This window comes from Pseudomonas sp. URIL14HWK12:I5 (assembly GCF_900176445.1).
In the GTDB taxonomy this organism is placed as follows: Bacteria; Pseudomonadota; Gammaproteobacteria; order Pseudomonadales; family Pseudomonadaceae; genus Aquipseudomonas; species Aquipseudomonas monteilii.
In genome coordinates, this window is sequence record NZ_FWXQ01000005.1 from 169,594 (window position 1) to 283,842 (window position 114,249).

Annotated in this window: 101 protein-coding genes and 3 pseudogenes (2 of these 104 cut by a window edge); 43 read left to right on the forward strand and 61 right to left on the reverse strand. The window is 62.3% G+C overall.

Annotation, left to right across the window (positions count from 1 at the left end; all coding sequences use genetic code 11):
- Positions 1-533: the 5' portion of a 5-guanidino-2-oxopentanoate decarboxylase gene (locus tag B9A31_RS13410; RefSeq protein WP_019097255.1), read on the reverse strand. It extends 1,105 nt beyond the left edge of the window; the window shows 533 of its 1,638 coding nt (coding positions 1-533); its start codon is at positions 531-533; the stop codon falls past the left edge of the window.
- 114 nt (positions 534-647) lie between these two features.
- On the opposite strand from B9A31_RS13410, the gene B9A31_RS13415 reads away from it, so the two are divergent.
- Positions 648-1,523: a LysR substrate-binding domain-containing protein gene (locus tag B9A31_RS13415; protein WP_016713651.1), complete on the forward strand. Its 876-nt coding sequence runs from the start codon at positions 648-650 to the stop codon at positions 1,521-1,523.
- A 36-nt stretch (positions 1,524-1,559) separates the two neighbouring features.
- Here the strand turns inward: B9A31_RS13415 and B9A31_RS13420 are convergent, their stop codons facing one another.
- Together B9A31_RS13420 and B9A31_RS13425 are read right to left on the reverse strand one after the other, a co-directional pair.
- Positions 1,560-2,174 carry an NAD(P)-dependent oxidoreductase gene (locus B9A31_RS13420; protein WP_016713650.1) on the reverse strand — a complete coding sequence of 205 codons (615 nt, stop codon included), beginning with the start codon at positions 2,172-2,174 and terminating at the stop codon, positions 1,560-1,562.
- Between the two features lie 27 nt (positions 2,175-2,201).
- Positions 2,202-3,077, reverse strand: a complete 876-nt coding sequence (locus tag B9A31_RS13425) for an MBL fold metallo-hydrolase (RefSeq protein WP_016713649.1) — start codon at positions 3,075-3,077, stop codon at positions 2,202-2,204.
- Between the two features lie 102 nt (positions 3,078-3,179).
- Between B9A31_RS13425 and B9A31_RS13430 the strand changes: the two genes are divergently transcribed.
- Entirely contained in the window at positions 3,180-4,085 is a 906-nt protein-coding gene (locus B9A31_RS13430; RefSeq protein ID WP_019097257.1) for a LysR family transcriptional regulator, read from the forward strand.
- Positions 4,086-4,342: 257 nt separating this feature from the next.
- Here the strand turns inward: B9A31_RS13430 and B9A31_RS13435 are convergent, their stop codons facing one another.
- Positions 4,343-5,212: an isocitrate lyase/PEP mutase family protein gene (locus B9A31_RS13435; protein WP_016713647.1), complete on the reverse strand. Its 870-nt coding sequence runs from the start codon at positions 5,210-5,212 to the stop codon at positions 4,343-4,345.
- Positions 5,213-5,573: 361 nt separating this feature from the next.
- On the opposite strand from B9A31_RS13435, the gene B9A31_RS13440 reads away from it, so the two are divergent.
- A complete protein-coding gene (locus B9A31_RS13440) occupies positions 5,574-7,025 on the forward strand; it encodes an MDR family MFS transporter (protein ID WP_084297063.1) in 1,452 nt (483 codons plus the stop codon).
- Positions 7,026-7,108: 83 nt separating this feature from the next.
- Here B9A31_RS13440 and ttgR read toward each other — a convergent pair whose 3' ends face one another.
- On the reverse strand, positions 7,109-7,741 hold the full coding sequence (ttgR, locus tag B9A31_RS13445; RefSeq protein WP_019097258.1) for an efflux transport transcriptional regulator TtgR: 633 nt from the start codon (positions 7,739-7,741) through the stop codon (positions 7,109-7,111).
- A gap of 257 nt (positions 7,742-7,998) precedes the next feature.
- Here ttgR and ttgA point away from each other — a divergent pair, with 257 nt between their 5' ends.
- The 6 genes from ttgA to B9A31_RS13475 all read left to right on the forward strand — a co-directional run bounded on the left by ttgA (position 7,999) and on the right by B9A31_RS13475 (position 16,972).
- The gene (ttgA, locus tag B9A31_RS13450; RefSeq protein WP_019097259.1) at positions 7,999-9,153 is read left to right on the forward strand and encodes a toluene efflux RND transporter periplasmic adaptor subunit TtgA; all 1,155 of its coding nucleotides are present in this window, start codon (positions 7,999-8,001) and stop codon (positions 9,151-9,153) included.
- 3 nt (positions 9,154-9,156) lie between these two features.
- Positions 9,157-12,309 carry a multidrug efflux RND transporter permease subunit TtgB gene (ttgB, locus tag B9A31_RS13455; protein ID WP_025753922.1) on the forward strand — a complete coding sequence of 1,051 codons (3,153 nt, stop codon included), beginning with the start codon at positions 9,157-9,159 and terminating at the stop codon, positions 12,307-12,309.
- A complete protein-coding gene (locus tag B9A31_RS13460; protein ID WP_016713642.1) occupies positions 12,306-13,760 on the forward strand; it encodes an AdeC/AdeK/OprM family multidrug efflux complex outer membrane factor in 1,455 nt (484 codons plus the stop codon). Before ttgB ends, B9A31_RS13460 begins: the two co-directional genes overlap by 4 nt.
- A gap of 250 nt (positions 13,761-14,010) precedes the next feature.
- Positions 14,011-15,264, forward strand: a complete 1,254-nt coding sequence (locus tag B9A31_RS13465; protein WP_019097260.1) for an OprD family porin — start codon at positions 14,011-14,013, stop codon at positions 15,262-15,264.
- A 200-nt stretch (positions 15,265-15,464) separates the two neighbouring features.
- The gene (locus B9A31_RS13470) at positions 15,465-16,388 is read left to right on the forward strand and encodes a LysR family transcriptional regulator (RefSeq protein WP_019099598.1); all 924 of its coding nucleotides are present in this window, start codon (positions 15,465-15,467) and stop codon (positions 16,386-16,388) included.
- 74 nt (positions 16,389-16,462) lie between these two features.
- Complete coding sequence (locus B9A31_RS13475; protein WP_019099599.1) at positions 16,463-16,972, forward strand: Mpo1 family 2-hydroxy fatty acid dioxygenase; 510 nt, start codon at positions 16,463-16,465, stop codon at positions 16,970-16,972.
- Between the two features lie 3 nt (positions 16,973-16,975).
- Here B9A31_RS13475 and pcaC read toward each other — a convergent pair whose 3' ends face one another.
- The 7 genes from pcaC to pcaR all read right to left on the reverse strand — a co-directional run bounded on the left by pcaC (position 16,976) and on the right by pcaR (position 25,000).
- Positions 16,976-17,368 carry a 4-carboxymuconolactone decarboxylase gene (pcaC, locus tag B9A31_RS13480; protein ID WP_003251949.1) on the reverse strand — a complete coding sequence of 131 codons (393 nt, stop codon included), beginning with the start codon at positions 17,366-17,368 and terminating at the stop codon, positions 16,976-16,978.
- Positions 17,369-17,378: 10 nt separating this feature from the next.
- Complete coding sequence (gene pcaD, locus B9A31_RS13485; protein WP_084297064.1) at positions 17,379-18,170, reverse strand: 3-oxoadipate enol-lactonase; 792 nt, start codon at positions 18,168-18,170, stop codon at positions 17,379-17,381.
- Positions 18,171-18,181: 11 nt separating this feature from the next.
- Positions 18,182-19,534, reverse strand: a complete 1,353-nt coding sequence (locus B9A31_RS13490; RefSeq protein ID WP_084297065.1) for a 3-carboxy-cis,cis-muconate cycloisomerase — start codon at positions 19,532-19,534, stop codon at positions 18,182-18,184.
- 9 nt (positions 19,535-19,543) lie between these two features.
- A complete protein-coding gene (locus B9A31_RS13495; protein ID WP_025753926.1) occupies positions 19,544-20,833 on the reverse strand; it encodes an MFS family transporter in 1,290 nt (429 codons plus the stop codon).
- Positions 20,834-21,034: 201 nt separating this feature from the next.
- Positions 21,035-22,237 (reverse strand): 3-oxoadipyl-CoA thiolase, encoded by a 1,203-nt coding sequence (gene pcaF / locus B9A31_RS13500; protein WP_016713635.1) that lies wholly within the window; start codon positions 22,235-22,237, stop codon positions 21,035-21,037.
- Between the two features lie 219 nt (positions 22,238-22,456).
- Positions 22,457-23,803, reverse strand: coding sequence for a 4-hydroxybenzoate transporter PcaK (locus tag B9A31_RS13505; protein WP_084297066.1), 1,347 nt, complete (start codon positions 23,801-23,803; stop codon positions 22,457-22,459).
- Positions 23,804-24,124: 321 nt separating this feature from the next.
- The gene (pcaR, locus tag B9A31_RS13510) at positions 24,125-25,000 is read right to left on the reverse strand and encodes a pca regulon transcriptional regulator PcaR (protein WP_019099604.1); all 876 of its coding nucleotides are present in this window, start codon (positions 24,998-25,000) and stop codon (positions 24,125-24,127) included.
- Positions 25,001-25,475: 475 nt separating this feature from the next.
- Here pcaR and B9A31_RS13520 point away from each other — a divergent pair, with 475 nt between their 5' ends.
- A complete protein-coding gene (locus tag B9A31_RS13520; RefSeq protein WP_025753928.1) occupies positions 25,476-25,676 on the forward strand; it encodes a hypothetical protein in 201 nt (66 codons plus the stop codon).
- A 308-nt stretch (positions 25,677-25,984) separates the two neighbouring features.
- Positions 25,985-27,457 carry an inorganic phosphate transporter gene (locus B9A31_RS13525; protein WP_025753929.1) on the forward strand — a complete coding sequence of 491 codons (1,473 nt, stop codon included), beginning with the start codon at positions 25,985-25,987 and terminating at the stop codon, positions 27,455-27,457.
- A gap of 108 nt (positions 27,458-27,565) precedes the next feature.
- Here the strand turns inward: B9A31_RS13525 and B9A31_RS13530 are convergent, their stop codons facing one another.
- A complete protein-coding gene (locus B9A31_RS13530) occupies positions 27,566-29,041 on the reverse strand; it encodes a helicase HerA-like domain-containing protein (RefSeq protein ID WP_027615394.1) in 1,476 nt (491 codons plus the stop codon).
- A gap of 225 nt (positions 29,042-29,266) precedes the next feature.
- On the opposite strand from B9A31_RS13530, the pseudogene B9A31_RS27735 reads away from it, so the two are divergent.
- The 5 genes and pseudogenes from B9A31_RS27735 to B9A31_RS13550 all read left to right on the forward strand — a co-directional run.
- A pseudogene (locus B9A31_RS27735) lies at positions 29,267-30,226 on the forward strand (cache domain-containing protein); the annotation flags it as partial.
- Between the two features lie 261 nt (positions 30,227-30,487).
- Positions 30,488-31,084, forward strand: a pseudogene (locus B9A31_RS27740) (methyl-accepting chemotaxis protein); the annotation flags it as partial.
- Between the two features lie 237 nt (positions 31,085-31,321).
- On the forward strand, positions 31,322-32,443 hold the full coding sequence (locus tag B9A31_RS13540) for a glycosyltransferase family 4 protein (protein ID WP_019099609.1): 1,122 nt from the start codon (positions 31,322-31,324) through the stop codon (positions 32,441-32,443).
- Positions 32,436-33,200: a DUF2334 domain-containing protein gene (locus B9A31_RS13545; RefSeq protein ID WP_019099610.1), complete on the forward strand. Its 765-nt coding sequence runs from the start codon at positions 32,436-32,438 to the stop codon at positions 33,198-33,200. Before B9A31_RS13540 ends, B9A31_RS13545 begins: the two co-directional genes overlap by 8 nt.
- Positions 33,197-34,189 carry a lysylphosphatidylglycerol synthase transmembrane domain-containing protein gene (locus tag B9A31_RS13550; protein WP_019099611.1) on the forward strand — a complete coding sequence of 331 codons (993 nt, stop codon included), beginning with the start codon at positions 33,197-33,199 and terminating at the stop codon, positions 34,187-34,189. The genes B9A31_RS13545 and B9A31_RS13550 overlap by 4 nt, the downstream gene beginning before the upstream one ends.
- 205 nt (positions 34,190-34,394) lie before the next feature.
- Here B9A31_RS13550 and purU read toward each other — a convergent pair whose 3' ends face one another.
- A complete protein-coding gene (purU, locus tag B9A31_RS13560) occupies positions 34,395-35,246 on the reverse strand; it encodes a formyltetrahydrofolate deformylase (RefSeq protein ID WP_016713625.1) in 852 nt (283 codons plus the stop codon).
- Positions 35,247-35,531: 285 nt separating this feature from the next.
- Here purU and mvaT point away from each other — a divergent pair, with 285 nt between their 5' ends.
- Positions 35,532-35,909, forward strand: a complete 378-nt coding sequence (gene mvaT / locus B9A31_RS13565; RefSeq protein WP_019099612.1) for a histone-like nucleoid-structuring protein MvaT — start codon at positions 35,532-35,534, stop codon at positions 35,907-35,909.
- A 73-nt stretch (positions 35,910-35,982) separates the two neighbouring features.
- On the opposite strand, the gene sbcB is transcribed toward mvaT, so the two are convergent.
- The 3 genes from sbcB to B9A31_RS13580 all read right to left on the reverse strand — a co-directional run bounded on the left by sbcB (position 35,983) and on the right by B9A31_RS13580 (position 38,328).
- Positions 35,983-37,416, reverse strand: coding sequence for an exodeoxyribonuclease I (gene sbcB / locus B9A31_RS13570; RefSeq protein ID WP_028614288.1), 1,434 nt, complete (start codon positions 37,414-37,416; stop codon positions 35,983-35,985).
- Positions 37,417-37,458: 42 nt separating this feature from the next.
- Positions 37,459-37,818 (reverse strand): PilZ domain-containing protein, encoded by a 360-nt coding sequence (locus tag B9A31_RS13575; RefSeq protein ID WP_025753934.1) that lies wholly within the window; start codon positions 37,816-37,818, stop codon positions 37,459-37,461.
- Between the two features lie 123 nt (positions 37,819-37,941).
- On the reverse strand, positions 37,942-38,328 hold the full coding sequence (locus B9A31_RS13580; RefSeq protein ID WP_019099615.1) for a tol-pal system YbgF family protein: 387 nt from the start codon (positions 38,326-38,328) through the stop codon (positions 37,942-37,944).
- Positions 38,329-38,507: 179 nt separating this feature from the next.
- On the opposite strand from B9A31_RS13580, the gene pyk reads away from it, so the two are divergent.
- The gene (gene pyk, locus B9A31_RS13585) at positions 38,508-39,962 is read left to right on the forward strand and encodes a pyruvate kinase (RefSeq protein WP_016713620.1); all 1,455 of its coding nucleotides are present in this window, start codon (positions 38,508-38,510) and stop codon (positions 39,960-39,962) included.
- Between the two features lie 119 nt (positions 39,963-40,081).
- Here pyk and B9A31_RS13590 read toward each other — a convergent pair whose 3' ends face one another.
- The gene (locus B9A31_RS13590) at positions 40,082-41,002 is read right to left on the reverse strand and encodes an iron-sulfur-binding ferredoxin reductase (RefSeq protein WP_027615392.1); all 921 of its coding nucleotides are present in this window, start codon (positions 41,000-41,002) and stop codon (positions 40,082-40,084) included.
- 248 nt (positions 41,003-41,250) lie between these two features.
- Here B9A31_RS13590 and B9A31_RS13595 point away from each other — a divergent pair, with 248 nt between their 5' ends.
- On the forward strand, positions 41,251-42,774 hold the full coding sequence (locus B9A31_RS13595) for a fumarate hydratase (protein ID WP_012274004.1): 1,524 nt from the start codon (positions 41,251-41,253) through the stop codon (positions 42,772-42,774).
- A gap of 154 nt (positions 42,775-42,928) precedes the next feature.
- On the opposite strand, the gene B9A31_RS13600 is transcribed toward B9A31_RS13595, so the two are convergent.
- Entirely contained in the window at positions 42,929-43,519 is a 591-nt protein-coding gene (locus tag B9A31_RS13600; RefSeq protein ID WP_019099616.1) for a GNAT family N-acetyltransferase, read from the reverse strand.
- A 115-nt stretch (positions 43,520-43,634) separates the two neighbouring features.
- Between B9A31_RS13600 and B9A31_RS13605 the strand changes: the two genes are divergently transcribed.
- A complete protein-coding gene (locus B9A31_RS13605) occupies positions 43,635-44,033 on the forward strand; it encodes a nuclear transport factor 2 family protein (RefSeq protein ID WP_025753935.1) in 399 nt (132 codons plus the stop codon).
- A 44-nt stretch (positions 44,034-44,077) separates the two neighbouring features.
- Here the strand turns inward: B9A31_RS13605 and B9A31_RS13610 are convergent, their stop codons facing one another.
- The 6 genes from B9A31_RS13610 to B9A31_RS13635 form a co-directional block, all read right to left on the reverse strand.
- Positions 44,078-44,656: a DJ-1/PfpI family protein gene (locus B9A31_RS13610; RefSeq protein ID WP_016713616.1), complete on the reverse strand. Its 579-nt coding sequence runs from the start codon at positions 44,654-44,656 to the stop codon at positions 44,078-44,080.
- 44 nt (positions 44,657-44,700) lie between these two features.
- The gene (locus B9A31_RS13615) at positions 44,701-45,858 is read right to left on the reverse strand and encodes a phospholipase D-like domain-containing protein (RefSeq protein WP_025753936.1); all 1,158 of its coding nucleotides are present in this window, start codon (positions 45,856-45,858) and stop codon (positions 44,701-44,703) included.
- Position 45,859: 1 nt separating this feature from the next.
- Positions 45,860-46,441 carry a YceI family protein gene (locus B9A31_RS13620; RefSeq protein ID WP_027615391.1) on the reverse strand — a complete coding sequence of 194 codons (582 nt, stop codon included), beginning with the start codon at positions 46,439-46,441 and terminating at the stop codon, positions 45,860-45,862.
- Positions 46,442-46,485: 44 nt separating this feature from the next.
- The gene (locus tag B9A31_RS13625; protein ID WP_025753938.1) at positions 46,486-46,782 is read right to left on the reverse strand and encodes a hypothetical protein; all 297 of its coding nucleotides are present in this window, start codon (positions 46,780-46,782) and stop codon (positions 46,486-46,488) included.
- Positions 46,779-47,861, reverse strand: a complete 1,083-nt coding sequence (locus B9A31_RS13630; RefSeq protein ID WP_084297067.1) for a serine hydrolase domain-containing protein — start codon at positions 47,859-47,861, stop codon at positions 46,779-46,781. The genes B9A31_RS13625 and B9A31_RS13630 overlap by 4 nt, the downstream gene beginning before the upstream one ends.
- A gap of 75 nt (positions 47,862-47,936) precedes the next feature.
- Positions 47,937-48,824, reverse strand: a complete 888-nt coding sequence (locus tag B9A31_RS13635) for an acyl-CoA dehydrogenase middle domain-containing protein (protein WP_084297068.1) — start codon at positions 48,822-48,824, stop codon at positions 47,937-47,939.
- A gap of 159 nt (positions 48,825-48,983) precedes the next feature.
- Between B9A31_RS13635 and olsB the strand changes: the two genes are divergently transcribed.
- Together olsB and B9A31_RS13645 are read left to right on the forward strand one after the other, a co-directional pair.
- The gene (gene olsB / locus B9A31_RS13640) at positions 48,984-49,739 is read left to right on the forward strand and encodes an L-ornithine N(alpha)-acyltransferase (RefSeq protein ID WP_016713610.1); all 756 of its coding nucleotides are present in this window, start codon (positions 48,984-48,986) and stop codon (positions 49,737-49,739) included.
- Positions 49,739-50,527 carry a lysophospholipid acyltransferase family protein gene (locus B9A31_RS13645; protein WP_084297069.1) on the forward strand — a complete coding sequence of 263 codons (789 nt, stop codon included), beginning with the start codon at positions 49,739-49,741 and terminating at the stop codon, positions 50,525-50,527. Before olsB ends, B9A31_RS13645 begins: the two co-directional genes overlap by 1 nt.
- A 70-nt stretch (positions 50,528-50,597) precedes the next feature.
- Here the strand turns inward: B9A31_RS13645 and B9A31_RS13650 are convergent, their stop codons facing one another.
- Positions 50,598-51,182 (reverse strand): acyl carrier protein phosphodiesterase, encoded by a 585-nt coding sequence (locus tag B9A31_RS13650; protein ID WP_019099622.1) that lies wholly within the window; start codon positions 51,180-51,182, stop codon positions 50,598-50,600.
- A gap of 150 nt (positions 51,183-51,332) precedes the next feature.
- Here B9A31_RS13650 and B9A31_RS13655 point away from each other — a divergent pair, with 150 nt between their 5' ends.
- Together B9A31_RS13655 and B9A31_RS13660 are read left to right on the forward strand one after the other, a co-directional pair.
- On the forward strand, positions 51,333-51,635 hold the full coding sequence (locus B9A31_RS13655; protein WP_019099623.1) for an ArsR/SmtB family transcription factor: 303 nt from the start codon (positions 51,333-51,335) through the stop codon (positions 51,633-51,635).
- 17 nt (positions 51,636-51,652) lie between these two features.
- Entirely contained in the window at positions 51,653-52,702 is a 1,050-nt protein-coding gene (locus B9A31_RS13660) for an alkene reductase (protein ID WP_016713606.1), read from the forward strand.
- 67 nt (positions 52,703-52,769) lie between these two features.
- Here the strand turns inward: B9A31_RS13660 and B9A31_RS13665 are convergent, their stop codons facing one another.
- The 3 genes from B9A31_RS13665 to B9A31_RS13675 form a co-directional block, all read right to left on the reverse strand.
- Positions 52,770-53,639 (reverse strand): hypothetical protein, encoded by an 870-nt coding sequence (locus tag B9A31_RS13665; protein ID WP_019099624.1) that lies wholly within the window; start codon positions 53,637-53,639, stop codon positions 52,770-52,772.
- 86 nt (positions 53,640-53,725) lie between these two features.
- Entirely contained in the window at positions 53,726-54,721 is a 996-nt protein-coding gene (locus B9A31_RS13670) for an NAD-dependent epimerase/dehydratase family protein (protein WP_027615387.1), read from the reverse strand.
- A 49-nt stretch (positions 54,722-54,770) separates the two neighbouring features.
- Positions 54,771-55,661: a LysR family transcriptional regulator ArgP gene (locus tag B9A31_RS13675; protein WP_019099625.1), complete on the reverse strand. Its 891-nt coding sequence runs from the start codon at positions 55,659-55,661 to the stop codon at positions 54,771-54,773.
- A gap of 100 nt (positions 55,662-55,761) precedes the next feature.
- Between B9A31_RS13675 and B9A31_RS13680 the strand changes: the two genes are divergently transcribed.
- From B9A31_RS13680 to B9A31_RS13735, 12 genes and pseudogenes are all read left to right on the forward strand, one after another.
- Positions 55,762-56,361 (forward strand): LysE/ArgO family amino acid transporter, encoded by a 600-nt coding sequence (locus tag B9A31_RS13680; protein WP_019099626.1) that lies wholly within the window; start codon positions 55,762-55,764, stop codon positions 56,359-56,361.
- Between the two features lie 284 nt (positions 56,362-56,645).
- Positions 56,646-57,242, forward strand: a complete 597-nt coding sequence (locus B9A31_RS13685) for a superoxide dismutase (RefSeq protein WP_012274023.1) — start codon at positions 56,646-56,648, stop codon at positions 57,240-57,242.
- Between the two features lie 259 nt (positions 57,243-57,501).
- Entirely contained in the window at positions 57,502-59,556 is a 2,055-nt protein-coding gene (locus B9A31_RS13690; protein ID WP_019099627.1) for a putative bifunctional diguanylate cyclase/phosphodiesterase, read from the forward strand.
- A 157-nt stretch (positions 59,557-59,713) separates the two neighbouring features.
- Positions 59,714-61,051, forward strand: a complete 1,338-nt coding sequence (locus B9A31_RS13695; RefSeq protein WP_019099628.1) for an imelysin family protein — start codon at positions 59,714-59,716, stop codon at positions 61,049-61,051.
- A gap of 162 nt (positions 61,052-61,213) precedes the next feature.
- Positions 61,214-62,641: a di-heme oxidoreductase family protein gene (locus tag B9A31_RS13700; protein WP_019099629.1), complete on the forward strand. Its 1,428-nt coding sequence runs from the start codon at positions 61,214-61,216 to the stop codon at positions 62,639-62,641.
- 20 nt (positions 62,642-62,661) lie between these two features.
- On the forward strand, positions 62,662-63,726 hold the full coding sequence (locus tag B9A31_RS13705; protein ID WP_016713598.1) for an imelysin family protein: 1,065 nt from the start codon (positions 62,662-62,664) through the stop codon (positions 63,724-63,726).
- A 2-nt stretch (positions 63,727-63,728) separates the two neighbouring features.
- Positions 63,729-64,826 (forward strand): DUF1513 domain-containing protein, encoded by a 1,098-nt coding sequence (locus B9A31_RS13710; RefSeq protein WP_084297070.1) that lies wholly within the window; start codon positions 63,729-63,731, stop codon positions 64,824-64,826.
- 233 nt (positions 64,827-65,059) lie between these two features.
- Entirely contained in the window at positions 65,060-66,208 is a 1,149-nt protein-coding gene (locus B9A31_RS13715; RefSeq protein ID WP_019099631.1) for an efflux RND transporter periplasmic adaptor subunit, read from the forward strand.
- Positions 66,209-66,218: 10 nt separating this feature from the next.
- A complete protein-coding gene (locus B9A31_RS13720; protein WP_084297071.1) occupies positions 66,219-69,263 on the forward strand; it encodes a multidrug efflux RND transporter permease subunit in 3,045 nt (1,014 codons plus the stop codon).
- Between the two features lie 519 nt (positions 69,264-69,782).
- The gene (locus B9A31_RS13725; protein ID WP_084297072.1) at positions 69,783-70,823 is read left to right on the forward strand and encodes a SagB family peptide dehydrogenase; all 1,041 of its coding nucleotides are present in this window, start codon (positions 69,783-69,785) and stop codon (positions 70,821-70,823) included.
- 22 nt (positions 70,824-70,845) lie between these two features.
- Entirely contained in the window at positions 70,846-71,529 is a 684-nt protein-coding gene (locus B9A31_RS13730; protein WP_084297073.1) for a diiron oxygenase, read from the forward strand.
- Positions 71,526-72,712, forward strand: a pseudogene (locus B9A31_RS13735) (Bcr/CflA family efflux MFS transporter). The gene B9A31_RS13730 and the pseudogene B9A31_RS13735 overlap by 4 nt, the downstream one beginning before the upstream one ends.
- An 80-nt stretch (positions 72,713-72,792) precedes the next feature.
- Here B9A31_RS13735 and B9A31_RS13740 read toward each other — a convergent pair.
- The 5 genes from B9A31_RS13740 to colR all read right to left on the reverse strand — a co-directional run bounded on the left by B9A31_RS13740 (position 72,793) and on the right by colR (position 76,500).
- On the reverse strand, positions 72,793-73,023 hold the full coding sequence (locus tag B9A31_RS13740; RefSeq protein ID WP_019098317.1) for a hypothetical protein: 231 nt from the start codon (positions 73,021-73,023) through the stop codon (positions 72,793-72,795).
- Positions 73,023-73,721, reverse strand: a complete 699-nt coding sequence (locus B9A31_RS13745) for a lipopolysaccharide kinase InaA family protein (protein ID WP_016713590.1) — start codon at positions 73,719-73,721, stop codon at positions 73,023-73,025. Before B9A31_RS13745 ends, B9A31_RS13740 begins: the two co-directional genes overlap by 1 nt.
- A 6-nt stretch (positions 73,722-73,727) precedes the next feature.
- Positions 73,728-74,408: a class I SAM-dependent methyltransferase gene (locus tag B9A31_RS13750; RefSeq protein WP_019098319.1), complete on the reverse strand. Its 681-nt coding sequence runs from the start codon at positions 74,406-74,408 to the stop codon at positions 73,728-73,730.
- 108 nt (positions 74,409-74,516) lie between these two features.
- Complete coding sequence (locus tag B9A31_RS13755) at positions 74,517-75,827, reverse strand: sensor histidine kinase (RefSeq protein WP_019098320.1); 1,311 nt, start codon at positions 75,825-75,827, stop codon at positions 74,517-74,519.
- Positions 75,817-76,500 (reverse strand): two-component system response regulator ColR, encoded by a 684-nt coding sequence (gene colR / locus B9A31_RS13760; RefSeq protein WP_003255215.1) that lies wholly within the window; start codon positions 76,498-76,500, stop codon positions 75,817-75,819. Before colR ends, B9A31_RS13755 begins: the two co-directional genes overlap by 11 nt.
- A 183-nt stretch (positions 76,501-76,683) precedes the next feature.
- Here colR and B9A31_RS13765 point away from each other — a divergent pair, with 183 nt between their 5' ends.
- Positions 76,684-77,412 (forward strand): phosphatase PAP2 family protein, encoded by a 729-nt coding sequence (locus B9A31_RS13765; RefSeq protein WP_019098321.1) that lies wholly within the window; start codon positions 76,684-76,686, stop codon positions 77,410-77,412.
- Positions 77,413-77,512: 100 nt separating this feature from the next.
- On the opposite strand, the gene groL is transcribed toward B9A31_RS13765, so the two are convergent.
- The 5 genes from groL to B9A31_RS13790 form a co-directional block, all read right to left on the reverse strand.
- Positions 77,513-79,153, reverse strand: coding sequence for a chaperonin GroEL (groL, locus tag B9A31_RS13770; protein ID WP_016713585.1), 1,641 nt, complete (start codon positions 79,151-79,153; stop codon positions 77,513-77,515).
- A gap of 48 nt (positions 79,154-79,201) precedes the next feature.
- On the reverse strand, positions 79,202-79,495 hold the full coding sequence (locus B9A31_RS13775; RefSeq protein ID WP_016488938.1) for a co-chaperone GroES: 294 nt from the start codon (positions 79,493-79,495) through the stop codon (positions 79,202-79,204).
- 242 nt (positions 79,496-79,737) lie between these two features.
- Entirely contained in the window at positions 79,738-80,199 is a 462-nt protein-coding gene (locus B9A31_RS13780) for an FxsA family protein (RefSeq protein ID WP_019098322.1), read from the reverse strand.
- Between the two features lie 67 nt (positions 80,200-80,266).
- Entirely contained in the window at positions 80,267-80,998 is a 732-nt protein-coding gene (locus B9A31_RS13785) for a HugZ family pyridoxamine 5'-phosphate oxidase (RefSeq protein ID WP_019098323.1), read from the reverse strand.
- Between the two features lie 92 nt (positions 80,999-81,090).
- The gene (locus tag B9A31_RS13790; protein WP_019098324.1) at positions 81,091-82,101 is read right to left on the reverse strand and encodes a DUF481 domain-containing protein; all 1,011 of its coding nucleotides are present in this window, start codon (positions 82,099-82,101) and stop codon (positions 81,091-81,093) included.
- 152 nt (positions 82,102-82,253) lie between these two features.
- Between B9A31_RS13790 and B9A31_RS13795 the strand changes: the two genes are divergently transcribed.
- On the forward strand, positions 82,254-82,607 hold the full coding sequence (locus tag B9A31_RS13795; protein ID WP_027615383.1) for an MGMT family protein: 354 nt from the start codon (positions 82,254-82,256) through the stop codon (positions 82,605-82,607).
- Between the two features lie 43 nt (positions 82,608-82,650).
- Positions 82,651-84,198 carry an AmpG family muropeptide MFS transporter gene (locus B9A31_RS13800; RefSeq protein WP_016713580.1) on the forward strand — a complete coding sequence of 516 codons (1,548 nt, stop codon included), beginning with the start codon at positions 82,651-82,653 and terminating at the stop codon, positions 84,196-84,198.
- 114 nt (positions 84,199-84,312) lie between these two features.
- On the opposite strand, the gene B9A31_RS13805 is transcribed toward B9A31_RS13800, so the two are convergent.
- The 3 genes from B9A31_RS13805 to B9A31_RS13815 form a co-directional block, all read right to left on the reverse strand.
- Entirely contained in the window at positions 84,313-85,557 is a 1,245-nt protein-coding gene (locus tag B9A31_RS13805) for an MFS transporter (protein ID WP_019098325.1), read from the reverse strand.
- A 111-nt stretch (positions 85,558-85,668) separates the two neighbouring features.
- Positions 85,669-86,508, reverse strand: coding sequence for a mechanosensitive ion channel family protein (locus B9A31_RS13810; protein WP_016713578.1), 840 nt, complete (start codon positions 86,506-86,508; stop codon positions 85,669-85,671).
- 112 nt (positions 86,509-86,620) lie between these two features.
- On the reverse strand, positions 86,621-87,106 hold the full coding sequence (locus B9A31_RS13815) for a YajQ family cyclic di-GMP-binding protein (RefSeq protein ID WP_016713577.1): 486 nt from the start codon (positions 87,104-87,106) through the stop codon (positions 86,621-86,623).
- 100 nt (positions 87,107-87,206) lie between these two features.
- On the opposite strand from B9A31_RS13815, the gene B9A31_RS13820 reads away from it, so the two are divergent.
- The 3 genes from B9A31_RS13820 to B9A31_RS13830 are packed head-to-tail and all read left to right on the forward strand — an operon-like array spanning position 87,207 to position 90,754.
- Complete coding sequence (locus B9A31_RS13820; protein WP_019098326.1) at positions 87,207-88,124, forward strand: putative 2-dehydropantoate 2-reductase; 918 nt, start codon at positions 87,207-87,209, stop codon at positions 88,122-88,124.
- 37 nt (positions 88,125-88,161) lie between these two features.
- Positions 88,162-90,186: a sensor histidine kinase gene (locus tag B9A31_RS13825; protein ID WP_027609134.1), complete on the forward strand. Its 2,025-nt coding sequence runs from the start codon at positions 88,162-88,164 to the stop codon at positions 90,184-90,186.
- Position 90,187: 1 nt separating this feature from the next.
- On the forward strand, positions 90,188-90,754 hold the full coding sequence (locus tag B9A31_RS13830; protein WP_025753953.1) for a cob(I)yrinic acid a,c-diamide adenosyltransferase: 567 nt from the start codon (positions 90,188-90,190) through the stop codon (positions 90,752-90,754).
- 39 nt (positions 90,755-90,793) lie between these two features.
- Here the strand turns inward: B9A31_RS13830 and B9A31_RS13835 are convergent, their stop codons facing one another.
- The 4 genes from B9A31_RS13835 to secA all read right to left on the reverse strand — a co-directional run bounded on the left by B9A31_RS13835 (position 90,794) and on the right by secA (position 96,547).
- A complete protein-coding gene (locus B9A31_RS13835; protein WP_025753954.1) occupies positions 90,794-91,738 on the reverse strand; it encodes a Nudix family hydrolase in 945 nt (314 codons plus the stop codon).
- The gene (locus tag B9A31_RS13840) at positions 91,735-92,367 is read right to left on the reverse strand and encodes a glutathione S-transferase family protein (RefSeq protein ID WP_019097336.1); all 633 of its coding nucleotides are present in this window, start codon (positions 92,365-92,367) and stop codon (positions 91,735-91,737) included. The genes B9A31_RS13835 and B9A31_RS13840 overlap by 4 nt, the downstream gene beginning before the upstream one ends.
- Before the next feature lie 139 nt (positions 92,368-92,506).
- Positions 92,507-93,724, reverse strand: a complete 1,218-nt coding sequence (gene argJ, locus B9A31_RS13845) for a bifunctional glutamate N-acetyltransferase/amino-acid acetyltransferase ArgJ (RefSeq protein WP_019097337.1) — start codon at positions 93,722-93,724, stop codon at positions 92,507-92,509.
- 87 nt (positions 93,725-93,811) lie between these two features.
- Complete coding sequence (secA, locus tag B9A31_RS13850) at positions 93,812-96,547, reverse strand: preprotein translocase subunit SecA (RefSeq protein ID WP_019097338.1); 2,736 nt, start codon at positions 96,545-96,547, stop codon at positions 93,812-93,814.
- Between the two features lie 302 nt (positions 96,548-96,849).
- Here secA and B9A31_RS13855 point away from each other — a divergent pair, with 302 nt between their 5' ends.
- Positions 96,850-97,305, forward strand: coding sequence for a DUF721 domain-containing protein (locus B9A31_RS13855; protein ID WP_016713568.1), 456 nt, complete (start codon positions 96,850-96,852; stop codon positions 97,303-97,305).
- A 53-nt stretch (positions 97,306-97,358) separates the two neighbouring features.
- Here the strand turns inward: B9A31_RS13855 and lpxC are convergent, their stop codons facing one another.
- The 15 genes from lpxC to rsmH all read right to left on the reverse strand — a co-directional run.
- Positions 97,359-98,270, reverse strand: coding sequence for a UDP-3-O-acyl-N-acetylglucosamine deacetylase (gene lpxC, locus B9A31_RS13860; RefSeq protein WP_016713567.1), 912 nt, complete (start codon positions 98,268-98,270; stop codon positions 97,359-97,361).
- 112 nt (positions 98,271-98,382) lie between these two features.
- Positions 98,383-99,579: a cell division protein FtsZ gene (gene ftsZ / locus B9A31_RS13865; protein ID WP_003251871.1), complete on the reverse strand. Its 1,197-nt coding sequence runs from the start codon at positions 99,577-99,579 to the stop codon at positions 98,383-98,385.
- 55 nt (positions 99,580-99,634) lie between these two features.
- A complete protein-coding gene (gene ftsA / locus B9A31_RS13870) occupies positions 99,635-100,897 on the reverse strand; it encodes a cell division protein FtsA (RefSeq protein ID WP_016713566.1) in 1,263 nt (420 codons plus the stop codon).
- A gap of 14 nt (positions 100,898-100,911) precedes the next feature.
- Positions 100,912-101,781 carry a cell division protein FtsQ/DivIB gene (locus tag B9A31_RS13875; protein ID WP_019097340.1) on the reverse strand — a complete coding sequence of 290 codons (870 nt, stop codon included), beginning with the start codon at positions 101,779-101,781 and terminating at the stop codon, positions 100,912-100,914.
- A gap of 5 nt (positions 101,782-101,786) precedes the next feature.
- Positions 101,787-102,743, reverse strand: coding sequence for a D-alanine--D-alanine ligase (locus B9A31_RS13880; RefSeq protein WP_019097341.1), 957 nt, complete (start codon positions 102,741-102,743; stop codon positions 101,787-101,789).
- Positions 102,740-104,188: a UDP-N-acetylmuramate--L-alanine ligase gene (gene murC, locus B9A31_RS13885; RefSeq protein ID WP_016713564.1), complete on the reverse strand. Its 1,449-nt coding sequence runs from the start codon at positions 104,186-104,188 to the stop codon at positions 102,740-102,742. The genes B9A31_RS13880 and murC overlap by 4 nt, the downstream gene beginning before the upstream one ends.
- Positions 104,181-105,260, reverse strand: a complete 1,080-nt coding sequence (gene murG, locus B9A31_RS13890) for an undecaprenyldiphospho-muramoylpentapeptide beta-N-acetylglucosaminyltransferase (protein ID WP_019097342.1) — start codon at positions 105,258-105,260, stop codon at positions 104,181-104,183. The genes murC and murG overlap by 8 nt, the downstream gene beginning before the upstream one ends.
- Positions 105,250-106,464 (reverse strand): putative lipid II flippase FtsW, encoded by a 1,215-nt coding sequence (gene ftsW, locus B9A31_RS13895; RefSeq protein WP_019097343.1) that lies wholly within the window; start codon positions 106,462-106,464, stop codon positions 105,250-105,252. Before ftsW ends, murG begins: the two co-directional genes overlap by 11 nt.
- Complete coding sequence (gene murD, locus B9A31_RS13900; RefSeq protein WP_025753955.1) at positions 106,461-107,807, reverse strand: UDP-N-acetylmuramoyl-L-alanine--D-glutamate ligase; 1,347 nt, start codon at positions 107,805-107,807, stop codon at positions 106,461-106,463. Before murD ends, ftsW begins: the two co-directional genes overlap by 4 nt.
- A gap of 6 nt (positions 107,808-107,813) precedes the next feature.
- Positions 107,814-108,896 (reverse strand): phospho-N-acetylmuramoyl-pentapeptide-transferase, encoded by a 1,083-nt coding sequence (gene mraY / locus B9A31_RS13905; RefSeq protein ID WP_016713560.1) that lies wholly within the window; start codon positions 108,894-108,896, stop codon positions 107,814-107,816.
- A complete protein-coding gene (gene murF / locus B9A31_RS13910) occupies positions 108,896-110,263 on the reverse strand; it encodes a UDP-N-acetylmuramoyl-tripeptide--D-alanyl-D-alanine ligase (RefSeq protein ID WP_025753956.1) in 1,368 nt (455 codons plus the stop codon). Before murF ends, mraY begins: the two co-directional genes overlap by 1 nt.
- Complete coding sequence (locus B9A31_RS13915; protein WP_019097346.1) at positions 110,256-111,743, reverse strand: UDP-N-acetylmuramoyl-L-alanyl-D-glutamate--2,6-diaminopimelate ligase; 1,488 nt, start codon at positions 111,741-111,743, stop codon at positions 110,256-110,258. The genes murF and B9A31_RS13915 overlap by 8 nt, the downstream gene beginning before the upstream one ends.
- Complete coding sequence (locus tag B9A31_RS13920) at positions 111,743-113,491, reverse strand: peptidoglycan D,D-transpeptidase FtsI family protein (protein WP_161751431.1); 1,749 nt, start codon at positions 113,489-113,491, stop codon at positions 111,743-111,745. The genes B9A31_RS13915 and B9A31_RS13920 overlap by 1 nt, the downstream gene beginning before the upstream one ends.
- A complete protein-coding gene (ftsL, locus tag B9A31_RS13925; RefSeq protein ID WP_003260787.1) occupies positions 113,491-113,784 on the reverse strand; it encodes a cell division protein FtsL in 294 nt (97 codons plus the stop codon). The genes B9A31_RS13920 and ftsL overlap by 1 nt, the downstream gene beginning before the upstream one ends.
- A protein-coding gene (gene rsmH, locus B9A31_RS13930; RefSeq protein ID WP_019097348.1) for a 16S rRNA (cytosine(1402)-N(4))-methyltransferase RsmH crosses the window boundary here: on the reverse strand, positions 113,781-114,249 show its 3' end. It continues 479 nt past the right edge of the window; the window shows 469 of its 948 coding nt (coding positions 480-948); its start codon lies off the right edge, out of view; its stop codon occupies positions 113,781-113,783. The genes ftsL and rsmH overlap by 4 nt, the downstream gene beginning before the upstream one ends.

Sequence of the window (114,249 nt, forward strand, 5' to 3'; positions counted from 1 at the left end):
GGCCGGCCCGGCAGCAGGAAATCGGCCGGTTCGACCAGCACGTCTAGCGGGATTTCGATATGCACCGGGCGTGGTCGGGCGCTGTCGAACACGGCAAATGCCCGGGCCAACACCTGCGGCAGGTCTGCTGCACTCATCAAGGTGTGGGAAAACGCAGCCACCCCCGACACCAGCGCCGCCTGGTTGGGCAGCTCGTGCAGCTTGCCACGGCCACCGCCCAACTGGTCACGGGACTGCACGCTGGAAATCACCAGCATCGGGATCGAATCGGCATAGGCCTGGCCCATCGCCGTGGTGATGTTGGTCATGCCTGGGCCGGTGATGATGAAGCACACTCCGGGTTTACCACGGGTGCGCGCATAGCCGTCAGCCATGAACCCGGCACCCTGCTCGTGGCGCGGAGTGATGTGTCGAATGGACGAACCCGCCAGCCCGCGATAGAGCTCCACGGTATGCACACCGGGAATGCCGAAGACATGGTCCACGCCATAGCCTTCAAGGAGTTTGACCAGTACTTCGCCGCACGTTGCCATAAGGGTTCACCATGAATCTGCTTGGGTTATGTGCTTATTGGACCCAACCCACGACTACCACCACAATGCAAAAAAACACATACTAGCCATGTCCTGTAATCATGGCTTATCGCAATGAAACGCCTACCGCCCTTACCCGCCCTGTACACCTTTCTGGTGACCGCCCAGCACTGCAACTTCACCCGTGCCGGGCAACAGTTGCACATCACGCAAGGCGCCGTCAGTCGCCAGATCGCGGCCCTGGAGGAGCACCTGGGGTATGCGCTGTTCCAGCGTCAGGCCCGTGGGCTGAGCCTGACCCGTGAAGGCCAGGATTGGCTGCCACGGGTGCAGCAGGTGTTCGCACTGATCGAACAAGGCGTGAATGAGGTGGGCGGACGCAGCACGACCTTGCAGCTCAAGGCACCCACCTGCGTGATGCGTTGGTTACTGCCACGCCTGATGGAGTGGCAAGCACTGCGCCCGGATGTGCCGGTGGAGCTGACGACTACGGTGCAGCACGGGGTGGACTTTCGCCGGGAGGGCTTCGATGCGGCAGTGGTCTATGGCGACACGCCGAACCACGGGTTACAGGTGCGCAAGTTGTTCGATGAACAGCTGACGCCGGTGTGTGCGCCGTCGCTATGCGACGGGCCAATACCCTTGCGGCAGGTGGATGACCTGTCGCGGCACATGTTGCTGCACCCCTCGCGGGACGAGCATGACTGGCGGTTGTGGTTGCAGGCGGCCGGGGTGACGTTGGCCGCTCATGGGCCCAAGCAGCACTTCGAGACGCTGGACATGGCAATGGCCATGGCCTCGCAGGGGACCGGAGTGGCGATTGGCGACTGGTCGCTGATTGGTGATGACCTGCGCGGGGGGCGGCTATGCATGCCATTTGCGCTGAAGGTGATGACCGGTAAGGCGTACTACCTGGTGAGCCAGGCCAGGAGCTTGCCGCCGGGGTTGGTGGAATTGCTGGACTGGCTGGAGAGCCAGGCCAGCCTATGAAGGCCTCTTCGCGGGCGTGCCCGCGAAGGGGGTGACTCAATACCCGACGGTAAAACGCTGCCGCGTATGCGCCGGCTTTTCCAGCTCATCGATCAAGGCAATCGCAAAGTCGGCGAAGGTGATCCAGCTTTTGCCGTCTGCACCAATCAGCAGATAATCCTTGCCCAGCGTGTACCGCCCACTGCGCTCACCTTCAACGAACTCCGCCGATGGCGACAGGAAGGTCCAGTCCAGGTTCGGCTCCCGCTGCAACGCCTCCAAAAAGCGCACGCCTGCAGTCGCCTCGGCCTTGTAGGCTTCCGGGAAGTCCGGGCTGTCGATCACCCGGTGCCCCGACGGCAACAGCAGGCTGCCCGCACCGCCTACCACCAGCAAGCGCCTGACCCCGGCCCGCTTGACCGGCTCGATGATCGCGTGCGGCTCAATGGTCGAGAAATGCGCGGCGCTCAGCACGGCATCCACGCCCGCGACCGCGGCCTGCAGGGCCGCGCTGTCCTTGGCATCCAACGCCTTGACGGTCACGCCTTCCCGGCCCTCCAGTTTCGAAGGGTCACGGGCGATGGCCAATACACTGTGGCCACGGCGCAGGGCCTCTTCCAGCAACTGGCTGCCAGCACGACCAGTGGCACCAATGATTGCGATCTTGCTCATGGGATACTCTCCATCAATTGAACGGAATTACCACTTCATCTCGCCCTTGGCGACCTTGGCTCCCAGCTCCAGGGAGCTTTCATCGGCCAGGCCCGGGTAACGCTGCTTCATCGCCTCGATCAAGGCACCCGCGTCTTTTGCCTTGGCCGTTTCGGCATCGAAGTCACGAATGTAGTTCGCCGTGAAACGCACAGCCTCCAGCGAGCGGCTGCTGTCCCTCAGGTAATGACCCGGGATGACCGTACGCGGCGCCAGCGCTTCGATGTGCGCCAGGGTGCCGAGCCAGTCGGCATGCGACTGGGCCGTCTGGGTATCGGCCATCCACACATGAATGTGCTCGGACACCACAACGCCGCCGACCACCGCCTTGATCGACGGGATCCACACAAAGCTGCGGTCTGGTTGCGGACCGTCAAGGCCAACCACCTCAAGGGCCTGCCCTTCCAGCGTCAATCGGTTGCCTTCCAGTACCTGTGGCAACACCAGCCGTGCCGGTTTGTCCGCCCCCATCTGCGGGCCCCAGTACGCCAGCTTGGCGTCCATGGTCTGACGGATATGCGCGACAGTGGCGGCCGAGGCCAGCACCTTGGCGTCGGGGAAAGCGTTTGTCAGGGTGTCCAGGCCGAAGTAGTAATCCGGGTCACCGTGGCTGATATAGATGGTAGTCAGGTGCTTGCCGCCAGCTCGCAGGCGCTGCACCAGTTGCTGGGCCTGGGCCTTACCGAACTGGGCATCGACCAGCACGGCATCGTGCTCGCCACTGACAATCACCGAACTGACCGGGAAGATGGCCTCATGCCCAGGGTTGTAGACTTCCAGCTTCAAGGGTTCGGCGGCCAGCGCCGGGCCGGCCAGGGTAACGCAGGCCAGCAGCAGGCCGCGCAAGGGAGTGAACAGGGACATTGGCAACGCCTTCCAGATAACGTTGGCCACCAGCTTAGTTGCCCGATCCATGACAAAAAATGCGATGCTCGAACATAGTTTGTTTCTGAAACCGGGCAAATCATGGACCGTCTCAACGCCATGCGCGTTTTCGTCACCGTCGTCGACCTGGGCAGCCAGTCGGCAGCGGCGGATCATTTGCAGCTATCGCGGCCGGTGGTGTCGCGCTATCTGGCAGAGCTGGAAGACTGGGTGGGCGCGCGCCTGATGCAGCGCACCACACGCAAGCTCAGCCTCACCGCCGCCGGCCAGGAAACCCTGCCACGCTGTCGGCAGTTGCTGGAGTTGGCCGGTGACCTGCAGGCTGCCGTGCAACAGCCAGATGACGCGCCCAAGGGCGCATTGCGCATCAGCGTCAGTACGTCCTTTGGCCAGGCGCAACTGGTGGATGCGGTGGCTGCCTATGTGCGGCGCTACCCAGGCGTGAAGGTGGAACTGCAGATGCTCGACCGTACCGTCAACCTGGTGGATGAGCGTATCGACCTGGCCATCCGCACCAGCAACGACCTGGACCCCAACCTGATCGCCCGGCGCCTGAGCATATGCCGCTCGGTGGTGTGTGCGTCCCCCGCCTACCTGCTTGAGCATGGCACGCCGCAGCGGGTCGAAGAACTGAGCCGGCACAACTGCCTGACCCATGCCTATTTCGGCCATAGCCTGTGGCATTTCGAGGTGGGCGGCCAACAGATCGCCGTGCCGATAACAGGGAACATCAGTGCCAACGAAGCCATGACATTGCAAAAGGCCGCGCTGGCTGGCGCGGGTATCGCCATGCTGCCAACCTACCAGGCCGCCGATGCCCTGCGCCGGGGCGAACTGGTGCGCCTGCTGCCCGAGGCAAAGCCCCGCGAACTGAACCTGAATGCGGTGTACACGTCACGCAAGCACATGCCGCCCACCTTGCGCAGCATGCTGGATTTTCTGGTGCAGCGGTTCAAGGACGAACCCGAGTGGGACCGGGATCTGTGATGTAACGTGAGAAATGACCTACGATTAAAGGTATCACCTGTCGCTGTAACAGGAGGTGAGTACCATGGGCATCAAATCAAGAAGAGTCGCCCTTGTCATGGCCCTGACTGCTGTCGCAGGGCTGTACGGCTCAGCCTGTTGGCGCGCCGAGCTGCTACGCAGCCAGCCCAGTGCCGCCAACAGCTGCGAGCAGGCACATTGCGTGCCTCACACCGCAACCTTGAGCGCCGTCCGTTGAGTTGACGGCGCGCCGCCGGTCACTCTTCCACGCTCATGTATTCCTTGGCCCAGCGGATGTAGTCCTCGGGCTGGGTGTAGGTGTGCGAGAGTTCGGTCGCGCTGAGGTTTTCCGACTTGTTCTGCTGGCCACGTTGCAGGCGCAGGCAGTCGTAGGTGGCCTTGATGGCAGCAAAGTAGGCCGCGTGACCATCGACCACGATACGCACGCCCAGGCGCGCCAGGCGCTCGTCATCGCGCAGGTTCGGGTTGCCATAGGTGACCAGCATCAGCGGTACGGTCAGGTGCTCGGCAATTTGCTCAAGCTGCTCGAAGTCTTTTACCCCCACCATGCAGATACCATCGGCACCGGCTTTCTGGTAACTCTGGGTGCGCACGATGATTTCTTCGGTGGTGAGCACGCCTGCGTTGGTGCGGGCAATGATCGACAACGACGAATCGACCCGCGCCTCCAGCGCCGCACGAATCTTGCCAACGCCCTCCTCGACCGGAATCAGGTCGGTGGACTTGCGCCCGAACTGGGCGGGCAGCAGGGTGTCCTCGATGGTCAGCGCAGCCACGCCGGCGCGCTCCAGCTCGATCACCGTGCGCATCACGTTCAATGCGTTGCCATAGCCATGGTCGGCGTCAGCCAGGAACGGCAGCTGCGCTACCCGGCCAATACGGGTGGCTTGTTCGACGAACTCGCTGAGGGTAATGAGGGCAAAGTCCGGCGCGGCCAATACCTGCAACGAAGCAACGGAACCACCGAGGATACCGACCTCGAAGCCGAGGTCTGCGGCAATGCGCGCCGACATCGGGTCGAACACCGATGCAGTGTGGTAACAGGAACCTGAAGCGAGCAGCTCGCGGAAGGCAAAACGCAGATCTTGATGGGAAGCCTTGGGCATGATCACTCCGCAATTTGAGTTGAAATTTGAACGGTAACTACCGACCCCTGTAATCGGGTCTACCTGACCTGTTCCAACCGTCGCCATCTGGGCGGTCATGCTCGACATGCAGGCAGAGGAATAAAAGGTGTGGGAGACAGCACACTGAAAAACCTGCGGCAGAATGTTGCACCAAGCTGGTGCGGGCCGCGAATTTCAGCCTCTGTGGCATACCAACGATATCACGCAGCCATGCAGCACTGGATGAATGCGCCAATGCCGATTCGGCATAGGGGATGCAGATAGTACATAGGAAGCTACCTAACTCAGGTTACAATCCGACTTGCCCAAAGAGGCCGTAACAGACAGACAAGGTATTCCCGTGACCGCCGCCCTGCCCCCCACCACCCTGCGCAACGTGCTCACCGCTCTCATGCTGGCCATTTTCCTCGGCGCACTGGACCAGACCATCGTCGCTGTCTCGCTGCCGGCAATCTCGGCCCAGTTCAACGATGTCGGCCTGCTGGCCTGGGTCATCTCCGGCTACATGGTGGCGATGACCGTGGCCGTGCCGATCTACGGCAAACTGGGCGATCTGTACGGGCGGCGGCGGATGATCCTGACCGGTATCAGCCTGTTCACCCTGGCCTCCATCGCGTGCGCCATGGCCCAGGACATGCAACAGCTGGTGCTGGCCCGTGTACTGCAAGGCATTGGCGCGGGCGGCATGGTCTCGGTCAGCCAGGCGATCATCGGCGATTTCGTGCCACCGCGTGAGCGCGGCCGCTACCAAGGTTATTTCAGCAGCATGTACGCCGTGGCCAGCGTCGCCGGGCCAGTGCTGGGCGGCTGGCTGACCGAGTACTTGTCGTGGCGCTGGGTATTCTGGATCAACCTGCCGCTGGGGCTGGTTGCCTTGTGGGCGATCCGCCGTGCCCTCGGTGGCATGCCGGCGCAACGCCGCGAAGCCCAGGTGGATTACCTCGGTGCCGTGCTGCTGATCCTCGGCCTGGGCAGCTTGTTGCTGGGCATCACCTTGGTCGGTCAGGGCCACGCCTGGATTGATCCTGCCGTACTGGCCCTGTTCGCCTGCGCTGTACTGGGCCTTGCGTTGTTCATCGCACATGAGCGGCGCTGCCCGGAGCCGCTATTGCCCTTGGGCCTGTTCAGCAATCGGGTGGCGGTGCTGTGCTGGGGGGTGATCTTTTTCGCCAGCTTCCAGTCGATTTCCCTGACGATGCTCATGCCGTTGCGCTACCAGGGCATCACGGATGCTGGCGCCGACAGCGCCGCGCTGCACCTGTTGCCACTGGCCATGGGCCTGCCCCTTGGCGCCTTCACCGGCGGTCGCATGACCAGCCGCACGGGGCGCTACAAGCCGCAGATCCTGGCCGGTGCATTGTTGATGCCCGTGGCCATTTTCGCCATGGCGCTGACGCCGCCACAATCGGCTTTGCTCAGCGCGCTGTTCATGCTGCTGACCGGCATCGCCTGCGGGCTGCAGTTCCCGACATCGCTGGTGGGCACGCAAAGCGCGGTGGAAAGCAAAGACATTGGTGTGGCCACCAGTACCACCAACCTTTTCCGTTCGCTGGGCGGGGCCATGGGCGTGGCCTGCATGTCCAGCCTGTTGCTGGCGCTGCTGCATCAGGGCGGATTTGAAATGCTGGGTAACCCGTTGCTAGGGAGCCTGAAGGCCGGTGAAGTGGACTTGGTGACACAGGCGCGCCTGACTGAAACATTCCGTCATTTGCTGATGGGGAGTGCCCTGATTGCGGTGCTCGGGCTGGCAGCAGCAGTGGCATTGCCCGACCGGCAACTGCGGGGGCGCTGAGGCACGGGGCCACCCGCCGGCCCCGCCTTTAATCCCCGCTTAATACAAAGGGGAAACACTCCCTCACAATCCTTAACAAACTGTCATTTGCGCAGCGCCGGGCTCAAGCGCAGCATATCTAACCCGGTGTCGACCCATTGTTCGACATCACCCAACAGATCGACACTGTCAGGCAGCAACAGCCAGCGCCCGATCAGGCCATCGACATAGGCAAACATGGCCACCGCCGCGCGCTCGACATCCAGCTCGCCAGGCAATTGGCCCCGGCGCACGGCATTGGCCAGCGCCAGGGTGATGCCCTTGTGGCAATCCAGCACCGCGCCCTGACGCTGCTGGCGAATTTCACACATGTCATCGGTGAACTCGCACTTGTGATGCAGGATTTCATTGATACGCCGGGTTCGGGCATCGAGCACCAGCTCGTTGAACACCTGCAACAACAGCTTGCGCATGCAGCCAAGCGGGTCGACTTCGTCCTCGCTTTCGCTGGCCCGCGCCAAATGGTCATGGGTCTCGTGCAGGCTGTCGAGCAGCGCCTGCACCAGTTCGGCCTTGTTGTTGAAGTGCCAGTAGATCGCCCCGCGCGTCACACCCGCCAGTTCGGCGATGTCGGCCAGGGTGGTTCGCGCAACCCCGCGCTTGTAGAAGGCCTTTTCCGCCGCCTCGATGATCTGGGCGCGGGTTTCCTGGGCTTCCTCTTTGGTTCGACGGACCATGGCAGTACAACCTCATCTGGACCGAACGCGCAGCGCGTACGGGGAACGCTCCGGGGGCTCCTCTGCAGGGGGCCTCGCGGATGAGCTAATCAAGGGCTGTGGCGGTACCTCAGTACAACTCAGCGGTATTTACAAACAACCATGAATGTAAGTATATTCCTTAGCAAGCTATTTATCCACCGGATAGCAACTTTTCCAGATCAAGACACTTCCACTACTCTTGAGCGTCTCCCTGCTCCAGCGACCCGAGGATCCTCATGCAATTCAAGCCAGCCGTTACCGCTCTGGTTTCCGCCGTCGCCCTGGCAACCCTGCTCAGTGGCTGTAAGAAAGAAGAAGCAGCGCCAGCGGCGCAGGCTCCTCAGGTCGGCGTCGTGACCATCCAGCCCCAAGCCTTCACCCTGACCTCGGAATTGCCGGGGCGTACCAGTGCCTACCGCGTCGCCGAAGTGCGCCCGCAGGTCAACGGCATTATCCTCAAGCGCCTGTTCAAGGAAGGCAGTGAGGTCAAAGAAGGCCAGCAGCTCTACCAGATCGACCCTGCCGTGTACGAAGCCACCCTGGCCAATGCCCAGGCCAACCTGCAGGCTACCCGCTCGCTGGCCGAGCGCTACAAGCAACTGATCGACGAGCAAGCCGTTTCCAAACAGGAATACGACGACGCCAATGCCAAACGATTGCAGGCCGAGGCTTCGCTGAAAAGCGCCCAGATCGACCTGCGCTACACCAAGGTGCTGGCACCGATCAGTGGCCGTATCGGCCGTTCTTCGGTCACCGAAGGTGCGCTGGTGAGCAATGGCCAGAGCAACGCCATGGCCACCATCCAGCAGCTCGACCCGATCTACGTCGACGTCACCCAGTCCACCGCCGAGCTGCTCAAGCTGCGCCGTGACCTGGAAAGCGGCCAGTTGCAGAAGGCCGGCGACAACACCGCCTCGGTACAGCTGGTGCTGGAAGACGGCAGCCTGTTCAAGCAGGAAGGTCGTCTGGAGTTCTCCGAAGTCGCGGTTGACGAGACCACCGGCTCGGTCACCCTGCGCGCCATCTTCCCCAACCCCGACCACACCTTGCTGCCTGGCATGTTCGTGCATGCGCGGCTGAAGGCCGGTGTCAACGCCAACGCCATCCTGGCGCCGCAACAGGGCGTGACCCGCGACCTCAAAGGCGCGCCGACCGCGCTGGTGGTCAACCAGGAGAACAAGGTCGAGCTGCGCCAGCTCAAGGCCAACCGTACCCTGGGCAGCGACTGGCTGATCGAGGAAGGCCTCAACCCGGGTGACCGCCTGATCACCGAAGGGCTGCAGTACGTGCGCCCGGGCGTCGAAGTGAAGGTCAGCGAAGCCACCAACGTCAAGAAGCCGGCCAGCCCTGATCAGGCCAACGCGGCGAAAGCAGACGCCAAAGCGGAGTAAACCATGTCGAAGTTCTTTATCGATCGCCCGATCTTCGCCTGGGTGATCGCCTTGGTGATCATGCTGGTCGGCGCCTTGTCGATCCTGAAGTTGCCGATCAACCAGTACCCCAGCATCGCGCCGCCGGCCATCGCCATCGCCGTGACCTACCCGGGCGCCTCGGCGCAAACCGTGCAGGACACCGTGGTACAGGTGATCGAGCAGCAGCTCAACGGTATCGACAACCTGCGTTATGTGTCGTCGGAAAGTAACTCCGACGGCAGCATGACCATTACCGCTACCTTCGAACAAGGCACCAACGCCGACACTGCGCAGGTGCAAGTCCAGAACAAGCTGAACCTGGCCACCCCGCTGCTGCCGCAAGAAGTGCAGCAGCAAGGTATCCGCGTTACCAAGGCCGTTAAAAACTTCCTGCTGGTGATCGGCCTGGTGTCCGAAGACGGCAGCATGACCAAGGACGACCTGGCCAACTACATCGTCTCCAACATGCAGGACCCGATCTCGCGTACTGCGGGCGTGGGTGACTTCCAGGTGTTCGGTGCCCAGTACGCCATGCGTATCTGGCTCGATCCGGCCAAGCTGAACAAGTTCCAGCTGACCCCGGTCGACGTCAAGACCGCCGTGGCCGCGCAGAACGTGCAGGTGTCTTCCGGTCAGCTCGGCGGCCTGCCAGCGTTGCCGGGTACCCAGCTGAACGCCACCATCATCGGCAAGACCCGTCTGCAGACTGCCGAGCAGTTCGAAAAGATCCTGCTCAAGGTCAACAGCGATGGTTCGCAGGTGCGTCTGGGTGATGTCGCCCAGGTAGGCCTGGGCGGCGAAAACTACGCGGTCAGCGCCCAGTTCAACGGCAAGCCGGCTTCCGGCCTGGCGGTAAAACTGGCAACCGGCGCCAACGCCTTGGACACCGCCAAGGCGCTGCGCCAGACCATCGCCGACCTGGAACCGTTCTTCCCGCCGGGGGTGAAAGCCGTATTCCCGTATGACACCACCCCGGTGGTCACCGAATCGATCAGCGGCGTGATCCACACCCTGATCGAAGCCGTGGTCCTGGTGTTCCTGGTGATGTACCTGTTCCTGCAGAACTTCCGCGCCACCATCATCACCACCATGACCGTTCCGGTGGTGTTGCTGGGTACCTTCGGCATCCTGGCCGCTGCGGGCTTCAGCATCAACACCCTGACCATGTTCGCCATGGTCCTGGCCATCGGCTTGCTGGTGGACGACGCCATCGTCGTGGTGGAGAACGTCGAGCGGGTAATGTCCGAGGAAGGCCTGCCGCCCAAGGAAGCGACCAAGCGCTCGATGGAGCAGATCCAGGGTGCCCTGGTGGGTATTGCCCTGGTGCTGTCGGCGGTACTGCTGCCCATGGCGTTCTTCGGTGGTTCCACGGGGGTGATCTACCGGCAGTTCTCCATCACCATCGTCTCGGCCATGGGCCTGTCGGTGCTGGTGGCGCTTATCTTCACCCCGGCCCTGTGCGCCACCATGCTCAAGCCGCTGAAGAAGGGCGAGCACCATGTGGCCAAGCGTGGCTTCTTTGGCTGGTTCAACCGCAACTTCGACCGCAGCGTAACCGGCTACGAACGCAGCGTTGGTACCATCCTGCGCAACAAGGTGCCGTTCCTGCTGGCCTATGCCCTGATCGTGGTTGGCATGATCTGGCTGTTCGCCCGTATTCCTACCGCCTTCCTGCCTGAGGAAGACCAAGGCGTATTGTTCGCCCAGGTACAGACCCCGGCCGGTTCCAGTGCCGAGCGTACCCAGGTGGTGGTCGACCAGATGCGTGAGTACCTGCTGAAGGAAGAAGCCGACACCGTATCCTCCGTGTTCACCGTCAACGGCTTCAACTTCGCCGGTCGCGGCCAGAGCTCGGGCATGGCGTTCATCATGCTCAAGCCTTGGGACGAGCGCTCCAAGGAGAACAGCGTGTTCGCCTTGGCCCAACGTGCCCAACAGCACTTCTTCACCTTCCGCGATGCAATGGTGTTCGCCTTCGCCCCGCCAGCAGTACTGGAGTTGGGTAACGCCACCGGCTTCGACGTGTTCCTGCAGGACCGCGGCGGTGTCGGCCACGAGAAGCTGATGGAAGCGCGCAACCAGTTCCTGGCCAAGGCTGCACAAAGCAAGATCCTCAGTGCCGTACGCCCTAACGGCCTGAACGACGAGCCGCAGTACCAACTGACCATCGATGACGAACGTGCCAGCGCCCTGGGCGTGACCATCGCCGACATCAACAACACCCTGTCGATTGCCTTGGGTGCCAGCTACGTCAACGATTTCATCGACCGTGGCCGGGTCAAGAAGGTGTACATCCAGGGCGAACCAAACGCCCGGATGAGCCCGGAAGACCTGCAGAAGTGGTACGTGCGCAATGGCGCTGGCGAGATGGTGCCGTTCTCCTCCTTCGCCAAGGGCGAGTGGACCTACGGTTCGCCGAAGCTGTCGCGCTACAACGGTGTCGAGGCGATGGAAATCCTGGGTGCGCCAGCGCCGGGCTACAGTACCGGTGAAGCCATGGCCGAGGTCGAGCGCATTGCTGGCGAACTGCCAAGCGGCATTGGCTTCTCCTGGACCGGCATGTCCTACGAGGAAAAACTCTCCGGCTCGCAAATGCCGGCGCTGTTCGCCCTCTCGGTACTGTTCGTGTTCCTGTGTCTGGCCGCCCTGTACGAAAGCTGGTCGATCCCGATCGCCGTAGTGCTGGTAGTACCGCTGGGTATCATCGGTGCCCTGATCGCCACCAGCCTGCGCGGCTTGTCCAACGACGTGTACTTCCTGGTCGGCCTGTTGACCACCATCGGCCTGGCGGCGAAAAACGCCATTCTGATCGTCGAGTTCGCCAAGGAACTGCACGAGCAAGGCCGCAGCCTGTACGACGCGGCGATCGAAGCGTGCCGCATGCGTCTGCGCCCGATCATCATGACCTCGCTGGCGTTCATCCTCGGCGTGGTACCGTTGACCATCGCCAGTGGCGCCGGTGCCGGCAGCCAGCACGCCATTGGTACCGGCGTGATCGGTGGCATGATCAGTGCGACCGTGCTGGCTATCTTCTGGGTACCGCTATTCTTCGTCGCAGTGTCGTCGCTGTTCGGCAGCAAAGAGCCGGAAAAAGACGTCACCCCTGAAACTCCACGTTATGAGGCTGGGCAATGACCAAGTCTTTGTTGTCCCTGGCGGTAACCGCTTTCATTCTTGGCGGCTGCTCGCTGATTCCCGACTACCAGACCCCGGAATCGCCGGTGGCAGCGCAGTGGCCGCAAGGCCCTGCGTACTCGCCGACCCAGTCGGCAGACGTTGCCGCCGCCGAACAGGGCTGGCGCCAGTTCTTCCACGACCCGGCACTGCAGCAGCTGATCCAGACCTCGCTGGTCAACAACCGCGACTTGCGCGTCGCCGCGTTGAACATCGACGCCTACCGCGCGCAATACCGCATCCAGCGTGCCGACCTGTTCCCGGCGGTTTCGGCCACCGGCAGCGGCAGCCGCCAGCGCGTGCCGGCAAACATGTCGCAGACCGGTGAATCGGGCATCACCAGCCAGTACTCGGCCACCTTGGGCGTCAGTGCCTATGAGCTGGACCTGTTCGGCCGTGTGCGCAGCCTCACCGAGCAGGCGTTGGAAACCTACCTGTCCAGCGAGCAGGCGCGCCGCTCCACGCAGATCGCCCTGGTGGCCAGCGTGGCCAACGCCTATTACACCTGGCAGGCCGATCAGGCGCTTTTCAAGCTGACCGAAGAAACGCTGAAGACCTACGAGGAAAGCTACAACCTCACCCGTCGCAGCAACGAAGTCGGCGTGGCTTCGGCACTGGATGTCAGCCAGGCGCGCACCGCCGTGGAAGGCGCCCGCGTCAAGTACTCGCAGTACCAGCGCCTGGTCGCCCAGGACGTCAACAGCCTGACCGTGTTGCTGGGCACCGGTATTCCGGCCGACCTGGCCAAGCCGCTGCAGCTCGATGCCGACCAACTGGCCGAAGTGCCAGCCGGCCTGCCATCGGACATCCTCCAGCGTCGCCCGGACATCCAGGAAGCCGAGCACCTGCTCAAGGCCGCCAACGCCAACATTGGCGCCGCCCGCGCAGCGTTCTTCCCGAGCATCAGCCTGACGGCCAACGCTGGCAGCCTGAGCCCCGACATGGGCCACCTGTTCTCGGGCGGCCAGGGCACCTGGCTGTTCCAGCCGCAGATCAACCTGCCGATCTTCAACGCCGGCAGCCTGAAGGCCAGCCTGGACTACTCGAAGATCCAGAAGGACATCAACGTCGCCAAGTACGAAAAAACCATCCAGACCGCCTTCCAGGAAGTCTCCGATGGCCTGGCGGCACGAAAAACCTTCGAAGAGCAACTGCAGGCACAGCGTGACCTGGTGCAGGCGAACCAGGACTACTACCGCCTGGCCGAACGCCGCTACCGCATCGGGATCGACAGCAACCTGACCTTCCTCGATGCCCAGCGCAACCTGTTCAGTGCCCAACAATCGCTGATCACCGACCGCCTGTCGCAGCTGACCAGCGAGGTCAACCTGTACAAGGCGCTCGGTGGTGGCTGGTATGAGCAGACCGGGCAGGCCAATCAGCAGGCATCGGTGGACGTACCGAAAAGCTGACTGGTGATGTAACAGCATCAGGCCCACCCTTGCGGTGGGCTTTTTATTTGCCGGAGGAAATTAATTAACCAACCGGAACATTCCGTTCGATTATCGCCCCATTCCGCTTGCGGCGAATTGCCTCAGCCCCGCACAACCCCGCACCATCCCCTCACGCAACGTTGCCCAAGTTCATCCAAAAGACCCGCACCTGCAGGCTCGATCCAGCAGTGCACCGGCTCGACCCATAAAAACAAGAGATCCACGACAGATGAGCACTTTGCAACCCGCACGCCAGCTGCTGCCCGGCCTGTTGGCCATGTCCTGCGCCTTCCCGCTGTTCGCCGCCGAAGGCGGTTTCATGGAGGACGCCAAGGCCACCCTCAACCTGCGCAACTTCTACATCAACCGCAACTTCGTCGACCCCGCCCACCCGCAGGCCAAGGCCGAAGAATGGACACAAAGCTTCATTCTCGACGCCCGCTCCGGCTTCACCCAAGGCACCGTCGGTTTCGGCGTGGACGTACTGGGCATGTACTCGGTCAAGCTCGACGGCGGCAAAGGCACCACCAACACGCACCTGCTGCCCGTGCATGATGACGGCCGCCCGGCCGATGACTTCGGCCGACTGGGTGTCGCACTGAAAGCCAAACTGTCCGAAACCGAGCTGAAAGTCGGTGAATGGATGCCGGTACTGCCCATCCTGCGCTCGGACGACGGCCGCTCGCTGCCACAGACCTTCCGCGGCGGCCAGCTGACCTCGAAGGAAATCGCCGGTCTGACCTTGTACGCCGGCCAGTTCCGCGGCAACAGCCCGCGTAACGACGCCAGCATGGAAGACATGTCGATGAACGGCAAAGGCGCGTTCACCTCCGACCGTTTCAACTTCGGCGGCGGTGAGTACACCTTCAACGACAAGCGCACCATGATTGGCCTGTGGGATGCCCAGCTCAAGGACATCTACCGCCAGCAATACCTCAACCTGACGCACAGCCAACCGCTGGGCGACTGGACCCTGGGTGCCAACCTGGGCTACTTCATCGGCAAGGAAGACGGTGCCGAACGCGCCGGCAAGCTGGACAACCGCACCGCCTCGGCCATGCTCTCGGCACGCTACCAAGGCCACACCTTCTACGTCGGCCTGCAAAAGGTCAGCGGCGACGATGCCTGGATGCGGGTCAACGGCACCAGTGGTGGCACCTTGGCTAACGACAGCTACAACTCCAGCTTCGACAATGCCAAAGAACGCTCCTGGCAGGTGCGCCATGACTTCAACTTCGCCACCGTTGGCGTGCCTGGGTTGACGTTGATGAACCGCTACATCAAGGGTGACAACGTCACCGTGGGCAGCGTGGATGATGGCAAGGAGTGGGCACGCGAGACCGAACTGGCGTACGTGGTGCAGTCGGGCAGCTTCAAGGACCTGTCGGTGAAATGGCGCAACTCCACCATGCGCCGGGACTTCAGCACCAATGCGTTCGATGAGAACCGGTTGATTGTGAGTTACCCGCTGAACCTCCTTTAAATTCTTCGCGGGCACGCCCGCTCCCCAGGGTCACCACAGCTTTTGAAAACTGTGGTGACCCTGGGGAGCGGGCGTGCCCGCGAAGAGGCCAGATGCCCAATAAAATAACTTTAAGCTATAAACAAATCCTAAAACCTTCTTTGACGACATAAGCTGTAACCGCTTGAATAGGCCCCTGATCCCCGCCCCAGAGCCGTGACATGGACCTCCGCCAGCTGCGCTACTTCATCGCCCTTACCGAATACCGCAGTTTCGTCCGTGCCGCCGAGGCCATGGGCATCACCCAGCCCGCCTTCAGCCGTGCCATCCAAGGCCTGGAACACACCTTCGGCTGCCCGCTGGTAGACCGCGCCAGCAAAGCCCTGCCGCCTACCCCCGAAGGTCTGGTGGTGCTGCAACATGCCCGCCGGTTGGTTCAAGGCGCCGCGCAGCTGAGCAACGAAGTGCTGCAGATGACCAAGCTCGACGCCGGCGAGTTGCACTTCGGCAGCGGCCCGGCCCTGGCCGTGCGCCTGGTGCCCGACGCCCTGCGCCACTTCATCGAGCGCCATCCCGGTATCCGCACTTCCCTGCTCGTGGACAACAGCGAACGCCTCGGTCAGGCCTTGCGCCGCGAACAGATCGAGTTTTTCGTCGATGATATCCGCCCGTTCGAAGCCGACCCCAATTTCCACACCGAGCCCTTGTCGCCACGCCCAGGGCTGTTCTTCTGCCGCCCGGGCCATCCGCTGCTGGCCAAGGACAGCCTGTCGACCAACGACCTGTTCAGCTACCCACTGGCCAGCGCCCTGCTCGCCCCCGGTGTGCGCAAGCGCCTGGCCAACCTGAGCGGGCGCAACGACTTCACTCCGCACCTGCAAACCGAGCATCTGGCGGTGCTGCGCAGCGTGGTACAGGCCAGTGATGCCATCGGTACCGCCAGCGAAGAGGCCGTGGCCGAAGACCTGGCCGCCGGCACACTGGTGCGCCTGCACTGGCGCAACTTACCGCCTGCTTTGGAAGTGTTGAGCGTGCGCTGTGGGGTGGTCAGCCGCAGTGGTTATCGATTGTCGCCGGCTGCGCGGGCGATGATCGAGACGCTGGTGGGGCTGGATACGCCAGTACGGGCTGCTGCCATTCGCTGAGCTGATGATGCTGGTGGCTGCGGGCTATCCTGTTCACTATCAGGCAAAACAACGCTGAACAGGGAGGCACAACAATGAAGAACCTCGTCGACCACCTGAGCCAGTACGCCAGCTACCACCGCGACCCACGCAACATCGCCACCCACTTCGTCGGCATCCCCATGATCGTGCTGGCCGTCACCATCTTGCTATCGCGCCCAGGCTGGGAGGTGGCCGGCATGTGGCTATCCCCTGCCCTGCTGGCAGCAGCGGCGTCGGTATGGTTCTACCTGCGCCTGGACCTGCGCTTCGGGCTGGTGATGGGGCTGCTGTTGGGGTTGTGCCTGTGGGTAGGCCAGGTGCTGGCAATGCAGACCACAGTGCTGTGGCTAAGCGCCGGGCTGGGGGCATTCGTGCTGGGCTGGGTCATCCAGTTCGTCGGCCATTACTACGAAGGCCGTAAACCGGCCTTTGTCGACGATGTCAGCGGCCTGATCATCGGGCCGCTGTTCGTGGTGGCAGAAGCCGCGTTCATGCTGGGCCTGTGCCCGGCCCTGAAGTCGGCCGTGGAAACCTCTGCAGGGCCGGTCAGGCTTCAGCAATAACGCTTACTGGCGCGATTCTACGCCCAGCTCGTCCCACACCGACTCGGCCATGTGGAAGGTGGCGTTGGCCGCCGGGATGCCGCAGTAGATCGCGCTTTGCATCAGCACTTCCTTGATCTCGTCGCGGGTCACACCGTTGTTGGCCGCCGCGCGCAGGTGCAGTTTCAGCTCGTCGTTGCGGTTCATGCCGATCAGCATGGCGATGGTGATCAGGCTGCGGGTATGGCGCGGCAGGCCCGGGCGGGTCCAGATATCACCCCAGGCATGGCGGGTGATCATCTCCTGGAACTCGCCGTTGAAGTCGTTGAGCTTTTCCAGGCTGCGGTCCACATGGGCATCGCCCAGCACCGCGCGGCGCACTTGCATGCCGGCGTCGTAACGTTGTTTCTCGTCCATGGCGTTGTCCTCAGTGAGCGAGCAGGAAGTCGAGCACGCGGCGGCTGAAGGCCTCACCGATTTCGACGTTCGACAGGTGTGCAGCCGGGAAGTCGACGTACTCGGCACCGTTGATACCGGCCTGCATGAAGCGGCCATGTTCAGGGGTGGTCACCACGTCCTCGGTACCGGCAACGATCAGCGCCGGCACCTGGATGCGGCCCAGTTGCTCACGGTAATCGGCATCACGCACGGCTGCGCAATTGCCGGCATAGCCTTGCGGGTTGGTTTGCGCCAGCATCTGGCAGATGCGCTGGGCCTCGTCTGCCTGGGCCTGGGCGAAGCCTGGAGTGAACCAACGGGCGATGGACGCATCGCGCAGGTCGACCATGGCCTGCTGGCCGCCTTTGAGCACGGTATCGATACGGGTGTTCCACACCTCGTCATTGGCGATCTTGGCGGCAGTGTTGCACAGGGTCAGGCTACGCAGGCGATCACCGGCGTTGATGCCCAGCCACTGGCCGATCAAGCCGCCCATCGACAGACCGACGAAGTGCGCTTTCTGGATGTCCAGGCCATCGAGCAGGGCCAGCACGTCCCGCCCCAGTTGTTCGATGCTGTAGGGGCCTTCAGTGACCATCGAGGCACCGTGGCCACGGGTGTCGTAGCGCAGCACCCGGAAGTGCTGGCTCCACAGTGGAATCTGGGTGTCCCACATGCCCAGGTCAGTGCCCAGCGAGTTGGACAGGACGAGTACCGGGGCGTTTTCCGGGCCATCGATCTGGTAGTTCAAAACGCCATCGGCCAGTTGCAAGTGCGCCACAGCGGTCTCCTTCAGGCAGTAAAATGTTGATGTTCGGTCACGGCGCGCGCCACCCAGACGCGCGCCTGGCCCAGGTAGTGGGCAGGGTCGAGCAGGCGATCAAGTTCTTCGGCAGACAGTTCGGCACTGACCTGCGGTTCGTCCCCCAGCACGGCACGCAAGTGACGCTGTTCGGCCACGGCGCGCTGGCAGCATTGCTCCAGCAGGTGGTGGGCACGGTCGCGGCCCAGGCGCTGGGCCAGCACGATGCTCACCGCTTCGGCCAGCACCAGGCCTTGGGTAAGGTCGAGGTTACGGCGCATGCGCGCTGCATCCACTTCCATGCCCTCGGCGATGACCTGGGCCTGGCGCAGAGCGCCGGAAACCAGGCAGCAGATATCCGGCAGGGTTTCCCACTCGGCATGCCACAGGCCCAGGCTGCGCTCGTGTTCCTGCGGCATGGCGGCGAACAGGGTAGATACCAGACCAGGGACGCGGGTGGCGGCGCCGATCAGCACGGCAGCGCCCACTGGGTTGCGCTTGTGCGGCATGGTGGAAGACCCCCCCTTGCCCGGCGCGGAAGGCTCGAACACCTCCCCCGCCTCGGTCTGCATCAGCAAGCTGACATCGCGGCCGAACTTGCCCAGGCTGCCGGCCACCAGGCCCAGCACCGAGGCAAACTCCACCAGGCGGTCGCGCTGGGTGTGCCAGGGTTGCTCCGGCAGCGTCAGCTTCAGCTGTTCCGCCAGCGCCTCGGCAACCGGCATCGCCTTGCTACCCAAGGCTGCCAGGCTGCCCGAGGCACCGCCGAACTGCAGCACCAGCAAGCGCGGGCGCAGTTCCTGCAGGCGCTGGCGGTGGCGGGTCAAGGCGCCCAACACGCCAGCCAGTTTCATGCCTAGGGTCACCGGGGTGGCATGCTGCAACCAAGTGCGGCCAACCAGTGGGGTATCAGCATGCTTCAAGGCTTGCTGCGACAGGGTATCGGCCAGCGTGCCAAGGTCGGCTTCGATCAGGTCGAGGGCATTGCGCAGTTGCAAGATCAGCCCGGTGTCCATCGCATCCTGGCTGGTGGCGCACAGGTGCACATAGCGCTCGGCCTCAGGCACGCCGCTGGCAATCACCTTGCCCAACGCCTTCACCAGCGGGATTGCCGAATTACCCGCAGTGGCGATGGCATTGGCCAGCGCGCCAACGTCATAGCGATCGGCCTGGCAAGCTGCCTCGATGGCGGCCACGGCGCTATGCGGCACCAGCCCGGCAGCGGCTTCGGCACGGGCCAGCGCAGCTTCGAAATCGAGCATGCCCTGCAAGCGGCCATGGTCGGAGAAGATCTCGCGCATGGCCGGCGCGGTGAAATAGGCGTCGAACAGTTGGTTGGTCATGCCACGTCCTTAATCATCGTGGTGCAGGTACGCCGCCTGCTTCGGCAGGCGCAGGCTGAACAGGAAGGCAATCGCCATCATGGCCGTCACGTACCAGTAGAAAGTGTTTTCCATACCCAGGGTCTTCAGGCCCAGGGCCACGTACTCGGCAGAGCCGCCGAATGCCGCGTTCGCCACTGCATAGGCCAGGCCCACACCCAGCGCACGCACCTGCGGCGGGAACATCTCGGCCTTCACCAGGCCGCTGATCGAGGTGTAGAAACTGACGATACACAACGCCAGGCTGATCAGTACAAAGGCCATGAACGGGCTGGTCACCGTTTTCAGCGCCATCAGCAGCGGCACGGTGCACAGGGTACCGAGCGCCCCGAACAGCAGCATCGAGTTACGCCGGCCGATGCGATCGGACAGCATGCCGAAGAACGGCTGCAGCACCATGAACAGGAACAACGCACCGGTCATCACGTAGCTGGCGTTTTTTGCCGTCATGCCGGCCGTGTTCACCAGGTATTTCTGCATGTAAGTGGTGAAGGTGTAGAAGATCAGCGAGCCACCCGCGGTATAGCCGAGCACGGTCACAAAGGCCGCTGCGTGATTGCGGAACAGGCCCTTGATGGTGCCGGCGTCCTTGTCCTGGCGGGTCTCGGCGCTGCTGGTTTCGTGCAGCGAACGGCGCAGCATCAGCGAGATCAGCGCGGCAATGGCGCCAACCACGAATGGAATGCGCCAGCCCCAGGCACGCAGCTCATCTTCTGTGAGCAACTGTTGCAGGATCACCACCACCAGCACCGCCAGCAACTGGCCGCCGATCAGGGTGACGTACTGGAACGAAGCAAAAAAGCCGCGCTGACCGCGCAACGCCACTTCACTCATGTAGGTGGCAGTGGTGCCGTATTCGCCGCCTACCGACAGGCCCTGGATCAGGCGGGCCAGCAACAGCAGCGCTGGCGCCCAGGTGCCGATGCTGGCATAGGTGGGCAGGCAGGCGATCATCAGGGAGCCGAAGCACATCATCAGCACCGAGATCATCAGGGAATTCTTGCGACCATGGCGGTCAGCGAGGCGGCCGAAGATCCAGCCACCGATGGGGCGCATCAAAAAGCCTGCGGCGAACACACCTGCCGTGTTCAACAATTGCACGGTAGGGTCGTCGGAAGGGAAGAAGGCCGGGGCAAAGTAGATCGCGCAGAACGCGTAGACGTAGAAGTCGAACCATTCCACCAGGTTGCCTGATGAGGCACCAACAATAGCGAAGATGCGCTTGCTGCGTTCTTCGCCGGTGTAATAGGTTGAGGTCATGACGGTTTTACTCCAAGAGGGTCCCAGGTAAGTCTAGACATACCTGGTAACACACTCGTTCCGCTTTCTGGCTGGCAATTGGCCTTGTGTCTAACAAGACCGGCCTCTTCGCGGGCAAGCCCGCTGCCACAGGTTTTTGTTGTGCAGTGGGCAACAATCATCCTGTGGGAGCGGGCTTGCCCGCGAAAAGGCCGGTACAGGTCACACCCGCTCGATGGCCAAAGCCAGACCCTGCCCAACCCCTACACACATGGTTGCCAGGCCCTTGCGCCCACCACTCTTCTCCAGCTGGTGCAGTGCCGTCAGCACCAGGCGCGCACCGCTCATACCCAGCGGGTGGCCCAGGGCGATCGCACCGCCATTAGGGTTCACCTGCGGCGCATCATCGGCCACACCCAGCTCACGCAGCACCGCCAGGCCTTGGCTGGCAAAAGCTTCGTTCAGCTCGATCACATCGAAATCATTGACTGCCACACCCAAGCGCTCGGTCAGCTTGCGCACCGCCGGCACCGGGCCAATGCCCATTACCCGTGGGGCAACACCGCCACTGGCCATGCCCAGAACGCGGGCGCGTGGCGTCAGGCCGTGCTTCTTCACCGCTTCAGCCGACGCCAGGATCAGCGCCGCAGCACCATCGTTCACGCCCGAGGCATTGCCGGCGGTCACTGTCTTGTCCGGGCCGTTGACCGGCTTGAGCTTGGTCAGGGCTTCCAGCGTGGTGTCCGGGCGCAGGTGTTCGTCACGCTCGACGATGGTTTCGCCTTTCTTGTGCGCAATGCGCACCGGCACGATTTCTTCGGCGAAGAAGCCGGCGGCCTGGGCGGCTGCCGCTTTCTGCTGGCTGCGCAGGGCAAAGGCGTCCTGGTCAGCACGCGAAACCTGATAATCGTCGGCCACGTTGTCGGCGGTTTCCGGCATGGAGTCCACGCCGTACTGGCTCTTCATCAGCGGGTTGATGAAACGCCAGCCGATGGTGGTGTCTTCCAGCTTCATGTTGCGCGAATAGCCGCTTTCGGCCTTGCCCATGACGAACGGGGCACGCGACATCGACTCGACGCCACCGGCAATCGCCAGCTCCATTTCGCCGCTGGCGATGGCGCGGAAGGCAGTGCCGATGGCATCCATGCCTGACGCGCACAGGCGGTTCAGGGTAACACCCGGGATGCTATCGGGCAGGCCGGCCAGCAGCAGCGCCATGCGCGCCACGTTACGGTTGTCTTCACCGGCCTGGTTGGCGCAGCCGAAGAACACTTCGTCGACTTGATCCCACTGTACGCTCGGGTTGCGCTCGATCAGCGCCTTCAGCGGCACGGCAGCCAGGTCGTCGGCACGCACGCCGGCCAGGGCGCCGCCGAAGCGGCCGATCGGGGTGCGGATAGCGTCACAGATAAATACGTCGCGCATTAAGCTTCTCCTGCGGTACGGGCTTCGAGGTCACGCAGGGCGGACGGCTCGACTTCAGTGGTTCGGGGGTGGTCTGCTGGAGGCTACTGGTCAGGGTGCTTCAGTGAGCTCAGATTAAGGAGACTGGCAGGTCGCTTACAATCCGATAATCGACTATTTGTGCGATTAACGAACCATTTGTTGCAAACCTACCGATCCCCTTCTTGCGCTTTACCGGCCTCAGGTCGCGTCTGCGTGGCTCACCAGCCCTTTCACGATCACGCCCACGGTCGCCAGCGCCGCCGGCACCAGCAATGCCGTCAGCACCTGCTCGAAGTTCCAGCCCAGGCCCAGCAGCGTTGCGCCACTCCAGGCCCCGAGAATCGCGCCAAAGCGGCCAATGCCCAGCATCCACGATACACCCGTGGCCCGGCCCTGGGTCGGGTAGAAGCGTGCAGCCAGCGAAGGCATTGCCGACTGCGCGCCGTTCACGCACATACCCGCAATCAGTACCAGCGTGGCCAACACGGTAATGTTGCCCAGGCTCTGCCCCACGGCGTAAGCGAACACCCCGGCCAGCAGGTAGAAAATGCCGATGACCTTGTGCGGGTTGAAACGGTCCATGGCCCAACCCACACCGACCGCACTGAGCACGCCGCCAAACTGGAACAGCGCACCGATGAATGCGGCCTGCTCCATGCTCGCGCCGCTGTCCCGCATCAGGGTTGGCAGCCAGCTGGTCAGCAGGTAGACGATGACCAGGCCCATGAAGTAGGTCAGCCACAGCAGCAGGGTGCCCAAGCCATAAGTGCCGGAGAAGATCACCGCAAACACGTTGCGTGCGGCCACGGCCTTTTGTTCCGGTACGTTGAAGCTGCCGGCCTCGGCCACCACCTGTGGCGCGATGGGCGACAGGGTCTTGCGCACCTTGTCGGTGCCTCGGTTGCGTACCACCAGGAACCGCGCCGACTCCGGCAGCCAGACCATCAGCACCAACGCCAGCAGCAGCGGCAGCACCCCACCGATAACCAGCAGGCTGTGCCAGCCGTAAGCCGGGATCATCTTGGCGGAAATGAAGCCACCACCCGCCATGCCCAGGTTGAAACCACAGAACATGCTGGTGACCAGCAACGACTTGAGGCGCTCAGGGGTGTATTCGGACAGCAGCGTGGTCGCGTTGGGCATACCGGCACCAAGGCCCAGGCCCGTCAGAAAGCGCAGTATCAGCAACTGGTCGACGTTGGTGGCATAGGCCGAAGCCAGGCTGAAACTGCCGAACACCAGCACCGCGCCCACCAGGACACCTTTACGGCCGAAGCGGTCAGCCAGCGGCCCGGAGCCCAAGGCGCCGAACACCATGCCGATCAATGCGGCACTCATGACCGGGCCGAGGCTGGCACGGTCGATCCCCCACTCCTGCGACAGGGCCGGGGCGATGAAGCCCATGGCGGCAGTGTCCAGGCCATCGAGGAAGACGATCAGGAAGCACAACAGCACGACCCGCCACTGATAGCGGGACAGCGGCTGCTGATTGATGAACGACTGAACGTCGAGGCTTTTGCCGACGTTGTTTTGCGCTTGGTTCATTGTTGTTATCCAGAATGTAGGGCACAGCCAGACCACTGCACACGGGCAACCGGCACAGAGGGCGATGAGTGGGGAATATGGCCTGCGTCAGCCTGGATACAACGGTACTGCGCGCGGGTGCGGCCGCGGCAGCGAGGGGACAGTATTCATGTTATGTGCCTCTTATGTTTTTCTTGTTCGGTAGGCAGGGCCGACCGTTGCGAGAAACATTAATCAGCGGGCGCAAGTGAAGCAATTCACCCGGAACGACACTGTGCGTTTATCGCACAGGAAACGGTTTTGCCTGTTCTATTTGGGGGCCGCCTTGCGGCCCCGGCAAATTCAACCAAACAACTGATGGCAAAGGTCGCGGCTGGCAGCGAGCAAAATCGGCAAGAAACGCTGCTCCAGTTCACTGCGCGTCACTCGCCCTACGTGGGTACTCACGTTCAACGCCGCCAACACCTGCCCCGAAGCGTCATACACCGGCACCGCAATCGATCGCAGCCCCTGCTCCAGTTCCTGGTCCACCACGCACCATCCCTGAGCGCGCACCTGCTGGATGCAGGCGAACAACGATTCAGGGTCATGCAGGGTACGACTGGTGCGCGCTTTAAGGTCGGCACGCTCCAGGTACTCGCGCAGGCTGGTGTCGTCCAGGGCCGCCAGCAGAATGCGCCCCATCGACGTGCAGTAGGCCGGCAGGCGCCCGCCCACCGACAGGTCGACCGAAATCAGCCGCTCCACCGTGGCCGAGCGGGCTATATAAAGGATGTCGTCACCTTCGAGCGTGGCCATGTTGGCCGCCTCGTGCAACTGATCGCTGATACGGTCCAGGTATGGCTGGGCAGAAATCGCCAGCGGTGTCGACGACAGGTAGGCATGCCCCAGGGTCAGCACTTTGGGCAGCAGCGAATAGGTACGCCCGTCGGTGGTGGCGTAACCCAGCTTTATCAACGTATGCAGACAACGGCGCACCGCTGCACGAGGGATTTCCGTACGGTGGCTGATCTGGGCGATGGTCAGGTGGCGCTTGCGCTCCTGGAACGCCTGGATCACGGCCAGGCCACGTGCCAGGGAGGTCATGAAGTCCGGGTCGCCGGTAAAGGCCTGGATGCGCTTGGCCGGAGAAGCCACGATCGGCGGCGCCATGGCAGCCGAAGCAGGCCGTGCCACTTCCGAATTGCCGGATTCGTTGGCCAGGGTTTCGTCACTCATCGCACACCTCAAAAAAAACGCCGGTTCGTGCGATTATCGAACAAACGGCCGATAATCGCAATTGACCGCCGACACGTTTGCTTATACCTTGCTCATGCCACTTGTGGCTTCTTTGGAGAGACTGGTCAGGTACCCACCGTAGAAGTCCCCAGGCAACGGCCTCGCCTTTTGGCGAGGCCGTTTTTCATTCGGGCCTCATCCCGGCGTTGCAGCGAACTTTTATCCGCCTTGCCTTTCAAACTTGTACGAAAGGTCCAAACTGTTTCCCGACACTGCCCATTACTTATGTCAGATGATGTCAGTGTTGGGTAAATAACGATGTTCGGTGAATTATCGGTTGCTATAATCGATAACGCAGGCCCGATGCGTCCGTGACAGTGCAACCTTCCGCTGTTTGAAGCCGTTGCAGGCTGCAAGGCATGTGCACGCTGCACAACGCATAACAACAGTCATCCCACTTATTCAGGTACTACATGTGACAAAAGACGAACTGCGCGCAGAACTCGAGCGCCAGGCTGAGCGCTTCAAAGATGTCTACGGTGGCGAAGTCACCACTTACGCCGCACAACCGGATCCAGAACGCAAACCTTGGCGCAAACGTGCCAGCATCCGTGACCAGTCCTTCAACCAGGAACTGCAACGTATGGAGAAGGAACTGCGCAGCGACAATCCCTGAACCCAGGCCACGCCAGCGCGTCGTCGCCCGGCCCCGAGCGCGGTCTATCTTTACCGTCAGGCCGAAGGTGAAATGGAATTACACAAATTTCATACATCCGTTTGAATTTCGGAAGAAGAGCCATTTCGCGATATTTTTTCGGTTTTTCGCCAGTTTTAGCGTCATTTAAAGGACATTTTCCTACCTGCAAGCGCTGATGTGCATAGCACGTGCTCGCCATGAAAATCGCCATCGGTCTGTAGCAGGTGCATCGATTGCCAAGGTTTTCTGGCATAATCCCGCCCCCCTATGACCGCCAGACAACCTTCATGATCGATTTATTCAGCGGACTGGATGCCTGGGTGTTGGTGAGCCTGCTGCTCGCCTTGACCTTCGTACTCGCCTTCGAGTTCATCAATGGCTTTCATGACACCGCCAACGCGGTAGCTACCGTCATCTATACCAAAGCCATGCCGCCGCACCTCGCCGTGTTCTTCTCCGGCGTGTTCAACTTCCTTGGCGTTCTGCTCGGCGGTGTCGGGGTGGCCTATGCCATCGTGCACCTGCTGCCGGTAGAGCTGCTGATCAACGTGAACACCGGACACGGCCTGGCCATGGTCTTCTCGCTGCTGGCTGCGGCCATCACCTGGAACCTCGGCACCTGGTACTTTGGCATCCCCGCTTCCAGCTCGCACACGCTGATCGGCTCCATTCTCGGCGTCGGTCTGGCCAACGCCCTGATCAACGACATTCCGCTGGGCGACGGCGTCAACTGGCAGAAGGCGATCGACATCGCCATGTCGCTGGTGGTCTCGCCAATGGCCGGCTTCGCCGTTGCCGCCCTGGTGCTGATCGGCCTGAAGTGGTGGCGCCCGCTGTCGAAGATGCACAAAACCCCCGACCAGCGCCGCAAACTCGACGACAAGAAGCACCCGCCATTCTGGAACCGCATGGTGCTGGTGGTTTCCGCCATGGGCGTCAGCTTCGTGCACGGTTCGAACGACGGCCAGAAAGGCATCGGCCTGATCATGCTGGTGCTCATCGGTATCGTCCCGGCCAAGTTCGTCCTCGACCTGAACAGCACCACCTACCAGATCGAACGTACCCGCGACGCCACCCTGCACATGAGCCAGTTCTATCAGCGCAACGCCGCCACCCTGGGCGAGTTCCTGGCGCTGGGCAAAGCCAAGGCCAGCGACCTGCCGGAGCAGTTCAGCTGCAACCCGCAGCAGACCGAGCCGACCATTGCCGCGCTGCAGGCCTCGCTGCAAGGCGTGACCGACTACCACAGCCTGAGTGCCGACAAGCGTGTCGAAGTGCGCCGCTACCTGCTGTGCCTGGATGACACGGCGAAGAAGGTTGGCAAGCTGCCAGGCCTGGAGGCCCGTGAAAAGGCCGACCTGGAAAAACTGCGCAAAGACCTTACTGCCACGACCGAATACGCCCCGTTCTGGGTGATCGTGGCCGTCGCCCTGGCCCTGGGCCTGGGCACCATGGTTGGCTGGAAGCGCGTGGTACTGACCGTCGGCGAGAAGATCGGCAAGCAGGGCATGACCTATGCACAGGGCATGTCGGCACAGATCACCGCGGCCTGCGCCATCGGCATGGCCAACGTGTTCGCCCTGCCGGTATCGACCACCCATGTGCTGTCGTCCGGCGTGGCCGGCACCATGGTCGCCAACAAAAGCGGCCTGCAAGGCGGCACCGTGAAGACCATCCTGTTGGCCTGGGTCCTCACCCTGCCGGCCTCGATGGGCCTGGCGGCCGGCCTGTTCTGGCTGGCGTCCAAAGCCATTGGCTGAGTGATACCGCAATGAATGAAGGCGCCCCCGTGGCGCCTTTTTCATGAGCGTTATTCCTGTGCCGGCCTGTTGACGGTGGTTCGGCGCGAAGAGGCCGGCACAGGCAGATCACCTCTTCTTGCCCCCCAGCAACGACCCCATCAACCCCCGCACCAGTTGCCGCCCCAGCTGATTGGCCGCCTGGCGCACCGCCGATTTGATCGCCTGCCCCGCCGCACTCTGCAAGAAGTCCCCCGCCTTGTCGGCAAAGCTCTCTTCATCCGCCTTCGGCTGCGGCGCCGGTTCCACGGCCTCGCCCTTGCGCTGGGTCAGCATTTCATACGCCGATTCGCGGTCCACCGGTTTGTCATAACGCCCCGCCAGCGGCGAAGCGGCAATCAGCGCACTGCGTTCAGCCGCAGACAATGGCCCGATACGCGACTGCGGCGGCGCAACCAGCACCCGCTGCACCATGGCCGGCGTGCCCTTCTCTTCCAGCGTACCCACCAGCGCCTCGCCAATCCCCAGCTCGGTCAACACTGCCAGGGTGTCGAACGCCGGGTTGGGGCGAAAGCCATCGGCCACCGCTCGCAACGACTTCTGCTCCTTGGCGGTAAAGGCCCGCAAGCCGTGCTGAATACGCAAGCCCAGCTGGGCCAACACCGCATCCGGCAGGTCGCCGGGCGACTGGGTAACGAAGTACACCCCCACACCCTTGGATCGAATGAGCCGCACCACCTGCTCCAGCCGGTCCTGCAACGCCTTGGGCGTGCCATTGAACAGCAAGTGCGCTTCATCGAAGAACAATGCCAGCACCGGTTTGTCGGCATCCCCGCGTTCGGGCAACTGCTCGAACAACTCCGCCAACAGCCACAGCAGGAAGGTGGCGTAAACCTTGGGCGCTTCGTGCACCAACCGGCTGGCATCGAGCAGGTGGATACGCCCACAGCCATCCGGGCCCGGCCGTAGCAGGTCTTCAAGCTGTAATGCCGGCTCACCGAACAGTGCCTCGGCGCCCTGCTGCTCCAGAGTCGCCAGCCGCCGCAACAACGCCTGGGTAGAGGCAGTGGTCATCAGCGCGCTGTCTTCACCCAGCAGTTGCGGGTTGTCCTTCAGGTGCGCGAGCAGCGCCTTGAGGTCTTTCAGGTCCAGCAGCAACAGGCCCTCCCGGTCGGCAACCTTGAAGGCAGCGTACAGCGCGGCTTGCTGGCTATCGGTCAGCTCCAGCAGGTTGCCCAGCAGCAGCGGCCCCATCTCACTGAGGGTGGTGCGCAAGGGGTGCCCGGACTGCCCCGCTATATCCCACAAGCTCACGGGATAGGCCCGAGGCGTATGCCCCAGCCAGGGCATGCCGGCGATGCGCTCGGCCACCTTGCCCTGTGGTGCACCGGCGGCCCCCAAGCCACAGAGGTCACCTTTGACGTCGGCCGCGAACACCGCCACCCCTGCGTCGCTGAACACTTCCGCCAGGTGCTGCAAGGTGACGGTCTTGCCCGTCCCCGTTGCACCTGCCACCAGACCGTGACGGTTAGCCAGCCGCATCGCTTGCCCTACTGGCTGGCCATCCGGGCCAGCACCTACAACGATGGTCGAAGATTCCGACATCTCATTAATCCTCTGCTCAAGCTTTACCTTAATTCGGCCGATACCTTTGGGTGATATTCGCCTTAATAGAGAGGAACAACCGAAAAGGGATATTTCGGGATGTTGCACTGCCTTGCGCTCCCCCGGAGCGAACGCCTGATATAACACCTTAGCGGAACCGATTACGCCATGAACAAAAGCCTTCGTTTCAGCCACAAGATTCTTTTGGCCGCATCACTGATCGTGATGCTCGCCTTCAGCCTTTTCACCCTCTACAACGATTACCTCCAGCGTAATGCGATCCGCGAGGACCTGGAAAACTATCTGGCTGAAATGGGCGCCTCCACGTCGACCAACATTCGCAACCTGTTCGAAGGCCGTATCAAACTGGTAGAGAACCTGGCGCAGAACATTGCCCAGGACCCGACCAACGCCGAAACACTGATGGGCCAGAATGCCCTGATTTCCAGCTTCCTTACCGTTTACCTGGGCAAAACCGACGGCGGCTTCAGCGTACGCCCGGACGCAAAGATGCCCGATGGCTACGACCCGCGCACCCGCCCCTGGTACAAGGACGGCATGAATGCGGCGGGCGCGACCCTGACCGAGCCGTACATCGACATGACCACCAACAAGATGGTCATTGGCATCCTCAGCAAGGTGTCCAGCAGTGTCGGCGTGGTGGGTGGCGACCTGGCCCTGGACGGCCTGGTGCAGATCATCAACTCGCTGAACTTTGGCGGCATGGGCTACGCCTTCCTGGTCAACGATCAGGGCAAGATCCTGGTGCACCCGGACAAAGACCTGGTGATGAAGTCGCTGTCGGACCTGTTCCCGCAGCACACGCCGAAACTGACCGGTGAACTGACCGAAGTGCAGAGCGATGGCCAGGCCCGCCTGCTGACCTTCACCCCGATCACCGGCCTGCCGTCGGCCAACTGGTACATCGGCCTGTCGGTGGACAAGGACAAGGCTTTCTCGATGCTCAGCACCTTCCGCACCTCGGCGGTGATCGCCACGGTGGTAGCGGTGGTGATCATCATCGGCCTGCTGGGCCTGCTGATCCGCGTATTGATGCAGCCGCTGCACACCATGACGCGCGCCATGGAAGACATTGCCGAAGGTGAAGGCGACCTGACCAAGCGCTTGCGCATTCACAACCACGACGAGTTCGGCATCCTCGGTAACGCCTTCAACCGGTTCGTAGAGCGCATTCACAGCAGCATCCGCGAAGTATCCTCAGCCACCGAGCAGGTCAACGAAGTGGCCCTGCGCGTGATCAGTGCGTCGAATTCGTCAATGACCAACTCTGACGAGCAGTCCAACCGTACCAACAGCGTGGCAGCCGCCATTAACGAACTGGGTGCCGCCGCCCAGGAAATTGCCGGCAACGCTGCCCAGGCTTCACAGCATGCAAGCTCCGCGCGCCTGCTAGCCGAGGAAGGCCAGCAGGTGGTCGAGCGCAACATAGCCGCGATGAACCGCCTGTCCGACCTGATCGTCACGTCCAGCGAGCATATCGAAACGCTGAACAGCAAGACCGTGAATATCGGCCAGATACTCGAAGTGATCACCAGCATTTCCCAGCAGACCAACCTGCTGGCGCTGAACGCCGCTATCGAGGCAGCCCGCGCCGGTGAAGCCGGGCGTGGCTTTGCCGTGGTCGCCGATGAAGTGCGCAACCTGGCGCACCGCACCCAGGAATCGGCGCAACAAGTGCAGACCATGATCGAAGAGCTCCAGGTCGGTGCCCGTGAGTCGGTCGAGACCATGGACCAGAGCCAGCGCCACAGCCAGGACAGCGTGCAGATCGCCAACCAGGCCGGTGAGCGGCTGGACAGCGTGACCGTGCGCATTGGCGAGATCGACGGCATGAACCAGTCCGTAGCTACTGCGACCGAAGAGCAGACCGCCGTGGTCGAGGCCATCAACATGGACATCAACGAGATCAACATGCTCAACCAGGAAGGCGTGGAGAACCTGCAGGCCACCCTGCGCGCCTGTTCTGACCTGGAGCAGCAAGCCGGCCGCCTTAAGCACCTGGTAGGCAGCTTCCGCATCTAAGCACGTACCGCGTCGCCTGCTTCGCGAGCAAGCCCGCTCCCCCAGAATCGCCACAACTCTCGAATATTGTGGTGGACCTGTGGGAGCGGGCTTGCCCGCGAAGAAGCCAACACCGCGTTCGAGGCCTGCACGCCCAACCCCGATCGAACAAACTATCCTTCTGAGAGGTCAACCTTTAGGCGCGTCATCGCCGGCCCGTTACCGCCGGATGACAGACCCGAAGACGATCCCGGAGGGATGCTGATCGTGCACATCGCCGACATCACCATGTTCTACGCCCCGGCCAGCGGTGGCGTACGTACTTATCTTGATGCCAAACACCGCCGCCTCGACGCCATCCAAGGCGTACGCCATAGCCTGTTGATTCCCGGCGCCAGCGCCCGGCATGCCGATGGCATCTTTCAGGTACCCGCCCCACCCCTGCCGTTTGGCAAGGGCTACCGCTTTCCGGTACGCCTGGCACCTTGGTGCAAGACGCTGCGCACGCTCAAACCCGACCTGATCGAAGTCGGCGACCCCTACCTGACCGCCTGGGCGGCACTGGAGGCAAGGCGCCAACTGGATGTGCCAGTGATCGGCTTCTACCATTCCGACCTGCCGTTGCTGGTCAGCAACCGCATGGGCAACTGGTTCACGCCCAATGTCGAGGCCTACGTGAGCAAGCTGTACGGCAATTTTGACCGGGTGCTGGCGCCCAGCCAGGTCATGGCGGACAAACTGCGCCGCCTGGGCATACGCAACGTGCATGTGCAACGCCTGGGCGTGGACCTGGCCACGTTCAACCCCGACCAGCGCGACCCACACTTGCGCGCGCAGTTGGGCATTGCCGACACCAGCCGCCTGTTGATTTACGCCGGCCGCGGCTCGCGGGAAAAGAACCTGCCGGTGCTGCTCGACTGCATACAGCAACTCGGCGCCCCCTACCACCTGGTGTTGGTAGGTTCGAACATGCCCGCCAACGTGCCACACAACGTCAGCGTCATCGACCACTTCTGCCCGGCTGCAGAGGTGGCCCGGCTGATGGCCAGCGCCGACCTGCTGGTGCACGCTGGCGACCAGGAAACGTTCGGCCTGGTCATTCTCGAAGCCATGGCCAGCGCAACGCCGGTGGTGGCCGTGCGCGCGGGTGCCTTTGGTGAAATCATCAATGATCAGTGCGGCATCCTGTGCCGCGCCAACGATGGCCGCGCCATGGCAACCGCTGTGCGCGAAGCGTTCGAGGCTGGCGTAGGCACGCTGGGTGCGCAGGCCCGTCGGCATGTAGAACAGCATTACTCGTGGGATAACGTGGTCGCGGGCCTGCTCCAGCACTACCAGGCCGTGCTCGGCTATCAGCCACAGGTGCGTGCCCATGCCTGAGCCCTCCTCCAGCCACCGCAGCCTCATGCTGGTACTGCATGATGTAGCCCCGGAAACCTGGCCGGACTACCAGCCCTTCGTAGAGGCCGTCGACGCGCTGGGCCACGTCCCCATGACATGGCTGGTGGTCCCGGACTTCCATCGGCGCAATCCGCTGCACCTGGCGCCCTCGTTCTGCCGTCTGCTGGACAAACGCCTGGCCAACGGGGACGAACTGGCGCTGCACGGCTACGCCCATGCGGACGAAGGGCCACCACCGCGCAGCCCCATCGACTACTTCATGCGGCGTATCTATACCCATGAAGGCGAGTTCTACAGCCTTGATGAAGCCGAAGCACTTACCCGCCTGCAGGAGGGCCTGGCATTGTTCGAGGGCCAAGGTTGGCCTGTGGCAGGGTTTGTCGCACCGGCCTGGCTCATGAGCCAGGGCACTCGGCAAGCGTTGCGTCGCCTGCCGCTGAAGTACACCAGCACACCACAGCACCTGTACCGTTTGCCTGACTTCATCCCTATCGATGCGCCGGGCCTTGTCTGGAGCGCCCGCAGTGCATGGCGTCGCACGTTGTCCCGCGTGCTGTGCGACTGGCAATGCCGTCGCTGGAAAGGCGCGACCACATTACGCCTGGGGCTGCACCCGGTAGACATGCGCCATCGCTCGTCCCGCGACTATTGGCTGCGAACACTGGAACAACTGCTGAAGGATGGCCGCGAACCGCTGACCAAATCGGCCTGGCTGGAGCGCCAGGTGGCAGCATGAACCGCTGGGCCTTGCTGATGCTGGCATTGTTGGGCGCAGCACTGGTGCCAGCGCTGTTGGGAGGTAGCCAACTGCTTCCCAGACTTAGCCGGTTCGACCCGCAACTGCTGGTCATATTGCTTGGCATGATTCTGTCGTGCTGGGTCATCAACACGCTGCGCTTGCGCTTGTTGCTGGGTGAGCAGGCAAAACAGTTAAGCCATGCACGCAGCCTCGGCGTGGTCATGGCCACGGAGTTTGCCATCTGCACGACCCCCGGTGGCAGTGGCGGGCCATTGACCCTGATGGCGCTGCTGGCGCGTCACCGCATCGGCCCGGCACGCAGCGGCGCCGTGTTCGCCATGGACCAGCTGAACGATCTGGCGTTCTTCTTCTGCGCAATGCTCGCGATAGCCGGCTACGCCTTGTTCCACAGCCTGGGCCGCAGCCAGGAAAGCATGCTGCTGGGCAGCGCACTGCTGCTATGCGCAGCACTGGTCGGGGTGATCGGGCTGTTGCGCTACCGACGCACGGTAATGCGCATGAACGGCAGGCTGCTGCAGCACTTGGGCGTAAGCCCGCCGCGCCAGCGCCGCTGGGCACGCAAACTGCTTCACTTCATCGATGCACTGGCGCAGACCTGGCGTCTGCCCAAACGCACCCTGAGCCTGGTATTCACCCTGACCTGCGTCCACTGGGGGCTGCGCTACAGCGTGCTGTACCTGGTATTGAGAGGGCTGGGTGTGGACCTGGCGTGGATCCCCAGCTTTCTGGTGCAGATGCTATCGCTCAGTGCTGGCCAGTTCAGCCTGTTGCCTGGAGGGGCGGGTGCCGCCGAGTTGACTTCAGCCAGCCTGCTGACGCCCTTGGTGGGCAGTTCGACCGCAGCGGCGGCGATCCTGATATGGCGGGCGGTTACTTACTACTTTTATCTGCTGGCGGGTGGGCCGGTGTTCGTGTGCCTGCTTGCGCGTCCGTTGCTGGAGCGCTGGCGACGTCAGGCGGGTTGAGCTGCTGCCAGAGTTCGGCGGCGCCAGGGAAATCGGTGCCGTCAGTGTCATCCAGGGCTTCGGGGTCGTAGCGGGCCAGGCAGCCTTCGCCGAGGGTGGGCGGGGGTGAAGCAGTGGGGGTGTTACGTTGCTTGGCCATGGGTATTCCTTTCAGGATTCCCGGGGGCGCTTTGCGCCCCAGAGTCTCAGCGCCAACCGGCCAGTGTCAGTCAAACACCACAGTCTTGTTGCCATGCACCAGCACCCGGTCTTCCAGGTGATAACGCAGGCCACGGGCCAGCACCATCTTTTCTACATCGCGGCCAAAGCGGACCATGTCTTCGATGCTGTCGGCATGGCTGACGCGTACCACGTCCTGCTCGATGATCGGGCCGGCGTCCAGCTCTTCGGTAACGTAGTGGCAGGTCGCACCGATCAGCTTCACGCCACGCAGAGCGGCCTGATGGTAAGGCTTGGCACCGACGAAAGACGGCAGGAAGCTGTGGTGAATGTTGATCACCTTCTCGGCATAGTCCTGGCACAGTTGCGGCGGCAGGATTTGCATATAGCGGGCCAGCACCACCACATCAGCAGCATGCTCATTGACCAGGCGCGACACTTCGGCAAAGGCCGGGGCCTTGTCCTTGGGGTCGACCGGTACATGGAAGAACGGAATACCGTGCCACTCGACCATGCTGCGCAGGTCGTTGTGGTTGGAGATCACGCAGGGGATCTCGCAGTCCAGTTCGTCTGTATGCCAGCGATGCAGCAGGTCGGCCAGGCAGTGCGACTCGCGGCTGGCCATCAGCACCACGCGCTTTTTCTGCGCCGAGTCGGTAATGCGCCAGGTCATGGAGAACTCTTCGGCAATTGGCGCAAACGCCTCGCGGAAGGCTTCGATACCGAACGGCAGCGATTCGGCGCGGATTTCATGGCGCATGAAGAACCAGCCGCTGTGCTCATCAGAGTGGTGGCTGGCCTCGTTGATCCAGCCATTGTACAAGGCCAGGAAATTACTGACTTTCGCCACGATGCCTACGCGGTCGGGGCAGGCGATCACCAGACGATAGGTGCGCATGAATGAGACTCCAGAACTTCGCAAAGGCGCCTATTCTAGCGGCCCGACAGAAAAAACGCAGTATTGATCGCAGCCGCGTGGGTCTATGCAGGTCTGCAAACGCAGCGGCACGCCTTGTCTGACAGACATGACGAAATAGCGGGCCTTTATGTAAATTTTTGTTCACGTGGAGAAATGTTGTCACAGCTTAATTAACAGTTAATTGCCCAATAGCATGTTTACTTGCGACTATCGGCTGTCTATTATTGCCCCACACATTTCTGAACACGCATTAAGGAACACTCCATGTCCCTGATCAACGAGTACCGCGCCACCGAAGAAGCCATCAAGGAACTTCAGGCCCGCCTGGCCAACCTGTCGCAGGATGACAAGCTGAAGAAAGAACTGGAGTTCGAAGGCAAACTGCGCGCACTGATGGGCGAGTACTCCAAGTCGCTGCGCGACGTGATTGCCCTGCTCGACCCAGAGTCGAAACTGAGCAAGGCACCTCGTGGTGCGATCAAGGCTGTTGCCACCAAGCGTGCACGCAAGGTCAAGCAATACAAAAACCCGCACAACGGTGAAGTGATCGAAACCAAAGGCGGCAACCACAAAACCCTGAAAGAGTGGAAAGCCACTTGGGGTGGCGATGTGGTTGAAAGCTGGGCGACCCTGCTGGACTGATTGTCCATCTACGCCTTTTGCTTATCGCAACAAAAACGCCGGCACATCGCCGGCGTTTTTGTTTGTCTGGTGATCAGCCAACTGCAAATTGTGCCTGCAATTGCCGGGCATGCACTTGCCAAGCCTCCAGCACACGCCGGCCCGCTTCGTCAGCGCCCTCCCAGGCTTGCTGGCGTGCCTGCTCAAAGTCACCCAGCGTATTCGGTGCCCCCCATCGCGGGTCGCTCAGGCGCTGCTGGCAGAAGCCATGCCAGCGCTGGCGCTCTTCGCTGTTCAAGGTGTCGGGGAAATTACGCGCCCGGTAGCGGAACAGCAGTTCGGGCAAGCGCGGGTCATCGAACATCCAGTGCCCATGGCTCAACTGCGCCGGTTCCAGCGCACGAACTTGCTCGCATAAGCGCCGGTCACGGTCGCCAATAAAACCCTCGTACAATTGCTGTTCCGGGTCCGCACTCGGGACAAACTCATCCTTGCCATAGATGTGCTCCAGCTTGTCTTGCCATTGCGCCTGTTGATTGGCCAACTCTTCACCGCGCAATTGTAACAACGTCAAGTCCAGGCCCAATCGCTGTTGATCGACCGGGCGCAGTACCGACAACGGCGCCAGTACCGGGCAGCGATTGATCTGTACCAGTTTGAGCGGTACCGGTAATTCACCCTCGGCCAATTCATCATGCCGGGTGTACAAACGCTGGCGCAAAACTTCAGCACTTTCCCGTCGTAACGGTAGGGTTTCCTGATGCAGGTCGCACACAATCAGTGCATTGCGATTACGCGGGTGCCAGGCCAGTGGCAAAACGACACCCAGGTAATTACGCGCCGCCGAAAAGCGCCCGGATATATGCACCAGCGGCTGTAACAAACGGATTTGCTCCATCACTTTATGCTTACTGCGTAACTGGAACAGCCAGTCATACAATTTTGGCTGCTTCTGCCGAATCAGGCGAGCCAGGGCAATGGTTGCCCGTACGTCGGAAAGCGCTTCGTGGGCATGCCCGTGATCGATGCCATTGGCCTTGCTCAGCAGCTCCAGGCGCAGGCTGGTGCGGCCGTCCTGCTGCGGCCATTCAATACCCTCCGGGCGCAGGGCATAGGCAGTACGCACGATATCGATCAGGTCCCAGCGGCTGTTGCCGCCCTGCCACTCACGGGCATAAGGGTCGAAAAAGTTGCGGTACAGGCTGTAGCGGGTCACTTCGTCGTCAAAGCGCAGGGTGTTGTAGCCGGCACCACAGGTGCCCGGTTGAGCCAGCTGGGCATGCACCCGGGTCATGAACTCGGCTTCGCACAGCCCCTGCTCGGCCAACAGCTGTGGCGTGATGCCGGTCACCAGGCAAGCGGCCGGATGCGGCAGGATATCGTCAGAGGGCCGGCAGTAAAGGCTGATCGGCTCGTCAATCTCGTTGAGGTCAAAGTCAGTGCGAACACCGGCCACCTGCAGTGGGCGGTCGCAGCGCGGGTTGATGCCGGTGGTTTCGTAGTCGTGCCAGAAAATGCTGGAGGTCACGGGGTCGTCCTGTATCGAGGTCGACCCGATTCTAGCGTAGCCTCAGACAGAAGCGTTGGCGGGGTGGAAACTGAAGTAATCACGCAACGAATGCACGAACTCGTCGTATTCGCGCGGGGCCTGCAGCAGCATGAAGCCCGAATCATAGTGCCCAGGCGTCAGGTCTTCGCGGCACCACAGGCAACTGGCGGTGAGATTGACGAACTGATGCCCCCCGCCGACCAACGGCATGCGCAGTTGCAGCTCGTAATCCGGCCCGACCAGCACGGGGAGCTGGCTGATGACCATCAAGCCATCTTCGGAGGCATTGCCTAGCTGGCCGATTTCCTGGTTGGTAAACCGGTTGAACACCTTGAGGACACAAGGCAGCTGATGGCGTTCGATGTGGCGCTTGTTGAACATGATCGCAAGTGTATTCCGTACCTGATGCCAGGAATACAAGGAACTGGCGGTTGTTGTAACAGCTGAGTTACAGATTAGCGCAGCACGCGCTGCAAATCTCGTGAAATAAACAACACCTTGGTGTTAGCGCCAAGGTACGGTCGTCGCCGGCTTGGCCACCGCCGTTTCACCGCCGCGCAAATGGCCCAGTTTCTCCAGCGTCTGCAGGCGGGCCTGGGCGCGATAGGCATACTCGTTGCCCGGGTACTGCTGGATCAGGTACTGATAGGTCTGCGCGGCATCCACATAAAGCGCCTGGCGCTCCAGGCATTGGCCGCGTAGCAGCGACACCTCGGGGTGGATAAATGGCCGCGCACGGCTGGTGCGGTCGACCTGCGACAGCTCCAGCATGACCCGGGCGCAATCGCCACGGTCGTAGGCACGGTAGGCATTGTTCAGGTGGTGGTCCATGGACCAGCGGGTACAGCCGACGACGCTGGCGGCCAGGGCTAAAACGATCAGGGCTCGCATGGGGATCTCCTTTGATGCCTGTTTATCGGCCAACGCCAACAAATCTTCACAGCGTTTTGCAAGCATACCCTGCCCGTTCAAATGCCACCCTGCCTTGGTCGCAGGTAGTGCAACGGAACAATGACTACAGCGAGATTCAGGAGTAGCCTTTCGCTGCGCTTCACTATAGGAGTCTGTGCATGAGCATCCGCCGTACCAAAATCGTCGCCACCCTTGGCCCCGCCAGCAACTCGCCGGAAGTGATCGAACAGCTGATCCTCGCCGGCCTGGACGTGGCACGTCTGAACTTCTCCCACGGCACTCCGGACGAGCACAAGGCCCGCGCGCGCCTGATCCGTGACATCGCCGCCAAGAACGGCCGCCATGTAGCATTGCTGGGCGACCTGCAGGGTCCGAAGATCCGCATCGCCAAGTTCGCCAACAAGCGCATCGAATTGAAGATCGGTGACAAGTTCACCTTCTCTACCGCCCACCCGCTGACCGAAGGCAACCAGGACATCGTCGGTATCGACTACCCCGACCTGGTCAAAGACTGCGGCGTCGGTGACGAACTGCTGCTGGACGATGGCCGCGTGGTCATGCGCGTCGAAACCGCCACTGCAGATGCCCTGCACTGCGTGGTGATCATCGGTGGCCCGCTGTCGGACCACAAAGGCATCAACCGCAAAGGTGGCGGCCTGACCGCACCGGCCCTGACCGAAAAAGACAAGGCCGACATCAAGCTGGCGGCGGAAATGGACCTGGACTACCTGGCCGTGTCCTTCCCGCGTGACGCCAGCGACATGGAATACGCGCGCAAGCTGCGTGACGAAGCCGGTGGCAGCGCCTGGCTGGTGGCCAAGATCGAACGCGCCGAAGCGGTTGCCGACGACGAGACCCTCGACAAGCTGATCGCCGCCTCCGACGCGGTGATGGTTGCCCGTGGCGACCTGGGCGTGGAAATCGGCGATGCCGAGCTGATCGCCATCCAGAAGAAGATCATCCAGCACGCCCGCCGCAACAACAAAGCGGTGATCGTGGCGACCCAGATGATGGAGTCGATGATCCAGAATCCGATGCCGACCCGTGCCGAAGTGTCCGACGTGGCCAACGCCGTGCTGGACAATACCGACGCGGTGATGCTGTCGGCTGAAAGTGCTGCAGGTTCGTACCCGATCGAAGCCGTTCAGGCCATGGCCCGCATCTGCCTGGGCGCTGAAAAGCACCCGACGAGCCAGAAGTCCAGCCACCGCCTGCACACCACCTTCGAGCGTTGCGACGAAAGCATCGCCCTGGCGGCCATGTACACCGCCAACCACTTCCCGGGCGTGAAGGCGATCATCGCCCTGACCGAAAGCGGCTACACCCCGCTGATCATGTCGCGCCTGCGCTCGCACGTGCCGATCTTCGCCCTGTCGCCGCACCGCGCCACCCAGGCACGCGCCAACATGTTCCGTGGCGTGTACCCGATCGCCTTCGACCCGGCTTCGCTGCCGGCCGACAAGGTGAGCCAGGCCGCAGTCGACGAACTGCTCAAGCGTGGCTTGGTGGAGCAAGGTGACTGGGTGATTCTGACCAAGGGTGACAGCTACCACACCATCGGTGGCACCAACGGCATGAAGATCCTGCACGTTGGTGACCCGCTGGTCGGCTGATAGCCCTCGGGGTCCGCTTGACGGCCTCATCGCGACCTTCGGTCGCTCCTACAGGGGATCGCAATTCTCTGTAGGAGCGACCGAAGGTCGCGATGAGGCCGGTACAATCAACACATGCCTCAGGCATGCTCGACAAATACATCGGCAAACACCTGCCCCCGCGGCACCCCGGCAATGAACAGCCGCCGGGCAAACCGCTCGACACTCCCCGGTGCCCCACACACCAGTACCACCGTCTGCCGTGACGTCGGCCGTAACCCCGCCAGCGCCTCCTCCATCTGCTCCGCCAATACCAACCCGACAGTCACACCTGCCAATTCCTGCAACGGCCCAGCCAGATAATGCCCGGCGCTGTCCCCCGCCACATGCAGCACCCGAATCTCGCCGCGATGCCCCTGCCGCACCGCCTCGCGCAGGATGCCCCACAACGGCGCAAGCCCGGTGCCCGCAGCCAGCAGCCATAGAGGCCGATCCTGCCAGTCCGGATCGTAATGCAACGCACCGCCTCTGAACTCACCCAGGCGCAGCACATCACCCAGCCGCAAGCCACGGGCCTTGTCGCAGAAAGCGCCAGGGCGCTGGCAATCGATGTGGAACTCCAGAAAGTCCTCTTCCCCCGGCAGACTGGCCAGCGAATACGGCCGCGCCACCGAACCATTCCACAACACCACATGCTGCCCCGCCTGGTAACGCACCGCCCGCTCAGGCCGCAGCCGCACGCGCAATACATCACCGAACCAGTCCAACGCACAGACATGGGCCGGCACGCCATCGCGCTGCGGGTCGAACAACGCTACTTGCAGGTCTTCGACCACCCGGCACTGGCAGGCCAGGCGCCAGCCCAGGGCATGCTTGTCCAGCGCCAGGGCCTCGGGCAAGGCATCCAGCGGTTGCCCGGCCAGGCAATGCACCAGGCAGGCATGGCAACTGCCGGCGCGGCAGCTGTAAGGCACGTTGAGCCCGGCATCGTTCAAGGCATCGAGCAGGTTGCTGCCGGTTGGCACCGCCCAGCGGCGCTCGCCCACGCAAAGTTCGGGCATGGTTGGTCGTTCTCCACAAATCACAGTCCACTGTAAGCCAAGCGCGCAATGGCAGCAAAAAGGATGCCCAACCACTGCCGACCATGGTCCAGACCGGCCGCAGGTGTGCCCGGCACGGATGCGCGCTATACTGCCGCGCCTTTTTCCGTCGGCCTGACCTGCCGGCGCCTTGCAAGGCGCTTCGACACGCTGGTCGGCACCGTCGAGCGCCTTAATGAATGTTCCCGTCTTTAAGAGGAGCGCGCTGCATGACCGTGATCAAGCAAGACGACCTGATTCAGAGCGTCGCCGACGCCCTGCAATTCATTTCGTACTACCACCCCGTCGATTTCATCCAGGCCATGCACGAGGCCTACCTGCGTGAAGAGTCGCCCGCTGCTCGCGATTCCATCGCCCAGATCCTGATCAACTCGCGCATGTGCGCCACCGGCCACCGCCCGATCTGCCAGGACACCGGTATCGTCACCGTGTTCGTGCGCGTGGGCATGGACGTGCGCTGGGACGGCGCTACCCTGAGCGTCGACGACATGATCAACGAAGGTGTGCGTCGCGCCTACAACCTGCCGGAAAACGTCCTGCGCGCTTCGATCCTGGCCGACCCGGCCGGTGCCCGCAAGAACACCAAGGACAACACCCCAGCGGTCATCCACTACTCGATCGTCCCTGGCGACAAAGTGGAAGTGGACGTGGCTGCCAAAGGCGGTGGTTCCGAGAACAAGTCGAAGATGGCCATGCTCAACCCGTCCGACTCGATCGTCGACTGGGTACTGAAAACCGTCCCGACCATGGGCGCTGGCTGGTGCCCGCCTGGCATGCTCGGCATCGGCATCGGCGGTACCGCCGAGAAAGCCGCCGTCATGGCCAAGGAAGTGTTGATGGAGTCCATCGACATCCATGAGCTGAAAGCCCGTGGCCCGCAGAACCGCCTGGAAGAAATCCGTCTGGAGCTGTTCGAGAAGGTCAACCAGCTGGGCATCGGCGCCCAGGGCCTGGGTGGCCTGACCACCGTGCTCGACGTCAAGATCATGGATTATCCGACTCACGCCGCCTCGCTGCCGGTGTGCATGATCCCCAACTGCGCCGCTACCCGCCACGCCCATTTCGTGCTCGATGGCTCCGGCCCGGCCGAGCTGGAAGCACCGTCGCTGGACGCTTACCCGGAAATCGTCTGGGAAGCCGGCCCGAGCGCCCGTCGCGTCAACCTCGACGACATCACCCCGGAAGAAGTCGCCAGCTGGAAGCCGGGCGAGACCATCCTGCTCAACGGCAAGATGCTGACCGGCCGCGATGCTGCGCACAAGCGCATGGTCGAGATGCTCAACCGTGGCGAAGAGCTGCCAGTAGACCTGAAAGGCCGCTTCATCTACTACGTAGGCCCGGTCGACCCGGTCGGTGACGAAGTGGTAGGCCCAGCCGGCCCGACCACCGCTACCCGCATGGACAAGTTCACCCGCCAGATCCTTGAGCAAACCGGCCTGCTGGGCATGATCGGCAAGTCCGAGCGTGGCCCGACCGCCATCGAAGCGATCAAGGACAACAAAGCCGTCTACCTGATGGCCGTGGGTGGCGCTGCCTACCTGGTGGCCCAGGCCATCCGCAAGTCGAAGGTCCTGGCCTTCGCCGAGCTGGGCATGGAAGCGATCTACGAGTTCGAGGTCAAGGACATGCCGGTGACCGTTGCCGTAGACAGCAACGGTGAGTCGGTACACATCACTGGCCCTGCCCTGTGGCAGAGCAAGATTGCCCAGAGCCTGGCAGTCGAAGTGAAGTAAGCCTGATGTAACTGCGGCGGCCCCTTCGCGGGCTTGCCCACTCCCACAGGGACAGCGCAGGCCTCAGGGCTATGCGATACCTGTGGGAGCGGGCAAGCCCGCGAAGGGGCCGTCGTTGTTTCCACAGGACTCTAGGTACAGGCCGCCACGCTGCTCAAATCGGCAGCTCCTTGAGCCAGTAGGACATCAGTTTGTCGGTGCTTTCCGTATCATCCAGGTCTCGCCAGGCAAAGCTTGTGCGCAACGATGGGTCGTGCAGAAAACCACGGTTACGCCAGAAGCCGTGCAATGGTTTGTAGTCTGCTGGCCGTCTGGGGTGCACGCCTGGCCGCTCGACCGCACAGAATGCGCAGTAATCAAATTCGGCCAGCTTGTGCGCGTAAGATTCACGTTCGATGAAGAAGCGCACCCCCAGGCCCTGACCACGGTATTCCGGCAGTACCAGCGACCCACCGAAGTAGTACACGCTGGCCGGGTCACGCCCTTGGGCCAGGAACGGCTGCTGGAACTCGGGGGCTACATCCACCAATGGCAAGCCGGTGGAGGCGCCAACCACCTTGCCGTTGTCCAGTGCCAGCACCGCCAGGCTGCGCCCGGAGCGGGCATAGGTAGCGAGGTGGTCGGCCTCGTATTCCGGAGTGCCGTCGTAAAGGTAGGGGAACTCGCGAAACACGCTAAGGCGCAGGCGAGCAAGGTCATCGATGTAAGGCGCGATAGCGGCGCCGTGCAACAGGCGTATTTCCATGCTTGGCGGTCGTTTTGTCGATGGGGATGACGCGCTCGGCTAAGCCGGGCTTGAGGGGAAACCCTATCATCCGGGGCGACGACCGGCCTTTTCCCTACACGACAGGTACTGTTCCATGACCGCTACCGAACTGGTAAATGCTTACTATGCCGCCTTCAACGCCGGTGACATGCAGGGCTTTCTGGCACTGCTCAGCGAGGATGTGATCCACGACATCAACCAGGGTGAGCGGGAGATGGGCAAGGCCCGGTTTGCCGCGTTCATGGACAAGATGAACCGCTGCTACCGCGAGCGCCTGGCCGACATCGTGGTGATGCAGAACGCCGATGGCAGCCGTGCGGCGGCAGAGTTCACGGTACACGGTGAATACCTGGCCGATGACGAAGGACTGCCAGCGGCCAACGGGCAGACCTATGTGCTGTCGGCGGGGGCCTTCTTCTATATCCACTGCGGCAAGATTGCCCGGGTGACCAACTACTGCAACCTCAATGACTGGGTTGAGCAGGTTGCCTAAGCCTGTACCGGCCTCTTCGCGGGCAAGCCCGCGAAGGGGCCCGGTCAGGCAATACGAGTGCCTAACACCTTGAGGAAGGCAGCCAGCCACGCAGGGTGCGCTGGCCATGCCGGTGCGGTCACCAGATTGCCATCCACATGGGCCTGGTCCACCGCAATATCAATGAACGTCCCACCCGCCAACCGCACTTCCGGCGCACAGGCCGGGTACGCGCTGCATTCACGCCCTTCCAGCACACCCGCCGCCGCCAGCAATTGGGCGCCATGGCACACCGCCGCAATCGGCTTGCCGGCCTGGTCGAACGCCCGCACCAGCTCCAGCACTTTTTCATCCAGGCGCAGGTACTCTGGCGCACGGCCCCCGGGGATCAACAGTGCGTCATAACGCTCGGCCCGCACCCGCACGAAGTCGTAATTCAGGGCAAAGTTGTGCCCCGGCTTTTCGCTGTAGGTCTGCTCACCCTCAAAATCATGAATGGCGGTGCGTACCGTCTGCCCCGCCAGTTTTTCCGGGCACACCGCATGCACCGTGTGGCCGACCATGCTCAAGGCCTGGAACGGCACCATCGCCTCGTAGTCCTCGACGTAATCGCCCACCAGCATCAGGATCTTCTTCGCCGTCATCGCACCCACTCCTTCGGTTAACAGATACTGCACGATAGCCGCTGTCAGTCACGGCGGTCGAGCAGGTTGACCACCAGCCGGTCGATCCATCCCCAGATCCGCTGCTTCACCCTGCGCCACAGCGGCCGGGCATGCCAGTGATCGAGGTCGACTTCCTCGCTCAAGGCAAAGTCACGCTCGAAGCTGGCCACCACCGCCGCCGTCAGTGGCGGGTCCAGCGCCTCGATGTTGGCTTCAAGGTTGAAGCGCAGGTTCCAGTGGTCGAAGTTGCACGAACCGACGCTGACCCAGTCATCGACCACGGCCATCTTCAGGTGCAGGAAGCACGGTTGGTACTCGAAAATCCGCACCCCGGCACGCAGCAGCCGTGGGTAGTAGCGGTGCCCGGCGTAGCGTACCGACGGGTGGTCCGTACGTGGGCCGGTCAGCAACAGGCGCACATCAAGCCCTTTGCTGGCAGCACGGCGTAACGAACGGCGCACGCTCCAGGTCGGCAGAAAGTAAGGTGTGGCCAGCCATACCCGCTGCTTGCCACTGTTCAGCGCCCGCACCAACGAATGCAGAATGTCCTGGTGCTGGCGGGCGTCGGCATAGGCCACTCGCCCCATGCCTTGCCCTTGCGCAGGCAGTTTGGGCAGGCGCGGCAGGCCAAAGCCTTCGGCGGGGCGCCAGGCAGTGCGGCGGTTGTTGGCGGACCACTGGCGGTCAAACAGCAGTTGCCAGTCGGTAACCACCGGCCCCTGGATCTGCACCATCACCTCATGCCATTCGCTGGTCGCATCGCCCGGCGTCCAGAACTCGTCGGTAACACCCGTGCCGCCCACCACTGCCCAGCGTTCATCCACCAGCAGCAGTTTGCGGTGGTCGCGGTACAGGTTGCGCAGGCCGCGCTTCCAGCGCAGGCGGTTATACCAACGCAGGTACACGCCGGCGTCCAGCAGGCGCTGGCGCAAGGTGCTGTTGAACGCCAGCGAGCCATAGTCATCGAACAGGCAGCGCACCCGTACACCGCGCCGTGCGGCCTGTTCCAACGCCTCGACCACGGCTTCGGCACACGCGCCAGCCTCGACCAGATACAACTCCAGATCGACCTGGAACTCAGCACGCACGATCGCCGTGAGCATGCGCGGAAAGAACTCGGGGCCGTCGATCAGCAGTTCGAACTGGTTGCCATCCCGCCAGGGGAAGACCGGCCCCGGCATGTCAGCGGGCGTTGAAGATCAGCACCGCGCTAACCGGCACCGACGGGTTGATGGACTTGAGCCCGGCGAGCTTGCGCAGGGTTTGCAGCCCAGGCAGCAGGCCGAAATCCTCGGCACGTAGCACCAGGGGTTCGAGGGTTACCACCTGAAAGCGTCGTTCATCCAGACGCGTGGCCAGCAGCAGGGCGTTGTAGCTGTGCGACTGGCCATGCAGGGTAACGGTAAGCGGCAGGCGCAGTTCGATCTGGGCACCGTTGGCCAGGTCGTTGATTGGCCGCAGGTCCAGTTGCGCCTGCACCTTGGCTTCGGCAAAACGCTCGACCTCGAACAGGTCGTCACGCATACGCTCGTCACGCAGCGGGATGCCGCTGCTGACCGAATCCATCTCGATACTCAGGCCGGCCGCGCCCTTGCGGTCGACCTTGCCATGCAGCACCAGAAAGCGATGCACCTCGGCCGTGTCACCGTTCTTGCCGGTAATGAACGACAGGCGCGACGATTCGCCATCGAGGTGCCAATTGGCGTGGGCGGGCAGGCACAAAGCCAGCAGCAGGGCGGGCAAAAGACGGGGCAGCTTGAACATGACAGATCTCGTGAAACCAGGCCGCCAACCTTACCCGCCCGCCTTCATGGCAGCAAGCGGCAGCCCTCGCGCGGGCCCAGCCAGGCAGCCTGGTTGCGCCGCCCCAGGCCCTCGGCAGTGATGTGCCGCTGCGGGGTGTTTTCTTCAAGCAGGCTCAGCGGCAGCCACTGTTTTACATAGCCTCGGCAATACGCCTGCTCGAAGCCCATGACGAAGCGGCACGAGCAGTATTCCTTGGCCGAGTAGGCCGAGAGGATACCGGGGAAGTCTGCCAGGGCCTGACGCTCGTACCAGGCCCAGAACACCAGCCCTGGCAACACCAGTAGCAGTACGCGCTTCATGCCCCCTCCCCGGCCAGTGCGGCCAGCACTCGCTTGAGCAGTTCGTCATGCTGGTAAGCGCCGTCCCGGTCATCGGCATAGCGCACGATCACCAGCTTTTGCGTGGGCAAGATGTACAGCGCCTGGCCCCAATGGCCCAGGGCGGCGAAGGTGTCTGCGGGCGCATTTGGCCAGGGCCGCGTAGCGCCGGCCAACGGCTGGTTGAGCCACCAGTGGCCGCCTGGGTTGGCCTCTGCGGGGACAGGTTCGGCATGGGCAAACGGTGTACGGTTGAAGTCCACCCAGGCCCTGGGTAGCAGTTGCCGACCGTGCCACCGCCCCTCCCGTTGCATCAGCAAGCCGATACGGGCCAGGTCACGGGCACTGAGGTAGAGGTAGGAAGAGCCCACGTAGGTGCCCGCCTGGTCACGTTCCCACACCGCGCTGTCGATACCCAGCGGGGTGAATAATGCGTGCCAGGGGTATTCGGCGTACTGCCCGGCATCGAGCATGCCGCGCAGTGCGGCGGCCAGCAGGTTGCTGTCGCCACTGGAATAGAGGAACCGCTGGCCGGGGCTGGCCATCGCACCCCGTGCTGCCGTGTAGGCCGCCATGTCTTCGTGGCCACGGGTATACAGCATGGCCACCACCGAGGACTTGAGCGGGGCATATTCGTAGTCTTCCTGCCAGTCCAGGCCACTGGCCCAGTGCAGCAGGTCGGTCATGCGCACGCCCGGGTGGGTGCGCATGGCGGGATAGAAGCGTGTAACCGGATCTTGCAGCTGGAAGCGTCCCTCTCCTTGGGCCACGCCCATCAGCGTGGCGAGCACGCTTTTGCTGACCGACCAGGTCAGGTGTGCGGTGGCGGCAGTGGTGGGGGCGGCATAGCGTTCGTGGAGGATGCGGCCGTCGCGGATGATCAGCAGGGCGTCGGTGCGGATGCCGCTGCGATCAGGGGTGCGGGCGGGGAAGGCGTAAGTGTCGACGGCTTGCCAGTTGAGGGTGTCAGGGTCGGTCTGCCACTGCGGATCAGGCCAGTCCTCGGCCTCGGCGGTTGCCATAGCCATGCAAAAAAGCAGCAGCAGCAGACCTTTCAGCATCCGGTTCAAGGCTCGCAAATTTGGGGCTGCTGCGCAGCCCCTGGAGTCAGAAGTTCATGAAAAACTATCAGGCATTCATGACAATCCCGCAGCAGCCCAAGCTTTGTTCAGCCGCTTCTCCCGGGCCGCCGCCGCCAGCGCCATCACCCCTTGGTCGCGCTGCCAGATCTGCGCCCAATGCGCCGGCCCCGCTGCCAGTGCCGCATCAACCTCCCCCCGCAACGCCTGGAACTGCGCAAACAACCCACCCAGCAGCAAATGGCACCCCACACTGTCGGCACACTGCCGGCTGCCCTCGGCACACCCGGCCAGCAACCCAATCAATTGCAGCCGCAAACCCTGCGGCCAGGCGCACTCCTGTCCGACGCCATATAACCAGGCCGTCAACGCCGCCAGCACATACAAGTCTTCCAGCGAGCGGAACGGTTTCACATAGGCATCCCAACCGTCACCGGCCAGCAACTCGCATGCGGCCTGCTCCAGCACCAGCCGGCCATGGCCCACTTCCGGCATCAACGGCAGGACTGGTAGCGGCTCCAGCGTTACTCCCGGCTCCCCGGGATAGACCACCGCCAGGTTCAACTGTGGCGCCGCGCCAGGCGCCTCGCTACGTGCCGCCACCAGTAGCCACTCGGCATCCAGCCCGGCCGTGACGAAATCCTTGCTGCCCGTGAGCCGCAAGTGGTCGAGCCGCGTATGCATGTCCGCTGGCCGCACGCTGCGCCGCTCGGTGGCGCACAGGGCGCCGAGGCTTGGCGGGGCACTGGGCCACAGCACGCGCAAGGCTGCCTGGTAACCCACCAGGAACGCCAGGCCCGGCGTGGCCATCGCACGCCCGCCCAACACCGCCAGTTCAAAAGGGGCAACCGGGCCGAGGCGCTCAAGCAGCACGGCGTAGGTTTCGCCCAGGGTGCCCGCCAGCGCTTGGCGAAGCGGGTCGTTCAGTCGTTGCAACCAGGCCATGTGACGGCTCCTTGCTGGGGCTTTCTGGTCAAGGTTCTAGGGGTGTCACGCAAGCATCACCAAAGATTCACAGGGGTGACACCGCGCCTACCTAGGCTGACTTTGCACAACAAAGCCGACCGGCCGCAACCCTTCATGGCTGGCTTATGGAGACTCGCAATGACTCGGATCGCTCTCTCTGGCGACAACAGCACTGAACGCCGTCTGCAAGCCGAACGCCTGGTTGGCGCCACGGCGCTGCAAGAGGCCCAGGCCCTGCGCTACAAAGTGTTCAGCGCAGAATTCAAGGCCAAGCTCAAGGGTGCCGAGCAAGGTCTGGACATGGACGACTACGACGTGCATTGCCGCCATATCGGTGTTCGCGACCTGAGCACCGGCGAGCTGGTCGCCACCACCCGTCTGCTCGACCACCAGGCCGCCAGCAGCCTGGGCCGCTTCTACAGTGAAGAAGAATTCCGTCTGCACGGTCTTTTGCAGCTGCAAGGGCCCATCCTCGAACTGGGCCGTACCTGCGTCGCCCCCGACTACCGCAACGGCGGCACCATCGCCGTGTTGTGGGGCGAACTGGCCGAAGTGCTCAACGAGGGCCGCTACAGCTACCTGATGGGCTGTGCCAGCATCCCCATGCAAGACGGCGGCGTGCAGGCCCATGCCGTGATGCAGCGCCTGCGTGATCGTTACCTGTGCACCGAGCACCTGCGCGCCGAGCCGAAGAACCCGCTGCCGAACCTGGCCCTTCCGGGTAACGTCATCGCCGAAATGCCACCGTTGCTCAAGGCCTACATGCGCCTGGGTGCAAAAATTTGCGGCGAGCCGTGCTGGGACGAAGACTTCCAGGTGGCTGATGTCTTCATCCTGCTCAAGCGCGACGAACTGTGCCCGCGCTACGCGCGCCACTTCAAGGCGGCCGTCTGATGCCGAAGCTGCGGGTAATGGCCCGCCTGGCTCGACTGCTGCTGGTGCTGTTGCTGGGCATGTTGATGGCCAGCCTGATCGCCCTTGGCGAACGCTTGGGCTACAAGGCCACCATCGCACGCCGCCAGCGCTGGACCTGCCTGTTCATGAAGCGCCTGGTCGCCGCCCTGCCCTTCGACGTGCGGGTGGTGGGCGAACTGCCGCAGCGGCCGATGCTATGGGTGAGTAACCATGTTTCCTGGACCGACATCCCCTTGCTGGGCATGCTGCTGCCGCTTTCGTTCCTGTCCAAAGCCGAAGTGCGTCACTGGCCGGTGGCCGGCTGGCTGGCGGAAAAAGCCGGAACGCTGTTCATTCGACGTGGCGGTGGCGACAGCCAGCGCCTGCGCGAGCAGATCGCCGGGCAACTGGGCCTGGCCCGGCCGCTGCTGATCTTCCCCGAAGGCACCACCACCTGCGGTCGCACCTTGCGCACCTTCCACGGCCGGCTGCTGGCAGGCGCCATCGACCGGGGTGTGGCGGTGCAGCCGGTGGCTATCCAGTACTTGCGCGATGGCCAGATCGACCCGATTGCGCCGTTCATTGGCGATGACGATTTGGTGTCACACCTGATGCGCCTGTTCGCCCAGCCACGGGGGGAGGTTTGCATTCACCTGCTGGCGCCAATTGGCAGTGTAGGTAAAGAGCGGGCGGTGCTGGCGTTGCAGGCGCAACAGGCAATTCACCTGGCGTTGTTTGGGGTTGAGGAAGTCAAGCTGGCGCCACGGCGGCAAGCGCGGGCTGCCTGAGGATTTGCATTACCAGTGCTGGCCCTTTCGCGGGTAAACCCGCGAAGAGGCCGGCACTACCAATACAAAACTAACTGTCAGACATCCGCCCCGCCGCCGCAAACGCCTGCAACTGCGGGTAAAACTCCCGGAAGTCCGCCATCAGCGGCTCATACAACCGTTCCAGCTCCCCCATCACACCGGCCATCCCTTCCGGCCGGGACAGTCTCCGGGCAATGCCGTTGAACACCTGCTCCAGCGTGGCAAACTCGCCATACGCCCCCAGCCAGTCATCCGCCGCCATGAACGGCGCAATCCGTGCCAGCCGCCCCGGCAGCTCGGGCTCCGCCAACAACACCCGATAAAAATCCCCGGTGAACTGCGCCAGCGGCTGCTCGGCATAGTCCTGCCAATGCCGCGCCAGGCAATGATCAAAAAACACGTCCAGCACAATGCCCGCAAAGCGCCGCCGCTCGCGCGCAAAGCGCGCCAGTGCAGCCAGCACCAACGGGTGCTGATCGGTGTAGCTGTCGATATGCCGGTGCAACCGTATGGCCGCTTCCAGCGCAGGCGGGAAGCGCCCTTCCAGCGAGCCTTTGACAAAGTCGCCATATAGGCTGCCAAGCAGTTGTTGCGGCGCCGGGCCGCCCAGGTGCAGGTGCGCAAGGTAGTTCATGCGCGCAGTCTAGCACCGCTTGCGCCTATATCGTCATAACGCGATATAGCGATTCGTGCTCAGCTCAGAACCTCTTCATATTTGTATATCGGGAACGGACGATTTACATTTCGCTCCATCGCGATATACCGCTACAACGAGCCTCAACCCATGCCTCTCGATCTCGACGAAATCATAAAAGCGCTGGCCCACCCGGTCAGGCGAGAAATCCTCAGCTGGCTGAAAGACCCGGCAACGCAGTTCCCCGACCAGCACCACAGCACCGAAAACGGTGTGTGTGCCGGGCAGATCGACCAACGCTGCGGCCTGTCGCAGTCGACCGTCTCTGCCCACCTGGCCACCTTGCAGCGCGCCGGGCTGATCCGCAGCCAGAAGATCGGCCAATGGCACTTCTTCAAACGCGACGAAGCCACCATCGAGGCGTTCCTCGAACAACTGCGCCAAGCACTTTGACAAAGCAGGTAACCGCTATGACCACGCTTTTCGATCCGATCACCCTGGGCGACCTGCAACTGCCCAACCGCATCATCATGGCCCCACTCACCCGCTGCCGTGCCGACGAAGGCCGCGTGCCCAATGCGCTGATGGCCGAATACTACGTGCAGCGCGCCAGCGCCGGGCTGATCCTCAGCGAGGCGACGTCGGTCAGTGCCATGGGTGTCGGCTACCCGGATACCCCCGGTATCTGGAACGACGAGCAGGTACGTGGCTGGAACAACGTCACCAAGGCTGTGCATGCCGCAGGCGGACGCATCTTCCTGCAACTGTGGCACGTTGGCCGTATCTCCCACCCCAGCTACCTGAACGGCGAGCTGCCGGTGGCCCCCAGCGCGATCCAGCCCAAGGGGCATGTAAGCCTGGTGCGCCCGTTGAGTGACTACCCCACCCCACGCGCGCTGGAAACCGAAGAAATCATCGACATCGTCGAGGCTTACCGCAGCGGTGCCGAGAATGCCAAGGCGGCTGGCTTTGATGGTGTAGAAATCCACGGCGCCAACGGTTACCTGCTCGACCAGTTCCTGCAAAGCAGCACCAACCAGCGCACTGACCGCTATGGCGGCTCGCTGGAAAACCGTGCACGCCTGCTACTGGAAGTGACCGATGCAGCCATTGAAGTGTGGGGCGCGAACCGCGTGGGCGTGCACCTGGCACCGCGTGCCGATGCGCACGACATGGGCGATGCCGATCGCGCCGAAACCTTTACCTACGTGGCCCGTGAACTGGGCAAGCGTGGCATTGCCTTTATCTGCTCGCGGGAAAAGGAAGCCGATGACAGCATTGGTCCACTGATCAAGGAAGCGTTTGGCGGCCCGTACATCGTCAATGAGCGGTTTGACAAAGCCAGTGCCAATGCGGCGCTGGCCAGCGGCAAGGCCGATGCTGTGGCGTTTGGCGTGCCGTTCATCGCCAACCCTGATTTGCCGGCGCGGCTGGCGGCGGATGCGCCACTGAACGAGGCGCGACCCGAGACCTTCTATGGCAGGGGCCCGGTGGGGTACATCGATTACCCGCGGTTGTAATCGAGATTGCCGGGGCCGCTTTGCGGCCCTGTGCCGCGAATGGAGGGCAACGCCCTCCCCTGCGGTGTCACTGCCGGGCGTTGATCTGCTGTTGCAGGTTCTGAATCTGACTCTGCAAGGTATTCAGGTTCCGGGTCATCTGAGCTCGGAAGGCATCGAACTCCTGCACCGAAGCACCACCGGACGTCGCCGCAGCCGGGCGGTTGTCGATCTGGCTCTTGAGCACCAGCATGTCCTGCTCCAGGCCTTGAATGGCAGCGCTCGGGTTCCCCTGCTTCTTCAGCGCCGCTATATCGCTGCCCAGGCTCTTGAGCTGCACATCCAGCTTGCCGCCATCCACCTGCGCGGCTTTCAGCGCGGCAACCTGCTCGTTCAGCCCCTTGAACTGGGCATCCAGCTTGCCCCCATCCACCTGGCCCGAACGCAGCGCGGCCAGTTCGCCATTCACCAGCTTCAACTGTGCCTGCAACTGGCTTTGCAGCTCGGTCACAGCCTTCTGCTGTTCCCGGGTATCGGCCAGCACCTGTTCCAGGCGTTTGCCCAGGTCACCGGTCTGCCCGGCCACACCTTTCTGCAACTGGCGCAGTTGAAGCTTCAATGCCTCGCTGCTGGTGGTAGCGCCAGACTCGCTGGCATCCACCTTGCCGCTGATCGCCTGCAGGCGCCCTGCCGCTTCTTCACTGATGCGGGCAAAACTTTCCTGGGTCGCCACCAGTTGCTGCTCCATCAAGGAGATCTGCTGGAAGCTCCACCAACCCAGGCCTACCAAGGCGATGAACGAAGCACCGAGCAACGCCCACAACGGCGCCGTGCTTGGCCCGCGCGCGGCCTTCTGGCGGCTGCGCACGACATGCGCCGGCATCAGTTCGTCATCATCAACGGTGCCCGCACGCAAGGTAGGCACGTCATCGTAGTCATCGTGAGCATGGTTACGCATGGATACATTCAACCGCGTTAGTCGCAAAGAGGCACGAGTATAAACCGCCAACGCGGCGCATTGATGACCATTGTCAGCCCTGCGCTTCACTGCCCCGGCGGCAGGTGCTTCCACCAGCCACAGAATTCATCCAGCGCTGTCCACAGGCTGACCTTGGGCTGGTACTCCAGATACTGCCGGGCGCGGCTGATATCCAGGGTGAAATCGCGGCTCATCACCTGCATCCCCAGGCGCGACAAGGTCGGTTGCGGGCGACCTGGCCACAGCATGCAGGCCGCCTCGTTCAGCGCGGCCAGGCTGTAGGCCAGGCCGTAGGAACGGTAGCGGGTAACCTGCGGCAGCTGCATCTGGCGCATCACGTAGTTGACCACATCCCACAGCGGCAGCGGCTGGCCGTTGCTGATGTTATAGGCCTGGCCCAGCGCCCTATCGTCGGCGAACAAGGCGCTGAGCAGCGCCTCGTTAAGGTTGTGCACACTGGTGAAGTCAACTTTGTTCAGGCCATTGCCGATGATTGCCACGCGGCCTTTGCGCTGCATTTGCATCAGCTTCGGGAAAATGCTGGCATCACCGGCGCCCGTGACGAAGCGCGGGCGCAGCGCCAGCACTTCCAGGCCAAACTCCTGCGCGCCGAATACTTTCTGCTCGGCCAGGTGCTTGGTTTGCCCGTAATGGTCGTGGAAGCGGCGCGGTACCTGGTCTTCACGGACATCCAGGCGCGAACGGCCATTGAAATAGATCGACGGCGACGACAGGTGCACCAGGCGCCTGACATGCTCCTTCAAGCAGCCCTCAACCACGTTCTCGGTAACCACCACGTTGCCTTGGTAGAAGTCCTGGTAGCGCCCCCAGCTGCCCACCGCGCCAGCGCAGTGCACCACGGCCTCGACGCCCTGGCACAAGCGACGGGCCAGCTCGGCATCGCCCAGGTCGCCAGGGATGAACTGGGCGCCGCGCTTGACCAGGTGCTCGACCCCTTCGGCGCGGCGGCCGCTGACCCGCACGTCCAGGCCCTGCTCCAGGGCAAAGCGCGCAAAGCGCCCGCCGATGAAGCCGCTCGCGCCGGTGACCAGAATTCGCATGTAAGACTCCGTCTTGCCAGATTTCAGATGCAACTGACGCCAGCCGTGGCTACAAGGGCACCAGCCATTGCAGTGCGGTGTACCGCAGGTGGTCGGTCAGTTGCGCGAGCAATTGCCCGCCATTGCGCCAATGATGCCAGTACAGCGGCACATCGATAGGGGTATCGCGGCAGATTTCCACCAACTGCCCGCTGGCCAGTTGCTCCCGGGCCTGCAATTCGGGCACCAGTCCCCAGCCCAGGCCGGCCTCGGTCATGCGCAGGAAGCCTTCGGAGGACGGGCACAGGTGATGCAGAAAACCGTCCTCGATGCCCAGCGATGCCAGGTAGCGATGCTGCAGGAAGTCGTCCGGGCCATACACGATCGCCGGGGTACGGGCCAGGCGGCTGGCGACAAAACCCTGGGGAAAATGCCGCGCCATGAACCCGGGGCTAGCCAGTGCCCGGTAGCGCATGGCGCCCAGTGGCTGGCTGCGTGCCCCCGCTACCGGGCGCTCACTACCACACAGGCAGGCCGCCACTTCGCCGGCACGCATACGTTTGAGGCCCACTTCCTGGTCCTCTACCACCAAGTCGGTCAAAACGTTCTGCTGTGCGCAGAAATCCCCCACCGCGCCGGCCCACCAAGTGGCCAGGCTGTCGGCGTTGAGGGCGATGCGCAGGCGCTCCGGCATACCCTCTTCGTCCAGCGCCGGCACCTGGCGCTGCAAGTCACGTTCAAGCAGGCGCACCTGCTGCACATGGTTGAGCAACTGGCGGCCTACCTCGGTCGGGCCTGGCGGCGTGGCACGCACCAGCACCGGCTGGCCGACGCGCGCCTCCAGCAGCTTGATACGCTGGGAAATGGCCGACTGCGACAAGCCGAGCACTTGCGCCGCACGCTCGAACCCCCCCTGTTCGATCACCGCCGCGAGGGCGGCCAGCAGCTTGTAGTCGAACATCGATTTCTCTAATGCCTTATCAGCTTTATTTGTTTTTCTTATACAGCGCCGGTCATCACAATAGCCAGCATCTTTTATGACCTTTCCGGAGAGCCCCATCATGTGGCAAAGCTATCTCAACGGCATGCTGGTGGCCTTCGGCCTGATCATGGCCATCGGCGCTCAGAACGCCTTCGTCCTCGCCCAGAGCCTGCGCCGGGAACATCACTTGCCCGTGGCGGCGCTGTGCATCGTCTGTGACGCCATTCTGGTGGCTGCCGGTGTGTTTGGCCTGGCCACGGTACTGGCGCACAACCCGACCTTGCTCGCGGTCGCGCGCTGGGGCGGTGCGGTGTTCCTGATCTGGTACGGCGCCAAGGCACTGCGCAGCGCCTGCTCCAAGCAGAGCCTGCAGCACCAGGAAGGCCAAGGCATGCGCTCACGCCGCGCAGTGCTGCTCAGCGCCCTGGCAGTGACGCTGCTGAACCCGCACGTGTACCTCGACACGGTGTTGCTGATCGGCTCGCTGGGCGCCCAGCAGACCGCCCCCGGTGCCTACGTGGCGGGCGCGGCCAGTGCTTCGCTGCTGTGGTTCTCCACCCTGGCCATCGGCGCAGCCTGGCTGGCACCGTGGCTGGCACGGCCGGCAACCTGGCGCATGCTCGATTTGATGGTGGCGGTGATGATGTTCGCGGTGGCGGCGCAGTTGATCTTCAACTGACCCTGGGCTTGTCACAACATTTCTAGCGCCTGGCAGATCGAGCGCCGCGCGGGCGGCGCTCGATCTGCCAGGCGCCACAAGGGGTAAGCCGAACACCACCGGTCGGCACACCCCAACCGCTCTGGAACCTCTATTCCCTATGTTTGTTGCGTGGTTATGCGCCGGGGCTGGTGCTATGATCGGGCCCTTGCGTCGCAAAGAGTACAAACTCGCCGACGTACATAGGGCCGCCCGTGATCGGCCCTGCGCAAACCGCGAACTAGACCTGAATCAGGAGATCCACCATGGCTTTTGAATTGCCGCCGCTGCCGTACGCCCACGATGCCCTGCAGCCGCACATCTCCAAGGAAACCCTGGAGTTTCACCACGACAAGCACCACAACACCTATGTCGTGAACCTGAACAACCTGGTCCCAGGCACCGAATTCGAAGGCAAGACCCTGGAAGAGATCGTCAAGACCTCTTCGGGCGGCATCTTCAACAACGCCGCTCAGGTCTGGAACCACACCTTCTACTGGAACTGCCTGGCGCCAAACGCCGGTGGTCAACCGACCGGTGCCCTGGCTGACGCCATCAACGCCGCTTTCGGGTCCTTCGACAAGTTCAAGGAAGAGTTCACCAAGACTTCGGTTGGTACCTTCGGTTCCGGCTGGGGCTGGCTGGTGAAGAAAGCTGACGGTTCCCTGGCCCTGGCCAGCACCATCGGCGCCGGTTGCCCGCTGACCAGCGGCGACACCCCGCTGCTGACCTGCGACGTCTGGGAACACGCCTACTACATCGACTACCGCAACCTGCGTCCGAAGTACGTCGAGGCGTTCTGGAACCTGGTCAACTGGGCCTTCGTTGCCGAACAGTTCGAAGGCAAGACCTTCAAGGCCTGAGTCATTCAGCCCTGAACATGAAGACCCGGCCCTGTGCCGGGTTTTTTTATGCCAGTACCGGCCTCCCGCGCCCACGAACGCCAACACGGTTTTGCTTGCTCAGCCCGCATAGCGCGCTAACATCAAACCTCTGGAAGATTCACACAGCGCATTCAAGTTGCGGGGTCAGGCAACCGATACACTGCTCATGATCGGCCGATAGTGTATCGTCATCGTTGATGGCAAAATGATGCCATGCGCATGGATTAAGGAAACCCCATTGAAGCTGGAATTGCGGAACAGCTTGTCGGTCAAGTTGCTCAGGGTCGTGCTGCTGTCGGCGCTGGCAGTCGGCGTTGTGCTCAGCTGTGCGCAAATCGTCTACGACACCTACAAGACCCGCCAGGCCGTTAACAACGATGCCCAGCGCATCCTCGACATGTTCCGTGACCCTTCCACCCAGGCGGTGTACAGCCTCGACCGCGAAATGGGCATGCAAGTGATGGAAGGCCTGTTCCAGGACGAATCGGTGCGTATGGCCTCCATCGGGCACCCCAACGAAACCATGCTGGCCGAAAAGTCGCGCCCGCTGCAGGACATGTCCATGCGCTGGCTGACCGATCTTATCCTCGGCCAGGAACGCACCTACACCACACAACTGGTCGGCCGTGGCCCTTACAGCGAATACTACGGCGACCTCAGCATCACCCTCGACACATCGTCCTACGGCGAAGACTTCCTGATCAATGCGGTAATCATCTTCATTTCCGGCGTGTTGCGGGCCTTGGCCATGGGCCTGGTGCTGTACCTGGTGTACCACTGGCTGCTGACCAAGCCGCTGTCCAAGATCATCGAGCACCTCACCCAAATCAACCCCGACCGCCCCAGTCAGCACCAGATACCGCTGCTCAAGGGCCACGAGAAGAACGAACTGGGCCTGTGGGTCAACACCGCCAACCAGTTGCTGGCTTCGATCGAGCGCAACACCCACCTGCGCCACGAGGCCGAAAACAGCCTGCAACGCATGGCCCAGTACGATTTCCTCACCGGCCTGCCCAACCGCCAGCAACTGCAGCAGCAACTGGACAAGATTCTCGTCGACGGCGGTCGCCTGCAGCACCGTGTGGCGGTGTTGTGCGTGGGCCTTGACGATTTCAAGGGCATCAACGAGCAATTCAGCTACCAGGTGGGCGACCAGTTGCTGCTGGCCCTGGCTGACCGCCTGCGCGCCCACAGTGGCCGGCTGGGGGCCCTGGCGCGACTGGGCGGTGACCAGTTTGCCCTGGTGCAAGCCAATATCGAGCAGCCCTACGAGGCAGCCGAACTGGCGCAAAGCATCCTCGACGACCTGGAAGTGCCGTTCGACCTCGACCACCACCAGCAGATCCGTCTGCGCGCCACCATCGGCATTACCCTGTTCCCCGAAGACGGCGACAGCACGGAGAAACTCCTGCAAAAAGCCGAACAGACCATGACCTTGGCCAAGGCCCGTTCGCGCAACCGCTACCAGTTCTACATTGCCAGCGTCGACAGCGAGATGCGCCGCCGCCGCGAGCTGGAAAAAGACCTGCGCGAAGCCCTGCCACGCAACCAGCTGTACCTGGTTTATCAGCCACAAATCAGCTACCGCGACCACCGCGTGGTCGGCGTGGAAGCGCTGCTGCGCTGGCAGCACCCGGAGCTGGGCATGGTGCCGCCCGACCAGTTCATCCCGTTGGCCGAGCAAAACGGCAGCATCATCAGCATCGGCGAATGGGTACTGGACCAAGCCTGCCGGCAACTGCGCGAATGGCACGACCAGGGCTTCAGTGAGCTGCGCATGGCGGTCAACCTGTCGACCGTACAGCTGCACCACAGCGAGCTGCCACGGGTGGTCAACAACCTGCTGCAGGCTTATCGCCTGCCACCGCGCAGCCTGGAGCTGGAAGTCACCGAAACCGGCCTGATGGAAGACATCAGCACCGCTGCCCAGCATCTGCTGAGCCTGCGCCGTTCCGGGGCACTGATTGCCATCGACGACTTCGGCACCGGCTATTCGTCGCTCAGTTACCTGAAATCGCTGCCGCTGGACAAGATCAAGATCGACAAGAGCTTCGTCCAGGACCTCCTCGACGACGATGACGACGCCACCATCGTTCGCGCCATCATCCAGCTGGGCAAGAGCCTGGGCATGCAGGTGATCGCCGAAGGCGTGGAAACCGCCGAGCAGGAAACCTACATCGTTGCCCAGGGCTGCCACGAGGGCCAGGGCTACCACTACAGCAAGCCGCTGTCGGCCCGCGAGCTGACCAGTTTCCTGAAGCAGGCGCAGCGTCACCAGGTTTCGATGTTCTGAGTACGCCTGCCCGGTTACACGCCGTGACCGCCATTTACATGAATTGCACGCCGCCTCTTTACAGCAAATGCAAATCTTTCGCATGATGTTGCGGTTTCGCGTGCCACGGCGCACGGTCCACCCCTTGGTCCAACCACACGATGCAGGAAAACCAACAATGATTCGAATGCCTCTGGCCTCCGCCAGTCTGCTGGCCATTGCCATCGCTCTCGCCGGCTGCGGTGAAGGCAAGGACGACAAAGCCGCCGCGCCGCAAGCCCAGGCACCTGCTGCCGCCAGCACCACCGCTGCCGCGCCCGGGGCTGTCGACGAAGCCGCCGGCAAAGCCGTGGTCAAGCATTACGCCGAAATGGTTCATGCTGTGTACAGCGACTCGCTGAGCACCGCCAAAACCCTGCAGACTGCAGTGGACGCGTTCCTGGCCAAGCCCAACGACGAAACCCTGAAAGCCGCCAAGCAAGCCTGGTTCGCCGCGCGCGTTCCGTACCTGCAATCCGAAGCCTTCCGCTTCGGCAACACCATCATCGACGACTGGGAAGGCCAGGTGAACGCCTGGCCCCTGGACGAAGGCCTGATCGACTATGTCGACAAGAGCTACGAGCATGCCCTGGGCAACCCGGCCGCCGGCGCCAACATCATCGCCAACACCGAGATCCAGGTTGGCGAGGAGAAGGTCGACGTCAAGGACATTACCCCAGAGAAACTGGCCAGCCTGAACGAACTGGCCGGCTCCGAGGCCAACGTTGCCACGGGCTATCACGCCATCGAATTCCTGCTCTGGGGCCAGGACCTGAACGGCACCGGCCCAGGCGCTGGCAACCGCCCGGCATCCGACTACCTGGAAGGCCAGGGCGCCACCGGTGGCCACAACGAGCGCCGCCGTGCCTACCTGAAAGCCGTTACCCAACTGCTGGTTACCGACCTTGAAGAAATGGTCGGCAACTGGGCGCCGAACGTCGCCGACAACTACCGCGCCAAGCTGGAAGCGGAGCCTGTCAACGACGGCCTGCGCAAGATGCTGTTCGGCATGGGCAGCCTGTCGCTGGGCGAACTGGCGGGCGAGCGCATGAAGGTTTCGCTGGAAGCCAACTCGCCGGAAGACGAGCAGGACTGCTTCAGCGACAACACCCACTACTCGCACTTCTACGACGCCAAGGGTATCCGCAACGTCTACCTGGGCGAGTACACCCGTCCGGACGGTACCAAGGTGACCGGCCCAAGCCTGTCGTCGCTGGTAGCCAAGGTCGACCCGGCCGCCGACGCCACCCTCAAGGCCGACCTGGAAGCCACCGAAGCCAAGATCCAGGTAATGGTCGACCACGCCCTCAAAGGCGAGCACTACGACCAGCTGATCGCGGCCGACAACGCTGCCGGCAACCAGATCGTGCGTGACGCGATCGCCGCACTGGTCAAGCAGACCGGTGCAATCGAGCAGGCGGCTGGCAAGCTGGGTATTGCCAACCTGAACCCGGACACTGCAGATCACGAATTCTGATCTTGCGGTAGCGGTTCTGAAAAGAGGCGTCCTTCGGGTCGCCTTTTTTGCTTATGGCCCTCTGACACCGATTTCATCCAGCAATTGCAAATTGCTCTTATTCAAACACCCCCACTTTGCTAAGCTTGCACGCCGGTTTTTCGTCCACGCCCAGGATTTTGCATGTCCTCGTCGCTGTCCCGACTCTCCCCGCTGATGCTGGTCCTCGCCCTCTCTGCCTGTGACGACGCCCCGCGGTTCACCCAGGCCGAACCCGGCGAAGCATTGTCGGGCGGCAAGGCAACCGTGCAGCGGACTGACCGCAACGCCTATTCCCTGCCCTCGGCCAACCTCCCAGCCGAACGTCGCGTGGACTTCGCCGTGGGCAACAGTTTCTTCCGCAACCCCTGGGTGATCGCCCCTTCCACCACCACCGCCCGCGACGGCTTGGGCCCGCTGTTCAACACCAACGCCTGCCAGAACTGCCATGTGCGCGATGGCCGCGGCCACCCGCCAGAGCCGGGCAATAGCAACGCGGTGGGCATGTTGGTGCGCCTGTCGATCCCCGACCAGCCCTATCTGGCCAAGGTCATCGAGCGCCTGGGCGTGGTGCCTGAGCCGGTGTACGGCACTCAGCTGCAGGACATGGCCATCCCCGGTGTGGCCCCCGAAGGCAAGGTACGGGTGAGCTACACCCGCGAAACCGTGTCGTTCAAGGACGGCCATCAGGTCGAACTGCGCAAGCCGACCCTGCAGATCAGCCAGCTCGGCTACGGCGTCATGCACCCCGACACGCGCTTTTCGGCGCGGGTGGCGCCGCCAATGATCGGCCTGGGCCTGCTCGAAGCCATCCCCGAAGCCGACTTGCTGGCCAACGAAGACCCCGATGACCACAACCGCGACGGCATCCGCGGGCGGGCCAACCGCGTGTGGGACGACGCCCTGGGCAAGACCGTGGTCGGCCGCTTCGGCTGGAAAGCCGGGCAGCCCAACGTCAACCAGCAGAACGTGCACGCCTTTGCCGGCGACATGGGCCTGACCAGCACCTTGCAGCCCAAAGACGATTGCACCCCGGCACAAACCGACTGCCTCGCCGCGCCCAATGGCGACGGCGCCAATGGCGAAAAGGAAGTCAGCGACAATATCCTGCGCCTGGTCACCTTCTACACCCGCAACCTGGCGGTGCCAGCCCGCCGCGACGTCGGCTCGCCGCAGGTGCTGGCAGGCAAGAACCTGTTCTACCAGGCCGGCTGCCAGGGTTGCCATACACCGCAGTTCACCACCGCTGCCGATGCTGCCGAGCCAGAGTTGGCCAACCAGGTCATCCGCCCCTACAGCGACCTGCTGCTACACGACATGGGCCCAGGCCTGGCCGATGAGCGCACCGAGTTCGCCGCCAACGGCCAGGACTGGCGTACCCCGCCCCTGTGGGGCATCGGCCTGAGCGAAACGGTCAGCGGCCACAGCCAGTTCCTGCACGACGGCCGCGCCCGTGACCTGCTGGAAGCCGTGCTCTGGCACGGGGGCGAAGCCGAGGCGGCACGCAACTTCGTACTCACGTTCAATGCCGAGCAACGCACTGCGCTGCTGGCGTTCCTGAATTCACTTTAAAACGCGCTAAGGAGCCGGGCATGTTCCGACCCAAACTGTTGTTCACCAGCCTCGCTGCACTCGCCCTCGGCGCCTGCTCGCCGCAGGACCCGCAAGCCGTCACCTCCGCTGCCATCGCCAAGCAGGTCATCCTGCCCACTTACAGCCGCTGGGTCGAAGCCGACCGCACGCTGGCCGCCAGCGCCCTGGCCTACTGCGAAGGCAAGGAAGACCTGGAAAAGGCCCGTGCCGACTTCCTCAAGGCGCAAAAGGCCTGGGCCGAGCTGCAACCGCTGCTGGTCGGCCCACTGGCCGAAGGCAACCGCGCCTGGCAGGTACAGTTCTGGCCCGACAAGAAGAACCTGGTCGGCCGCCAGGTCGAGCAGCTGGTCAACGGCGACAAGCCGGTAGACGTCGCTTCCCTGGGCAAGGCCAGCGTGGTGGTACGCGGCCTGTCGGCCTACGAGTACATCCTGTTCGACAGCAAGCCGGACATTGCCACTGCCGAGCAGAAAGCCCGCTACTGCCCGCTGCTGGTGGCCATTGGTGAACACCAGAAGGTCCTGGCCGAGGATATCCTCAAGAGCTGGAACAGCACCGACGGCATGCTGTCGCAGATGACCAAGTTCCCCAACCAGCGCTACGCCGACTCCCACGAGGCGATCGCCGACCTGCTGCGCTCCCAGGTCACCGCCCTGGATACCCTGAAGAAGAAGCTAGGCGCGCCGATGGGCCGCCAGAGCAAGGGCATCCCGCAGCCGTTGCAGGCCGAAGCCTGGCGCAGCCACTCCTCGCTGAAGAGCCTGGAAGCCACCCTCAAGGCGGCCGAAACCGTCTGGGTCGGGGTCGACAACCAAGGCCTGCGCGGTTTGCTGTCCAGCGATCAGAAAGCGCTGGCGGACAAGATCGACGCCGCCTACGCTACCTCGCTCAAACTGCTGGCCGACAACCAGAAGTCGCTGGGCGAGCTGCTGGCCGACGACGCTGGCCAGCAAACCCTGAACCAGATCTACGACAGCCTCAACGCTGTCCATCGCCTGCACGAAGGCGACCTGGCCAAGGCGTTGAACATTCAGCTGGGCTTCAATGCCAACGACGGTGACTGATCATGCTGCGACGCCAGGCCCTCAAACTCGGTAGCGTTTTGCTCAGTGCCCTGACCCTGGGCGGCTGGAGCCTGTTCCGCAACAAAGGCAGCGAACCCCTGCTGCTTTCGGCGCGTGACGATGGCGACGGCAAGCACTATGCCGTGGGTTTTCGCCTGGACGGCACCCAGGTGTTCAGCACCCAGGTCGCCCAGCGTTGCCACGCCATCATCCACCACCCCGAGCAGCCGATCGCACTGTTCATCGCCCGCCGCCCCGGGACCGAAAGCTACCTGGTCGATTTGCGCGACGGGCGCCTGCTGCAAACCGTGACCTCGCAGCCGAACCGGCACTTCTATGGCCACGCCGTGGTGCACAAAGGGGGTGAATGGCTGTATGCCACCGAGAACGACACTACCGACCCTGGGCGTGGCGTGCTGGGCGTGTACCGTTTTGAAGGCGAACGCCTGGTTCACACCGGTGAAATCCCGACCCACGGTATCGGCCCGCACGAGGTTGCCTGGCTGCCCGACGGCGAGACGCTGATCGTGGCCAACGGCGGCATTCGTACCGAAGCCGAAAGCCGGGTGGAGATGAACCTCAATGCCATGGAACCGAGCCTTGTGCTGATGCAGCGCGACGGCACCTTGCTGAGCAAGGAAACCCTGGCCCAGCAGATGAACAGCGTGCGTCACCTGGCAGTGGGCAGCGATGGCACCATCGCCGCCTGCCAGCAGTTCATGGGTGATGCCGATGAAACGGCCGAGCTGTTGGCGATCAAGCGCCCGGGCGAGCCGTTCAAGGCCTTCCCGGTGCCGGAGCGGCAGTTGCAGGCCATGGCCCAGTACACCGCCAGTGTTGCGATCCACAGCGAGCTGCGGCTGGTGGCCCTGACTGCGCCACGGGCCAACCGGCTGTTTGTCTGGGACCTGGACACGGGTGCGGTGCGGCTGGATGCACCGATGCCCGATTGCGCGGGGGTTGGCGCGGTGAAGGATGGTTTTGTCGTTACTTCCGGGCAGGGCCGTTGCCGGTTCTATGATTGCACCAAGGCCGAGCTGGTCGGGCAGCCGATGAACCTGCCGTCCGGTTTCTGGGACAACCACCTGCATCTCGTCTGATTTCTCTGTTGCCTGGACCGGCCTCTTCGCGGCTAAAGCCGCTCCTACACTGACCGCGCGATCCGATGACTACGCGCTCTCTGTAGGAGCGGCTTTAGCCGCGAAAGGGCCGGTACAGGCATTTCACTCCCCCTCAAACCAAAAACAGTCAATACTTCCCCCATCCACACGTGGGCAGGATCGCCCGTTGTCGTGTCTAAACGAATAACAACCAAATCCAAGGAACCGGACTTATGCTACGCCGCCGCATGCTCATCATGTTGGCCGTGGTTCTGCTGATCGTGCTGGCCCTGGGGGGCTACAAGGCGTTCTCGATCTACCAGCAGATCCAGGTGTTCACTGCCCCCAAGCCGCCCATCACCGTTGCGGCAGCCTTGGCCGAACAGCGCCAGTGGCAAGCGCGCCTGCCCGCCGTGGGCAGTCTCAAGGCACTGCAGGGTGTGGAGCTGAGCCTGGAGGTGGAAGGCATCGTCAAAGCCCTGCACTTCGACTCGGGGCAGCAGGTCAAAGCCGGCCAGTTACTGCTGCAACTCAACGATGACCAGGAAACCGCTCTGCTTGGCACCGCCCAGGCCGACCTGGGCCTGGCCAAGGTCGATTTCGGCCGCGGCAGCCAGCTGGTCGGCGACTCGGCCATCTCGCGCGGCGAGTTCGACCGCCTCACCACTCAGTACCGCCGCAACCAGGCGGTGGTCGAGCAACTCAAGGCGCAGAAGATCAAAAAAAGCATCAACGCCCCGTTCAGCGGCACCATCGGCATCCGCCAGGTGGACATCGGCCAGTACCTGGCCGCCGGCACGGTGATTGCCACCCTGCAGGACACATCCAGCCTGTACGTCGACTTCAACGTACCGGAACAGGCCCTGCCGCAGTTGAGCCTGGGCCAGCAGGTGCTGGTGCAGGTAGCCGCCTACCCCGGCCAGACCTTCCCCGCCAGCCTCAGCGCCATCAACCCCAAGGTCGAGGAAACCACGCGCAACCTGCTGGTGCGCGCCACCCTGGCCAACCCCGACGGCAAACTGCTGCCGGGCATGTTCGCCAGCCTGTTGGTGCTGCTGCCTAACCCACAGCCACAAGTGGTGGTGCCGGAAAGCGCCATTACCTACACCCTGTATGGCAACTCGGTTTACGTCGCCACGCCGAAGAAGGACAAGGACGGCAAGCTGGAAAACGACGACAAGGGCCAACCCCAGCTAGTCGCTGAACAACGCACCGTCCAGACCGGCGAGCGCCGCGACGGCGTGGTGGTGGTCAGCAAGGGCCTGCAAGCCGGGGAGCAGGTGGTTACCGCCGGGCAACTCAAGCTCACCCCGGGCGCCGCGATCCGCATCGGCCAGGACAAAGCCCTCAAGCCCCAACAGGGCGCGCCGGGCAAGGACTGAGGAGGCAGGCATGGCGTTCACCGACCCGTTCATCCGCCGCCCGGTGCTGGCCAGTGTGGTCAGCCTGCTGATCCTGCTGCTGGGTTTCCAGGCCTGGAACAAACTGCAGATCCGCCAGTACCCACAAATGGAAAACGCCCTGATCACGGTGACCACCGCCTACCCCGGGGCCAACGCCGAAACCATCCAGGGCTACATCACCCAGCCGTTGCAGCAGAGCCTGGCCAGTGCCGAAGGTATCGACTACATGACCTCGGTGAGCCGGCAGAACTTCTCGATCATTTCCATCTACGCGCGCATCGGCGCCGACAGCGACCGGTTGTTCACCGAGCTGCTGGCCAAGGCCAACGAAGTGCGCAACAAACTGCCGCAGGACTCCGAAGACCCGGTACTCAGCAAGGAAGCCGCCGACGCCTCGGCGCTGATGTACGTCAGTTTCTACAGCAAGGAGATGAGCAACCCGCAGATCACCGACTACCTGTCGCGGGTCATCCAGCCCAAGCTGGCCACCCTGCCGGGCATGGCCGAAGCGGAGATCCTCGGCAACCAGGTGTTTGCCATGCGCCTGTGGCTGGACCCGGTGAAACTGGCCGGTTTCGGCCTGTCGGCCACCGATGTGACCAACGCCGTGCGCCGCTACAACTTCCTCTCCGCTGCCGGCGAGGTAAAGGGCGAATACGTGGTCACCAGCATCAACGCCAGCACCGAGTTGAAGTCGGCCGAGGCGTTCGCCGCCCTGCCGGTCAAGACCAACGGCGACAGCCGCGTGCTGCTGGGCGATGTGGCGCGGGTCGAGATGGGTGCGGAAAACTACGACACGGTCAGCTCGTTCGACGGCACCCCGTCGGTGTACATCGGTATCAAGGCCACCCCCGCTGCCAACCCGCTGGACGTGATCAAGGAAGTGCGACGCATCATGCCCGAGCTGGAGAGCCAGTTACCTTCGGCGTTGAAAGTGTCGATTGCCTACGACGCCACGCTGTTCATCCAGGCCTCGATCGACGAAGTGATCAAGACCCTTGGCGAGGCGGTGCTGATCGTCATCGTGGTGGTGTTCCTGTTCCTCGGTGCCTTGCGCTCGGTGCTGATCCCGGTGGTGACCATTCCGCTGTCGATGATCGGCGTGCTGTTCTTCATGCAGATGATGGGTTACTCGCTCAACCTGCTGACCCTGCTGGCCATGGTGCTGGCCATCGGCCTGGTGGTGGACGACGCCATTGTCGTGGTGGAAAACATCCACCGGCACATGGAAGAAGGCAAATCGCCATTCGATGCGGCCCTTGAGGGCGCCCGCGAAATCGCCCTGCCGGTGGTGTCGATGACCATCACCCTGGCTGCCGTGTATGCACCGATCGGCTTCCTCACCGGGCTTACCGGGGCCTTGTTCAAGGAGTTCGCCCTGACCTTGGCCGGGGCGGTCATCATCTCTGGCATCGTCGCCCTCACCCTTTCGCCGATGATGTGCGCTCTGCTGCTTCGCCAAGAGCAGAATCCCAATGGCCTGGCCCACCGCCTGGACGTGCTGTTCGAACGCCTGAAGGTGCGCTACCAGCGCTTGCTGCATGCCACCCTCGACAGCCGCCCGGTGGTGCTGGTGTTTGCCGTGATCATCCTGTGCCTGATACCGGTGCTGCTCACCTTCACCCAGAACGAACTCGCCCCCAACGAGGACCAGGGGGTAATTTTCATGATGAGCAGCTCGCCGCAGCCGGCCAACCTCGATTACCTCAACGCCTACACCGACGAATTTACCCCCTTGTTCAAGACCTTCCCCGAGTACTACTCATCGTTCCAGATCAACGGGTTCAACGGCGTGCAGACCGGCATCGGCGGCTTCCTGCTCAAACCCTGGAACGAACGCGAGCGCACGCAGATGGAGCTGTTGCCGCTGGTGCAGGCCAAACTTGAGGAAATCGGCGGCTTGCAGATCTTCGGCTTCAACCTGCCCTCCCTGCCCGGCACCGGCGAGGGCCTGCCGTTCCAGTTCGTGATCAACACCGCTGGCGACTACCCGGCATTGCTGGACGTAGCGCAGCGCATCAAGGCCCGCGCGCAGGCATCCGGCAAGTTCGCGTTCCTCGACATCGACCTGGCCTTCGACAAGCCCGAAGTGGTGGTGGACATCGACCGGGCCAAGGCCGCGCAGATGGGGGTATCGATGGACACCCTCGGCGGCACCCTGGCCACCCTGCTGGGCGAGGCGGAAATCAACCGCTTCACCCTCGAAGGCCGCAGCTACAAGGTGATTGCCCAGGTCGAACGGCCGTACCGCGACAACCCCGGCTGGCTGAACAACTACTACGTGAAGAATGACCAGGGTCAGATGCTGCCGCTGTCGACCCTGATCACCCTCACCGACCGCGCCCGCCCGCGCCAGCTCAACCAGTTCCAGCAGCTGAACTCGGCGATCATCCAGGGCGTGCCCATGGTCAGCCTGGGCGAAGCGCTGAAAACCGTGCAGGACATCGCCCGCGAAGAGGCCCCGGAAGGCTTCGCCTTCGACTATGCCGGCGTGGCACGCCAGTACGTGCAGGAAGGCAGCGCACTGTGGGTCACCTTTGGCCTGGCGCTGGCAATTATCTTCCTGGTGTTGGCTGCACAGTTCGAGAGTTTCCGCGACCCGCTGGTGATTCTGGTAACGGTGCCGTTGTCGATCTGCGGGGCGCTGCTGCCGCTGTTCCTGGGTATTTCGAGCATGAACATCTACACCCAGGTCGGGCTGGTGACCTTGATCGGGCTGATCAGCAAGCACGGCATCCTGATCGTCGAATTCGCCAACCAGTTGCGTGCGGAGCGCGGCTTGAGCGTGCGTGAGGCCATCGAGGAAGCGGCGGCCATTCGACTGCGGCCAGTGCTGATGACCACGGCGGCGATGGTGTTCGGCATGGTGCCGCTGATTCTGGCGACCGGTGCGGGGGCGGTGAGCCGTTTTGACATCGGTACGGTGATTGCCACCGGGATGTCGATTGGCACGCTGTTTACCCTGTTTGTGCTGCCTTGTATCTACACCTTGTTGGCGCACAAGGCGGTGGCAAAGCAGCCTGCGGCAGCCTGATCCGTCCTCTTCGCGGGCTCGCCCGCGAAGAGGCCGAAAAGCCAGATACAAAATCCCCAATAGAAAAGCGCAGCTCCGCAACACAATCTAAAAATTACCGCTCCCAGGCTCTCACATCATCCATTCACGCCTGATCTTGCTGGTTATCAGTGGTAAGACAGAGCAATTCCTGCATCTAATTCACATGATAACAGCCAGCATGGAGATGCTAGGGCACCCGCATTCTAGACGCCTTACAGAGAAACAAATCCGCTCCTTAAAGTGGCCATGGTAAAAACCCCTACAACTCCATCAGAATTTTCGCCACCCTCTTCGACTTGTACATCTTGGACTTACCGCTATTATCAAAAACGTCGCAATGAAGCGACACCAAAATGGAGAGAACAATATGAAAACAATTAAGATGGAATGCACCAAATTGGCGAACATGGCGCACTTGGTCAAAAAACCAAATAAGCCTTAACCCATGAATACTGAAGAGCAGTGCCGGCCTGCCCTTCAGTTGTTAAAGGAGGGAGCATGATAAGTAAAAATTGCTTCTTTATCGCCATGAATAACTCCCTGATTTGCTGGGATTTCAAAAACCACAAGCAGTACGAGTTATCCAGAGATCACGCAGACCGGTTAATCCATCTCATTTACGAGAAAGATCACAAAGAGTTAAATGACGACCTAACCGCCGACCTGAAACGCTGCAAAGTTTTCATGGACGATGCTGACGACAATTCTGACTGGGGCTGGGATGTACTCTCAAGAATATTCCATTACGGAACTAAAGACATCCCTATAGAAAATCACCCTTCAAGCGAGGAGGAGTGGGCACTGCAGTACCTTGAACACTGCAACTCCGTACTAAACAAGAATATACAGCCTGACAATACCCGCACCAGCGAAAGCGGCATTTCACTGCCTATACCAAGAAGTACATTTGCAGTTGACGAGGCATTCAAAAACCGAGCAACCGTTAGAGACTTCCAGCGAATACCGATTTCCTTAGCTGATCTTGCCGAAATTCTACACCATACCTTAGGTTTTATTGGAAGCAGAACCAATTACGTCAAAGAGGAAGAAAATGAATACTCAAGACGCCGCGCCACCCCCTCAGTAGGCGGGCTGAACGCTACTGAAGGCTATGTATATGTAAACAACGTAGACAGCCTGGAAGCCGGAATTTATTACTACGACCCACGGCGACATGAGCTTCATTGGCGAAGCCCACTGCCTTGTGCCCTGGGTGATTTATTATCGGGCCAGCACTTCGCCAATGGCATACCCGCTGGATTGTTCTTGAGCTCCAGATTCGACAAATTGTGGTGGAAATACGAGCATTCGCGCGCCTATCGAATGGCACTAATTGAAGTTGGTCATGCCGCACAGACCTTCCAACTCGCCGCAACCGACAGGGGCATGAATACTTGGCTCACCGGTGCATTAAACGAAACGAGCATCGAGCCTCTACTCATGTTCGAGAACCCAAGTGAACACGTCCTTTTTTTCGTCGCATGTGGCTATAGCAACGGAAATGCGACACCTCGTTCCTTAAGGGCTCTGATATCGTAAAGTACTGGCGCGAGACACACGCATGGAAAAAAATACAACCCGTAGCAGTACTGTATTTAAAAGCTGGCACATCACGAGTGCTGTACGCTCGCGCCCTTATGTTTACCATTTTTCCGTAGAAGATTTTACACAGTCCGAACCCGACCTGTGGTTTCCTAGGGCGTTAAGTCCAGCGTTGGCCCATGAATCAGCCAAACAGCTTTCAAAAAAAGATTTGCTAGTACTGCACGCCTACCACCTCATCCACTGCCCCCAAGCGCTCAACGGGATTACCCGCTTTTGCATCGCCTTTGTTTCTGAAACAATAATAACCAACGAACTGTACAATTTGACTCGCGATTCACTTGTCACGCCTGTAGCAAACATGCTGATTGACCACCTTCATGATGAAGGGCGCCATGCCATTTTTTTCTCAGACTGTTTCGCACAACTCTGGCATCAGCTGTCAATCTCTCAGAAGGATTATCTAGTTCCTACTTTACTGAAAGCGCTCCTCGCTTTTTGCCAACCCGACGAGCCATTCTTACAGTCAATTTTCAAAAAGCACCCATCCATTGCGAAAGTCATTATCAACGACATAACATCCAACTGGACGCTTCGAATACCCGCAACTTCCAAAATAACGCTTAAGGCAATTAAACGCACCAAGCTACTTAAAGATGAGCGCTATGCGATTCAATTCAGGGCAGCAGGACTGCCAGCATGAACCAGGCCAAAACTTTAAAAAGCACCATTCTTCGCCCATTGCTACTGATTCTTTTATGCCTACTAGGCGTTTTCCCTCTGGACGTCATTCTCCCTTCATTCCCAGCGCTTGCAGAAGCCTTTCAAGTACAACCAAAGCAAATAGCTTACTCCGTAAGTTTCTTCGCCTTTGGCGTAGCGGTGGCGCAGTTGGTGATTGGCCCCCTGTCAGATCGAATTGGTCGTAATCGGTTGCTACTCGGTGGATTGGCTGTATCCATTGCCGGGGCTACCGGCTGCCTACTTTCATCTGACTATGATGACCTTTATGGCATTCCGGTTGCTACAGGCCGCCGGTTGTGGAAGTCTGGTTCTGGGCCAGGCGCTGATACAGGACCTCTATAGCGGCAAGCAGCGCAACATCATGCGCATCGTAATAACAAGTGCAAGTGGTTTATTCATATCAATTTCACCCATCGCGGGCGCTGCGCTCCAACAATTATTCGGCTGGGAAGGCAGCTTTACGGCATTTATTTTAATCGCTACTTTTGTCATATTTCTTACCTGGGCACTATTGCATGAAACGCCTGCGTTATACAGCAGTAATGCGGGCATTCGAAGCTATCTTCCCATGCTGCGTGACACGCTCTATATAGCCTATTCCCTGCAGGCCACTTTCGCGTTCGCCTGCCATTTTGCCTTCATCGTCATTGCACCATTGGTACTGATGGATCAACTTGGCCTCACGCCGTATCAGTTTTCCGTCGTATTCATCGCCTATGGGCTGGCGTATGTCGTCGGTGGTGCAACCGCGACCTTCTTGAACAATCGCGTCAGTGTGCAGGGTCAAATCTGCACGGGATTCCTGCTTATAGGTACCGCAGGGGTCACTTTTATTGATTTGGCAGTGGGCAGCAGGGCTATCGGTAGCAGGCCTCATGATACCGATGATTTTATGCACGGCAGGAACAACGATGGTACGACCCGCCTCGACTTCGCAGGCGTTGGCCCGTTATCCGCAGCAGGCAGGGGCAGCAGCGTCCTTCAGTACTACATTGCTATTTGCCGGCGGTGGACTTGCAGGCACTTTGGTCGCGTCAGCCGAACACCTGCTTCCAATGAGCTTAGGAATTCTCTTCTTGAGCAGCGCGCTTAGCGGTTGCCTGCTGCTTATGCTCAAGGCCAATAGCATGCAGCATTGCTGACTTCTGCCGGAAAGGCAGACACAAAAAAGCCGGAGGCCCCGCAATCGCGAGGCCTCTGGCTTTTCTAGCTAACGCAGGGTTCAACCAAATGGCCGCAACCCTTGACGCAGGCCGAACAGGAACAGCAACAGATCCTGATCCGGCGCGACCTGTGCCTGCTGCGGTTTCGCTTCCCGCGGCAGTGCACACTGGTCGGCCATCTCAGCCTTGCTGAACACAGTCGGCCTCGGCTCTTCCCAGGCAGCCACCGCCACGGTGGTCACCGCCAGGCCAGCTACCAGGAACAAAGCTCGAGCTATTTCTAGTTTCATTACTCTAACCCTTTGACAGCGCTGCCAAACGCCATCTTGTAAAAGTAGAGCAGCGTTTGCCATTCGGCGTCATTGATCGACGAATGGCGGCGCAGCTGGCGCAGGTCGTTGCCTGCCGCACGCTGGCAGCTGATGCGCCGCCGGCACTTTTCCAGGTCCAGCAGTGCGACTTCGACCCGCGCTTGCTCGCCTTCGCCGATCACCTTGATGAATACGTGCTTGCCATACAGGCAGCCGTGCTGCCAGTGCCCCAGGTGCATGCGCGCCAGGTTGTCCGCCAGGTCCTTGAGCATGCGCTCATGCACCACCTGCGGGTAACGCTCGCGGGCACCTTCGGCATGCCAGGTGTCGAGTTCGACAAATCCGTCCAGCGCTTCGCTCACCAGCAGCGCACGCCATTGGTGGTCGGCATCGCGCTCGGCACCACAAAAGACGATGCGCGGGACGCGAACGCCCAGTTGCTCGAAGCTGTTCAGTGCATCGAGTTCACGCAATACGGTTGGTCGCCCAAAAGGGTGCATAAGGCTGCGATAGATATGCCCGACCTGGCGCTTGGCATACAGCAGCTTGCCATTGGCATCATTGAGGCGTTGCACGCCACTCTCGCCGCCGCGGCGCTGGTTAGGCTCCTCGACCCACTCGCCCTGCTGGCGCCAGTAAAAATCGAACCGCGACTCCCCTTTCTGGGCTACAGCCATCAAACACTACCCCTTACGCAATACGTAGACCCGCCACATGGCATAGAACGGCAGGAAGTCGAGGCGTTCCTGGATTCTGAAGCCGGCGGCCCTGAATTCTTCTTCGACCGTTTCGGCTGGTAACACGAAACGGTTCTGGTAATTGTCCTGCTCGGCCTTGGCACTGCGGCGTTGCTCCAGTTTTTTCCGGCGCCAGGCCTTGAAGTTGCCATCGACCCACAACGACAGAATCACACTATCACGGCTAACCCTTTGAAATTCCGAAAGTATGGTCTTTCTGTGCGCCGATTCGCCAATGTGGTGGAACAGGCGCATGCAGAAGATGCTGTCCACCGAATTATCCGGCAGGTCAATGGCGAACGCTGAAGTTTGCAAAGGGCGTACCCGCGCCACCACTTCTGGCGGTTGCGCGGCACAGGCTGTCTCGATCATCGCTTCGGAGTTGTCGGCACCAATGATCACCCGGTTGGGCTTTTCTGCCAGCAGTGGCCAGAAACGGCCGGCACCGCAAGGCAGGTCCAGTACCAGGCCGGGCTCGCCGGCCAATGCCAGGGCGCGACGCGCCAGCTGCTCATCTCGCTTGTGGGAAAGGCGACGCGCCAGGCCATCCTGGTGCTTGAGAAAGTACTCGCGGGCGTGGTCTTTGTCGTACTTCTCGGAAAATTCAAGCTTGATGGGGCTACGCATTGGGCATCTCCTGACTCCAGTGCCGCTCACCTTAGGTAAGCAAGCGTTGGAATCAGGTTATGCCAATGTGAAAAAAACGTTGCGCGCCCTTTAACCTGTTTCAACAGATTACTCGGCCATGGCGTCCGGGCCGCCTTGGGCCTTGGTGTTGCTCAGGTCCACCTGGAAGCGGCAACCGTGCGGCAGGGTCGATGTGAGGGTGACATGCCAGCCTTGGTCGTCGCAAATTCGTTGCACCAGCGATAGACCCAGGCCCAAGCCTTCGCCACGCCGCTCGTCACCACGAACGAACGGCTTGAACATCGCCTCACGCTGCTCTTCGGGGATGCCCACGCCACTGTCCTCCACACTGAAACCGTTGGCCTCCAGGCTCAGCCGGATGTAGCCGCTGTCGGTGTAGTGGGCAGCATTGCGCAACAGGTTACCCATCACCGACTGCAGGAAAGTAGCGTTGTACAGCACCGGGCTGGCGCTGACGCGGCCATCGAAATACAGGGTCAGGCCCTTCTGCTCGATGGTATCGCGCCACACACCGATAAGTTCGTCGGCCACTTCGCGCAAGGTCGCCCGCGACGCCACCGCGCCTTCGTCTCGTTGGGCCCGGGCCAGCATGAGGAAGGTCTTGACCAGTTCGCGCATCTCTTCCGTGGCACGCGCCACGCGCTCTACCTGGCTACGCGCGCGGGCGTCGAGGTTGGGGTTCTCCATCAGCAGCTCGCAGGAGGTGGCCAGCACCATCAACGGTGTGCGCAACTCATGGCTGACGTCACTGGTGAACAGCCGTTCACGGGTCAGCGCATCGCGTAAACGGCCCAGGGTATCGTCGAAGGCCACTGCCAGCTGGCCGACCTCGTCCGCCGCGTAGTCCGGTGCCAGTGGCGGGGCCAGGCCCAGCAGTTGATCGCGATGACGCACCTGGCGCGCCAGGCGGATCACCGGTGCCATTACCCGGCGCGCCACCAGCCAGCCGAGGATCACCGCCAGTACCAGGCTGAGTACGAAGCCCACCACCACCACCGCGAACAGCACGCGCTCGCGTTCTTCGAAGTCGCTCTGGTCCTGCAACAGCACGTAACGGCGGCCATCGACGATCTCGACCATGGCGTGGTACGACAGCTGGTCGCGGAATACTTCGTGGAAACCACGGTCAAGGTGGCGCAAGTCCTTGGGCAGTTCGAAGTCGTCACGCCCGCCACTGAAGTAGAACAGCTGGTCGGGGCGCGGCCGGTGGCTCCAGTCGCTGACGCTGTCCATGCGCAGCAGGCGCTGCAGGTCGCCTCCCAGCACAGAGGAAATCAGCCGTTCTTCAACCAGGTGCACGGTGGCGACGATGCCGAAGGCGAACGCCCCGGCCACCAGCGCGCTCATCAGGGCAAAGGCGATGATGATGCGCTGGGCAAGGCTTTGCTTAAACTCCATCGCGGCCCTCGGCGAGGCGATAGCCGACGCCATGTACGGTATGCAGCAAGGGTTTTTCGAACGGCTTGTCGATCACCTGGCGCAGCTGGTGTACATGGCTGCGCAGGCTGTCGCTGTCGGGGCAATCGTCGCCCCACAGGGCTTCTTCCAGTACTTCGCGGCGCAGTACGTGCGGGCTTTTCTGCATCAGCACGGCCAACAGCTTGAGGCCCACCGGATTGAGCTTGAGCAGGCGGCCCTGCCGGGTAACTTCCAGGGTGTCGAGGTCGTAACTGAGGTCGGCCACCTGCAAGGTGCGGCGTCCTCCGCCCTGGGCGCGGCGCAGCACTGCTTCGATGCGCGCCGCCAGCTCAGACAGGGCGAACGGTTTGAGCAGGTAGTCGTCGGCGCCGGAGCGGAAGCCTTGCAAGCGGTCATCCAGCTGGTCGCGGGCGGTGAGCATGATCACCGGTGTGTCGCGGCGGGCGTCTTCGCGCAGGCGCTTGCACAGGGTGTAGCCATCGATGCCGGGCAGCATGATGTCGAGCACGATCAGGTCGTAGTGTTCGGTGGCGGCCAGGTGCAGGCCGGACAGGCCATCCTGGGCGCAGTCGACGGTATAGCCCTTCATGCCCAGGTAGTCGGCCAGGTTGGCCAGAATATCGCGGTTGTCTTCAACCAAAAGAATGCGCATCGGTTTCTCCTGTGCGGCGCTTCTCGCAGTGGTGCGCGGCAGGCGCAGCTTAAGGCCTATGCTTGCACGGTGCCAGCCCCGAGGAAAATTCACCCCACTTGACGGTTTTTTCACTGATCCTTCACGGACACAGGATAGCGGGCAGCCGACAATGCCCGATCTTTTTCGTGCCCTGGAGCCACCATGCAGCAACGAACCCGCCCTCGCCCGATCAATTTCTGGCTGTATCTGGGCATCCCCTTGGCGACCGCGCTGGCCTTGATTCTGCTGGAGCTGACGTCAGTCGACATGGACCTGGCCAACCTGTTTTTCGACCCCGCTGCCGGGCAGTTCATCGGCCGCCACAGCTATTGGCTGGAAAACATCCTGCACGACCGGGTCAAGCAGGTGGTCATCTTGCTGGGGGTGATCTCGCTGCTCACCTTTGCTGCCAGTTTCTTCTGGAAGCGCCTGTTCGGCTGGCGCCGCGAGCTGGGCTGCCTGGTGCTGGCACTGGGCCTGTCCACGGCGTTTGTCACGCCGTTGAAGAAGGTGACACAGGTACAGTGCCCATGGAGCCTGACCCAGTTTGGCGGCACGGAAACCTACAGCAAGTTGCTGGAACCGCGGCCTGCTACCGACAAGCCTGGCCTGTGCTGGCCGGGTGGGCATGCGGCGACCGGATTCTGCCTGTTCGGCCTGTTCTTCATGCTGCGTGATCGCAAACCACGGCTGGCGCGGGCGGCATTTGTGGTGGCGTTACTGGCCGGTTCGGTACTCGGCGTAGGGAGGATGATGCAGGGGGCGCACTTTCTGTCGCATAACGTGTGGACGGCGGTGTTCTGCTGGTTGATCGGGTTGGGATCGTATTACCTGGTTCTGTATCGGCGTGGGGCGGTGGAAGCGCCAGCTGTCGAACGTAGCGTCGCCTGACATTGGGGCCGCTTTGCGGCCCCAATGGGCCCAACAGGAAAAAGAAAAGCCCCGGTTCTCGCGAACCGGGGCTTTTTCATGGTGCAGGGGTAAGGCTGGCTTACATCATGCCGCCCATGCCACCCATGCCGCCCATGTCAGGCATGCCAGCAGCTGGCTTGTCTTCTGGCAGGTCGGCAACCATGGCTTCGGTGGTGATCATCAGACCGCCGATCGAAGCAGCAGCTTGCAGGGCCGAACGGGTGACCTTGGCTGGGTCCAGGATACCCATCTCGATCATGTCGCCGTATTCGCCGGTAGCAGCGTTGTAGCCGAAGTTGCCCGAACCTTGCTTGACCTTGTCGGCCACAACGCTTGGCTCATCGCCGGCGTTGGCAGTGATCTGGCGCAGCGGGGATTCAACAGCACGACGCAGCAGGGCGATACCGACGTTCTGGTCTTCGTTGTCGCCTTTCAGGTCGGCAATGGCCGCCAGGGCGCGAACCAGGGCAACACCACCGCCAGGCACCACGCCTTCTTCAACGGCTGCACGGGTAGCGTGCAGGGCGTCTTCAACGCGGGCTTTCTTCTCTTTCATCTCAACTTCGGTGCCAGCACCGACCTTGATCACGGCAACACCGCCAGCCAGCTTGGCCAGACGCTCTTGCAGCTTCTCACGGTCGTAGTCCGACGAGGTTTCTTCGATCTGGGCACGGATCTGCTTGACGCGTGCTTCGATCTCGGTGTCGGCGCCAGCGCCGTCGATGATGGTGGTGTTTTCCTTGGACAGGATCACGCGCTTGGCGTTACCCAGGTGCTCCAGGGTAGCGGTTTCCAGGGACAGGCCGATTTCTTCGGAAATGACCTGGCCGCCAGTCAGGACAGCGATGTCCTGCAGCATGGCCTTGCGACGGTCGCCAAAGCCTGGGGCCTTGACCGCAGCAACTTTGACGATGCCGCGCATGTTGTTGACTACCAGGGTAGCCAGCGCTTCGCCTTCAACGTCTTCGGCAACGATCAGCAGTGGGCGGCCGGCCTTGGCAACGGCTTCCAGAACTGGCAGCAGCTCACGGATGTTGGAGATCTTCTTGTCGACCAGCAGCAGCAGCGGGCCTTCCAGCTCGGCAACCATGGTGTCCGGCTTGTTGACGAAGTATGGCGACAGGTAGCCACGGTCGAACTGCATGCCTTCTACGACGGACAGTTCGTTTTCCAGGCCCGAGCCTTCTTCAACGGTGATCACGCCTTCTTTACCGACCTTTTCCATGGCTTCGGCGATGATTTCACCGATGGAGTTGTCGGAGTTGGCGGAGATGGTACCCACCTGGGCGATGGCCTTGGAGTCGGCGCATGGCTTGGACAGGTTCTTCAGCTCGGCAACGACGGCAGCAGTGGCCTTGTCGATACCGCGCTTCAGGTCCATCGGGTTCATGCCGGCAGCGACGGCTTTCAGGCCTTCGTTGACGATGGCCTGAGCCAGAACGGTAGCGGTGGTGGTGCCGTCACCGGCAGCATCGTTAGCCTTGGAAGCAACTTCCTTGACCAGCTGGGCGCCCATGTTTTCGAAAGCGTCTTTCAGCTCGATTTCTTTGGCGACGGAAACGCCGTCCTTGGTGATGGTTGGCGCGCCGAAGCTCTTGGCCAATACCACGTTACGGCCTTTCGGGCCCAGGGTCGCTTTTACCGCGTCAGCCAGAACGTTGACACCAACCAGCATTTTCTTACGAGCGGAATCGCCGAATTTTACGTCTTTAGCAGCCATGATCGTTTAATCCTTGGAATTCTTTGGAGTAACGGGAAGTCGGGGAAATCAGCCTTCGACAACGGCGAGGATTTCGTTCTCGGCCATGACCAGCAGGTCTTCGCCATCGACTTTCACGGTGTTGCTGCCCGAGTAAGGGCCGAAAACTACTTTGTCACCCACTTTCACGGCCAGCGCGCGAACTTCGCCGTTGTCCAGGATGCGACCGGTGCCGACGGCAACGACTTCGCCGCGGTTTGGTTTTTCAGCGGCCGAACCCGGCAGGACGATACCGCCAGCGGTTTTCGATTCTTCTTCGCTGCGACGGATAACGACGCGGTCATGCAGAGGACGAAGCTTCATTGTCGATCTCTCCCAATTTGTGGTTTTCATCGGCCGGTGTCGACACCGGCGGGTTGATGCTGTCCGGCGTTGCCGGGAGGTGGCCCGCATTGGGCGAACCACCTGAGTCATGTCTGGCGTTGCCACCAGAAACCTTGCGGTGACCACATACATGAGGCCGCCATAATCAATTACAAGGCTTGATAAACAAAAAATTTCTTGAGGCTGAAAAACACCGGGGCCGCGTGTGCGGCCCCGGGGGTTTACTTGTCTCGGCGCTCGTACTCGCCTTCAATCACGTTCGGGCGGTGCCCCCCCTCACGCGGCTGCGTCTGGAACGGGTCGTCCTGAAACGCACGCTGGCGCATCGCCTGGGCTTCGGCACGCTCGCGCATCTTGCGCGCGGCCAAATGGCGGGTGAACGGCAACAGGCACAGCAGGCCCAGCACGTCGCTGATGAAGCCTGGCAACAGCAGCAGGCCGCCACCGACGGCCAGCATCATGCCCTGGAACATGTCCTCGGCGGGCAGCTCGCCACGCTGCAGGCTTTCACGGGCGCGCAGTGCGGTGGCCAGGCCGGCCACGCGCATCACCAGCACACCCAGGGCGGAGCCAGCGATGATCAGCAGCAGCGCCGGGAAGAACCCGATGGCCGCGCTGACCTTCACGAAGACGAACAGCTCCAGCACGGGAAACAGCAGAAGCAACAGTAGAAAAGCACGCATCAAAGCAATCCTCGTTGGAAGACAACCTTCCTGTAAGACCTACAAATGGATGCGTGTGCTCGGTTTTTCAACCCACAACGTCTGTCGCAACCGGCCACTGGTCGGCGCGCGCCAGCAAAACAAGGGCCTCGCGGACTTGTGTCGGCGTGTTGCAAGTACTTGGGAACGGCAACCAGTGCACTGCCTGGCCAATGCGCAAGTGCATGCCTTCGCTGTCTACCCCTACCATCTGCGCAGGGGTATGGCGTGGCAGGTCGGTTAGCTCCACGTAGTGGGCGATGGCATTGGCGTGATCGCTGTTCATGTGCTCGACCATGCTCGCCTCGGCCTTGCCGGCGAACGGGTTGGCCAAGGTTACCTGGTCGAGCCAGTGGATCGCGCCAAAACCGCCAATGTAGCGATGGCGCACTGGCTGCAAGACCCAGAAGTCGAAATCGTGAGCCTTGTGATAGTTGGCAGCGTCCGGGAAATACCGGTAGTAGCGTTCGGCAGCCGCCTCGACAGCCGCTGCGTCGACCAGCTTGTGCGCCTCGGCCATCACGGTCAGGCGCCCCACGGCCTGCACATCTTCGGCCTCGCGCTCCCCCACCAGTAGCGAGCACTTGGGGTCTTTCTGCAGGTTGTGGGTGTGTTGGGCGATGCGGCTGATGAGGATCAATGGATTGCCGTGGGCGTCCAGGCAGTACGGCACGACCGAGCCGAAAGGGAAACCGGGCATCGACTTGGAATGGGTCGAGAGCACGCCGCGGTATTCCTTGAGCAGCAGTTCCCGGGCGGGGCGGAGGGCGTTGGTACTCACTTGGGGATGGCTCCTGGCAGCGGACTGGATAGGGACAAGATAAGCATTATCAGTTCCAGTGCCAATGGGGCCGCTTTGCGGCCCCCAAAAACCTACCAGGTCACGCCGAAGCCTGCGGTATAGCGGGTCTTGTCCAGGTCACTGTCGCGCGTGCCGGTGATGATGTCCTTCTCCGCCTTGAGGTTGAGCGAGGCCCACTCGGTAACTTTGTAGCGCAAGCCAACCTCGGCATCCAGCGAGTAATCGGCCACGCCCCCCAGCGGCTTGGCAAACTCGCCGTTGGTGAACAGTTGCACGTTCTTGCCGATCAGGTAGCGGGTGTAGTCCCACTTCACCGCCGCTGAGTAGAAGTTGTCCTTGGCGCCGTCCTGGTATTCGAAGTCGGTACGGTTGATCAACGAACCCAGCGAGAATGCGCCCAGCTCGTCGTCCCAGAACTGGTAACCCGGGCCGGTACCGATCGTGCGCTGGCGGGCCAGGTCTTCGATGCGGTCACGCTTGTACTCCGCACGCCCTTGCCAGAACCACTTCTCGGTCATGAAGCGGTCCAGCGCGTACTCGGCGCTCCAGTTGTCGGTGGTGGTGACGTCGTCCTTGGTTTCGCGGTTGTACTCACCTTCGGCGTTGTGCCGCCAGCGGCCATGACGGGCGGTGGTCTTGAAGCCAACGTCGTAATCGTCGGTGTCGTTCTCGGCGCGCTTGTAGTCCAGGGCCACGTCCACGTTGCCCTTCCACACGAAGTCTTCGACCAGCGGCCTGGGCTTCATGATCTGCTCGATGCTGGCCAGCTCCACGGTCTTGGGCGCTTCGCCATTGGCCAAAGTGACTTTGCCAGGCTCGGCCGCTTTCAGCGACTTGGCCTTTTCCCCGGTGTAGGCGTCCTGCTTGACCAGCATCTCCTGGTCACTCTCCAGGGTCTGGACCTCTTTCCAGTCCAGCGCGATGGACCCGCCATAGGGGGTTTCCAGCAGCAGCTTGCCGCCGTCGAACACTTTGATCTTGCCGCTGAGCCGGTCACCGTTCTTCATCCACACGGTGTCGGCGAATACCGGGGCGGCGCACAAGGAAGCAGCTAGCAAGCACAACAGGGATCTAGAATACATAAGCGGACTACGGGTTCGATTTGACGAAAAAAGCCGGGCATTATCCAGATACCGACAACCAGAGCAAGGACAGACCGAGCGTATGCCGTTGAGTTCAACTCTCATTTGCCGGACCACCTGTCCGGTTTCATCTACAGCCCAAGGGGGGCGTGATGTCTGATGGATATGAGGCTGCGCTCGAATCCGCCGAGGGCCGACGAACGGCGCTATATTCAGTACTGGGCCAGGTGCCTTCCGGCAAGGTGGTGAGCTATGGCCAACTGGCCGAGCTGGCGGGCCTTGGCCGTGCCGCGCGTTGGGTCGGGCGCACCCTCGGGCAGCTGCCTGCGGAGACCCGCCTGCCCTGGCACCGGGTGCTCGGCGCAGGTGGCCGGCTGAGCCTGCCATTGGGTACCCCGTCGGGTGATGAACAGCGGGCGCGTTTACGCGCGGAAGGTGTGAATGTAACCAACAATCGGGTGGATATGACGCGCCATGGCTGGCGCCCAATGGAGCACAGCGGTTAGAGTGCGCGCTTTGTTTTCGCAAACTTGAGGCAGATGTTGGCCCATGCCCCGTAAAACCTGGCGCGCTGCGCTTGCTGCCTATGCCAGCCCGTCAACCTTGGTACTTTTGCTGCTCGGCTTTGCCGCCGGTCTGCCCTACATGCTGGTGTTCTCCACCCTGTCCGTGTGGTTGCGTGAAGCCGGTGTTGCCCGCGAGACCATCGGCTACGCCAGCCTGATCGGCCTGGCCTACGCCTTCAAGTGGGTGTGGTCGCCGCTGCTCGACCAATGGCGCCTGCCCCTGTTGGGTGGCCTGGGTCGGCGTCGTTCGTGGCTGCTGTTGTCGCAAGCGCTCGTGGTCATCGGCCTGGTCGGCATGAGCCTGTGCGACCCGCAACAGCACCTGTCGTGGCTGATCGCCATGGCCGTGCTGGTGGCTTTCGCATCGGCGACCCAGGACATTGCTGTCGACGCCTACCGCCTGGAAATCGCTGACGATCAACGCCAGGCCGCGCTGGCTGCCAGTTACATGGCTGGCTACCGGGTGGCCGCCCTGCTCGCCACGGCCGGCGCCCTGTTCTTTGCCGAGTGGTTCGGCTCCACCGGTTTCAGCTACCTGCACAAGGCCTGGGCCGGCACCTATGTGATGTTCGGGGTCATGATGCTGCCCGCCCTGTTCACGACCCTGGTGATGCGCGAACCGCCGGTGCCCTTGCGCACCCAGCTGTCGGCAGCGCGCTACGGCTTGGTGCACCAGATGGCCTCGGTGTTCGTGCTGATCATCCTGCTGGTGTCGGTACCGGCCAGCTTCACCCAGATGTTCAATACCGGCTGGTCCAGCGTCATTTCCGGTGATGCCACACCGCTTGACCTGCTGCTGGAAGACCGCGCGTTCCTGCGCCTGATCCTCTACGTACTGCTGACCTGGGCGTGCTTGTCGAGCCTTGGCCGTCGCGGCCTGGCCCCGGTGCTGACGCCAGTCAACGACTTCATCACCCGCTACCGCTGGCAGGCGCTGCTGCTGCTCGGCCTGATCGCCACCTATCGCATGTCGGACACGGTGATGGGTGTGATGGCCAACGTGTTCTACATCGACATGGGCTTCACCAAGGACCAGATCGCCAGCGTCAGCAAGATCTTCGGCCTGATCATGACCTTGGTCGGCGCCGGGGTTGGCGGGCTGCTGATCGTGCGCTTTGGCATCATGCCGATCCTGTTCATCGGCGGCGTAGCTTCGGCCGGCACCAACATCCTGTTCCTGATGCTGGCCGACATGGGCCCGAACCTGGAAATGCTGGTGGTGACCATCTCGCTGGACAACTTCAGCTCCGGCATGGCCACCTCGGCCTTCGTTGCCTACCTGTCGAGCCTGACCAACCTGAAGTTCTCGGCGACCCAGTACGCGCTGCTCAGCTCGATCATGCTGTTGTTGCCAAGGTTGATCGGCGGATATTCAGGGGTGATGGTGGAGAAGTTCGGCTACCACGACTTCTTCCTGATTACCGCTTTGCTGGGTGTGCCTACGCTGATCCTGATCGCCCTGCAGTGGCGGCAGGAGGCTGGACGGGGAACGCCGGTGGCAGAGGAAGGATCAGCGGCCGAGCGGCCCTGAGAGACTGCTACAACCTGTAATGGCCTCATCGCGAGCAAGCTCGCTCCTACAAGGACTATGGTGATCCTGGAGGAGCGAGCTTGCTCACGAAAAGGCCAGACCAGGGACTAGGGATTACTGAGCCACAGCTCCTTCCCCAGGCCGCCCGCCCACGACAAACCACAGCGGCCACAGCGCCAGTGCCCCCGCCACACCCGCCGCCAAGGCAAAGTGCAACAAGCTGGCCCCGGCGCCAATCATCGCCAGCACTGCCCCGCCCAAGCCCAGCAAGGCAATGGTGATCATCCCCAGCATGGCCGACACCAGGCCCTTGCTCTGTTCGCTGGAGAACAGCGTCATGCGGTACAGCACTGCGTTGGCTACACCCAACCCCAGTGCGTACAGCGACATGCCCGCCACCACGCTGGTCACGCTCGGCCAGTACCAGGTCGCCAGCACCATCAGGCTCAGGCCGGCCAGGTAGGGCCACAGTGCACCACGCACCAGGGCCGGCAGCGGGTAGCGGTCGGCGATGCGGTTGATGATCAGGTTGCCCAGGATGAGCCCGCCAAATACCGGGAGTTGCCACAGGGCATACTCCAGGGTGCTAAGCCCCTCATCGTGAATCAGCAGCACCGGCGACAGGCCGATCCAGCCGATCAGTGGCAAACCAACCAGGCCCAGGGCAGCGCTGCCGGCAACGAAGCGGCGATTGCTCAGTAACTGGCCGTAGCCTGCCAGCAGTGGCAACAGATGAATCGGTGTAAACGCCAGGCGTGAACCGTCACGGCGCTCCACGCCCAGCGTTTCCGGCATCAACCGGTACAACAGCACCCAAGCCAGCACCGCGCCGATGGCAAAGGCCACGAACAGCCAGCGCCAATCCAGCCACTGCAGCAGCAGGGTGCCCACCAGCGGCCCGAGCAACGGCGACAGCAAGGCGATGTTGGCCAGCAGGGCCATCATGCGCACCGCATCAGCTTCGCTGAACGCTTCATTCAAGGCCGGGTAGCTGACCGTGACCACGAAGCCCAGGCCAATGCCCTGCAACAGGCGCAGCAGGTTGAACAGGCCGATGTCGTGGACCCAGAACGTGGCCAGGCAGGCCAGGCCGAAGAACGCGCAGCCAGCCAGCAACAGCGGGCGCCGGCCATAACGGTCGGCCAGCGGGCCGATCAGCCATTGCAGCACCACGCCCCCCAGCAGGTACAGGTTAAGGGCATGGGGGATGTATTCGGGGCTGGCGTTCAGGTCGCCCACCACCACCGGCATGGCCGGCATGACCGCGTCGCTGGCCAGGTAGGTCAGCAGCTCGAACAGGGCAAGGGTGAGGCCGAACAACAAGGCGCGCAGGGGGGTGATGTAAAGCAGTGGTTTCATGATGGCGTATCGGGTGTGGCAGGAGGGGTCAGGCTATATGCCAGAAATGGCGGGATATTGCTGTGAACAAGTGTAAAAACCGGGGCCTTGCGCCCCGGTTTCAATGCGGTGTTACTGCGTTGCAGTCTCCTGCACCACGCGAATCACCCGCTGCGGGAACGGAATATCGATCCCTTCAGCCTTCAACCGGTCACGCGCATGCTCGTTGAGCATGAACATCACATCCCAGTAATCGGCGGTCTTGACCCACAGGCGCAACGACACGGTGATCGAGCTGTCGCCCAGGGTGGAAATCACCGCCTGCGGTGCCGGGTCGGACAACACGCGGGGGTCCTGCGCCAGCTCCAGCAACACGTTGCGGGCCTTTTGCAGGTCGGCCTCGTAGTCCACGCCCACATCGAACACCACCTTGCGCGTCGGCTGGCGGTTGGTGTTGGTGATGATGCCGTTGGACAGGCTGCCGTTGGGCATGATCACTGTCTTGTTGTCACCGGTGCGCAGCACAGTGTGGAAGATCTGGATGCTGTCGACCGTACCGGCCACACCCTGCGCCTCGATCCAGTCACCGATGCGGAACGGGCGGAACATCAGGATCAACACCCCACCCGCGAAGTTTGCCAGGCTACCCTGCAGGGCCAGGCCGATCGCCAGGCCTGCGGCACCGATAGCCGCGACGAACGAGGTGGTCTCGATGCCGATCATCGACGCCACGCTGACGAACAGCAGCACCTTCAGCACAATGTTCGACAAAGTGCTGATAAACCCTTGCAGGGCCGCATCGGCGCGCAACCCGGCCAGCTTGCCCAGACGCGTGCTGACCCGGTTGATCAGCCACCAGCCAATGGCCAGTGTCAGCAGCGCCAACAGCAGGCGGCTGCCGTATTGCATGATCAACGGGATCCACGTCTGGGACTGGCGGACGAGCTGATCGACTTCAGCGTTCAAATCCATATTCATCTCCTGATGCCTGAAGGCATGTACACGGTAAAACCGGCCGAAACCGCAACACGGCCATGGAACCGATGGACATCATTTGGCCATCGGGGTTCCGGGCATTACCTGCTCAGTCGCGGAAGTTGTTGAACTGCAGCGGCATGTCGAATTCCTTGGTGCGCAGCAGGGCGATGGCTTCCTGCAGGTCATCACGCTTCTTGCCGGTCACGCGCACTTGCTCGCCCTGGATGGCGGCCTGCACTTTCAGCTTGCCATCCTTGATGGTGGCGACGATCTTCTTGGCCAGGTCCTTGTCGATGCCTTCGCGGAACTTGGCTTCCTGCTTCTTTTCCTTGCCGGAGGCGTACGGATCTTTGGTTTCCAGGCATTTCACGTCGATCTTGCGCTTGACCAGTGCCAGGCGCAGGATTTCCAGCATGGCTTCGAGCTGGAACTCTTCTTCGGCGGTGAGCATCACGGTCTGCTCTTTGTCCTTGAACTCGAAGGTGCCCTTGCCCTTGAGGTCGTAGCGGCGATCCAGGTCCTTGATGGCGTTGTCGACCGCGTTCTGCACTTCGTGCTTGTCCAGTTCCGATACCACGTCGAACGAAGGCATGGTTGTTCTCCCAAAATAAAAGCGCGCTCAGGCTGACGATGGAGCGCGCTGGGTTTGACGGTTAAAATGCGGGCTCATTATAACGGGTTGCGAAACGCATATGAGCAGCACCTGGCATATTCTCGGCGCCGGCAGCCTAGGCAGCCTGTGGGCCTGCCGCCTGGCGCGCGCAGGCAAAGCTGTGCGCCTGATCCTGCGGGACGGTCAACGGCTGCAGGCCTACCAGCAAGCCGGCGGCCTGACCTTGGTCGAACAGGACCAGCCCCACCACTACGCCATTCCTGCCGAAACCGCGCAGGCGCAAGGCCCCATCCACCGCCTGCTGGTGGCTTGCAAGGCCTACGATGCCGCCCCGGCCATTGCCGGTGTGGCACACCGGCTAGCCGAGGGTGCCGAAGTGGTGTTGCTGCAGAACGGCCTGGGCAGCCAGGACGACGTGGCCGACCTGGTGCCCCATGCACGCAGCATCTTCGCGTCCAGTACCGAAGGGGCGTTCCGCGAAGGCGACTGGCAGGTACGCTTTGCCGGCCACGGTTTCAACTGGCTGGGTGACCCGCGCAACCCGACCATCCCCGCCTGGTTCGATGACCTGCATGACGCAGGCATCCCCGCTGAATGGACCGTGGACATCCTCACCCGCCTGTGGCGCAAACTTGCGCTCAACTGTGCCATCAACCCGCTGACCGTGCTATACGACTGCCAGAACGGTGGGCTGCTGGGGCACCTGGGCGAAGTTGACGCGTTGTGTACCGAACTGGCCGAATTGCTGCGCCGCTGCGGCCAACCGCAAGCAGCAGTCGAGCTGGATGAAGAAGTGCAACGGGTGATCCTCGCCACCGCAGCCAACTACTCTTCCATGTACCAGGACGTACGCGCCGGCCGACGCACCGAGGTGCATTACCTGCTCGGCCATGCCTGCCGCGCAGCCGGGCGCCATGGCCTGCAATTGCCGCAGCTTGAACACTTGCGGCAGCGCCTGGTCGATAACTTGCGCACACGTGGCTTGCCCTGCGACTGATGCGGCCCTTCAACCGGATACGGACATTGCCTAGCCCATGACCTTGCGCCAACGCCTGGAAAACCTCCCGGTCGGGCAGAAGCTGCTGGCGGCCCTGCTGGTATTGCTGGTGACCATCCTGCTGGTGGCCAACCTCACCTTCATCAGTGCCGCCTACTGGATCACCCAGGAGAGCATGGCCCCGCAGGCGCTGCAGACTATCGGGCGGCTGGTGGCCAACCCGCAGCTTGCCGCCCGCGCGGGTGACAGCGCAGAAACCGCCAACGCCCTGCTCAAGGAGCTGGACAGCTACACGCCATTGCGTGCGGCCGCCGTCTACGGTGGCGATGGCCGCATGCTGGCGCAATTGCAGCATGGCGATCCGCTAACCCTGCCCAAGCGCTTTCGCAACATCGACGGCTGGCGCCTGATGGAGTTTCGCAGCACCCAGCTGATCCGCATCCCGCGCGACGCCAACCCGCCGGCGCACCTGCTGCTGGTGGCCAGCAGCGAGCTGCCCACCGCCTTCTACACCGGCACCCTCAGCGCCAGCCTGGGCATTCTGGTGTTCAGTATCCTGCTGTGGATCGTCATCGCCCGGCAGATAAAACGCCTGATCACCCAGCCGATCAACCAGCTTGAAGAGCTCAGCCGCCAGGTCACCCGCGAAGAAAGCTACGCCCTGCGCGCCCGGCGCGGCAACGACGATGAAATCGGCAGCCTGGCTGATGCCTTCAACACCATGCTGTCACGCATCGAAGCCCGCGAGCAGCAGCTCAAGCGCGCCCGCGACGAGTTCCAGGATGCCTATGACCAGGCCCAGGGCCTGGCCGAGGAAACCCGCCACACCAACCGCAAGCTGGAGCTGGAAGTACAGGTACGCAGCAAGATCGAGAAAAAGCTCACGGGTTTCCAGAACTACCTCAACAGCATCATCGACTCGATGCCCTCGGCGCTGATCGCCCTTGACGAACAGCTTTACGTGACCCAGTGGAACCACGAAGCCACGGTACTCTCCGGCACACCACTGGACGAAGCGCTGAACCAACCGGTATTCATCGCTTTCGAGCCGCTCAAGCCATTCCTTCCGCAACTGAAGGAAACGGTCGAGAAGCACCGGGTGGCAAAGATCGAGCGGGTCACCTGGCCCAAGGGCGACGACCTTCGCCACTACGCCCTGACCTTCTACCCGCTGACCGGCGGCGGCGGGCGCGGCGTGGTGATCCGCATCGACGACATCACCCAGCGGCTGTCGCTGGAGGAGATGATGGTGCAGTCGGAGAAAATGCTTTCAGTCGGTGGCCTGGCTGCCGGCATGGCCCACGAAATCAACAACCCGCTGGGTGCCATCCTGCACAACGTGCAGAACATCCGCCGGCGCCTGTCACCAGAGCTGCCGCGCAACCAGGAACAGGCCGAAGAGCTGGGTATCGACCTGTCAACGGTCAACCGTTACCTGGCCAGCCGCGAAGTGCCGCAATTGCTGGACGGTATTCAGCAGGCCGGCGCGCGGGCTGCCAAGATCGTCACGCACATGCTCAGTTTCAGCCGCCGCAGCAACCGCCAGCTGGTGCCGTGCGAGCTGCCGGCCCTGATCGACCAGGCGGTGGAAATTGCCAGCAACGACTTCGACCTCACCATCGGTTTCGACTTCAAGGGCCAGGCCATCGTGCGCCAGTTCGACCCCACACTCGGCCCGGTGCCCTGCACGGCCAACGAACTGGAGCAGGTACTGCTCAACCTGCTGAAAAACGCGGCCCAGGCCATCCACCTGCGCCCTCAGCCGAGTGAACCCGGGCGTATAACCCTGCGCACGCGGCTGAACCCGCCCTGGGCGGAGATTCAGGTCGAGGACAACGGCATCGGCATGCCCGAAGCAGTGCGCAAGCGCACCTTCGAGCCGTTTTTCACCACCAAGGAAATTGGGCAGGGCACCGGGTTGGGCCTGTCGGTCTCGTACTTCATCATCACCAATAACCACAAGGGGCAGATGGAAGTGCAGTCCACGCCCGGCCAGGGCACCTGCTTTACCCTGCGCCTGCCCCTCGGCCAGCCGGCGGCGCCGGCCAATACGGAGAAGTGACATGGGCTACCGCCTGTCGAAGATCTACACCCGCACCGGCGACAAGGGCGAAACCGGCCTGGGCGACGGTCGCCGGGTACCCAAGGACCACCCGCGGATCGAGGCGATTGGCGAGGTGGACAGCCTGAACAGCCAGTTGGGCGTGCTACTGGCGGGGTTGGCCGAGCAAGGGCTGGATGAGGTGAGTGCCGTGCTCGCGCCGTGTCAGCACCGCCTGTTCGACCTTGGGGGGGAGCTGGCAATGCCGAGTTACCAGGCGCTGAACCTGGCGGAGGTTGAGCGGCTGGAGGCGGCTATCGATGTGTGGAATGAAGAGCTGGGGCCGTTGAAGAACTTCATACTGCCCAGTGGTTCGGCGCTGGTGGCACAGGCGCATGTGTGCCGCTGTTTGGCGCGTAGCGCTGAACGGCGCTGTCAGCAGTTGAATGCAGTTGAGCCGTTGGAGGGGGTTGGGCTGGCGTATATCAACCGGCTTTCGGATCTGCTGTTTGTGGCGGCGCGGATCATTGGCCGGCGGCAGGGCATTGCAGAGGTGCTGTGGCAGCCTGCTGATAAGCCTCAAGGCTGATATTACCGGGGCTGCTTTGCAGCCCCTCTCAAAGGCGACTCAGATTTCAGGCCAGAACGCTCGGATGCCGGCCACACCTTGTGCCCCGACATCCCAGGCCTGCTCGCGCTCACCCGGCCCTACCCCACCCAGCAGGTAGACCGGCTTGTTGAACCCGGCAATCAACCGCTGCGCATCATCCCACCCCAGCGGTACCGCCTCAGGGTGGGTCTGGGTCGCCTGCACCGGAGACAAGGTGACAAAGTCCACGCCCATCTGCTCCGCCAGCGCCAGCTCCTCAGCGCTGTGGCACGACGCTGCCAGCCAACGTTCCTTGGGGAACGGCCGGCCCTTGGCCGCGTACTTGCGCAACTGCGCCGCCGTCAGGTGCCAACCCGCCGAGGGGAAGTCACCCAGCCACTCCAGCGGCCCCTTGAGCATCAGCTGTGCCTTGCCCGCACACAGCCCGACCGCGTCCACCGCTACATCGCGGTACTTGGGGTCGTACATGTCCGGGGCACGCAGCTGGATCAGCCGAATACCCCTGGCCACCGCCTTCTGGATGCCCTTGAGCATCTGCGGCACTTCCAGGCCATCCGGGGTAATCAGGTACTGGTCCGGCAGGCGCGCAGCGGCAACGATCGGCTTGTTGGCCTCCGGGAATTCGTACTGCGGCAAGTCGCGCGGGGCCACCCATTCCAACGGCTGCCCCTCGGCGCCATGGGGTTCGCCGGTGAACGCGTCGACCTCGCGCACGTCCAGCAGCACCTGCTTGTCCGGGTAATCATGGCTGACCTTGATCAGCGCACGCGAACGGGTGACCTCGATGCCCAGTTCCTCGCGCAGCTCACGGGCCAGCGCCGCTTCCACGCTTTCGCCCGCTTCTACCTTGCCACCGGGAAACTCCCATAGGCCGCCCTGGTGCTGGGTATCCGCCCGACGTGCGATCAGAATACGCCCGTCATCGCCACGAATGACGGCAGCTACTACATGAATCCGTTTCACCCTTCACGCTCCGCCAGGCCAGCCTGCTGCCAAGCCTTGAAGGCTGGCCACTGATAAATGGTCTCGATGTAGGCGGCCGCCTCTGCTGGCACCGCCACGCGGTAGGTGCGCAGACGCACGGCCACCGGGGCGAAGAAGGCATCGGCCAGGCTCGGCTTGCCGAACAGGAACGGGCCGTTGTCCTTGGCCACCACGCGGCATTCGGACCACAGCGCGACGATACGGTCGATGTCGACTTGCACGTCCAGTGGCACTTCGTCCAAGGCACTGTCACGCGACAAGTCGAACGGCATGGCGCCACGCAGGGCAAAGAAGCCGCTGTGCATCTGCGCGCAGGCAGAACGGGCCTGGGCACGGGCCGCGACATCGGCAGGCCACAGCTGCGCGTCAGGGTGCTGTTCGTTGAGGTATTCGCCAATCGCCAGGGAGTCGGCGATCACACCGTGCTCGGTCTTGAGCAGCGGTACCTTGCCAGTGGCGGAGAATGCGAGGATGCGCTGACGGGTATCAGGCTGGTTGAGTTTGATCAGGGTTTCTTCGTAGGGCACGCCAGCCAGCTCGAGGGCCAGGGCGCCACGCAGCGACCAGGAGGAATACAGCTTGTCGCCGATGATCAGGTGATAGCTCATGGTTCGGCTCCATTGTTTTGGAATTTTGGGGCTGCTTTGCAGCCCTTTCGCGGCACGAGGCCGCTCCTACAAAAGCGCGCGCGGTCCCTGTAGGAGCGGCCTCGTGCCGCGAAAGGGCCGCAACGCGGCCCCAGTTGCATCAAGTACGGTATTCGGCGTTGATCTTCACGTACTCGTGGGACAGGTCGGTGGTCCAGATGGTTTCGCTGCACGCACCGCGGCCCAACTCGATACGAATGGTGATCTCTTCCTGGGCCATCACTGCCGAGCCTTGCGCTTCGGTGTAGCTTGGGCTGCGGCCGCCCTGGCTGGCGATGCACACGCTATCCAGGTACACGTCGATCAGGCTCACATCCAGCTCCGGCACGCCCGCACGGCCAACAGCCGCGAGGATACGGCCCCAGTTCGGGTCGGAGGCGAACAGTGCAGTCTTGATCAGCGGCGAGTGGGCCACGGCGTAGCCGACGTCCAGGCATTCCTGGTGGTTGCCACCGCCGTTAACCTGCACGGTCACGAACTTGGTGGCACCTTCGCCGTCACGAACGATGGCCTGGGCCACTTCCATGCACACTTCGAACACCGCTTTTTTCAGCGCTTCGAACAGCGCGCCGCTCGCTTCAGTGACTTCCGGCAGGTTGGCCTTGCCGGTGGCGATCAGCATGCAGCAGTCGTTGGTCGAGGTGTCGCCGTCGATGGTGATGCGGTTGAACGACTTGTTGGCGCCGTCCAGCATCAGGTCCTTGAGCACCGCCGGGGCAACCTTGGCGTCCGTGGCGATGTAGCCGAGCATGGTGGCCATGTTCGGGCGGATCATGCCGGCGCCTTTGCTGATGCCGGTGACGGTAACGGTCACGCCGTCGTGCTGGAACTGGCGGCTGGCGCCCTTGGGCAGGGTGTCGGTGGTCATGATGCCGGTGGCGGCTTCAGCCCAGTGGTTTTCCGACAGGTTGTCGAGGGCGGCCTGCAGTGCACCTTCGATCTTCTCGACCGGCAGTGGCTCACCGATCACGCCGGTGGAGAACGGCAGTACCGACTCGGCCGGCACGCCAGCCAATTCGGCCAGCTTGGCGCAAGTACGCTCGGCAGCCGCCAGGCCTGGCGCGCCGGTACCGGCGTTGGCATTACCGGTATTGGTCAGCAGGTAACGCACGGTGCCCTGAACACGCTGCTTGGAAAGGATCACCGGCGCTGCGCAGAAGGCGTTGAGGGTGAACACGCCGGCCACGCTGGAGCCTTCGGCACAGCGCATCACCACCACGTCCTTGCGCCCAGGGCGCTTGATGCCGGCAGAAGCGATGCCGAGTTCAAAACCCGGAACCGGGTGCAGGGTGGGCAAAGGACCAAGACCAACAGCCATTAGAGCGCTCCTAGAAAACGGTGAATATGGAAAAAGGGGGCCGCAATGCGGCCCCCAGGGTTGTCACGATACAGCAATCAGGTCAGATCACTCGATCTGGCCATGGCAATGCTTGAACTTCTTGCCCGAACCACACCAGCACGGCTCGTTGCGGCCCAGCTTCTGGTCGTTGCGCACCGGCGCCGAGGCTACCGCCACTTCGGCAACTTCTTCGCTCAGTTGTTCGCTTTCCAGGCCCGGTGCAGCGGCATGCTGGAACTGCATGCGGCTGGCCAGTTCCTCGGCCTCGCGGCGCAGACGGGCTTCTTCCTCGGCCGGGTCTTCGCGGCGAACCTGAACGTGCGAAAGCACGCGGATGGTGTCGCGCTTGATCGACTCGAGCAGCTCCTGGAACAGGGTGAACGACTCGCGCTTGTACTCCTGCTTCGGGTTCTTCTGCGCATAGCCACGCAGGTGAATACCGTGACGCAGGTGGTCCATGGTCGACAGGTGGTCTTTCCACAGGTCGTCCAGCACGCGCAGCAGGATCTGCTTCTCGAAGGTACGCAGGGCGTCGATACCGGCCTGGTCTTCCTTCTCGGTGTAGGCAGTGGTGATTTCGTTCAGCAGCTTCTCGCGCAGGGTCTCTTCGTAGAGGTGATCGTCCTCGTCGAGCCATTGCTGGATCGGCAACTTCATGGCGAAATCGCTGGCCAGCGACGCCTCCAGGCCGGCCACGTCCCACTGTTCGGGCAGCGACTGCGGCGGGATGTGCTGGCTGATGGTAGCGTCCAGCACTTCCTTGCGGAATTCGACGATGGTGTCGCCGATGTTTTCGGCTGCCAGCAGGCTGTTGCGCATGTGGTAGATCACCTTGCGCTGCTCGTTGGCCACGTCATCGTATTCGAGCAATTGCTTACGGATGTCGAAGTTGCGGCCTTCGACCTTGCGCTGGGCCTTCTCGATGGCGTTGGTGACCATGCGGTGCTCGATGGCCTCGCCCGACTGCATGCCGAGTGCCTTCATGAAGTTCTTCACCCGGTCAGAGGCGAAGATACGCATCAGGCTGTCTTCCAGCGACAGGTAGAAGCGGCTGGAACCCGGGTCGCCCTGACGGCCGGAACGGCCCCGCAGCTGGTTGTCGATACGGCGCGACTCGTGGCGTTCGGAGGCGATCACGTGCAGGCCACCGGCTTCGATCACCTGCTGGTGACGCTTCTGCCAGTCGGCCTTGATCTGCGCGATCTGCTCGGCGGTCGGGTTTTCCAGGGCGGCCACTTCGGCTTCCCAGTTACCACCCAACAGGATGTCGGTACCACGGCCGGCCATGTTGGTGGCGATGGTCAGCGCACCCGGGGCACCGGCTTGCGCGATGATCTCGGCTTCCTTTTCGTGGTACTTGGCGTTCAGTACCTTGTGGTCGATGCCTTCCTTCTTGAGCAGGTTCGACATGTGCTCGGACGTTTCGATGGTCGCGGTACCCACCAGGATCGGCCGGCCCTGCTTCATGCTTTCCTTGATGTCGGCGATGATCGCAGCGTATTTCTCGTCGGCGGTCAGGTACACCAGGTCGTTGAAGTCCTTACGCGCCAGTGGTTTGTTCGGCGGAATGACCATCACGTTGAGGGCGTAGATCGACTGGAACTCGAACGCTTCAGTGTCAGCGGTACCGGTCATGCCGGACAGCTTGGTGTACAGGCGGAAGTAGTTCTGGAACGTGGTCGAAGCCAGGGTCTGACTCTCGGCTTGGATGTTCAGGTTCTCTTTGGCTTCGATGGCCTGGTGCAGGCCTTCGGACAGGCGACGACCCGGCATGGTACGACCGGTGTGTTCGTCGATCAGCAGTACCTGGCCGTCCTGGACGATGTACTCGACGTTGCGGTGGAACAGCTTGTGCGCGCGCAGGCCTGCGTAGACGTGGGTCAGCAGGCCCAGGTTGTGCGCGGAGTACAGGCTCTCGCCCTCGGCCAGCAGGCCGGCCTGGGTGAGCATTTCCTCGATGTACTGGTGACCGGCTTCGTTCAGCTCGACCTGACGGCTCTTCTCGTCGATGGTGAAGTGGCCTTCCTGGGTAACCTGGCCTTCCACTTCCTCGATGTGCTGGGTCAGGCGCGGGATCAGGCGATTGATCTCGATATACAGCTTGGAGCTGTCTTCGGCCTGGCCGGAGATGATCAACGGGGTGCGCGCTTCGTCGATGAGGATGGAGTCGACTTCGTCGATCACGGCGAAGTTCAGTTCACGCTGGAACTTCTCGTCCTGGCTGAACGCCATGTTGTCGCGCAGGTAGTCGAAACCGAATTCGTTGTTGGTGCCGTAGGTGATGTCGGACGCATAGGCCGCACGCTTTTCTTCCGGCGGCTGAAACGCCGAGACGATTCCGACCGACAGGCCGAGGAATTCGTACAGCGGGCGCATCCAGTTGGCGTCACGGCGGGCCAGGTAGTCGTTGACGGTGACCACGTGCACGCCCTTGCCGGACAGTGCGTTGAGGTACACGGCCAGGGTACCGACCAAGGTCTTGCCTTCACCGGTGCGCATTTCTGCGATCATACCCTCGTGCAGGGTCATGCCGCCGATCAGCTGCACGTCGAAGTGGCGCATGCCCATCACGCGTTTGCCGGCCTCACGGGCTACGGCGAAGGCTTCAGGCAGCAATTGGTCCAGTGTCTCGCCTTTGGCCAAACGCTCCTTGAACTCTGCGGTCTTGCCCCGCAGCTGTTCGTCGGAGAGGGCCACCATCTTCTCTTCGAAGGCATTGACGATACTCACCGTCTTGAGCATGCGTTTCACTTCACGCTCGTTCTTGCTTCCAAAAAGTTTCTTTAACAAAGGCGCAAACATATCGGCAGGATCTTCCACACGTAGGGATGGAGGGCGGCCCCATGAGTCGCCCGTGCAGCCCTGAGGCCGCATGCGAACGAGCATTCTACCCGGAAACGATGGTGAGGAAAGTGGTGGATTTCCACGATGCTATTACAGCGTTTTGGCGGGGGCTTGTCTTAGATAGGGTCATTCTCCCTGAGTTCAAGGCTTGACAACATGAAAGGTATCGAGAACCAATCTTATCTTCTGCTGCCCGCGAAGAGGCCGGTGCAGGCTATAGAGGTGTTAAACTGCCGACCACGTAACCTCATGCATACCCCATGGCCTACAAACCCTCCCCCGCCCAGCCACCTTCCGCCCTGCTCCGACAGGTGCGCCCGCTGCGCCTGCTGCTGAACCAGGCCGAGCGCCTGGAGCACCTGCAGCGCCTGCTGGAAAGCCAGCTGCAACCGGCTGCCCGCGAGCACTGCCATGTCGCATCATGGCGCGATGGTACTTTGTTGCTGGTGGTTACCGACGGCCATTGGGCAACCCGCCTGCGCTACCAGCAGAAGCGCCTGCTGGCGGCATTGCAGGCTATGGAAGCCTTCGGCAACCTCCGGCGCATCCTGTACAAGGTGCAGCCACCGCTGGTGCCAGCCAAGCGCGGCGGGCATGCTGCCGAACTCTCGAACAGCGCCGCCGAGAGCCTGCGCGACACCGCCGAGGGCATCACCGACCCCAAGCTACGTGCCGCACTGGAACGGTTGGCTGCCCACGCCAACGGCAAGGCATAAAAAAGGCCACCCGAAGGTGGCCTTGATTACAACACTAGAGAGAGTGTTCGAACTTACACGGCCGCAACAGGGCGCATGTACGAGATCGGTGCCGTGCTGGCATCTTCGAACGTAACCACTTCCCAGGCATCGGTTTCGGCAATCAGTTTGCGCAGCAGCTGGTTGTTCAGCGCGTGGCCGGACTTGTAGCCCTTGAACTCGCCGATCAGGCTGTTGCCCAGCAGATAGAGGTCGCCAATGGCGTCGAGGATCTTGTGCTTGACGAATTCGTCATCGGATCGAAGGCCGTCTTCGTTAAGCACACCCGTTTCGTCGACGACGATGGCGTTCTCGACACTGCCGCCCAGCGCAAGGTTGTGCTTGCGCAGGTACTCGATGTCACGCATGAAACCGAAAGTGCGGGCGCGGCTGACTTCCTTCACGAACGAGGTGCTGGAAAAGTCAACGACTGCACTCTGGGTCTGGCCCTTGAGGACCGGGTGATCGAAGTCGATCTCGAAGCTCACTTTGAACCCTTCGAAAGGCAGGAACGTGGCGCGCTTGTCGCCCTCTTCCACGGTTACCTCACGCAGGATGCGGATGAACTTCTTGGCTGCGTCCTGTTCTTCCAGGCCAGCAGACTGAATCAGGAATACAAAAGGACCGGCGCTGCCATCCATGATCGGCACTTCCGAGGCGGAGAGCTCGACGTAGGCGTTATCGATGCCCAGGCCCGCCATGGCGGAGAGCAGGTGCTCGACCGTATCGACCTTGACGTCACCGTTGACCAGCGTCGTCGACATGGTTGTCTCGCCGACGTTGGCCGCACGCGCAGGGATTTCGACCACAGGGTCGAGGTCGGCGCGGCGGAAGACGATGCCGGTGTCAACAGGTGCAGGCTTGAGGGTCAGGTAAACCTTCTCCCCGGAGTGCAGACCGACACCTGTGGCACGGATGGTATTCTTCAGGGTGCGTTGTTTAATCATGGCATTGGCCGCTTCAGCGCAAATTGCGAACAGGTATCAACAAAGGCTGGGGATGATAACAGACCCAACCTTTGATGAATACCAATCACCTTTATACCCCTGATAAATTCCATTAATCAGCCTGACGACGCAGGAAAGCCGGGATATCGAGGTAGTCCAGGTCGTCCTGAGGGTTCAGTTTAGCGGCTGCGGCAGCACCTGCATGGGCCTGGTTGCGCATCACGGTCGGGCGCTCCAGGTCACGGTAGTTGACCGCTGGCTGCTCCTGACGAACCGGTGCAGGGTTGGATGCTTCGTACGCCTGCTGAGCGGTCTGCAGGGTGTTGTCCACCACTTTGACCGGCTTCTCGATGCGCGCGCCCAGGCCAGTGGCCACAACGGTCACGTGCAGTTCGTCGCGCATATCCGGGTCGATCACGGTGCCGACCTTGACCATGGCGTGGTCAGAGGCGAAGGCTTCGATGATGCTACCCACGTCGGAGTACTCACCCAGCGACAGGTCCGGGCCTGCGGTGATGTTCACCAGGATGCCGCGGGCGCCCTGCAGGTTGACGTCTTCCAGCAGCGGGTTGCGGATGGCAGCCTCAGTGGCTTCACGCGCACGGTTCGGGCCGCTGGCGCAACCAGTACCCATCATGGCCATGCCCATTTCACCCATCACGGTGCGCACGTCGGCGAAGTCGACGTTGATCATGCCCGGACGCTTGATGATGTCGGAGATACCGCGCACGGCACCGGCCAGAACATCGTCAGCCTTGGCGAACGCCGACAGCAGGCTGGCATCCTTGCCCAGGATGGTCAGCAGCTTCTCGTTGGGGATGGTGATCAACGAGTCGACGCTTTCGGCCAGCATGCGGATGCCTTCATCGGCGATCTGCATACGTTTGCGGCCCTCGAACGGGAACGGACGGGTCACCACGGCTACGGTGAGGATGCCCATTTCCTTGGCCACTTCGGCAATGATCGGCGCTGCACCGGTACCGGTACCGCCACCCATGCCAGTGGTGATGAACACCATGTTGGTGCCCTGCAGCACTTCAGCGATGCGCTCACGGTCTTCCAGCGCGGCCTGACGGCCGACTTCCGGATTGGCACCGGCACCCAGGCCCTTGGTCACACCAGTGCCCAATTGCAGGATGGTACGCGCACCGATGTTTTTCAGCGCTTGAGCATCAGTGTTGGCGCAAATGAATTCCACGCCTTCGATGCTGCTCTTGACCATGTGGTTGACGGCGTTGCCGCCACCACCACCAACGCCGATCACCTTGATGACCGGGCTTTGCGGGACGTTGTCTACGAGCTCGAACATTTTCCCTCTCCTTACAGTTCTCTAGTTGTTGCGCCTACCACTACTGCTTTGAAACTTAGAAGTTGCCCTGGACCCACTTCTTGAAGCGCTCAAGTACTGGGGCCTTCGGTTCATCGCCATAGCTGTTGTTGCTGCTGTTGCTGTTACCGGTCAGGACCATGTCCTCGGACTGCTTCAGCAGGCCGTAGGTGAGCAGGCCCACGCCGGTGGAATAGATCGGGTTGCGCACCACGTCGCTCAGCCCACGAACGCTGTGCGGTACGCCCAGGCGTACCGGCATGTGGAAGATTTCCTCAGCCAGTTCCACGGCACCTTCCATCTTCGCGGTGCCGCCGGTGAGGACGATGCCGGCCGGCACCAGGTCCTCGTAGCCGCTGCGGCGCAGCTCGGCCTGGATCAGGGTGAAGAGCTCGTCGTAACGTGGCTCCACCACCTCGGCCAGGGCCTGGCGCGACAGCTCGCGCGGTGGGCGGTCGCCCACGCTCGGCACTTTGATGGTCTCGCCGGCACCGGCCAGTTTGGCCAGGGCGCAGGCGTAGCGGATCTTGATTTCTTCGGCGTACTGGGTCGGGGTACGCAGGGCCATGGCGATGTCGTTGGTCACCTGGTCACCGGCAATCGGGATGACTGCGGTGTGACGGATGGCGCCTTCGGTGAAGATGGCGATGTCGGTGGTGCCACCACCGATGTCCACCAGGCACACGCCCAGCTCTTTTTCATCGTCGGTCAGCACCGAGTACGCCGAGGCCAGTTGCTCGAGGATGATGTCGTCGATTTCCAGGCCACAGCGGCGTACGCATTTCTCGATGTTCTGCGCCGCATTCACTGCGCAGGTGACCACGTGAACCTTGGCTTCCAGGCGCACGCCCGACATGCCCAGTGGCTCGCGCACGCCTTCCTGATTGTCGATCACGTAGTCCTGCGGCAGGGTGTGCAGCACACGCTGGTCGGCCGGAATGGCCACGGCCTGGGCGGCGTCGAGTACACGCTCCAGGTCGGCCAGGCTGACCTCGCGGTCGCGGATGGCGACGATGCCGTGGGAGTTCAGGCTGCGGATGTGGTTGCCGGCCACGCCAACGAAGGCCGAGTGGATACGGCAGCCGGCCATCAGCTGCGCTTCTTCCACCGCGCGCTGGATCGACTGAACGGTGGACTCGATGTTCACCACCACGCCTTTCTTCAGGCCACGGGACGGATGGGTACCGATCCCGACGATTTCCAGGGTGCCGTCTTCGCCCACTTCGCCCACCAGCGCCACCACCTTGGAGGTGCCAATGTCCAGCCCGACGATCATTTTGCCGCTATGCGCGTTTGCCATGGTCCTGCCTCTCTCTAATTCTTCGCAACGGCGGGTTGGGCCGTCGTCGGTGCAATCGGTTCCCGCCAACCAACGGCAAGTCCGTTGGAATAACGCAGATCAATGCGGGCGATAGTGGTGATCTGGTCTTTGAGTGTTTTGTCGTAAATGGCAATGAAACGGCGCATCTTCTCCACCAGATGATCGCGCCCCAGCAGCAGCTCGATGCCTGGCCCGGCGCTGCTCGCGCCAGTGGTCAGGAACCAGCTGCCTCGCTCGCGCAGCTCCAGGCGAGCGATGGAAAAGCCCAGGGGGCGCAGCATCTGGCTCAATACCTGATACTGCTGCATGACTTGTTGCTGAGCACGTTGCGGCCCGACCAGCTGCGGCAGGTGCTCATAGTTGGCCAGTTCACGCGGGGTAAAGGCCTGGCCCTGGTTGTTGAGCAAGGCTTCGTCACCCCAGCGTGCCACCGGCAGCTGCTCTTCCAGGCGGATCACCACCTCGTCGGGCCACACCCGGCGCACTTCGGCGTGGGCGATCCATGGCATCTGTTCGAGTTCCGCACGCATCGCCGGCAGGTCGACGCTGAAGAAACTCGCCGCCACGTAGGGCGCGATACGCTGCTGCACCGATTGCTGGCTGATGTAGCTGAGGTCACCCTGCACGTCGATCTTGGTGATCGGCCGGTCGGCATAGGGCATCAGGCGAATGGCACCCTCATAAGCACCAAAGCCGGCCGCCACCAGCAGCACCGGCCACAGCAGGCGTTTGAGGCCGCCCAGGCTTGGACGCGGCAGGCGCGCCGATACGGGCTCGTCGGCCACCAGCCGGCTGGCACCACGCGGTACCGGCTTACTACGGCCGGTAACGGGTTGCTGCTGACGTATCATCGCGCCTTGCATGGTTATTAACCTCGCGTCGCCACGCTTTCAGCCAGGATTGCCAGCACCAGTTGCTGGAAGTCCAGGCCTGCCGCGCGGGCCGCCATGGGCACCAGGCTATGATCAGTCATGCCAGGTGCGGTGTTGACTTCGAGCAGCCAGAACCGGCCCTGCTCGTCCTGCATCACGTCCAGACGCCCCCAGCCTTCGATGCCAATGGCATCACAGGCGCGTGCGGTCAGGTCGATCAGTTCCTGTTCCTTGACGCTATCCAGGCCGCAAGGAATGCGGTACTGGGTATCGTTGGCGATGTACTTGGCGTCGTAGTCGTAGAACACATGCGGCGTACCCAGGGCGATCGGCGGCAGCACCTGACCGCGCAAGACCGCGATGGTGAACTCCGGACCGTGGATCCACTGTTCCACCAGTACCTGGGAATCGTATTTGGCGGCGTCCTGCCAGGCAGCGACCAGTTCCTGGGTGCTGTTCACCTTGGCCATGCCGATGCTAGAGCCTTCATGGGCGGGTTTGACGATAAGCGGGAAGCCCAGTTCCGTACTGGCCTGCAGACAATCGCTTTCACTCGCCAACACGGCGTGGCGCGGGGTGGGAATACCCAGGCTCTGCCACACCTGCTTGGTGCGCAACTTGTCCATGGCCAGCGCAGAGGCAAGGATACCGCTGCCGGTGTAGGGAATCCCCAGGCATTCCAGGAGCCCTTGCATGCTGCCGTCTTCACCGCCACGGCCGTGGAGGATGATGAAGGCGCGGTCGATCTTCTCGCGTTGCAGGCGGTCGAGCAGGTCGTCACCCACATCGATGGCGACCACGTCGACACCGGCAGTGGTCAGGGCATCGATCACCGCAGCGCCGGACTTCAGCGAGACTTCACGCTCGGCGCTCTTGCCACCGTACAGCACGGCGACACGGCCGAACGCCTTGACGTCCAGGGTCGAGTGCAGCTTTTCGTAGGCGCTGGTCATTTCGACTTCTCCTGCTTGGCGCCAGCGAACAGCGGGCTTTTCATCAATTGCGGGGCCAGGCCGCCGACATCACCGGCACCTTGGCAGATCAGGATGTCACCGGCACGCAGCAGTGGTTTCACCAACGGTGCCAGCTCAGCGCCACGTTCGATGTAGATCGGGTCCAGCTTGCCGCGCTGGCGGATGCTATGGCACAGCTGGCGGCTGTCGGCACCAGGGATCGGCTCTTCGCCGGCCGGGTAGACCTCCATCAGCAGTAGCACGTTGGCATCACCCAGCACCTGGACGAAATCGTCGTACAGGTCGCGGGTGCGGCTGTAGCGGTGCGGCTGGTAGACGATCACCAGGCGGCGGCTTGGCCACCCCCCCCGCACGGCCTTGATCACCGCCGCCACTTCGGTCGGGTGGTGGCCGTAGTCGTCGACCAGCATCACGCTGCCGCCTTCGACCGGCAGTTCGCCATACACCTGGAAGCGTCGGCCGACACCCTGGAAGCCGGACAGCCCCTGGATGATGGCCTCGTCGGTGATGCCTTCGTCAGTGGCGATGGCAATGGTGGCAAGGGCATTGAGCACGTTGTGGTTGCCGGGCATGTTCACCGACACCTCAAGTGGCTCGCGGTCCCGACGCAGCACGGTGAAGTGCGTTTGCATGCCCTGCTGGCGCACGTTGATGGCGCGGATATCGGCCTCTTCGCTGAAGCCATAGGTCACGGTCGGGCGCTTCACCTGCGGCAGGATCTCGCGCACCACCGGGTCGTCCAGGCACATCACGGCCAAGCCGTAGAACGGCAGGTTGTGCAGGAACTCGACGAAGGTTTTCTTCAGCTTGTTGAAGTCACCTTCATAGGTCGCCATGTGGTCGGCGTCGATGTTGGTGACCACGGCCACCATGGGCTGCAGGTGCAGGAAGCTGGCATCGCTTTCATCCGCTTCGGCGATCAGGTAGCGGCTGGTGCCCAACTGGGCATTGGTACCGGCAGCGGTCAGGCGGCCACCGATGACGAAGGTCGGGTCCAGGCCGCCGGCCGCGAACACCGAGGCCAGCAGGCTGGTGGTGGTGGTCTTGCCGTGGGTACCGGCTACGGCCACACCATGGCGATAGCGCATCAGTTCGGCGAGCATCTCGGCGCGCGGCACTACCGGAATGCGGCGCTCCAGGGCGGTGGCCACTTCGGGGTTGGCCGGATTGATGGCGCTGGACACCACCAGCACATCGGCGGTGGCAGCGTTCTCGGCGCGGTGGCCGACGAAGATCTCGGCACCGAACGATTCCAGGCGCTCAGTCACCGGCGAGGCTTTCAGGTCGGAACCGGACACTTCATAGCCCAGGTTCAGCAACACTTCGGCAATACCGCACATGCCCACGCCGCCGATACCGACGAAGTGGATACGGCGGATACGGCCCATCTTCGGCTGGGGCATGGCTTTCTGGCTCTCAACCATGGGCCACCTCCAGGCAGATATCGACCACGGTGCTGGTTGCGGCAGGTTTGGCCAGGCGCCGTGCGGTGCCTGCCATGACGTTGAGTTTTTCGGGTTGCATCAGCACCTCGTTCAGGCGTTCAGCGAGCTGCGCTGCGCCAGTTGTCGCTTGTGGCATCAGGAAGGCAGCGCCTTCTCGAGCCAGATATTGGGCGTTGTGGGTCTGGTGATCGTCGATGGCGTGGGGCAAAGGCACCAGCATCGAGGGCAGGCCTGCTGCCGCCAGCTCGCTGACGGTCAGGGCACCGGCCCGGCACACCACCATGTCGGCCCAGCCATAGGCTTGGGCCATGTCCTTGATAAAGGGCTCTACCTGAGCCTCGACGCCCGCCTCGTGATAACGCTCGGCGGTAATCGGCGCGTGTTGCTTGCCGGCCTGGTGGAACACCTCTGGCCGCAGGGTGGCGGGCACTTCGGACAGGGCCTTAGGCAACAATTTGTTCAATGGTTCCGCACCCAGGCTGCCACCGAGCACCAACAGACGTGCACGGCGCTCGGCCAGGGGTGCGCGTTGCGCATCCATGAACAACTCCGGGCGCACCGGGTTGCCGGTGGTACGACGCTTGTCGCTGGCCTCGAAGGTGTTCGGGAAAGCTTCGCAGACCCGCGCCGAGAGCGGCACCAGCAGCCGATTGGCGGTACCTGCACGCGCGTTCTGTTCGTGGATCACCAGCGGCACGCCACACAGCCGCGCGGCCACACCGCCAGGGCCGGTCACGTAGCCACCAAAGCCCAGTACGCATACCGGCTTGAGCTGGCGAATGATGCGCCGAGCCTGCAGCACGGCCTTGACCAGGGTGAACGGCGCCTTGAGCAGCGACAGTTTGCTTTTGCCGCGCAGGCCGCTGACCTGAATCAGGTGCAGTGGCAAGCCAGCCTGTGGCACCAGCTCGTTTTCAATGCCACGCGGGGTGCCCAGCCAGTGCACGCTGTAACCGCGCGCCTGGAACTCCCGCGCACAGGCCAGGGCCGGGAACACGTGGCCCCCGGTGCCGCCAGCCATGATCAGTACGTTCTTGCCGTCAGCGGCCATGACTGGTCTCCTCGGCAAAATCGCTTTCGCTGAATTCGTGTTCCTCGCTGCCCAGGTGCGTACGGCTTTCCCACTCGATGCGCAGCAACAAGCCCACGCAGGCGCAGCAGATCACCAGCGAGCTGCCCCCGTAACTGAGGAACGGCAGGGTCAGGCCTTTGGTCGGCAGCAGGCCGACGTTCACGCCGATGTTGATCAGGAACTGGCCAATCCACAGGAAGGCCAGGCCAAACGCCACATACGCAGCAAAGAACTGCTTGGCTTTTTCGGCCCAAAGGCCGATGTACAGGGCACGCACGGTGACGAACACGAACAGTGCGATGGTCACCAGCGAACCGACGACGCCCAGTTCCTCGGCCAATACCGAGAACACGAAGTCGGTGTGCGCTTCGGGCAGGTAAAACTGCTTCTGCACGCTGTTGCCCAGGCCAACGCCCAGCCACTCGCCACGCCCGAAGGCAATCAGCGCCTGGGTCAACTGGTAGCCAGAACCGAACTGGTCGGACCATGGGTCGGTAAAGGTAATAAGCCGCGCCATCCGGTACGGCTGCGCCTGTACCAGTACGAACACCGCCAGCACCGCCAACACCACCATCAGACTGAAGCGGAACAGCCCCACCCCACCCAGGAACAGCATGGCCGCCGCGGCGCCCATCATTACCACGGTGGCGCCAAAGTCCGGTTCCATCAGCAACAGGGCAGCCATGGGCAGCAGCACGATGAACGGTTTGAAAAAGCCCATCCAGGTCTCGCGTACCTCGGTTTGCCGACGTACCAGGTAACCGGCCAGGTAGACGACCACGAACACCTTGGCGATTTCCGAAGGCTGCACGTTGAAAAAGCTGAAGCCGATCCAGCGCATCGAACCGTTCACCTCACGGCCGATACCCGGCACCAGCACCAACACCAGCAGGCCGAAGGCGCCCAGCAGCATCATGAAGCCCATGCGCTGCCAGGTGGCGATCGGTACCAGCATGGTCGCGCCACAGGCCACCAGGCCCAGGAACACGTACACCAGGTGGCGGAACATGTGATAAAGCGGGTTGCCCGACTGCACCGCAGCCACTTCCGACGACGCCGAGGTGATCATCACCAGGCCCAGGCCCAGCAAGGCCAGGCAGCCGGCGAGCAGCGGGAAGTCCAGGTCGATGCCCCGGCCGCTGATCAGCGGCGACGGGTAGGGCTTGAAGATGCCGAAGATCATGCAAGGCCTCCCGCTGCCTGGGCGAACAGGCGCCCGCGTTCTTCGAAGTTCTTGAACATGTCGAGGCTGGCACATGCGGGCGACAACAGCACGGCATCGCCGGCCTGAGCCAGTTCGGCACACTGTTGCACGGCGTCAGCGAGGGTCTTGACCCGTACCAGTGGCACGTCATCACCCAGGGCCTCGGCCAGGCGCTCGGCATCACGGCCAAGCAGTACAACGGCCCGGCAGAAGCGCTTGACCGGCTCACGCAAGGCCGTGAACTCGGCACCTTTGCCGTCGCCACCGGCGATCAATACCAGTTTGCCTTCGATATCGGCACCCAGGCCTTCGATGGCGGCCAAGGCTGCACCGACGTTGGTGGCCTTGGAATCGTCGTACCAGTTCACGCCATTGCGCTCACGCACCCACTGGCAGCGATGGGCCAGGCCACCGAACTCGCGCAGGGCTTCGAGCATGGGCTCGAACGGCAGGCCTGCTGCATGCCCCAGGGCCAACGCCGCCAAGGCATTGCTCTGGTTGTGCGCACCGCGAATCTTCAGTTCACGCGCTGGCATCAGCGCCTGGAACTCGAATGCCAGGTATTTCTCGCCATCCACTTCGCGCAGGCCGAAGGCCTTGAAGTCCGGCTGGTTGAGGCCGAAGGTCCAGCACGGGCGGCCTTCCACCGGCAGCGGTCGGCTGAGGGCGTCCTGACGGTTGACCACGACCTGCTTCGCGCCGCGGAAAATCCGATGCTTGGCCAGGTGGTAGGCCGGCAGGCCGCTGTAGCGGTCCATATGGTCTTCGCTGATGTTCAGTACGGTGGCCACTTCAGCATTGAGCTGGTCAGTGGTTTCCAGCTGGAAGCTGGACAGCTCCAGCACGTACAGCTCGACGTCATCGGCCAGCAGGTCCAGCGCCGGGGTACCGAGGTTACCACCCACCGCTACACGCTTGCCCGCCTTGGCGGCCATTTCGCCGACCAGGGTAGTGACAGTGCTCTTGGCGTTGGAGCCGCTGATGGCAATGATCGGCGCTTTGGCGTTGCGGGCGAACAGTTCGATGTCACCGGACAGTTTCACGCCACGCGCAGCAGCCTGCTGCAGGGCTGGCGTGGCCAGGGCCAGGCCAGGGCTTACGTACAGCTCGTTGGCGCGGCACAGGAAGTCCACGTCCAGTTCACCACAACGCACTTCCACCTGCGGGTAATCACGGCGCAGGGTGTCCAGTTCCGGCGGTTGCTCGCGGGTGTCAGCGACCGCAAAGGCAATGCCCCGGTTCGCCAGGAAGCGAACCAGGGACATGCCGCTCTTGCCGAGGCCGACAACGATGCGGAATTGGTCGGAAGCGATCAAAGACACGCTCATCTACCTCAGTTTCAGGGTTGCAAGGCCGATCAGCACCAGGATCACGGTGATGATCCAGAAGCGGACGATCACACGTGGCTCTGGCCAGCCCTTGAGTTCAAAGTGGTGGTGGATCGGCGCCATGCGGAACACGCGCTTGCCGGTCAGCTTGAAGGAGGCGACCTGGATCACCACCGACAAGGTTTCCATGACGAAGATGCCGCCCATGATGAACAGGACGATTTCCTGGCGAACGATGACCGCGATGGTGCCCAGCGCCGCGCCCAGTGCCAGCGCACCGACGTCGCCCATGAACACTTGCGCCGGGTAGGTGTTGAACCACAGGAAGCCCAGGCCCGCACCGATCAGCGCGCCGCAGAACACGATGAGTTCACCCGAGCCCGGCACGTAAGGGATCAGCAGGTATTCAGCGAACTTCACGTTACCCGACAGGTAGCAGAAGATGCCCAGGGCACCGCCGACCATCACCGTCGGCATGATTGCCAGGCCGTCGAGGCCGTCGGTGAGATTGACCGCGTTGCTGGAGCCAACGATGACGAAGTAGGTCAGCACCACGAAGCCGATGCCCAGCGGGATGGTGACGTCCTTGATGAACGGCAGGATCAACGTCGTCTCGACGCTGGTCGGCGCGGTCTTGTACAGGAACACGGCCGCAGCCAGGCCGAACACCGACTGCCAGAAGTACTTCCAGCGGCTTGGCAGGCCACGCGAGTTCTTTTCGATCACCTTGCGGTAGTCGTCGACCCAACCGATGGCACCGAACGCCAGGGTCACGATCAGCACCACCCACACGTAGCGGTTGGATAGATCAGCCCACAGCAGGGTGCTGATGGCGATGGCCGACAGGATCAATGCGCCACCCATGGTCGGGGTGCCGGACTTGGACAGGTGCGATTGCGGGCCGTCGTTACGCACGGCCTGGCCGATCTGACGAATTTGCAGGGTACGGATCATCCACGGCCCCAGCCACAGCGCCAGGGACAACGCGGTCAGTACACCAAGAATCCCGCGCAGGGACAGGTACTGGAAGACCGCGAAGCCTTTGTGGAACTGTTGCAGATACTCGGCCAACAGCAGCAGCATTAATGTTTCTCCCCGCTGGCACCGCACAATGCCGCCACGACGTTTTCCATCGCAGCGCTGCGCGAGCCCTTGATCAAGATAGTGGTGTCGCTGGCACTTTCGGCGCTAACGGCGTCGATCAGCTCAGCTTGAGTAGCGAAATGACGGCCATTGGCGCCGAACGCCTTGACCGCATATGTCATGTTGGAACCCACTGCGTACAGGGCATCGACCTTGCCACGCGCGTAGTCACCCACCTGACGGTGGCCTTCTTCCGCCCATTGCCCCAGTTCGCCGATATCTCCAAGCACCAGGACGGTGCGCCCGGAAAAGCCGGCGAGTATATCAATGGCCGCGCACATGGAGGTGGGATTTGCGTTGTAACTGTCGTCGATTACCCGCACACCGTTCGTCGCGATCTGCGCCACGGTGCGGCCCTTGACCGGTTGTACCGCAGCCAGGCCGGCGGCGATGCCGCTAAGGCTCAGACCAACGGCATGGGCGGCAGCCGCAGCGGCCAAGGCGTTGCTGACGTTGTGGGTACCCAGCAGGTTCAACTGCACCGGTACGCTGCCATCAGGCCCATGCAGGGTGAACGACGGGCAGCCCCGGGCATCACGGCCGATATGACTGGCATGGAAGTCTGCCTGCGGGTTATCCAGTGCAAAGGTGAAAATGCGGTGGTTGCCGGCACGCTCGCGCCAGATGTCGAACGCCTTGTCAGACAGGTTGAGGATGGCAGTCCCGCCCTCGCCCAGGCCTTCGAGAATCTCGCCCTTGGCTTCAACGATCTTTTCCGGCCCGCCGAACTCGCCAACGTGGGCGGTACCGGCATTGTTGATGATGACCACCTGAGGCTTCGTCAGGCCGACGGTGTAGCGGATTTCACCGATGCGCGAGGCGCCCAGCTCGATCACCGCCGCGCTGTGCTCAGGAGCGATCTCCAACAGGGTCAGCGGCGCGCCAAGGTCGTTGTTCAGGTTGCCACGGGTGGCATGCACCAGGCCACGGGTACGCAGGATGCTGGCGAGCATTTCCTTGACGGTGGTCTTGCCGCTGGAACCGGTAATGGCAACAACAGGCTTGTCGAAGGCAGCACGGTTCAAGGCGCCGAGTTGACCGAGCGCTACCCGGCAATCCTTGACCCGCAATTGCGGCAGGTCGACACCGGCCACTTCACGCTCGACCAGGGCAGCGACTGCGCCTTTGGCCTTCACATCGGCCAGGTAGTCATGGCCATCGAAACGCGGACCGGCCAAGGCGACGAACAATTGCCCGGCGCTGACGCTGCGGCTGTCGATGCTGACACCGGTGAAGGTGGCGTCGCCACCGATTTGTTGACCACTCAGTGCTGTGGTCAGCTGGCTGAGTGACAGCGGCTTAAGCATGTGGAGCCTCCCAGGCTGCAAGTGCCTTCTCGGCTTCGGTGAGGTCGGAGAAGTCATGGCGCTGGCCATTGATCTCCTGGTAATCCTCGTGCCCCTTGCCGGCCAGCACGATCACGTCGTTGGCAGCAGCGGTGGCAATCAGGTGCGCGATGGCTTCACCACGGCCTGCGACGAACTCGACCTCGGCAGGATTGGCGAAACCGGGGCGAATGTCGTCGAAAATGCGCAGCGGGTCTTCGGTACGCGGGTTGTCATCGGTGACCAGGACGCGGTCGGCCAGGCGCTCGGCCACTTCGGCCATCAGCGGGCGCTTGCCGCGATCACGGTCGCCACCGCAGCCGAACAGGCACAGCAGCTTGCCGTGGGCGTGCGGGCGCAGGGCTTCGAGCACTTTCTCGAGAGCGTCCGGGGTGTGCGCGTAGTCGACCACCACCAGCGGCTTGTCGCCGCCACCCAGGCGCTGCATGCGACCTACCGGCCCTTGCAGTTGCGGGGTGACCTTGAGAATTTCGTCCAGCGAATAGTCCAGCGCCAGCAGCGTCGCCACGGCAGCCAGCATGTTGCTCAGGTTGAAGCGGCCCAGCAACTGGCTGCGCAGGGCGCGCTCACCCTGGGCAGTGACCAGGGTGGCACGCACACCATCGTCATTGAACACGGCTTCGCGGCAGAACAGCGAAGCGTCCGCGTTTTCCAGGCTGTAGCTAAGCAGCCGGGTCTCGATATGATCGACACTCGGGCGCCGGGCAAAGTCGTCGGCCAGGCGACGCCCGAAGGCGTCATCCAGGTTGACCACCTGACAACGCAGGCTCGGCCAGGCGAACAGCTTAGCCTTGGCGGCCTCATAGGCCTCCATGCTGCCGTGATAATCGAGGTGGTCGCGGGACAGGTTGGTCATCACCGCGATGTCGAATTCCAGTGCGGCAACCCGGCCTTGCTCCAGGGCATGGGAGGAAACCTCCATGGCCACTGCCTTGGCGCCACCTTTCTTGAGGTCGTTGAGGGTCGACTGCACGGCGATCGGGTCGGGCGTGGTCAGGCGGCCGCTCTGCAGCTCACCGTAGAAGCCGGTCCCCAGGGTGCCAATCAGGCCACAGCGCTGGCCGAGCAGGTCGAGCGCCTGAGCCACCAGTTGGGTAACGCTGGTCTTTCCGTTGGTGCCGGTCACCCCCACCAGGTTCAACTGGCGGCTGGGTTCGCCATAGAAGCGCCCGGCAATATCGGACAACTGAGCGATCAGGCCTTTGACCGGAATCAGCGGCACATCGGTCAGCGGCAGCACGTTGGCGCCCTGCTCTTCATAGGCCACGGCAGCGGCGCCACGGGCCAGGGCATCGGCAATATGCTCGCGACCATCGACCTTGGCGCCCGGCACGGCCAGGAACAGGTCACCCGGGCGTACATTTCGGCTGTCCAGGGTCAGCTCACGAATCAGCGGGTCACGGCTGGCGTGGGCGAACAGTTTGCTTAATGGCATTGTCATTATCCACGCCCTCCCTTGGCGTCTGCTGCATTGACTTGCGATTGCCCGGCGGGGGCTGCTGGCGCAGGTGGCGGCAGGTTGTCTGGCGGTACGTTCATCAAACGCAGGGTGCCGGACATGACCTTGCTGAATACCGGCGCCGAAACCAGGCCACCGAAGTAGCCGCCTTTGCCCGGCTCGTCGATGACCACAACGATGGCGTAGCGCGGGTCGCTCATCGGACCGAAGCCGGCGAACAGCGAGCGGTAGGCGTTTTCGGTGTAGCCCTTGGAACCCACGGTGGCCTTACGCGCGGTACCGGACTTGCCGGCCACGTGATAGAACGGCACCTGGGCGCGGAACACGCCACGCGGCGCTTCGATCACCTGCTGCAGCATGCCCTGAACGGTTTCGGCGGTTTCCTTTGGAATGGCCTGCACAGCGTCCGGCGCCTTGTCGACCTTGAGGATCGACAGCGGCACCATCTTGCCGTCGTTGGCCAGCGCCGCGTAGGCATGCACCAGTTGCAAGGCGGTCACCGACACGCCATAGCCATAGGACAAGGTTGCGGTCTCGGCCTTGCGCCACTCGCGGTGGTTAGGCAAGTTACCGACGCGCTCACCCGGGAAGCCAAGGCCGGTGTACTGACCCAGGCCGACCTGGGACATGACGCGGTAGATCGCCTCACCGCCAATATCGAAGGCGATCTTGCTCATGCCGACGTTACTGGAGTTGATCAGGATGCCGGTCAGGTCGAGGATCGGGCCTTCACTGCGCGACACGTCCTTGATGGTGTAACGGCCGATCTGCAGGCTGCCCGGGTACACCTCGACCTTATCGGTCGGTTTCCAGCGACCGCTCTGCAGCGCCGCACTCATGGAGATCGGCTTGACCGTGGAGCCCGGCTCGAACACGTCGATGATCGCCCGGTTACGCATGGCGGCCGGGAACATGCTGCGGCGGTTGTTGGGGTTGTAGGTCGGCTGGTTGACCATGGCCAGGACCTCACCGGTCTTGACGTCCATGATCACCAGGCTGCCGGCCTTGGCGTCCTGTTCGGCAATGGCGTTGCGCAGTTCGCGGGTGGCCAGGTACTGCAGGCGCAGGTCTATCGACAACGCCAAGGTCTTACCGGCCTTGGCGTTCTTGGTTACCTGGATGTCTTTGATCAGCCTGCCGCGCCGGTCCTTGATCACCTGGCGCTTGCCGGGCACGCCGGCCAGCCACTCGTCGTAGGCCAGCTCGACACCTTCGCGACCATGGTCGTCGAGGTCGGTGAAGCCGACCATGTGCGCGGTGACATCACCGGCCGGGTAGAAGCGACGGAATTCTTCCAGGCCGTACACACCGGGCACTTTCAGGTCGAGCACATGCTGGCCCTGCTCCGGGGTCAGGCCGCGGACCAAGTAGATGAATTCCTTGTTGGCTTGCTGGGTCAGGCGCTCGGCCAACTGCTGCGGGTTTTGCCCAAGCGCTGCGGCCAACTGCGGCCAGCGGTCTTTGGACGCCTGCATTTCCTTGGGGTTTGCCCACAGGGTGGTAACCGGGGTGCTCACGGCCAGCGGTTCACCGTTGCGGTCGGTAATCAGGCCACGGTGCGCCGGAATAGGGATATGACGCAGGCTGCGCGCGTCGCCCTGCCCCTTGAGAAAGTCACGGTCAACGACCTGCAAATCGATGATGCGCCAGCAAATGGCACCGACCATAATGGCCAGCAGCCCGATCACCACGCGGAAGCGCCACGGGTAGAGTGCGCCTTCGAGCTTCATCATGGCGCCACCATCCGTACTTCGTCAGCCGAAGGTACGCGCATCTTCAACTGCTCGGAAGCCAGGTTCTCGATACGGCTGGCAGCAGTCCAGGTGCTCTGTTCAAGAATCAGGCGCCCCCACTCGGCCTGGGCCTTGTCACGCTCGTTCAGCTCGCCGTACAAGGTGTTGAGCAACTGACGGTTCCAGTGCGCGCTGTAGGACACGGCGATAGCCGAAACCAGCACGGCAACGAACAGCAGAAGCATCAGGAAGCTTCCGCCTGGCAAGGGTTTGGCAAACAGCCTGCTCACCGCAGCTTCTCCGCCACGCGCATCACGGCGCTACGCGACCGTGGGTTGGCCTTGAGCTCGGCTTCGGAGGCGAACTGGGCCTTGCCGATGAGCTTGATTTTCGGCTCGAAGGCCTTGTGCTGTACCGGCAGGTTGCGCGGCAGGTTGTCGGCCTCGCCCTTGACCAGCTTGCGCATGAACAGCTTGACGATACGGTCTTCCAGCGAGTGGAAGCTGATCACCGCCAGGCGGCCACCGACTTCGAGGGCATCGAGCGCGGCCTCAAGGCCGGCTTCCAGGTCACCCAGTTCGTTGTTGACGTGAATGCGAAGGCCCTGGAAGGCACGGGTAGCCGGGTTCTTGCCTTTTTCCCAGGCAGGGTTGGCCACCTTGAGTACTTCCGCCAGGTCGGCGGTACGGGTGAAAGGCTCCTTTTCACGGCGCTCGACCACGGCACGCGCCATGCGGCCGGCGAAGCGCTCTTCA

Excerpts from the sequence above, each read along its gene's own strand:
- B9A31_RS13415 (WP_016713651.1), top strand. The coding sequence starts at position 648 with ATGAAACGCCTACCGCCCTTACCCGCCCTGTACACCTTTCTGGTGACC.
- B9A31_RS13420 (WP_016713650.1), bottom strand. The coding sequence starts at position 2,174 with ATGAGCAAGATCGCAATCATTGGTGCCACTGGTCGTGCTGGCAGCCAG.
- B9A31_RS13425 (WP_016713649.1), bottom strand. The coding sequence starts at position 3,077 with ATGTCCCTGTTCACTCCCTTGCGCGGCCTGCTGCTGGCCTGCGTTACC.
- B9A31_RS13430 (WP_019097257.1), top strand. The coding sequence starts at position 3,180 with ATGGACCGTCTCAACGCCATGCGCGTTTTCGTCACCGTCGTCGACCTG.
- B9A31_RS13435 (WP_016713647.1), bottom strand. The coding sequence starts at position 5,212 with ATGCCCAAGGCTTCCCATCAAGATCTGCGTTTTGCCTTCCGCGAGCTG.
- ttgR (WP_019097258.1), bottom strand. The coding sequence starts at position 7,741 with ATGGTCCGTCGAACCAAAGAGGAAGCCCAGGAAACCCGCGCCCAGATC.
- ttgA (WP_019097259.1), top strand. The coding sequence starts at position 7,999 with ATGCAATTCAAGCCAGCCGTTACCGCTCTGGTTTCCGCCGTCGCCCTG.
- ttgB (WP_025753922.1), top strand. The coding sequence starts at position 9,157 with ATGTCGAAGTTCTTTATCGATCGCCCGATCTTCGCCTGGGTGATCGCC.
- B9A31_RS13460 (WP_016713642.1), top strand. The coding sequence starts at position 12,306 with ATGACCAAGTCTTTGTTGTCCCTGGCGGTAACCGCTTTCATTCTTGGC.
- B9A31_RS13465 (WP_019097260.1), top strand. The coding sequence starts at position 14,011 with ATGAGCACTTTGCAACCCGCACGCCAGCTGCTGCCCGGCCTGTTGGCC.
- B9A31_RS13470 (WP_019099598.1), top strand. The coding sequence starts at position 15,465 with ATGGACCTCCGCCAGCTGCGCTACTTCATCGCCCTTACCGAATACCGC.
- B9A31_RS13475 (WP_019099599.1), top strand. The coding sequence starts at position 16,463 with ATGAAGAACCTCGTCGACCACCTGAGCCAGTACGCCAGCTACCACCGC.
- pcaC (WP_003251949.1), bottom strand. The coding sequence starts at position 17,368 with ATGGACGAGAAACAACGTTACGACGCCGGCATGCAAGTGCGCCGCGCG.
- B9A31_RS13490 (WP_084297065.1), bottom strand. The coding sequence starts at position 19,534 with ATGACCAACCAACTGTTCGACGCCTATTTCACCGCGCCGGCCATGCGC.
- B9A31_RS13495 (WP_025753926.1), bottom strand. The coding sequence starts at position 20,833 with ATGACCTCAACCTATTACACCGGCGAAGAACGCAGCAAGCGCATCTTC.
- pcaF (WP_016713635.1), bottom strand. The coding sequence starts at position 22,237 with ATGCGCGACGTATTTATCTGTGACGCTATCCGCACCCCGATCGGCCGC.
- B9A31_RS13505 (WP_084297066.1), bottom strand. The coding sequence starts at position 23,803 with ATGAACCAAGCGCAAAACAACGTCGGCAAAAGCCTCGACGTTCAGTCG.
- pcaR (WP_019099604.1), bottom strand. The coding sequence starts at position 25,000 with ATGAGTGACGAAACCCTGGCCAACGAATCCGGCAATTCGGAAGTGGCA.
- B9A31_RS13525 (WP_025753929.1), top strand. The coding sequence starts at position 25,985 with ATGATCGATTTATTCAGCGGACTGGATGCCTGGGTGTTGGTGAGCCTG.
- B9A31_RS13530 (WP_027615394.1), bottom strand. The coding sequence starts at position 29,041 with ATGTCGGAATCTTCGACCATCGTTGTAGGTGCTGGCCCGGATGGCCAG.
- B9A31_RS13540 (WP_019099609.1), top strand. The coding sequence starts at position 31,322 with ATGCTGATCGTGCACATCGCCGACATCACCATGTTCTACGCCCCGGCC.
- B9A31_RS13545 (WP_019099610.1), top strand. The coding sequence starts at position 32,436 with ATGCCTGAGCCCTCCTCCAGCCACCGCAGCCTCATGCTGGTACTGCAT.
- B9A31_RS13550 (WP_019099611.1), top strand. The coding sequence starts at position 33,197 with ATGAACCGCTGGGCCTTGCTGATGCTGGCATTGTTGGGCGCAGCACTG.
- purU (WP_016713625.1), bottom strand. The coding sequence starts at position 35,246 with ATGCGCACCTATCGTCTGGTGATCGCCTGCCCCGACCGCGTAGGCATC.
- mvaT (WP_019099612.1), top strand. The coding sequence starts at position 35,532 with ATGTCCCTGATCAACGAGTACCGCGCCACCGAAGAAGCCATCAAGGAA.
- B9A31_RS13575 (WP_025753934.1), bottom strand. The coding sequence starts at position 37,818 with ATGTTCAACAAGCGCCACATCGAACGCCATCAGCTGCCTTGTGTCCTC.
- B9A31_RS13580 (WP_019099615.1), bottom strand. The coding sequence starts at position 38,328 with ATGCGAGCCCTGATCGTTTTAGCCCTGGCCGCCAGCGTCGTCGGCTGT.
- pyk (WP_016713620.1), top strand. The coding sequence starts at position 38,508 with ATGAGCATCCGCCGTACCAAAATCGTCGCCACCCTTGGCCCCGCCAGC.
- B9A31_RS13590 (WP_027615392.1), bottom strand. The coding sequence starts at position 41,002 with ATGCCCGAACTTTGCGTGGGCGAGCGCCGCTGGGCGGTGCCAACCGGC.
- B9A31_RS13595 (WP_012274004.1), top strand. The coding sequence starts at position 41,251 with ATGACCGTGATCAAGCAAGACGACCTGATTCAGAGCGTCGCCGACGCC.
- B9A31_RS13600 (WP_019099616.1), bottom strand. The coding sequence starts at position 43,519 with ATGGAAATACGCCTGTTGCACGGCGCCGCTATCGCGCCTTACATCGAT.
- B9A31_RS13605 (WP_025753935.1), top strand. The coding sequence starts at position 43,635 with ATGACCGCTACCGAACTGGTAAATGCTTACTATGCCGCCTTCAACGCC.
- B9A31_RS13610 (WP_016713616.1), bottom strand. The coding sequence starts at position 44,656 with ATGACGGCGAAGAAGATCCTGATGCTGGTGGGCGATTACGTCGAGGAC.
- B9A31_RS13615 (WP_025753936.1), bottom strand. The coding sequence starts at position 45,858 with ATGCCGGGGCCGGTCTTCCCCTGGCGGGATGGCAACCAGTTCGAACTG.
- B9A31_RS13620 (WP_027615391.1), bottom strand. The coding sequence starts at position 46,441 with ATGTTCAAGCTGCCCCGTCTTTTGCCCGCCCTGCTGCTGGCTTTGTGC.
- B9A31_RS13625 (WP_025753938.1), bottom strand. The coding sequence starts at position 46,782 with ATGAAGCGCGTACTGCTACTGGTGTTGCCAGGGCTGGTGTTCTGGGCC.
- B9A31_RS13630 (WP_084297067.1), bottom strand. The coding sequence starts at position 47,861 with ATGCTGAAAGGTCTGCTGCTGCTGCTTTTTTGCATGGCTATGGCAACC.
- B9A31_RS13635 (WP_084297068.1), bottom strand. The coding sequence starts at position 48,824 with ATGGCCTGGTTGCAACGACTGAACGACCCGCTTCGCCAAGCGCTGGCG.
- olsB (WP_016713610.1), top strand. The coding sequence starts at position 48,984 with ATGACTCGGATCGCTCTCTCTGGCGACAACAGCACTGAACGCCGTCTG.
- B9A31_RS13645 (WP_084297069.1), top strand. The coding sequence starts at position 49,739 with ATGCCGAAGCTGCGGGTAATGGCCCGCCTGGCTCGACTGCTGCTGGTG.
- B9A31_RS13650 (WP_019099622.1), bottom strand. The coding sequence starts at position 51,182 with ATGAACTACCTTGCGCACCTGCACCTGGGCGGCCCGGCGCCGCAACAA.
- B9A31_RS13655 (WP_019099623.1), top strand. The coding sequence starts at position 51,333 with ATGCCTCTCGATCTCGACGAAATCATAAAAGCGCTGGCCCACCCGGTC.
- B9A31_RS13660 (WP_016713606.1), top strand. The coding sequence starts at position 51,653 with ATGACCACGCTTTTCGATCCGATCACCCTGGGCGACCTGCAACTGCCC.
- B9A31_RS13665 (WP_019099624.1), bottom strand. The coding sequence starts at position 53,639 with ATGCGTAACCATGCTCACGATGACTACGATGACGTGCCTACCTTGCGT.
- B9A31_RS13670 (WP_027615387.1), bottom strand. The coding sequence starts at position 54,721 with ATGCGAATTCTGGTCACCGGCGCGAGCGGCTTCATCGGCGGGCGCTTT.
- B9A31_RS13675 (WP_019099625.1), bottom strand. The coding sequence starts at position 55,661 with ATGTTCGACTACAAGCTGCTGGCCGCCCTCGCGGCGGTGATCGAACAG.
- B9A31_RS13680 (WP_019099626.1), top strand. The coding sequence starts at position 55,762 with ATGTGGCAAAGCTATCTCAACGGCATGCTGGTGGCCTTCGGCCTGATC.
- B9A31_RS13685 (WP_012274023.1), top strand. The coding sequence starts at position 56,646 with ATGGCTTTTGAATTGCCGCCGCTGCCGTACGCCCACGATGCCCTGCAG.
- B9A31_RS13695 (WP_019099628.1), top strand. The coding sequence starts at position 59,714 with ATGATTCGAATGCCTCTGGCCTCCGCCAGTCTGCTGGCCATTGCCATC.
- B9A31_RS13700 (WP_019099629.1), top strand. The coding sequence starts at position 61,214 with ATGTCCTCGTCGCTGTCCCGACTCTCCCCGCTGATGCTGGTCCTCGCC.
- B9A31_RS13705 (WP_016713598.1), top strand. The coding sequence starts at position 62,662 with ATGTTCCGACCCAAACTGTTGTTCACCAGCCTCGCTGCACTCGCCCTC.
- B9A31_RS13710 (WP_084297070.1), top strand. The coding sequence starts at position 63,729 with ATGCTGCGACGCCAGGCCCTCAAACTCGGTAGCGTTTTGCTCAGTGCC.
- B9A31_RS13715 (WP_019099631.1), top strand. The coding sequence starts at position 65,060 with ATGCTACGCCGCCGCATGCTCATCATGTTGGCCGTGGTTCTGCTGATC.
- B9A31_RS13720 (WP_084297071.1), top strand. The coding sequence starts at position 66,219 with ATGGCGTTCACCGACCCGTTCATCCGCCGCCCGGTGCTGGCCAGTGTG.
- B9A31_RS13725 (WP_084297072.1), top strand. The coding sequence starts at position 69,783 with ATGATAAGTAAAAATTGCTTCTTTATCGCCATGAATAACTCCCTGATT.
- B9A31_RS13730 (WP_084297073.1), top strand. The coding sequence starts at position 70,846 with ATGGAAAAAAATACAACCCGTAGCAGTACTGTATTTAAAAGCTGGCAC.
- B9A31_RS13740 (WP_019098317.1), bottom strand. The coding sequence starts at position 73,023 with ATGAAACTAGAAATAGCTCGAGCTTTGTTCCTGGTAGCTGGCCTGGCG.
- B9A31_RS13745 (WP_016713590.1), bottom strand. The coding sequence starts at position 73,721 with ATGGCTGTAGCCCAGAAAGGGGAGTCGCGGTTCGATTTTTACTGGCGC.
- B9A31_RS13750 (WP_019098319.1), bottom strand. The coding sequence starts at position 74,408 with ATGCGTAGCCCCATCAAGCTTGAATTTTCCGAGAAGTACGACAAAGAC.
- B9A31_RS13755 (WP_019098320.1), bottom strand. The coding sequence starts at position 75,827 with ATGGAGTTTAAGCAAAGCCTTGCCCAGCGCATCATCATCGCCTTTGCC.
- colR (WP_003255215.1), bottom strand. The coding sequence starts at position 76,500 with ATGCGCATTCTTTTGGTTGAAGACAACCGCGATATTCTGGCCAACCTG.
- B9A31_RS13765 (WP_019098321.1), top strand. The coding sequence starts at position 76,684 with ATGCAGCAACGAACCCGCCCTCGCCCGATCAATTTCTGGCTGTATCTG.
- groL (WP_016713585.1), bottom strand. The coding sequence starts at position 79,153 with ATGGCTGCTAAAGACGTAAAATTCGGCGATTCCGCTCGTAAGAAAATG.
- B9A31_RS13775 (WP_016488938.1), bottom strand. The coding sequence starts at position 79,495 with ATGAAGCTTCGTCCTCTGCATGACCGCGTCGTTATCCGTCGCAGCGAA.
- B9A31_RS13780 (WP_019098322.1), bottom strand. The coding sequence starts at position 80,199 with ATGCGTGCTTTTCTACTGTTGCTTCTGCTGTTTCCCGTGCTGGAGCTG.
- B9A31_RS13790 (WP_019098324.1), bottom strand. The coding sequence starts at position 82,101 with ATGTATTCTAGATCCCTGTTGTGCTTGCTAGCTGCTTCCTTGTGCGCC.
- B9A31_RS13795 (WP_027615383.1), top strand. The coding sequence starts at position 82,254 with ATGTCTGATGGATATGAGGCTGCGCTCGAATCCGCCGAGGGCCGACGA.
- B9A31_RS13800 (WP_016713580.1), top strand. The coding sequence starts at position 82,651 with ATGCCCCGTAAAACCTGGCGCGCTGCGCTTGCTGCCTATGCCAGCCCG.
- B9A31_RS13805 (WP_019098325.1), bottom strand. The coding sequence starts at position 85,557 with ATGAAACCACTGCTTTACATCACCCCCCTGCGCGCCTTGTTGTTCGGC.
- B9A31_RS13810 (WP_016713578.1), bottom strand. The coding sequence starts at position 86,508 with ATGGATTTGAACGCTGAAGTCGATCAGCTCGTCCGCCAGTCCCAGACG.
- B9A31_RS13815 (WP_016713577.1), bottom strand. The coding sequence starts at position 87,106 with ATGCCTTCGTTCGACGTGGTATCGGAACTGGACAAGCACGAAGTGCAG.
- B9A31_RS13820 (WP_019098326.1), top strand. The coding sequence starts at position 87,207 with ATGAGCAGCACCTGGCATATTCTCGGCGCCGGCAGCCTAGGCAGCCTG.
- B9A31_RS13825 (WP_027609134.1), top strand. The coding sequence starts at position 88,162 with ATGACCTTGCGCCAACGCCTGGAAAACCTCCCGGTCGGGCAGAAGCTG.
- B9A31_RS13830 (WP_025753953.1), top strand. The coding sequence starts at position 90,188 with ATGGGCTACCGCCTGTCGAAGATCTACACCCGCACCGGCGACAAGGGC.
- B9A31_RS13840 (WP_019097336.1), bottom strand. The coding sequence starts at position 92,367 with ATGAGCTATCACCTGATCATCGGCGACAAGCTGTATTCCTCCTGGTCG.
- argJ (WP_019097337.1), bottom strand. The coding sequence starts at position 93,724 with ATGGCTGTTGGTCTTGGTCCTTTGCCCACCCTGCACCCGGTTCCGGGT.
- secA (WP_019097338.1), bottom strand. The coding sequence starts at position 96,547 with ATGTTTGCGCCTTTGTTAAAGAAACTTTTTGGAAGCAAGAACGAGCGT.
- B9A31_RS13855 (WP_016713568.1), top strand. The coding sequence starts at position 96,850 with ATGGCCTACAAACCCTCCCCCGCCCAGCCACCTTCCGCCCTGCTCCGA.
- lpxC (WP_016713567.1), bottom strand. The coding sequence starts at position 98,270 with ATGATTAAACAACGCACCCTGAAGAATACCATCCGTGCCACAGGTGTC.
- ftsZ (WP_003251871.1), bottom strand. The coding sequence starts at position 99,579 with ATGTTCGAGCTCGTAGACAACGTCCCGCAAAGCCCGGTCATCAAGGTG.
- ftsA (WP_016713566.1), bottom strand. The coding sequence starts at position 100,897 with ATGGCAAACGCGCATAGCGGCAAAATGATCGTCGGGCTGGACATTGGC.
- B9A31_RS13875 (WP_019097340.1), bottom strand. The coding sequence starts at position 101,781 with ATGCAAGGCGCGATGATACGTCAGCAGCAACCCGTTACCGGCCGTAGT.
- B9A31_RS13880 (WP_019097341.1), bottom strand. The coding sequence starts at position 102,743 with ATGACCAGCGCCTACGAAAAGCTGCACTCGACCCTGGACGTCAAGGCG.
- murC (WP_016713564.1), bottom strand. The coding sequence starts at position 104,188 with ATGGTTGAGAGCCAGAAAGCCATGCCCCAGCCGAAGATGGGCCGTATC.
- murG (WP_019097342.1), bottom strand. The coding sequence starts at position 105,260 with ATGGCCGCTGACGGCAAGAACGTACTGATCATGGCTGGCGGCACCGGG.
- ftsW (WP_019097343.1), bottom strand. The coding sequence starts at position 106,464 with ATGATCTTCGGCATCTTCAAGCCCTACCCGTCGCCGCTGATCAGCGGC.
- mraY (WP_016713560.1), bottom strand. The coding sequence starts at position 108,896 with ATGCTGCTGCTGTTGGCCGAGTATCTGCAACAGTTCCACAAAGGCTTC.
- murF (WP_025753956.1), bottom strand. The coding sequence starts at position 110,263 with ATGCTTAAGCCGCTGTCACTCAGCCAGCTGACCACAGCACTGAGTGGT.
- B9A31_RS13915 (WP_019097346.1), bottom strand. The coding sequence starts at position 111,743 with ATGACAATGCCATTAAGCAAACTGTTCGCCCACGCCAGCCGTGACCCG.
- B9A31_RS13920 (WP_161751431.1), bottom strand. The coding sequence starts at position 113,491 with ATGAAGCTCGAAGGCGCACTCTACCCGTGGCGCTTCCGCGTGGTGATC.